Raw genomic sequence first — 91,882 nt, forward strand, 5'->3', positions numbered from 1 at the left:
ACCCAGCCCCACACCCCCCAGAAGGGCCGCCACCAGAATGATCAACCGGCTGAGCACACCCTTCAGGGAAACCAGGGACACCTGCAGATCACCCGTGCCGCCCACCACCACGGCCAGCAGGGCCAGCAGGGCAAAGATCTCTTCCCCGGTCAAGGTGGACAGGCCGTTGAGCTTGTGCACGGAGGGGAGGGCAATGAGAAAAACCACGGTCAGCAGGGCCGCAAAGAGGGCTTCAAAAAGGATGGCGATATACTGGTAGGTGGAAGGTTCACCAACGGCCGCCAGGCCGGTTTTCACCACCAGGGTCAGGGAAAAAACCAGGGCGGGCACCACCAGCCGCGGCCGTTTCAAAGAACCGGGCAGGGCCAGGGTACACAACCAGGTAAGGGCAACGGTGACCATGGCGCCCCCCAGGGACCAGCCCCGGACCACCGTGATCAGGCCGGCGCAGGCACCAACCACCGACGCCGGCTCCGCCCCCGGAAAGGTGCGGGCGGCCGCCGCCACAAAGGCGGCCGCCCCGGGAACCATTTCGCCCAGCAATAATGCCCGGCCCAGAAAAAAACCGGCCAGACACAGGAGAAAGGCCTGCCGGGTGAGGGCCAGTCCCGGAGGGGACCAGGGCCAACCCCGGCCTTTCTTTTTCTTCCGTTTTTTGCTGTCGCCTCCCCGTACTGTCCTTTGATAGGGATATACGTCAATTCTTTCAGATTTACCGGACACAACCGCCACCCCTTGTTTTTCCCTAAGGAACATTATAGTACAGGTGGCGGGCAATAAATGTCATTATTGGAAACTAGATACAATTTTTCTTTCGACAGATCGCGCCGCTTCCAGGGCCAGACCATACATAATGTCGGCCTCGCTAACCTGCAGGAAGGGAAGGCCCAGTTCCAGCAGCACCAAACGGGCAATGCGCACCCCGGCCGTTATAACGTCCGCCCGTTCGGGCTGCAGTCCGGGCAAACGCCGTCGTTCCTCCAGAGTGGTGTGGCGCAGGAGGGTCAGGATCTCTTCCACCCGTGGGGCAGTGAGGATATAACCGTGCACCCGGTGGGGATCGTATACCCTTAGCTTCTGGGCCATGGCCGCCATGGTGGTCACCGTACCACCCACTCCCACCAGCTTTTGCGGGTGGGCACGGGCCACTGCCAAAAGGACGGGCTCCAGCAGGCGGCTGATTTCCCCGTCGTCATGGCCGCCCTCGGTCATGCGCACCGCACCTGCCCGGACACTGCGGGCCGTGATGTTCCCGTCCCGGGACCAGATAAACTCCGTGCTGCCGCCGCCAATATCCATTACCACCATGTTCTGCAAGTCGTCGTCCAGTCCCTGCCGCACCCCCCGGTAGCTCAACCGGGCTTCCTCTTCACCGGAAAGGACACGGACAGCAAGACCCATTTCCCCGGCCCGCGCCAGGAACTCTTCCCGGTTGGCCGCGTCCCGCACGGCACTGGTGGCGGCGGCCAAAATCCCTTCCGTTTTGAATGAACGGATTTGTTTCAGGTAATCCTTCAACGTACGCAAAGTGCGGTCCATGGCCCGGGGCAAAAGACGACCGCCGCCGATGCCCTCCCCCAAACGGGTGGTCACCAGGCCGGTATGCAGCCTTTTCACCACCCGTTCCCCCTGGACTTCCGCCACCAGCAGGCGGGTGGAGTTGGTGCCGATATCAATTACCGCCACGCGCAAGGCAAAACCTCCCCCGACCAGTAAAAAGGCACCCCCCCCCACGGGAATGCCCTGACTGATCTTTTCAATTCACCATCTACACCAGCCGCCGGCCGGAGCCGCGGCCACCGCGCTTGGCATCCATATGCCGGCGCAGGGACTGCTGGCGCTCTTCACTTTCTTTTAAAAAGCGGCTCAGTTTTTCCTCGAAGGAGGATTCATTACGCTTTCGCCGGAACCCCTGGTCCTGGGACGGCCGGGCCTGCCTGATGGACAGACCAATTTTTCCCCTTTGATCCACCGAGATTACCTTTACCGTCACTTTTTCCTGCGGTTTTAGAAAATCATTGATGTCCCTGACATAAACCTCGGCAATTTCGGAAATGTGCACCAGACCGGTTTCACCACCGGGAAGCTGGACAAAGGCTCCGAAATTGGTAATGCCCGTAACAACGCCCTGTAAAACGCTTCCCACCTCTACCGGCATAACTTAAGGTTAATCCTCCCCCGATTGTATAAAACTTTGATTAATTATATGCAGAAAAACAAAAAGGTGTCAAGACACCTTTTGTTCTCACCCAGCCATCATTTTTTACTCATTTTTGCTTATATCATGGGTAGTTATTAATCCCCACAGACAGATAACCTGAACGAGAATGATTACCGCCGGGATAGCGGCTAGTGGTTATTTATCCCCAAACAGACAGATAACCCGACGCGGGACATGGTGAGTACCGGCACCCCGCTTTTTACTGCTGCGGCTTTACCGGCACCACCCGCGATTCTCCCGGCTTCACCAGGCCCAGCCGCTGCCGGGCCACCTGCTCGATATAGCTGTCCGATTGTACCTGCTTCAACTGATCCCGCAATTCCGTGTTCCGCTTCTGCAGTTCTCCCAGCTGAACCTGCAGCTGACCCAGGTCCCGCTGCATGGCCTCCAGACGATGGTACTGGGCCACAAAGGAAAGGGCCAGGTAAACAAACAGCAATACCACGACCAGGACCGGCAGGCGTTTCCGGTTGAAACGCAGGCGGCGGCGCGTCACGGCGGACCGGGATGGCAGCGGGTACACCCCGGCCTTTTGATGGGCGGAAGAGATCATTTGCTTCATCTACCCCCTCATCACCCGGCAATTGCCGGGTAATTATTCAATGACCCGGCCAGGGCAGCACATTGTCCACGCTCATTCCCCGGCTTCCCCTGGCTTCTCCGCTGACAGCACCCGTTTTTCTCCGTTATGGACGGCAACCTCAGTTCGCCGGGTACTGTTGTTTCCGGCGCTTCGTCCGGTACGCAGCGGCATATAAGATCTCCGTAGTATCATGGTATCAGCAGGTAACCCGGCATCAGAAGCACAGGTAATTTGGGGTGAGTGCCGGGCTGTACCTTGTATTAATTACCGGCTTCACAGCACATTTACGAAACGACGGAGCAGGGCGGTATTCCGGTGTGTGCCGGGCGGCACCTGACAGGTGGTGGCGGTTTTACGCAAAAGTTATTACTTTTCCTGCTCCTCCTCATCATCCGGACCGAAAAGGTTCAGGGCATCGCCGGGCAGGACAATGACCACCTGGTACCCCTTGTTCCGGGCGCGGTTGAACAGGGTGGCCACCGTACTGGCCGAAAGGCCCAGGCGACGGGCCACCCGCTCGTTGGAATAACCCATCTCCTTCAGCGCCACCACCTGGCGTTCCCGTAAGCTTAACTTTTCCACGCCGCGGATCTCTATCTGCATACCCCAGGCTCCCGGGAAAAAACTCGCCGGCCGTCAGCCGCCGGTAAGCTGGATGGTCGGAGTTCGCTGACGTGCACGCCGGCTTAAACCAGCTTTATCGCATTATAATAATTAGCGGTGGGACATATGTTTGCATGAGAAGCTCCCTGCATACAGCCACCGGACCGGCTGCTTATAAGAATTTCCGCGCCCCGCTCCCGGCCCTTATTCCCACCCTTATCCACAGGTTGTCCACACTTTGTGGACAATTTTATTACGCTATTTCTACATGCCCCCCTGCAATTCCTGCCTGAAAATAAAAAGCGGGGATTACTTTATTACAGGATTATGACGGGCAAAATTACTGCGGGCAAAAAAAAATACACCCGCATACGGCAGGTGATCAGTGAGCCGCTATGGAACCAGGGGGACGGTTCTTCCGGTCAACCTCCGCCCCATTTTCCCCCACAGCCCTGCAGAAAACCACGGCGCCGTCCGGGGCCCGGTTCCGGCACCTCCTCCACTTTACTTGATCGACACGGCGCAGATAAACCCGCCGTCGGAGCGGCCGGCATTGACGGCGGCGGCTTCCAGCTCCCGCGCCGCCTGCTCCTGCCGGTAGTCAAAGTCCGGCGGGGTGAACAGCACCGCACGGGCCCGCACCGAACGGCCCGGCATGGCGCAGCGCAACTCATCCAGAGTATACAGCCGGGCCCGGTTGAAAACGCTGCCGGGGTCCCGGCGGGCCTTTTCTGCGTAAAAGCGGCCCCAGCTGCTGTCCCTGCCAATCACCCCCACTACCAGCCTGCCGCACGGCTTCAGGACCCGGTAGACTTCCCGCAGGGCCGCGCCCGGGTCCGGCATAAATTCCAGGGCGGACACGGAAATAACGCCGTCGAAGCTGTTGTCCCGGAAGGGCAGTTGCCCGGCATCCCCCAGGACAAATTCCACCGGCAATCCCTCCACCTGTGCTCTGGCGGCCGCCTTCGCCAGCATTCCCGGTGAAATGTCGAGCCCCGTTACTTTCAGCCCCCGCCGGGCCAGCTCCAGGGAGTAGTTGCCCGTGCCGCAGCCTATGTCCAGCACGCTCATTCCGGGCCGCGGCTCCAGGTAGGCCAGTACGGCCTCCTTTTCCACCCGATCCACGAAACGACCGGCGGCAGTTTGGTACCACGCGTCGTAACTGTCGGACTTGTCGTCAAAAAGTTGTTTCATTGCATCATCACCAGTTTCATCTGCCATTGCCGGAATTGATGATGGCCCGGGCTTCTAAAGGTCTGGCCCCAGCAAATCTTTCACGGCCACCACCGCGTCGGGGAAGGCAGCGGGCGCCAGGCAGTCGCCGCGCCACAGTTGCCGCATCTCCGCATAACCCCCGCCCCCCGGGTTCCGATAAACCTCCACGCAACCTTTGGCCAGGTCCACCAGCCATACCTCCTCGATGCCTGTCCGGGCATAGAGCGGCACCTTAACCTCGCGGTCGTAGGAGGCGGAGCCCTCCACCACTTCCACCACCAGCAGCACATCCCGGGGTTCCGGGTGGGACGCAGCGTAAAAGTCGATGCGGGGTTTCAGGAGCGCCACGTCGGGCTGCGGTTCACTGTGCTTGCCCAACCGCACGGGGTTCTGGACCCGGACCTGTACCCGATCCCCCAGCGCGCGAAAAAATATCCGAACCAACCGGTCAACATACCCCGCGTGCCGGCTTCCTATGGGCGTCATCTCAACGATCTCCCCTTCTATAAGCTCTACCCGGTCGTTTTCCGAAAAAATGCCGGCCTCGCCCATGCGGTGGTAGTCCTCCACCGTAAAGCGGCGCCTCACCAGCGGTACGGACATAACGTGCCCCCCCTGCCTTGGTAATTTGCCCTCAGTATAACACCGGCCGGGGCGACGGTCAACCGCACCCCGGCCTTTTACAGGACTCCGTCAAAGTACAGGAAGAAACGAGCCTGCATGAATTCATCAATTGTTTTCGCTTTCACCGCCCTGCGGTGCAGCATTTTTAATGTATCAATGTGGCGGGCTTAGCGGTTAAAGAGGGGGACGAACTCCTGCTCGCAGTCCGGCCGGGCGGCAAGGCGACCATGATCCGCAAGCCCCGGAGTTTTGCGGTAGCCATGGCCGGCCTGTACGGCCATTTATGGAAGGGAATAGACTCGCTTATTTACCAGAAGACGGGCAAAACTGTTTCAAGTATAGGCTTCTCATTAGCCATCAAAGCTATGATAATATTTGTATCCAGTAACAATTTACCACTCATTTAGATCGACCTTTTCGCAATCAATTTCTATAACTCGCCGCATTATTTCTACATCACCAGGGGCAATAGCCCCGGCAAAACGCAGCAGCTTCTTACCCGGCACACCTTTCGGCCCGGATGCAGCCAGTTTTCGCACAAAATTCAATACACGGCGCTGATCCTCGTACGGCAAGCTACTAAGGTGCTTGATAACCTCGTCTTTTAATGATGGTTTCATCATTATCACTCCAGGCAAAACTGTTTCAAGTATATTATAGCAAAAGAGAACATGCATGTATATAACATGATGCAGAAGTTTCTACCATAATTAAAGACCCCCGCTGCCGTAGAGGCAACGGGGGTCTTCACTACTGTTTGCTTTTTACAGCCTGCCGGTGGTGGTCAGGAAGCGCTTGACCATGACCACCGCCCCGGCCCTGGTGACATTTGCTCCGGTGACGCACTGGTGGGCCGGGCGTCCGCCGACAATGCCTTCCCTGACGGCCACGGCCATGGACTGCACAAAAGAAAAACACCCGCCTCTACTCCGGCGGGGGTTTCCCGCGGTGGAACAGACTACGCCAGCGGGCGCGCAGGTTCCCGGAAAGGCGCCGTGCCGGTGGGCCGGCAATGCGCCTCCCCGCCCGGCCGATCCGGCGTCCGGCCAGGCCAAAGCCCCTTCCGGCCTGTACCACGGGCCAGGCTGTCACGAAAACAAGCACTTTAAAGGGGAAGGTGACCACCCGCCACAAAAGGGCCGCCCCGGCGGCCACCAGCCGGGCCAGGCGAGCAAGCAGGTAAATGCACCGGTAAATCAGCCGGCGGGCCGGGCCGCTGAACAGTGTGAGGTATATGGCCGCGCCCAGGGCCAGTCCCAGCAAAACATAAAAACGCACCTCGCCGTAATTGATGACCAGCAAAGCGGCAAAGGTGGCCACCAGCAGAAACACCCAGATAAGAAAATCCCCCAGATAGGTGCCCCACCGGCGGGGACGGACCATTTCCCGGAAGACCCGGTACAAATCATAGGCAAAACCGGACATTAAGCCAATGAGCAGGGTAAACAGGAAGGAATTCAACTGTTCCGCCAGGGTCACAGGAGCCACCCCCGGACCGTGAGTAATAATGTTCAGGTATGTTGCAGCGGGTTAATGGACCACTGCCCAAAAAACTATTCCCGCAAGGGACAGGTGCTTTACAGAACGGCACGTCTTAACCCAGCCCTTCCGACGAAGGAGCATGTCCCGCAAAATTCACATTAAGCACCGTCCCCGCTGTTCCCCGGACACGCCATTATAATAAGTTAATAAGTTAAGTGCCTGGCACCCATTATTTCAGTAACCTTTTCATCAGACCGGTCCCTTTGCCCCGCCCCCTGCCTTTGGCCTCGGTGAACCAGAAGCCGGTGAAACGGCCCTCGGCGCTCAGATTTCCCTTTTGCAGGTCCAGGTGGGTGATGTGCAGGCCCTCGCCCTTTAGCGTGAGAAAGCCCATGGCGGTGTCCAGGGTGATCTCCTTTTCGTCGAAGCTTTCCACCCGCCGCACCCCTTCCAGCACCAGGTGCTTGCGGTCAACCAGTTCCAGCTTTTGATTCGCTTCCACGGGTCCCACCCCCACGGACTTTTGCTCATTTTCATATCTATGCAAACCACCCTGCTTTATGCCCCTAAAATAAAGTAGCGTGCCCGGGACGTTACCATGATCAAGTTTTCGGCAGGTTAAGATAATATACAGGCGGCAGGTGCCGGTTTGTATGTTATGCCGGGGGGGCGGACCCCTTCCGCTTCTTTACCATAAACAAAAAAGGGCGGCTGCCGCCACCCTTTTACTGCCACAGCTTCCTTATTTCGATGTCCTTGAAGTAGAAGCGGACGATGTCCTCCGGAGAACGTCCCTGCTGGGCCAGCAATCTGGCTCCCCACTGGCACATGCCCACACCGTGTCCAAAGCCCTTTCCGGTGAGCACCAGGGAGTCACCCTGCACCGTGGCGCCGGTCAACAGCATGGAGCGCACCACGTCGCTGCCCAGAGCCAGGCGGAGGGCCGGACCGCCCACGGTCACCTTTCCGACCTGCAGTTCCTCGGCCCGGCCCGAGGGGCCGCGGCGCACAATCCGCACCGATGTCACTGGCCCCGGATCCTGTCCGGTGATCTTTTGCACTGCCGCCCGGACCTGATCCAGTGGGATGCGCTTCTCCCAGTGCCGGTTCTCCGGCGTGGTGATGGACAGGCAGTTGTCCCGTACGCCTGCCTTCACATAGGGCGTGGGGGTTTTGGTATAGGCCAGCCCCTCGGCCGCAGAGGCGGACACACCCCCGTCACAGGCATTGAACCAGGCCTTGATATAATCTCCCCCGTGCATGGCCACCTCACCCCGGGTGAGGTCCACCGCGCGGCGCACGTTATCATTAATGCGCGAAGGATTGTAGGCCTGAAACTCCTCCACACTGGTCGAAGCGTCGGTGCCGTGGAGCTGCTTTACCCGCCCGGCCTTTATATTCTCCATGGTAAAGGTGCGGGCTAAAATGGCCTGGGCTGCCAGGGCATTGACCGGCCAGGTGGGTTCCATTTCCGCCGCCACCACCCCGGCCACATATTCCTCCAGCTTGATATTCTTCTTCTCACCTGTTTCATTAATATACAGGCTGATGGTGGGTTCGCCGCCGGGAGCGGGGGGTGCCGGTTTTCTGGGGGCGGCCCTGATGCAGCCGGTGGCCATAAGACCGATTAAAGTAACCATGAGCACTGCCCGGATGAACGTTGTTTTCAATATTCTTCCCCCTTTTGTGGCCGCATGCCAAAAATTTGGGCACATACTGGCTGCCCCTTTTATTGTTGCCCGGTCGGGGGAAAATATGCCCGCGCTGGGCAGTGCCTGTCCATTCCTCCTCCGGTCTTTATTCCGTACGGCCGGCCGGGTACGGTTTTATGAAACAAATGGTTTTCCCGGCTCCGTGATAACCCCGGTGGCCTTTTTTTTCACCGCGTAATTTACGGCCTTCCTGCGGCCAAAGCGTTTTTTCGGACCAGGCGTCCTCACCTGCAGCGGCAATCACCCGGCCATCACCCGGAAAACCTCTTCCTGCCGGCCAGTTAACCGATCAAGGACCCCTCACCTCCGGCAGTCCCCCCGTTGGCTCCCCGCCGGTGGGCGCCCGGCTGAAACCACGGGTACCCAGGATCATCACCCCGCCGAACAGGGGCAGGTACTTTTGCAGCAGTCCCTTCAGGAAGGCCAGCACCCCGGGGGCACCGGCCACCAGATCGGTAAGCAGGTGGGCCCGGTTTTCCGCCAGCAGCCCCCCTACAAAAGCTACCCCCACGGCCAGAAAAACAGCCTTTTTCCCGGTTTTCCGGGTTCCAGCCATTGTGGTGGCACGCATATCCAACACCTCCTCTGGTGTTTGCTGTTAATATTACCATATTAAAGCACATACAGTCGAAGGCCATTTTCGCCCTTTAGAGACGATTACGCCAACATAACTCCTGTTACCTGTCTCGCTTACCCGTTTTTGCCACAGTTTTCCTGTATATGGAATATAAAAATCGAGGCTTATAGAAGCAGCCTCGATTAATATACCTCCGGTTCCCTGATTATTTTTTCTTCCACTATCCTGTACAGCCCCGCGGCCTGCCGGGCCGGCACATTTTCAGACACCGCCACTATTTCCACTTTCAGCCACCGGCCGCCCAGGTCGATGGTCACCATATCGCCTGGCTTTATGACTGTCCCGGCCCTGGCCACCCGCCCGTTCACCGTGACCTGACCCCGGTCACATGCTTCTTTGGCCAGGGTTCGCCGTTTGATCAGTCTGGAGACCTTTAAAAACTTGTCCAGGCGCATGTCCATTAAAAAAGCCTTTGACGGTGAGACAACTTATGGAGAAACGGCATCCCGCAGGGCCTTGCCGGCTTTGAAAACGGGTACCCGGGCAGCGGCAATGTCGATCTCTTCACCGGTTTGCGGGTTGCGTCCTTTGCGGGCGGCCCGCTCGCGGATTTCAAAGGTACCGAACCCCACCAGCTGGACCTTGTCCCCCCGGGACAGGGCTTCCTCAATGCTGGCCAGTACGGCGCTTACCGCCTTTTCCGCATCCTTTTTGGTCAAATCCGTTTTTTCAGCCACCTGTGCAATAAGCTCTGCTTTGTTCATAAATACCCCCCTCAGTAAATTTAGACATGGTCTGCCTTATAATTCGCTAAATCTCGCAGGTTTCCTCCCGCCAAGAAAATTATTCCTCCTTTTTTTCCTGACTTTCTGCCTTCTTGGCCTCCTCCCACCAGGCATCCAGTTGCTCCAGGGGGAAACCGGCCGGATCCCGGCCCCTTTCCTGCGCCCTTTTTTCTATGTAGGCAAACCGGCGCCGGAAGCGGTTGATGGTGTCCGTCAGGGCCACTTCCGCCTCCACCCCCGCCAGCCGGGCCAGATTGACTGTTGCAAAAAGCAGGTCCCCCACTTCCCTTTCCACGGCCTTCCGGGAACCGGTGGAGAGTGCCCGGCGCACCTCATCCAGTTCTTCCCCCACTTTCTCCAAAGCCCCCCGGTAATCGGGCCAGTCGAAGCCCACCTGCGCCACCCGGGACTGCACGGCGCCGGCACGCATCAGCGCCGGCAAATGCCCGGGGATTCCGTCCAGGATGGATCCGGCGGCCGGGTGCCCCTTTTCCCGGGCTTTAATCCTCTCCCAGTTGGCCACCACCTCACTGCTGTCCTTTACCCGCACATCACCAAAAACATGGGGGTGACGCCGGAGCATCTTTTCGGTGATTCCCTGAATAACGTCATTAATCGTAAAGCTGGCCTTTTCCCTGGCCAATTGGGCGTGAAAGACTATCTGTAACAATAAGTCTCCCAATTCTTCACATAATTTATACGCATCTTCCTGATCAATGGCTTCCAGCACTTCGTAGGTTTCTTCCAGCAGGTAGGGGCGCAGGCTGCGGTGGGTCTGTTCCCGGTCCCAGGGACAGCCTCCTTCCCCCCTTAAGGTGGCCAGAACCTCCACCAGCGCATCCAGGGGATAACTGCACCTGCCGGTTCTTCCGGGACAGGGGGGCAGGTAAAGGCTGGTCAGGTGGTCCACCCAATCCAGCCGGTCCAGCCCGTACAGGGGATGCTTTTCAATGCGCTCCTGTCCGGGAACACCGGCGGCCCGCACCACCATCACCGGGTGATCCTCCGGGTAAAATTGCATCAGAGAAAGTTTTACATCGGAAGCCACCAGGCGGCTGTATACCTGGCAAATTACATTGCCAACCGCCGGAACCGGTTCCTGTTCGGCCAGGCGCAGCCCGTCCACCATATACAGGCCCGCGGCAGGGTCCAACCCCAGGGCGGCACACAAAACATCCAGAAAGCTCATGGCCGGCAGGACCTGCACTTCCAGGCCCCGTTCGGGGGCCCGGGCCAGAACCAGGGCCACCGCTTCTTCGGCCACCAGGGGATGACCGGGCACGGCAAAAACCAGGGGCTCCTGCAAAGCGGCGTCCATAAGCGTAAGGGCCATACGCCGGTAGATCTCCTGAAAGTCCGGTCCCTCCTCATAGAAGTGGTCAAAGGATTCAAAGGTGATACCCCGTTCTTTCAGCCAGGGAACCACCGGGTGGCGGGCGGTGCGCAGGAAAAGGGGCCGGTCGCCCTGCAGCACTTCCCACACGTTCAGCGGTATATGTCCGGGGTGCCCCGGGCCGAGACCGGCTATGATTATATCGGCCTTCATGGTAAACCCGAGTCCATGGGGACAGCAGCAGATACCATCACGGCAGGGGTTGCGGCCCTCCCTTAAAGGGGGAATGGCGGCCCGCCACCCGCTGCCCGGGGATTCACGGACCGGTATCCGCCAACGGGTTTTTCACCTCCACTAATGTTTTCGACAGGACCATTCTTTTGTTAACTACCGGAAAAAGAATGGAACAAAAAAAGTGGCCGGCAGGCCACCTTTTTTACTGCTCCATTTGCTTGGCCAGGAAGCCGGCGGCCGTTTCGGCCAGCTTTAACTCCAGTTCGCCCATCTTGATGTCCGGCTCTTTCGAAGCCAGGATAACCGCTCCGATGGGATCACCCTCGGCAATAATGGGCGCGATCACCTCCGCTGAATACCGGCAGTCACCGTCATCGGCCGTCAAGCACTCCTTGCAGTAGGGATCCTCGCCGGGGTTGTTGATGATCACCGCCTTGCGCTCTTCCATTACTTTTTCCACGGCAGCGCCGATGGGTTTGTTCATGTACTCCTTCTTCGGCGCCCCGGCAACGGCAATAATGGTATCCCGGTCGGCGATGCAGGCGATGTGGCCCAGGGCTTCGTAGAGAGAATCGGCATATTCTTTGGCAAAATCACCCAACTCGCCAATGGGCGAGTATTTTTTAAGGATAACCTCACCTTCCCTGTCTACGAAGATTTCCAGAGGGTCACCTTCACGAATCCTGAGCGTTCTCCTGATTTCCTTGGGAATTACGACTCTTCCTAGATCATCGATGCGGCGAACAATACCCGTTGCTTTCATGGAACACCCTTCCCTCCTTATAACGCAAAATCTTCGCGAATTAACTTTCACTGATAGTATATAACAGCGGGAAGGGACTTATTCATTTTTTTCCAATCAAGAGTAAAAATTTTCACCTCACGGGGAAAAAACCGGGGAAAGGGTTTATTTTGTCGGTGTAACCAGCTTATTGTCTATTTTTGCCTGCTGGCGCAGGCCGTCCAGATATTCCTGCATCTTCTTCTGCTGTGCCTGTTCGGTCAGCTTGTTGATTATTTCCTTCTCCACCTGTTCAAAGGGCTGCACATTTTCCGGTATAATTTTCTCCAGCTTGATGATATGGTAACCGTAGGTGGTTTTCACCGGCTCGGGAGTTATTTCGCCCGGTTTTAAATTTTTTACCGCCTGTTCAAACTCCGGCACAACCTCACCCGGCGCAAAGGTAAACAGGCCGCCCTTATCTTTTGTGCCCGTATCTTTGGATTTTTCCCTGGCCAGGGCGGCAAAATCAGCTCCCTCTTTAAGCCGGTTCAAAATGGACAGGGCTTCGGCCTTGGCTTCCACCTGGGATTTCTGTACGTCTTCCCCCGGCGGCAGGGTAATTAAAATGTGCCGCACCTGCCACCTCACGGGCTCGGTATACTGGTCCTTATGCTGATCGTAATACTGCCGGGCCTGCTCCCCCGTGGCCGGTTTGACGCCAGCCAGCACTTTCTCCTGCAACGCCCTGATGGCCAGGTTTTTTTCCATCAGGTCGTTCAACCTGGGTTCCGACAGGCCGTTGGCCGCCAGAAACTGCTTGAACTTCCCTTCATCATCCAATCCATACTGGGAGCGCAGGGACTTGATCTCTTCCGCCACTTTCTGCGGGGTCGGCTTTAACCCCTGCCGGGCCGCTTCCTGCAGCAGCAGTTCCTGGTTAATCAAATCTTCCAGGGCCTGCTGCCTCAGCATACCCAGCATTTGTTCCCCCTCTTTGCTGCTGAAGTCAACCCCCCTTTGCTCCAGCATCTTTTTGGCCGCATCCACCTGTTCGTCCAGCTGGCCCCTGGTTATCTGGGTGCCGTTCACCGTGGCCACCACCGCCGGCCCGCAGCCGGCCAGCAGGGCCAGGACGGTCACCAGAACAACCACCAATACCGCTACCCGTTTCATTCTCCAATCTCCCCTTCGCACAACAATAACCACATTATATACCGGAAAAAGCGAAACATCAACCATTATCCCTGTGCCCGGGTGACCGCCTTTAATAAAAGATTAACACAATAATCAGGATCAGCGCCGCCAGGGAAAGGGCCAGGTAATCCTCCAGCCTTTCCGTGGCAAAGGGGGAAAGCATATGTGCTTCGTCCTTTTTGAAATCCGGATGCATCACTGCCAATCACCTGCCTCAAGGTTGTTCCGGCACAAACAACAGCACCACCAGGAGGGCCACCAGCGCCTTGACCAGGGCGGCCACACTGCCCACCAGCAACGGCCTGCCCCCGGCCCGGCGCAGCTCCGCCAGGGGTATCTGCATGCCCTGGCCGGCCAGGCCCAGGGCAAAGAACCAGTTATACAGGTCCCGGATGATGTTCAGTTCCCGGGAAGGCGGGGAGGTGGGACCCAAAAGGCCGAAGGAGGTGAGGAAGACCATGGCCAGAAATCCCAGCACAAATACGGGGAACTTGCTCCACAGGCCGGTATTGATATTCACCTCGTCATCCTCCGGCGGGGCGGAGCGGCTGGCATAAAAAGCCAGAAAAAGCACCACAAAGGGCAGGAAGATCACCCGGGTCAGGTTGTAGATCTCCCCCGTCTTCAGGCTTTCCGAAGCGCTGGCCGCCGTACCGGGGTCAAAGGTCAGGCAGACCGCCAGCACCTGCCCGGAATTCAGTATGCCCGTTCCCGCCCAGACACCGAACTGGTGGGGGCTCAAGCCCGCCGCCGTACCCACCACCGGGAACAGGAACAGGCTGACCACGCCAAAGGATAATATGGTGGCGATGGAATAAACCACATCGGTGTTCCTGGCCCGCACCGCCGGGGCGGCGGCCACAATGGCCGAGACGCCGCAGATGGCCGTTCCGGCCGCCAGGGTGGCCGCCCCGGGTATGTCCATACCCACCCTTCTGCCCAGCCACAGGGTAAAGGACAGCATCATGATGATAAACACCAGTATGAGCAACACGGCCGTCCCGCCCAGCCGGGCCAGGTCCATGACGCTGTACAGCGAGCCCAGGAGAATGACGCCCAGCTTGATGAACAGGCGGGACGTGGCCACCCCCGGCGCCGCCCAGCGGGGTATACCCAGTACATTGCCCACCAGCATCCCCAGAATTATGGAAATGAGGATATAGTTCAGATGCAGAATATCGATTAAAATCCGTTTGGTTGCAGCACCGGCGGCAAAATAGGCCTCCAGGCCGGGCCACCAGGAAAGGCCCAGATCCGCTCCCCCCCGGGCCAGCACGGCAATAACCAGCATAAGCAAAATGCCGGGGAGAGTTTTGGCGAAAAGGAGAATTTTGCCCAAGGTACCGGCCCTCCCGGATCTTTATGGCAGCGAACTTAAAATTCATTATTAATTTTAGCAAAAAGCCGGCATAAAAAAAAGCCCGGCCCCAACAACTTCCGGGCCGGATACCGGGTATATTCGACTTTGTCCGGCTGTACCGGTTCTTTAGTGAACCGGCTCCGGCCAACCGCTGTCCACCCATGTTCACGCCGGCCTTTTCGATGGCCGCTTCGGGTAATTATATGGCACCCTGCTGATGACAACACAAAAAAAATTACCCCATGGGACCATTACCCCATGGGGCGTAAATTTCCCTAAATATTGGCCCAGTAGTGACCAAAGACCAGCACCGAAAGAATGTACCCCAGGGGTACGTTTATGGCCACGCCGATGGCGAAGGCCAGCAAGGGCTTCCAGCCGAAGCTGGTCAACTCCCGGAACCGGGTGGTGAAGCCGATGGAGAGGAAGGTAAAAACAAAAGTCCAGGTGCGCAGGTTCTTGATCGGACCGATAACCGCCGGGGTGAGCACCTTATTAAATTCCGCCGCAGAAAACTGCAGGGAAACCAGGGTGATGATCACGGAAGCCAGGAAAAAGCCGATGACGAACTTGGGGAAGCGCCACCATATTTCCATGGCGTTGACCCTTTCCCGCCGGTCGGTGGAGTTGCCCCGCTCCCACATGGTGCAGGCAATGATGGCCATGATTAAAGACCAAAGGCCCACCCAGATATCCCGACCCACCACCTTCAAGAGGGTGAAAGAACGGATGGCCGCTTCGTCGCCAATGGCCGCGGCGGCGGCAAAGCCGGCCGCGTCGGCAAACTCGGAGGTGCCGATCCAGGCACCGGCCACACCGGCGGGCAGTCCGATGATCTTCGAGACTATGGGTAGAACAAAGATCATAACCAGTGCCCAGATGACCACCATGGAAATGGCAATGGAAACATGCTCTTTTTTGGCTTTTACCGCGCCGCCCAGGGCTATGCTGGCCGAAACGCCGCAGATGGAACCGCCGGCGGCCAGGGTGGCGCCAAAGGGTTTTTCCAGACCGAACAGGCGGGTGGCCGCCAGATAGATGGTCACAAAGGTGCAGACGGCGATGATGGTGGCCTGCAAAAAGGCGATGGGACCGGCCTGGATAATCAGGGTAAAGGGCAGGGTGGCCCCCAGAAGCACAATGCCGGTTTTAACATAATACTCGGTGCGGAAGACCGTATCCAGCCATTTGGGCAACCGGAAAAGGTTGCTGACCACCAGGCCTAGCAGAAGGGCCAGGAGAGGTGGTTCAAAACCCAGATTCGCGACCGTCTTCTGCGAACCAACAATGAGAATGAGCAGGGAAAGGACAAACAGGATGGTGAATCCCACAATAAATTCCCTGGCGTTAAAGCCCATAATATTGCTGCTAATGGTGAACAGTACCACAAAAAATAGATAAAGACCGGCATACCAGCCCCATTTGGCAGCCAGGTGTTTGGATACGGCGCTAAAATCCGTATAGGACGGCGGCACTACCGATAAGGATTTGATAAAGGAACTACCTCCGTAAAAGAACAGCAGGGCAAGGAGTACCATGCCCAGGCCCATCCAGATGGCCCAGTAGTCTTCCTTTTTCCATAATTCGGACCAGCCGTGCTGTTCCGCAGCCGGTTTGGGCAGCCCCCTATCCATTCCGGTAGTTTGTGCATGTCCGTTCATTTTCTTATTCCTCCCTTAAAAAATGGTCGATAGAACGGGCAAGTTAATAATTACACATGACCTTATGCACCAGTGTTCACAATCTCCTGTATCACTACCCCTTAACCTTCTCCTGTCCTGCACCCCCCGGTTATCATTTTGATTAGTTAGACTTATCTTAGGACACCCTTCCCGTTTAATCAACTATTCCAGAGCAGGATGGCACCAATGTTCACTTTGAAGAAATCTTTTCTTCATAAAAGTGAACTTTTTGGTTCAACATGAGGACACTTTAGTGTCCGGACAATCTAATTTCTGGGAATAGATCCGCTTTTGAAACGCAACCGGAAGATTCCCGCAGGATTTATTCCTGTCGTGACGAATTTTCTTATTGGGGAAAATTAAGACCGGTTTAAAATAAGGATCAAAATTACAACCATTGTCAAAAATCTTACCGGGCGGGCGAAATAATTGGCAGGTGAAAACAATGGTTAACAACCGGACCGGGCTGCGGTGGGTCGCCTGGTTCATCCTGGTGCTGCTGCCGGTGCTGGTCCTGTTATATACCGGTTCCAGCCTGCCCCGGCACTGGAACGGGTTGCAGCTGGAGTTCCAGCGGGAGATTAAATATGACGAAGTATCCTCAGACCTTTACAATCTGACCGGCAGTGTGCAGGAATACCTCTTTTACGGGGACCAGCAGGCGTTAAACGACTTCCGCCACTACAGCACGGAAACTTTAAAAAGGGAACTGGAGCTTTACAACCTGGTGGAACAATCCAGAAAGCAGGATGTGGCGGAGCTGATGGCCCTGACCAGGGCCTACAATTCCTTTGTGGACCGGGAAGTAATACCGGGCCGGGAAAGCAACCGGGAGCTTTTACTGTGGCAGCACCGGGACCTCCATCGCCAGCTGCTCTACCGGGCCGGCTCCCTGACCGAAAGGGGCGGGCAGGAGAATAAAGCCCTCCTGGAACGTAACGGAGACCTTTTCCATAAGGCCGGCCTCCTTATGGTCTTCCTCTCCCTCCTTTCCCTGGGAGCCCTGTCCTGGGCCGGCATCTGGATCTGGCCCCGGGCGGCCTGGTATTTCAACCTGCAGGAGCTGATCGGGGACTCGGAAGAAGCCGTTGTTTTCGTGGACCGGAGGGAAAGGGTGCGTTTTCTAAACCGGGCGGCGGAGGAACTCTTCCACCTGCCCCGGGAAACGGTGGCCGGGAAAAGCCTGCAGGACATCCTGACTGTCTACCCCCACTGTCAGGGTGTGGTACAACCCCTGTACCAGGCCCTGGTAAAGGGAGAAAAAACGGTGGATTGCCGGTTGAGCTACAACCGGCGGGGAAGCCAGGTGCTGCTTACGGTGAACTGCGCCCCGGCCTATTTTTTTCACTGGCTGTCCGGCGCCGTGCTCACCGCCCGCCGGCTTCCCGGCCCAAGGGACGGCGGCATTTTGCTGGAAACCATTGAAAGGGAAAGGAAGCACCTGTCCATTGAAATCCACGACTGGATCGGCCGTTACCTCTCCAGCATCATCCACGGCCTGGATTACGCCCTGCGGGTGAACGGGAAACAGCTGCCGGAAGAGTTGCAGAAAAACCTGTGCCTGCTGCGCACCCAGTGCCAGAATGCGGCCATTGATATGAGAAGCATCATGAACGACCTCCACCCCTACCTGATCGAAAAAGTGGGGCTGATCCCGGCCCTGGAATCCTACAGCGCCAATTTTGAACGCATCCACGGCCGGAAGGTGTATATTTTCTACCGCCGGCGCTCCCTGCCGCTGGACCGGGAAAAGGAACTGTTCATCTACCGCATTGTCCAGGAGGCGCTCACCAATGTGGCCAGGCATTCACCGGCCACGGAGGTGGACATCCACTTTCACGAAAGGGAAGATACCCTGCAAATAGAAATTATGGATAACGGGGGTATGCAGGAAAAGGCCCCCACCCCGGGCAAGGGCCTGTGGGGCATGAAGGAAAGGGCCCGCTTTATGGGCGGGGACCTGTTTTACGGTTTTATGGAAGGCGGATTTTGCGTCACCCTGACCGTGCCGCTGACAGGGAAGGGGGAAGGGCAATGAAGAAAATCGGCATCATGCTGGTGGAGGATCATAATGTATTCCGCGAAGGTTTGAAAAGGCTCTTCGATATGGAAGAAAACATGCAGGTGGTGGCCGAAGCCGACTCCTGCGCCGCAGCCAGGCAGCACATGAGCGATGAGGTGGATATTGTTCTGCTGGACATCGGCCTGCCCGACGGGGACGGCCTGGAACTGTGCCGGTGCCTGACCCAATCCCACCCCCGGGTGAAATTTGTGGCCCTGACCACCTATGATGACGTCACCTTTATCCGCAAGGCCATGGAACGGGGTGTACAGGGATTTGTACCCAAATACGCCTTCTTTGACGAAATCCGGTCGGCCATTCATATGGTGCACAAGGGCGGCACCTATATCTATCCCGGACTGCAGGCGGAACTGTTGTTAAAACCGCACAGCCCCATGCTCACGGACCAGGAAACCAGCATATTGCAGCTCATCGCCCGGGGTGAGGACCAGAAGGAAGTGGCCGCCCGGCTTTACATCAGCCTGTCCACCCTGCGGCGCCGCATCCGGGGCATCTGCACCAAACTGGGAGTGGGCACCCTGGAGGAGGCCCTGGCCGCCGCCGCCCGCCGGGGGCTGATCCGGTAAAGTGAGGATGGATGGTATGAAAAAATCCATCACGGCAAACAGCGCCTGGCTGATGTTCATTATGCTCTTTTTCCTGAGCATTATTACCATGCTTTTCATTGTGGAATTCCGTTTTTTAAAAGATATCATGAACGATTACGAGGAAACCATCCGCCAGGTGGCCGTAAATAAAACCGGTCTCTTTCTAAATGACCTGCAGGGGGTGGGTGAGGGGGCCGCCCGGAAACTGGCCGGCCGGTCCGACCGGGAGGCCGCCCTGCAAGAGCTGCCCCTTTATGATCACCGCATCACCGGTGCATACATCCTGGATGCCGCCGGCCGGGTGGCGGCCCGGACGGACACTCCCCCGGCCGATCTGCTGCAAAGGCTCCCTTCTCCCCGGGGGAGCCGGGTGCTGGGAGTACATGCCGCCAGTGACGGCCGGATGGTGGTTACCGTAATCGTCCCCCTGGGCGAGGAGTGGCTGGCCGTGGACTTCGGCCTGGCCGATTTTCAGCAGGAACTGGCCCAGGAGTTTCTGGGGGATACCTGCAAGGTGGCCGTTTTTGATCCCCGGAAAACGGCCGTTGTTTGGCCCTTCAACCGGGAATCCCTGGATTCTTTCAGCGGCCGGGAGGAAAGGTTTTTCAGCGGCGAAAGGCAGTATGATGTGAGCACCACGACGGTGGGCGATCCCCCCTGGCAGATCTATTTCTTCCTGCGGTCAAACAATTTCGATACCTACCGCATCATTACCATCATGCTGCTGCTTTTTGCCCTTTACTGCTGTCTTTATCAATTTCTGGTGGAACTGTGGGGAGTGAACAGTGCCCGAACCTATTTTGAAAATATTGATTTCACCATTTTCAATCACGTCCACGATGGAGTGATTATTTCCAATACTGCCGGGCGGATCATTTTTGCCAACCGGGCCGCCCACGATATATTTTCCGCCAGGGGGCCGCTGAAAGACGCCCGGTTGAAGGAAATCCTGGGGCACATCGGTGACGGTTTAAACCAGCTGAATCATTACGGCACCCTCACCTTGAAAACGGCCGACCGCCTGCTGCAGGCCGTTCACTCACCCATTGTGAAGAAGGGCAAAGTGCTGGGGGCGCTGACGGTCATCGGTACCGGCGGCAGGGAGGAAGAAACCGGCGGTCTGGTCCTGTCCCGGCTGATGGAGGCCCTGTCCCAGGGGGTGGTCTATGTGGACCGCAATCACCGGGTGGTGAACGCCAACCTGATGGCCCGCTGCTACCTGGGCAACCTGGAGCCGGGCATGAGCATGGACGCCGTGGACCCCGAGCTGGCCGGCTTCATTTACCGGAACATGGGCGCCCGGTCCGTCAAAAGGGTGCACCTGAACTCCCGCCACCTGGACGGGGAGGTGATTTTCATCTACGACCACGAGGGAGTCCATGCCGGAACACTGGTACTGCTGGATGCTCCGGGAATAAAAAAGGGGACGGCCCCCCTTTCGACGGGAGGTGAGGAGGATGGTCAACCATAAGGTTACGGTGTTTCTAAAGCTCCATGAGGGGGTTTCCCTGCCGGGGGCCGTCCGGGCGGAAGATGTGCGCCGGCTGGGTGATGTGCTAAAGGAACGGCATGAGCGGGTGGCGGCCATGATGGATCTTTTACAGGCCGAAGGCTTTTCCTGCCGGGCACACCGGCAGGCGGTGATTCTGGAAGGCAGCCGGCTGGAGGCCTACCAGGTGAAGGAACTGCTGCAGAAACACGGCTTCCAGCCGGATGAATATGAGATAAAGCTGGAATATACGCGGCAGTGGGGGATTATGTAGGTAGCAGCCGGATCAGGACGGCAGCGGCCAGTAGAAGCAGCAGCAACCCCCAGACGGCGTAATCCACGCCCTTTACCCGGGGCTCCCGCAGGTAGGTGCGTGGGCCGCAGCCGTAGCCCCTGGTTTCCATGGCCATGGCCAGGTGCTCGGCCCGGCGCAGGGACAGGAGCACCAGGGGTACGGCCACCGGGGCGTAGGCCTTGATTTTCTGCAGTGGATTCGAACCCTCCACCCGGTAGCCCCGGGCCTGCTGGGCTTCCCGCACCTGATGGGCCTCGGCGAAAAAGGTGGGCACGAAGCGGATGGCCGTCATGAGCATGAAGGCATAGTCATAGGGCACCCGCAGTTTCTCCACCAGAACCAGGATGATTTCCCGGGTTTCCGTGGTAGCCAGGAAGACCAGGAAGCTCAACACGATGACCACCATGCGCAGGCCCATGGCCACACCCAGGAGCAGCCCCCCGTCGGTTACCGGCCAGGCCGGGATCCAGGGCAGAAAATAAAAGAGCACCCGGCCCTCTCCCACGGCCAGGGCCTGGATGAGTAAGAGCACCAGGGCAAAAATGAACAACCCCCGGCAGGCCGGCCGGAGCACCCCCAGCACCCCGCCCGCCGCGGCAAAGACCAGCACCAGGCCCAGCAGGGCCAGCAGGTACGGCACCTGGCTGAAGAGCATGGCCAGGGCAAAAACAGTCAACGCCCAGAACATTTTGGTCAGGGGATGCAGCCGGTGTAAAAGGGAAGCACCGGGAACATAGTCAACCAAACCTGGCATAACCTCACCTCCAGTGGACGGTTCTCCTGGTTGATTTGGCTGACACGAAGAGCAGTTTGCGTTCGCCGAAGGGTCGGCTTTTTCCTGTTTTCAGCCGATTGAAAACACGAAGCCGAACATAAGGGAGCAGTCGGTCAGGGCAGAAAAAGGACTTTAGATTTAAGGCTCCCGGTTCACATGGAAGCCGCCCGTTTCTCCCGGGAGCCCCGCAGCTCCAGCAGGTGGCGGTAAAGCTCCTCCACTGTCAGCACGTCACCGGGTATGCCATATGCCTCCAGCGACTGAGCCAGGCGGGTGATCTGGGGCGGGCGTAAAAAGGTCTGCCCCAGCACATCCGGCTGGCTGAACACCTGCCGCACCGGCCCGTCCATAAGCACCCTGCCCCGGCAGAGCACCACCACCCGGCGGGCAAAGCGGGCTACCAGGGACATATCGTGGGTGATGAAAAGGATGGTGTGTCCCCGGCGGTTTAAATTATCCACCAGTTCCATAATCTCCATGGATTCCCGGTAATCCTGCCCGGTGGTGGGTTCATCCAGGATAATCACCGGCGGCTCCATGGCCAGCACCGAGGCCAGGGCCAGGCGCTGCCGCTGCCCCCGGCTTAAAGCAAAGGGATAGGCCCCGGCACATCCTTCCAGCCCCACCGCCGCCAGCGCCCGTTGCACCCGCCGGTCCACTTCCTCCCGGGAATATCCCATGTTTTGCACGCCAAAGGCCACTTCCCGGGCCACCGTATCGTGGAAAATCTGCCGGTCCGGATTTTGAAAAACATAGCCCACGGTGCGGGCCAGGGCGGCCACGGGCTCGCCGGCAGTATCCCGCCCGTCCACCAGCACCCGGCCCCTTTCCGGCTTCAGCAGGCCGTTGAAATGCCTGGCCAGGGTGGATTTGCCGGCCCCGTTCTGCCCGATCAGGGCCACTATTTCCCCGCGGTGAATTTCCAGGGATACATTTTGCAAAACCGGCTCCCCCGCCCGGTAACTGAAGCACAGGTTTTCCACCCGGAGCACCGGCTCCGGAGCCCGGTCATCTGTGCCGCCGGTAATTGTCCTGCGCTGCAACGTGCTCCGCCCCCCCGTCCATCAAACCCGGGTTACCCGGTCATTAACTTATTAACTTACCTGTATGAAAAGGGGACTGTCCCCTTTTTTGCAGCCATTTTTCCACCAGGGAGCGGCCATGGTCCACCGTCAGCGGCAGGTTTTCATCCCGGCCAATACCCAGCATCAGGGCCAGGCGGGCCACATCGGGCACCCGCACCCCCACCCGGTCCAGATCCGCCTGTTGCCTCATCACCGCCGCCGGAGACCCCTCCAGCACCGCCCGCCCGGCTTCCAGCACCAGCATACGGTCGGCAAAGGCCGCCAGATAGTCGGTCTTTTGCTCCATAATGATAATGGTCATCCCCATCTCCCGGTTTAAACGCCGCAGCACCTGAAAAATTTCCCTGGTACCCAGGGGATCCAGTTCCGATGTGGGCTCATCCAGCACCAGCACCCGGGGCAGGGGGGCCAGGGCGGCGGCAATGGCCAGACGCTGCTTTTCCCCGCCCGACAACCAGGCGGTGGGACGCTGACGGAAACCGGACAGGCCCACCAGTTCCAGGGCCGTCTGGATACGCTCCTCCATCTCCCGGGGCGAAAAACCCATATTTTCCAGCCCAAAGGCCACCTCCTGCTCCACATCCGCACAGATCACCTGGCTTTCCGCATCCTGAAACACGCTGCCCACGCTGCGGGCCAGGCGGGCGGGTGTACTCTCCCCTACCGGCTCCCCGAAAACCAGCACCCGGCCCTGCAGGCGCCCCCGGTAAAAATGCGGAATCAGGCCGTTTATGCAGCAGGCCAGGGTGGTCTTCCCCGCCCCGGTGGGACCGGTAATGCCGAAAAATTCCCCTTCATCCACCCGCAGGCTCAGACCGTTCAGTGCCGGGGTATCGCTGCCACCGTAGGTAAAATAAAGGTCCTTGATCTCCAGTACACCCACCCGGATTCACCTCATGCCCGCAGGAATTTGCGCACCGGGACGTAAAGAACCTGCACCAGCACCACATTGATCAGAGCCACGGGTATGACCACGGTCAGGAATGCCGCCTGCCAGGCCGCCACGGGCAGGTGCAGGGCATATTTGAAATTAAGGGTGATATAGGTCAAACCGCTGGCCAGGGTGCCCAGGCCGGCGGCCACACCGGGCTTGAAGGGATAGCGGCCCACGGCCAGCTCGGGAAGGTAGCGGACGATGAAGGCGCAGACCACGGCCCCTACGGGTTCGCTGATCAGGTTCAGGTAAGGAATGGGGGACTTGGAAAAGATCATGCACACGGCGCCGGCCACCAGGCCGATGCCCACGGCCCCGCCCGGACCCGGCCGTACCAGCATGATGGACAGGCAGTACATGGCAATGACGAAGTTGGGGGTTATGCCGGCCACCGGCGGGGTAAAGATACGCAACACGGCGCCAATGGCAAGCAATATGGCCACCACCGCCACCTGCTTGGTGCGGGCCATTCTGCCTTCCTGTAATGGTAAGATATGACTTTCAGGCATATGATGACCTCCTGTCTCAATCTTTTTTCGTTAATCATCTCAAAAGCGGCGTAATAAATAAGAAAACCGGGCTGAACCCGGTTCTATCCATGACAAATCCTCCGCTCGTCTGGACTCCGCAGGCTCAGCTCATTCTCAGCTCCCCTCATTATGTAATTGTCCTGCTCTTTCCACTGGCTCTTGCGGCATGAAACCCCGTGTGATTATATTAGCACACCGGGCAGGAAATGTCACCTGTTTTTTTCGCCGGGAACACCCCCGCCTCTAGCCTGCCCTGATGAGCTGCGGGGCCGGAACAGGCCGCAGGCCGGATTATCCGGGTGGCCGCCCTCCAGGGCGGCCTGCAGCCCATCCCGGCCGGCCATCTGCAATATTTCCAGGGCATGGATCATGGGCGGTACACGCCTTTCCAGTGTGCCGTAACGGGGAATGCCGGCCACGCAGCCGGAGCGGCTTTCCCACCGGCCCTGGATTTCCACGAAGAACCGGCAGTCCCGGCAGGTGTGTACGGCCTTTTCCCGCATTTCCGGGAGGATGATGCGGTGACCCTCCCACAGTTTGTTGTCTTTCACAGCTGCATCCCTCCCCGGAGAACAGTCGTTGCCGCCGGCCTGATCCACTTCCATTAACAACGGGGCAGTCATCCTGCCGCATACTATTTTCAGCCTTATGTAAGGACAATCCGGACGCGTCCTGCAACCGGCGCGCTTTATCCGGTGAAGAAATCCCTGCCAGTTATAAAGGCGAATTTTTCAAGTGGAACACACCGGCCCCGGTGAGGGAGATGGCACGAAAGATAGATCCCTCCCCATAGCGGCCGGTGATGGCGTCGCAGGCCTCCTCCGCCCGGCGCCGCTTTTCCCTTTCCCCGAACAGGGTCAGCTGTTCCGGCACCCCGGCCGCCAGGCCGGCCAGGGCCAGGCCCACCATGCGCACCGGCCAGGAGGGGGGCCAGTTCTCCTCCAGCAACTCCACCCCCGCCCGGTAGATATCCCCCGCCAGGGCCGTGGGCAGGGGCAGGGTTTTGCGGCGGGAAAGCCAGTGGAAATGGATATCTTTCAAAGAGAGGACCACCGTCCGGCCCGCATACCCCCCGGCCCGGGCCCGGCGGGCCACCCGGTCGGCCAGTTCCAGGAGCACCACGCGGATCTCCTCCCCCCGGTAGTCCCGGGGCAGGGTGATCTGCTGGCCGATGCTCTTCACCCGGTTCAGGCTGTCCGGGTCCACCGGGCTGTGGTCGATGCCCCGGGCGCAGAGCCAGAGTAAGAGCCCGTAGAAGCCGAATCTCTTTTGCAGTATCTCCACGGGAAAGCTGGCCAGGTCGCCGATGGTATGGATGTTCAGCTTTCTTAAGTGCTGCTGGTAGCGGGGACCCACGCCGAAAAGTTCCCGCACCGGCAGGGGCCACAGGCGCCGGGGCACATCCTCATGGGTGAGCACGGTGAGGCCGTCGGGCTTTTGCAGTCCGGCGGCCATCTTGGCCAGCAGCTTGTTGGGGCCGATACCCACGCTGCAGGTGACGCCCACCTCCCGGCGGATGCGTTCCTTCAGCCGGCGGGCGATGTCCACGGGAGGGCCGAAGAGTTTGACGGAACCTGTAACGTCCATAAAAGCCTCGTCAATGGAGAAGGGTTCCACCAGGGGGGTGAAGTCGCGCATGATGCGCAGGATGCGGCTGGAAAAATGCACGTAGAGGTGGTGCCGGGGCTGGATGTAAACCCCTTCCGGGCAGAGCACCCGGGCCTCCCCCACCGTCAGGCCCGTTTTCACCCCTTTGATCTTGGCCTCGTAGCTGGCGGCCAGGACCACCCCGTGCCGCCGGGAGGGGTCCCCGGCCACAATCACCGGTTTCCCCCGCAGGGCCGGGTCCAGCGCCTGGTGCACGCTGGCGAAAAAGGAATTCATGTCGGCTAAAAGTATGGACCGGGACATGGAAGACCCCCTGCCTGAAACATATGTTCCAGATATATTATATCGGGAACACCAGTTCGAGGCAAGGGGAATTCCAGGGGAAATTTAAACCCGGAAAAGAAAAAGTTGCCGGAACTGCCGGCAATTTATGGTATAATCAAGCCGGGAAATGTTGGGATACGGGTCTCACCGGCCAGGTAGAGGTTCCGAATTAAGGTGGGGCACCCCGATCCGTTTAATTCAGCATTACGGTTGCCAAGTTCAAGTACCCCGGTTCAGCCCGCCAGGGAGAGTTCCTGCAGGAGGGCGAAGGGATCCACCAGGTGCTTTTTCAGCCATTTCCGGGCGTCATCCAGCCCGAAGGCCAGGCCCATCAGCTCCGTGAAATAAAACACCGGGATATTTTCCGCCGCCGGGCGGCGCATCTCCAGGTTGTTCTGGCACAGGGGGCAGGCGGTGACCAGGGCATGGGCGCCGGCCTCCCGGGCTGCTGACAGCAGCCGGCCCACCAGCCGGCCCACCACGGACGGCCGGGTGAGGGAAAGCCCCGCCCCGCAGCAGGTGGTTTTATAACACCAGGAAACGGGTTCCGCCCCCAGGGCGGCAACCACTTCGTCCAGGGATTGGGGATCTTCGGCCCGGTCAAAGGGCCGCACCTCCGGCGGGCGCACCAGCAGGCAGCCGTAATAACAGGCCAGCTTCAGGCCGGTGAGGGGCCGCTGCACCCTGCCGGCTATTTCCTTCAGCCCCGCGTGCTCCCGTACCGCTTCCAGAAAAGAATAGACCTGAATGCCACCGGTGTAGGAAAACCCGGCCAGTTTCTCCGCCCGCGCCCTTTCGTCCGGTTCATGCCGCAGGCGGTAATCGGCCCGGGAAAGGCGGGTGTAGCAGGCTGCGCAGGGCACCAGCAGGTCCCGGCCCTGCTCCTGGGCCAGGGCGATATTGTGGGCGGCCAGCCCCAGGGCCAGGTCCCGGTTCACCGCATGGGCCGAAGAGGAACCGCAACAGGCCCAGCCCTTCAACTCAGCCAGTTCCATGCCCAGGGCCGCGGCTACCGCCCGGGCGGACAGGTCGTACTCCATCCCGGTGGCTTCCAGGGAGCAGCCGGGGTAATAACTGTATTGCATGGATCCCACTTCCTTCAAAAGTAAGTGTTCACTGAAACCGGTGGTTAATACAAAGGCACGGCGTTGTCCTTACCCGCCGGTCCGTTGGAAAATCTGCCGCACCGCCGGATCTTTTTTCAAACGGGGTAAGAGGGGCAGTTTACCCCGCCGGAACAGCCGCCAGCCCAGGTCCACATCGCTGAAAAGATTACCCGTTCTCAGCTTGAATTTCATCATGAGCATGGTTTCCTGCACCCGCCCGGTGGCCCGCACTTCCCCCAGAAAGAGGCGGTGAAACAGGGGGGCTGTTTCACCGGATGGGCTGATACCCCCGGCCACGGCCATTTCCCTTAAGACGTCCATAACCTCGGCCATACGGATACCATTGGGACAGCGCAGACCGCAGGTTTCGCAGGAAGTGCACAACCAGATGGTCCGGCTTTGCAATACCGCATCCCGGGCTCCATATTGAATTAAGCGCATTATTTGATTGGGTGTATAGTCGCCCTCCTGGGTGGGATAACATCCGGAGGCGCATTTCTGGCACTGGAAACATAGCTCCAGGGGCTGGCCGCTCAACCGGGCCACCTCTTCCGGGAAGCCCGGATCCAGGGCCGTTTCACCGGCCGGCAGGCGCAATACGGCGGTAGCCATAAAAACCACCTCGGGAATATTATTTAAGGGATTTCCTTACGAAGAACTAATGTGAAGAACATGCGGGAACAGCCCCGGCCGCCGGCCCTACCTGGGTTCCAGTTCCTGCTCCCGGTACGTGGTCAGGGGTGGCGGGTCAGCTGTACTGGCCCCGGGCTGGTAGTCAAAGATCCCCTGCAGCTTTTTGCCGATGGTGCGAAAAAGCAGGGTGAGGGGAATTCTGCTGGGACAACCGCTTTCACATTGCCCGCAGCCCACACAGCTGACCGCCATGTGATGCATGCGGGTCAGGTGGTAAAGCAATGTATCGGTGGGCAGTTCCAGCGCCCCCCGGGTTCCGGCCCAGCGCAGGAATTTTTCCGGTTCATGTTCAAAAAGGTTGCTGTCGAAAACGCATTCGCGGCAGACGCAGATGGGGCAAACCTCCCGGCAGTTGTGGCAGCGCAGGCAGGGTGCCAGTTCGTCCAGCAAGTGGTTGATATCCGATGCCCGGGCGGCAAAATCCCGGCAAAGCTGCTCCTCCAGTTCCTGCCGCTGTTGCTGGAGGGATTCCACCAGGGGCTGCCGGCCTGCCGGCGGTTCACCGGACAGCAAAACGCCGGCTTCCAGCAAAGGAGCCAGATCAACGGCCCCCTCCTCCCAGCCCACACCCACTTCCCGGGCCGCAGCAAACCCCAACCAGTGGAGGGCCAGGTGGGCGCCGGAGGGCACCGGGGTGCGGCAAATGGTACAGGCCGTCCGGACCGCGGTACCGTTCCACGCCCCATGGCCCGCCTCCGCCGCCCGGACCAGCCAGGCATCGGGATCCAAACCCTTTGCCGTCAGTTGATAATAATCCACCGGCTCAAAGGTACCCGCACAGTCCACCCCAATAATCAGAACCTTCTCCAGGGTAACCTGCTGCAGTTTGGCCATTTCCACCAGGGCACGGATTTCGCAGGGACGCAACACCGCCCCCACCCTTACCCCGGGATCCCGGGCGGTAAGCTGGCTGACCGCCCGGGCGGCGTTGATAAGGGCCACCGGGGCGAAGGGACTGGCCCCGGCCAATCCATCGGGGGAGACCACCAGGGCGGGCACCACCATACGCCTGGAACCCACTTCCCGGGGAACCACCAGAACATCCACCACCCGGTGTTCCAGGAGGGCCTGCAGGAAGCTGGCGGCGGCCTGCCGGGGTAAGCCGGAATCCACTTTAATAATCGCAGTTTGCATAGGACACCACCTTCAATTTACGCCACTGCCGGGGTGGCGATGGTCACGGGTTTTTTCCGGCAAAGAACCGTCCAGCACTCACTGAAAAGTCATACCCCAAAGAGCTCCGAGCTTTTTGTCATAACAGGCATGGAAGGGGCCTCATTGCCGGTGAGTGCCGGGCGGCGCTCCGCAATATGGTTTGCTATGGCAGTTAAATGTCCCACCGGCGGCGCAGGGGATTGGGACCCAGCTTTTTCAGTTCGGCAACCATCTCCTGAACGGTTTCGGCAAAGCGCTTACCTTCGGAAGCGCTGATGAAACGGAACCAGACCCGCTCTTCGCCGATACCGAACTGCTGCAGGATGGCCCTTAAGGCGGCAATGCGCCGCCGGGCCTTGTAATTGCCACTACCATAGTGGCAGTCCCCGGGGTGTCACCCGCCCACCAGCACACCGTCGACCCCGTCCATCAGGGGGCGCAGGATATACAGCGGGTCCACCGAACCGGTGCACATCACCCGTACCAGGCGGATGTTGGGCGGGTACTGGATGCGCGACGTGCCGGCCAGGTCGGCCCCGGCATAGGAACACCAGTTGCAGACCAGGCCCACGATTTTGGGCTCAAAGGAAGCCACCACTTTCAGCTCCTGTTCCGGCCGCTCCTCCGGCACCGGCTGGACCACGGGCCTCTGGTGAAGCATGACGCTCATGAGGAAGAACCCCCTTGAATAAACTTTTTTCCCATCTCTCTTTTTCCCGTTTAGTAAATGTTCAGTGACTTCGCCATTGTGCCGTGTTGTCCACGCTCACTCCAGTGCTCCGCAAGTCGTTTGCTTTGGACAATGCGGCACCATGCCGATGGTAGCGGTTTTACCGAACAATTACCCCGTTTATATACGCCCGGGCCATCCGCCCGGTGAAAGGCAGGAACATGGTGATTACTTTGGTTGGGGGAAGTGATTTATTTTCAATCCCACTTCCCACTTCCCACCTCTCAAACGGCCTCCAGCATGGCCAGGAGCTGCGCCTTTTCGTACCCCTTCTGCCGGGAGGCGCCGTTGGGACAGGCGGCCACACAGGCGCCGCAGCCCTGGCACAGGGCGGCGTTGACCTCCACCACCCGCCGCACCGGGTCCAGGCTCCGGGCCTGATAGTCGCACACCTTCAGGCACATGCCGCAACCTGCACATATTTCCTCATCCACCGTGGCCGTTTCCGCCACATTGGCCAGCCGGTCTCTGGCCAGCAGGGTCACCGCCCGCATGGCCGCCGCGTTGGCCTGGGTGATGCATTCCCCCAGCAGCCCCGGGGAGTGGGCCAGCCCGCACAGGTACATCCCTTCGGCGGCAAAGTCCACCGGCCGCAGTTTCATGTGCGCTTCCAGGAAGAAGCCGTCGCCGTTCAAGGGTACCTTGAACAGCTGGCTCAGCCGGGCGTTGTCTTCCCCCGGCACCACCCCGGTGCTCAATACCAGCAGGTCCGGTTCTATGGCCAGCTCCGCCCCCAGCACGGGATCGGCGACCCGCACCACCAGGCCGTCGCCAGCCGCCTCCACCACCGGTTTTTGTTCCACCCCGTACCGGATGAATATGATGCCCTTTTGCCGGGCCGCGGTGTAGTATTGCTCGTTCAACCCGTATACCCGGATGTCCCGGTACAGGATGAAGATCCGGACCCGGGGGTCCAGCTCCTTCAGCTTCAGCGCGTTCTTTATGGCCTGGCTGCAGCAGATGCGGCTGCAGTAGGGCCGCTGGTCCGTCCGGGAGCCCACGCACTGGATCATGACCACCGTGCCCAGGTCATTTGCTTCCCCCCGGTGCAGCCGTTCTTCCAGTTCCCGCTGGGTGACCACCGCCGGGTGTTTCCCGTACAGGTATTCTTCCGTGCGGGCTTCCCGGGCGCCGGTGGCGATCACCACCGCCCCGTGTTCTATGGCCATTTCCCCCGCCGGTGTTTTGATCCGGCTGTGGTAGTTCCCCGGGTAGCCCCCGGCTTCCACCACCGTGCTGCCGGTGTACACCCGGATCAGGGGGTGGCCGGTGACCTTTTCCGTTAATTCCCGCAAATACCGCTGCGGGTCGGATCCCCCCAGGGTGTAGTAAAGATGCCGGGCGTTGCCCCCCAGGGCTTCTTCCTTTTCCACCAGGTGGGTCCGGTAGCCCTGTTCGGCCAGGGAGAGGGCCGCCGTCAGACCAGCCACCCCGCCCCCCACCACCAGGGCGCTGCGGTTGATGCCGGTGTATGTCTGGCCGATGGGGGTGAGCAGGCGTACCCGGGCCACCGCCATGCGCACCAGGTCCTTCGCCTTGGCCGTGGCTGCCGCCGGCTGATCCCGGTGCACCCAGGAGGAGTGCTCCCGGATGTTTACGTGCTCGTACAGGTGGGGGTTCAGCCCCGCCTCCTTCAACACGCTCTGGAACAGGGGGGCGTGGGTGCGGGGGGTGCACGAGGCCACCACCACCCGGTTCAGGTTGCGGCTGGCGATAATCTTGCGGATCTTCTCCAGGCTGTCCTGGGCGCAGGCAAAGAGAAACTCCCCCGCATAGACCACCCCGGGCAGGGTCCGGGCGTACTCCACCACTTCCGGCACCCGCACCACACTGCCGATGTTGATACCGCAGTTGCAGACAAAGACTCCCACCCGGGGCGGCTCCCTGTGCACGTCCCTTTCCGGGGGATATTCCTTGACCCGGGTTTCGCTGTGCCGGGCGGCGCTCAGCAGGCGGGACACATAACCGGCCGCCGCACTGGCCGCGGTGACCGTCTCCGGTATGTCTCTGGGGCCGGCAAAGGTGCCGCTCGCATAAACCCCGGGCCGGGAGGTAACCACCGGGTTGAATTCCTCGTGCCGGCAGTAGCCGGATCCATCCAGCTCCACCCCCAGGACGCCGGCCAGCTCCCCGCTGCCCCGGGCCGGGCGCATACCCGCGGAGAGGACCACCAGGTCGAATTCCTCCTCCCGGAAGGCGCCGCCGCTATCCCGGTAGCGGAGCAGTAGATTGCGGCTGCCCGGCACTTCCTTGATTTCCGAAATCACACAGGGCACGTAGCGCACTCCGTACTCCTCCCGGGCCCGCCGGTAGTATTGCTCAAAACCCTTGCCGTAGGCACGCATATCCATGTAAAAAATGGCAGTTTCCAGTCCGGGGGAATGCTCCCTGGCCACCATGGCCTCCTTGGTGGCATACATGCAGCAAACCGCCGAACAGTAGTTGATGCCGGTGCGGGGCTCCCGGGAACCGACACACTGCAACCAGGCCACCCGCCGGGGCTCCCGGCCGTCGGAGGGGCGCACCAGGTGGCCTTCATAGGGACCCGAGGCGCTTAAAATACGCTCAAACTGCAGGCTGGTGACCACGTTGGGAAAACGGCCGTAACCCAGTTCCGGGCGGGAGACGGGATCAAACAGCTCAAACCCCGGGGAAAGGATCACCGCCCCCGCCCGGATTTGCCGCTCCTGGCCCTGCATCTCGTGATCGATGGCCTTGCGGGCGCATTTTTCCGCACAGGCGCCGCACCGCACGCAGGCCTGCGGATCAATAACGTAGGCATTGGGAAAGGCCTGGGCGTAGGGCTTGTAAATGACCTTGCGCGGGGCCAGGCCCTGGTTGAATTCCCCGGGCACCTCCCGGGGGCAGACCTGTTCACAGCGGCCACAGCTGACACAGCGGCTTTCATCCACATAGCGGGGGTGCCTGTAAAGGGATAAGGTGAAGTCGCCCGGCTCCCCGTCCAAACCGGTAACTTCGGTCAGGGTGAGCACTTCAATGTTGTGATGCCTCCCCAGGTCGGCCACCCGGGGGGACAAAATGCACATGGAACAGTCATTGGTGGGGAATGTTTTGTCCAGCATGGGCATGTGACCGGCAACGGCGGGACCCCGCTCCACCACATAGACCTTGAACCCGGCTTCGGCCAGGTCCAGGGCCGACTGCATGCCGCTGATACCGGAACCGATAACTACCACGGCACCCGAGGGCCGGCTGCTGGTTGACACAAAGGACCCCCCTTAGGTTTTAATGTTTTTTAATATAGCCCGGGCTAACACTACTACAGCGTTACTTCATCCCACATGTATTCCGGGGGCTCCAGGGACATCGGCCTCTAATGCACCGGCAGTGATAGGTGATGCCGGCGTGTTAATCCAATGTTACGCTGTAGTACTAATTTTCCCGTTTATATACGCCCGGGCCATCCGCCCGGTGAAAGGCAGGAACATGGTGATTACTTTGGTTGGGGGAAGTGATTTATTTTCAATCCCACTTCCCACTTCCCACTTCCCACCTCTCACCTCTCAAATAGCTTCCAGCATGGCCAGGAGTTGCGCCTTTTCGTACCCCTTCTGCCGGGAGGCGCCGTTGGGACAGGCGGCCACACAGGCGCCGCAGCCCTGGCACAGGGCGGCGTTGACCTCCACCACCCGCCGCACCGGGTCCAGGCTCCGGGCCTGATAGTCGCACACCTTCAGGCACATGCCGCAACCCACACAACGCCGGGGGTTGACCGTGGCCGTTTCCGCCACATTGGCCAGCCGGTCTCTGGCCAGCAGGGTCACCGCCCGCATGGCCGCCGCGTTGGCCTGGGTGATGCATTCCCCCAGCAGCCCCGGGGAGTGGGCCAGCCCGCACAGGTACATCCCTTCGGCGGCAAAGTCCACCGGCCGCAGTTTCATGTGCGCTTCCAGGAAGAAGCCGTCGCCGTTCAAGGGTACCTTGAACAGCTGGCTCAGCCGGGCGTTGTCTTCCCCCGGCACCACCCCGGTGCTCAATACCAGCAGGTCCGGTTCTATGGCCAGCTCCGCCCCCAGCACGGGATCGGCGACCCGCACCACCAGGCCGTCGCCAGCCGCCTCCACCACCGGTTTTTGTTCCACCCCGTACCGGATGAATATGATGCCCTTTTGCCGGGCCGCGGTGTAGTATTGCTCGTTCAACCCGTATACCCGGATGTCCCGGTACAGGATGAAGATCCGGACCCGGGGGTCCAGCTCCTTCAGCTTCAGCGCGTTCTTTATGGCCTGGCTGCAGCAGATGCGGCTGCAGTAGGGCCGCTGGTCCGTCCGGGAGCCCACGCACTGGATCATGACCACCGTGCCCAGGTCATTTGCTTCCCCCCGGTGCAGCCGTTCTTCCAGTTCCCGCTGGGTGACCACCGCCGGGTGTTTCCCGTACAGGTATTCTTCCGTGCGGGCTTCCCGGGCGCCGGTGGCGATCACCACCGCCCCGTGTTCTATGGCCATTTCCCCCGCCGGTGTTTTGATCCGGCTGTGGTAGTTCCCCGGGTAGCCCCCGGCTTCCACCACCGTGCTGCCGGTGTACACCCGGATCAGGGGGTGGCCGGTGACCTTTTCCGTTAATTCCCGCAAATACCGCTGCGGGTCGGATCCCCCCAGGGTGTAGTAAAGATGCCGGGCGTTGCCCCCCAGGGCTTCTTCCTTTTCCACCAGGTGGGTCCGGTAGCCCTGTTCGGCCAGGGAGAGGGCCGCCGTCAGACCAGCCACCCCGCCCCCCACCACCAGGGCGCTGCGGTTGATGCCGGTGTATGTCTGGCCGATGGGGGTGAGCAGGCGTACCCGGGCCACCGCCATGCGCACCAGGTCCTTCGCCTTGGCCGTGGCTGCCGCCGGCTGATCCCGGTGCACCCAGGAGGAGTGCTCCCGGATGTTTACGTGCTCGTACAGGTGGGGGTTCAGCCCCGCCTCCTTCAACACGCTCTGGAACAGGGGGGCGTGGGTGCGGGGGGTGCACGAGGCCACCACCACCCGGTTCAAACGGTGCTCGCCGATGCATTTTTTAATTTCTTCCACACTGTCCTGGGCGCAGGTGAAGAGGAACTCCCGGGCGTAGACCACCCCGGGCAGGGTCCGGGCGTACTCCACCACTTCCGGCACCCGCACCACACTGCCGATGTTGATACCGCAGTTGCAGACAAAGACCCCCACCCGGGGCGGCTCCCTGTGCACGTCCCTTTCCGGGGGATATTCCTTGACCCGGGTTTCGCTGTGCCGGGCGGCGCTCAGCAGGCGGGATACATAACCGGCCGCCGCGCTGGCCGCGGTGACCGTCTCCGGTATGTCTCTGGGGCCGGCAAAAATGCCGCTCGCATAGACCCCCGGCACCGGAGTCACTCCGGGGGTGAACTCGTCGCAGCGGCAAAAGCCCGTTTCATCCATGGCGACTCCGGCGGCGGCAGCCACCTCCCCGGCCTGCTCCCCGGCCTTAAAGCCCACTGAGAGCACCACCAGGTCAAATTCCTCCTCCTGCACCCGCCCGTCGGGGAGGGCGTAACGGATGCGCAGGTTCCCGTCCTCCCCCCCGTTCACCTCATAAATGCGGCTGCGCACAAAGCGCACGCCCTGCTCCCGTGCCCGGCGGTAGTAGCGCTCAAAGTCCTTGCCGTAGGTGCGCATATCCATGAAAAAGATGGTGGCCTGCAGGGGATGGTGGCTGTGCTCCATGGCAATGACCGCTTCTTTGATGGCGTACATGCAGCAAACCGACGAGCAGTAGTCGTGGCCGATGCGCACATTGCGGGAGCCCACGCACTGTATCCAGGCGATGCGGCGGGGCTCCTTCCCGTCGGAAGGCCGCACCAGGTGGCCCTGGTAGGGTCCGGAGGCGCTTAAAATGCGCTCGAACTGGATGCCGGTGATTACGTTGGCATACCGGCCGTAACCGTAGTAAGGCAGCTGCGACGGGTCGAAGGTTTCCGCGCCGGGGCTTAAAATCACCGCCCCCACATCCAGAGCCAGCTCCTCATCCCGCATTTCGTGATCTATGGCTCCGGCCAGGCACACCTTCACGCATTCCCGGCATTCCGAACATACGGCACAGTTCAGGCAGCGTTCCGCCTCCGCCCGGGCCTCTTCCGGAATAAAGGTCCTCGCCTCTTCCACAAACCCCTTCACCCGCTCTGCGGGCTCCAGGTGGGCCACGGGCAGGGGTTTGCCTGGCGGGATATCCCCGGCCGCCTGGCGCATGGGGGCGATCTCTTCCGCGGGCACCCTGAACCGCCGGCCTTCCCGCAGGTCCTGCCCGGTCAGATAACGGTGGATGGATTCAGCCGCGACTTTACCGGCGGCAATGGCGTCAATCACCGTTTTGGGTCCGGTGACACAGTCACCTCCGGCAAAGACGCCCGGGACGGGGGTGGCCAGGGTTTCCGGGTCGGCGGTCAACGTCCGGCCGGCAGGCAGCCGGCCGTTCAAACCGGACAGGTCGGGCTGCTGCCCCGTGGCCAGGATGACCGTATCCACGTCCAGCAGGAATTCGCTGCCCGCCACCGGCACCGGGCGCGGGCGGCCGCCCTCCGCCGCCTCTTCCAACCGGTTCCGCACGCACTCCACCCGCGCCACCCGGCCCTCCCGGCCGATGAACCGGATGGGGCTGGTGAGCATCATGAACCGGACGCCTTCCTCCCGGGCCGCCTGCCTTTCCTCCGGCAGGGCGGTGATTTCCCCTTCGGAACGGCGGTACAATATGTAAACTTCCTCCGCCCCCAGGCGCACGGCCGTACGGGCGCAGTCCATGGCCGTGTTGCCCCCGCCGATGACGGCCACCCGCCGACCCACGGCCACCGGTTCGCCCAGGGCCACCCGGCGCAGGAAGGACACGCCCTGTTCCACCCCGGCCAGGTCTTCCCCCGGCAGGCCGGGGGAATTGCCCTTATGTGCCCCCAGAGCCACAAAGATGGCCTGATAGTTCTCCTGCAGGCCTTCCAGGGTGATCTCCCGGCCCAGGCGGGTGTTAAACCGAAATTCCACCCCCAGGCGGGCCAGCAGGTCCACCTCCAGGTCCACCCACTTTTTGGGCAGGCGGTACTCGGGGATACCCACCCGCATCATGCCCCCGGCCGCGGGCAGCGCCTCAAAGACGGTGACCCGGTAGCCCCTTAATACCAGCTGGTAGGCGGCGGACAGGCCGGCCGGTCCGGCGCCCACCACGGCCACCTTTTCCCGGCGGGGCTCCCCCACCTCCGGCAGGGGCAGGGAGTCCAGGTCCCGGTAGGCCTCTTCGGCGGCAAAGCGCTTCAGCGCCCGGATGTTCACCGCCCCGTCCACGGCGGCCCGGTGGCAGGCGGACTGGCAGGGGTGGGTGCAGATGCGGCCGCAAATGGCCGGAAAGGGATTATCCCGGTAGATGGTCTGCCAGGCTTCCACATGCCTGCCGCTTTTGATCAGCTGCACGTAACCCTGCACGTTTACGCCGGCCGGGCAGGCCGCCCGGCAGGGGGAGACACCCCGTTTGTCAATGGCATAGGCTCCCGGGGTGGCCTGGGGAAAGAGCTTGTAAACGGCCTTTCGCTTGCCCAGACCGGCATCGAATTCATTGTCCACTTCCACCGGGCAGACCCGGGCGCATTCGCCGCATCCGGTGCATTTATTTAAATCCACATAGCGGGCTTTTTGCTTCAAAAAGGCACGAAAATTGCCTGGCTGACCTTTAAGGGCGGTCAAACGGGTGCTGGTGAGGATTTCAATATTTAAGTGCCTGCCCGTATCCACCAGTTTGGGGGAAACGATGCACATGGCGCAGTCGTTGGTGGGAAAGGTTTTGTCCAGCCGGACCATGGTACCCCCGATGGCCGGCTTTTCTTCCACCAGGTAAACCTTGAAGCCGCCTTCGGCCAGGTCCAGGGCCGCTTGCATGCCGCTGATCCCGGCGCCCACAACCATCACCGCACCCCTGGGCCGGCTTTCCGATTCCATTGTGAAACTCCCCCTTTGGATGGCGTCGCCCGCAGGGTAAAGCCGACGACCCGCCCCGGCGACCGGCGGTGAAACCGGAGCGCAAAATTGGGGCGGCGGAATTCAGGCCTTACCCCCACTTTAAAGTGGAGGCGAATTTCTATGATAAGATATTCTAATAACTTCAAGAATTATTTATGATAGTTACGCCAGTACTATTGTTAGTTACATGTTATCAAAAAGACAGGGGTTTTTCAACTATTATTGAAAAAAATTCTGCCGCTACTAAATGTCACAAACACTTTTTAGAAATTCGAACATTCGTCGGAAATCTAAAAAAATAAAAAGACCGGCCTTTTAACCGGTCCGGAGAATAAATGAAGAAGAATACCAGCCGCGCTTACAAATGTAGCCTGTCCCCTTTTTTTACCGCACCAGGGCGTTGGCCAGCAGCTCGCTGACGCCGGCATAACGCATGGGCAGCTTGTGGTACTTGATGATCTCCCGGAACTGGGCCTTGCAGTTGGAACAGGCACAGGCCACGATTTTCGCCCCGGTGGCTTCCAGCTGCCGTGCCTTCAGCTTCCCGTAGGTCTCCATGCGGAACTCCAGGAAGCCGCCCTTTTCCATGATGGCAAAGCCGCTGCCGCCGCCGCAGCACAGGTTCATCTCCCGGTTGGGGCTCATCTCGCGAAAGTCCGTGCAGCAGGCCTTTAATATGCGGCGGGGCTCTTCATACATGCCCCCCAGCCGGCCGTACTTGCAGGAATCGTGGAAGGTCACCGGCTCCGTATTTTTCTGCGGGTCCACCTTGATGCGCCCCTCCCGGAGCCATTCATCCTCCAGTTCCAGGATGCTCTTCACCTCAAAGGGCCGCTCCGCGGGGGGAATAAACCGCAGGATTAAATACTTCAGCGCCTCAAATGCATGTCCGCACTCACCGATCACCAGGGTTTTGATGCCCATTTTCCTGGCTGTTTCCACCTGGGCCCTGATCACCCGGGCAAACTCGGCATCGCTGTAGAACACACCGTAATTGACGGCATCGTTAATCCCCGTATCCGGCGAGTTGAGCGTCCAGTTCACCCCGGCCGCCGTCAGCACCTCGGCCACACCCATGACCGTTTCCACAAAGGCCAGGTAATCGCCGGCATTGTTCATGAGCAGGTATTCCGCACCTTCTTTGTCCACCGGTATGGTCACCCGGTAGCCCCTGCTTTCTTCGATTTCATCCTCCAGAAATTCAATCATATCTTTAAAGGCCGGGGTGGACATACCGGTGGCGTTGCCCACCCGTACCTGCAGCCGGGTGCCGCGCTCCTTCAATTCATCGGGGGCGATATCACAGGCATCCAGGATTTTCCTGGCCTCCCGCACAATCACCCCGTTGTCCACAGCCACCGGGCAGACGTAGGAACAGCGCCGGCAGATGGTGCACCGGTAGATGTTTTCGGCCAGGGCGTTCAGCTTTTCTTCGGTCAGATCCTCCGCCCCCACCAGGGAGGGGAAAAGCCTTCCCGGCAGGGTAAAGTAACGCTTGTAAACCTTGCGCAGCATATCGGTGCGGAAAACGGGGTGATAGATCTCCCGGCGCCCGCTGGCCTGGTAAACCGGGCACACACCGGCACAGGTGCCGCATTTCATACAGGTGTCCAGGGAAAGGATGTAGGGCAGCCAGAAAGTCCAGTTTTCCTTTTGCTGGAGCGACTTCCGCATGGCCTGCAGGAATTTTTCCACCCGGGGCTCACCCGGCTTTAACGCTTCATCCGAAAGGACACGGTAGTCATCAAAAACTTTTTGCGCTGCTACGGCACACATCAGTGAAGCTCACCCCATTTAATCTTGTGATAAGTAAAGAACTTGGCCGCAAAGTGGGCCATGCGGGTAAAGGGCACGTAAATCAGGAATAACTCAAGCAAAAACAGCGGTATGAGGTAATCGGCCGCAAAGGATAACTCGGGCCTAAAGGTCGGCAAACTCAGGAAATAATACCTGACCCGGAAGTCCGCCAAAAAACCGCTAAATAAACTGTTGAAAGCCAGCAGGAAGATAAAAAGCAGGTTGAGATATTCAACCGGGGCCGATATTTTGCGTACTCCTGCGTCCAAAAGACGCAGTAAAAACAGCGAGAAGGAACCGGCAAGGACCAAAACTCCCCCGGTCATACCCACGTAAGGGGCAAACGAAAAGCCCAAAAGTAAAACAACCAGCCAACTAACAACAAAATAAAAACCCCAGTGCATCATAAGCGAAGGCAGCCAAAATTTACGGTTAAAAAGATAGAGACTGCGCAGGGTAAAAACTTCGGTAAACATTTCCTTTAACTGCTCCGGCACGGTATGAGGGTAAGGAAACAGCTCCCAGTGCAGGTGCATGGGGGCTTTAAACCAGTAGACTATTTTATACCCCAAACCCAAAACAAAGAAAGCAACAGCGACGTAGGGCATAACCCCGCCAATCAGATAATGCCCGAAATCCATAATTAACCTCCTCGGATACGAAAATAGAATTAGCGCACATAATCTTTTAAGCACTGCTTATGGTCTGAATATTCTGCCCCAGAGCCTGCAAGCCACCTGCCTTTGACCGGTTTGTTGTTTTAAGTACAAGTAAATTCTATCTATAATATTTCCTTATCTCTTCAAAAATTGTTTTACATATTTTCGCTGTAACTTATAGAACAATGTCATTATAGCAAAGGGTTGCATGATATGCAACACATTTTAGCATATAATTTGCGTTACTTCTCAATTATGAACTTTATTCAATAAACTTAAAAGAAACAATCGAACCAGCACTTACCTTGTTTTTAGACATTATTTCACCAAAACATGGAGTAAAAGCAAGACCTCAAGTACAAACCCTCCCCGGAGGGAGGGTTTGTGTAATTAAAAACAGGACTTTAAACGGCGTGGGCATGGGAAAAAGCAGCGTGAGAACCAGCTGACAACCGCAATCCCAGGCCGGCCCGGCGCTCATTGATGGCTTCCAGGAGCTTTTCAGCCGCGGATTCGGGGTCCGGCTCCAAAATGAAGTAACCGCCGGTCAGCTCCTTAGTCCCTTCTGTAAGAATACGCTGGGCCAGGGGACCCCCCGCCACCGGGAGCAGCACACCCACGTGGGTGGGCAACCCCAGGGCCACGGCCCAGGCGCCTATGGAAACGGCCTTTTCGTGCATTGCCTCAGCGGCCGAGGCCACCACGGGAAGCCTGTATTTAAATAAACATGTCATTGGTAAATGTCACAAACACCTTTTAAAAATTTAGAACATTGGTCGGTAACCTAAAAATAAAAAGGCCGGCCTTTCGACCGGTCCGGAAAATAAAAAAGCGGTATCCGTTACCCGGTCATACCGCCTTCCGTTTCCATCTTTACCCGGATACGGGGCTTCAGAAAACAGCACTCCTTCCCTGAGCCGCCCGGCACTCACTGGCGTATGAGATCTTCGTAGCACTATGCCATCAAGCATGAAACCACATATCATAAGCAGAGTAATTTCGGGCTGGTGCCGGGCGAAGGACCGGGGCTTTCAACAGTTCCCGTCCCTGCAATCCCCTGGCGTCATAGTACCAGGCCGGAATGATCCCCTTTCCCCTCTCCGATCCCGCCGGCCCCGATCGAGCAGCGGACAGAACCATCATACCATGCCGGGGTTCACCGGGCAGACGGGAGAGGGCGGCGTTCAACACCACCCGGTTTTCCCCGTCCGCCTCTTCAGCCGGCAGGGCCTGAAAACCCATTCGCCGGCCCAGTTTGCCCGCAATGGGTCCGGTCAAATCCCTGCCCCAATCCGCAACGATTACCGACAGATCCAGCGGCGGCACCCGGGCCAGGCAACCGGCCGCCAGCCGGCGCAGAAAACCCTCCGCCGCCCCGTCCTGGTTGCCCAGCAGCACCACCAGTTTACCCCGGGGCTGTCCTGCGGTGTTCCGGTGGAGACCGACCAGGGAAAAAACCCGTACCAGCATTATGGACAGCCAGACCGCAAAAAGCGCCAGCAGGAACGGCACTAACATTCTTTTCACCCCCATCCTCTTTTTTTCACCATATGCATGGCCGGCGAAAGGGGTGAAAGGGAAGGGCCGGCCGCCTGGAAACCACCGGCCAACCATTATCCGGTAGGGGAGCGTACCGACACGTAAAAATGCGGGTGGGCAGTTCCCCGCCCCGGTCAATACCGGGAAAGAAAAAGGCCCCGGGCCAGTCCGGAGCTTTATGGCATAAAAACCAATTTTACTGAAGACACCACGGGGAAATCCCTTTTCACCCACCGGGCCATTTTTACAGTCTGCCGGGACACCCCCTTTAGGGCAGGAAATGTCAACTGAACCGTCTCTTGACATATCCTTGTGTCAGAGAACCGTCCCCTGACACACGCTGTCATGACACACCGTGACACACTTGTGTCAGAGAACCGTCCCCTGACACACGGCGCCGGCATCCCTGGCCAGGGCTTCGGCCTTGTCGGTGCGTTCCCAGGGCAGGTCGATGTCGGTGCGGCCGAAGTGCCCGTAAACAGCCACCCGGCGGTAGATGGGCCGGCGCAGGTTCAGGGTTTTGATAATGCCCGCCGGCCGCAAATCGAAGTGGCGGCGTATCAGTTGAACCAGCAGATCCTCCCCCACCTTCCCGGTGCCAAAGGTGTCCACCATGATGGATACCGGCCGGGCCACACCGATGGCATAGGCCACCTGCACTTCACACTTGTCCGCCAGCCCCGCCGCTACGATGTTCTTGGCCACGTAACGGGCGGCGTAACTGGCCGAACGGTCCACCTTGGTGGGATCCTTACCCGAAAAGCAGCCCCCACCGTGACGGGCCATCCCGCCGTATGTATCCACAATGATTTTCCGCCCGGTGAGCCCCGTGTCCCCCTGGGGGCCGCCGATCACAAAACGGCCGGTGGGGTTGATGAAGTAACGGGTGGTGGGACTCAGCAACTCCGGCGGAACCACCGGACGAACCACCCTCTCGATTACATCTTCCCGGATCTGATCCAGTTCCACCCTGGGGTGGTGCTGGGTGGAAATGACCAGCGTATCCAGGCGCAGCGGCCGGTCGTCTTCGTATTCCACCGTCACCTGCACTTTGCCGTCCGGGCGCAGGTAGGGGATCTCCCGGGTCTTGCGCACAGTGGCCAACCGGCGGGCCAGCTTGTGGGCCAGGGAAATGGGCAGGGGCATCAGTTCCTTCGTTTCATTGGTGGCATAGCCGAACATCATTCCCTGGTCGCCGGCGCCGATGGCTTCTATTTCCGAGTCCGTCATTTCCCCGGTACGGGCTTCCAGCGCTCTGTCCACCCCCATGGCAATGTCGGGGGACTGTTCATCAATGGAGGTTATCACCGAGCAGGTGTCGCAGTCAAAGCCGTACTTGGCCCTGGTGTAGCCGATCTCCCGCACCGTCTCCCGGGCCACCCGGGGGATATCCACATAGCACCTGGTGGTGATTTCCCCGGCCACCAGAATAAGGCCCGTGGTCACCAGGGTTTCGCAGGCCACCCGGGCCAGGGGGTCCTGGGCGATTATTTCATCTAAAATGGCATCGGAGATCTGGTCGGCCACCTTATCCGGGTGGCCCTCGGTTACAGATTCTGATGTAAACAGGCGTCTGGCCATGGTTACCGCCTCCTCATGGGTAAAACTGCCACGAATATTCTAGCAAATGCACCGGGTGGTGTCAAATTAAATCGAGATGAAGCGGCAGTTTTTCACGTACCGGCCGGAACTACTCCTTACCCGGGCAGGATATTACAAAAATAGACATAATTTTTCCATTTTCTGGCCTTGACGGTGACCCGCCCAGGGGGGTATAATGATACCCACAGGGGGAACACACGTTCGGTACCGAAGAAGAAAACCCCGGAAAGGAGGCGAATTCACCCATGCCTGTAAACAAGGTTCCCACCGGCACCGTCCTGCGCCTGGTGCTGCAGACCGGGGTGGACGCAAGTGGCAATCCGGTCTACCGCAACAAGAACCTGAACAACGTGCGGCCCGACGCTTTGGACCAGGATCTCTTTGATGTGGCCCAGGCCCTGGCCGGCCTGCAGGAGTATACCCTGAACAGCGTCAACCGCATCGACAACGCCCGGCTGGTCCAGGCATAGCCTCTTATAAGAGGCGGCCTGCCGCCGGCCCCGGCGGGCTGCCTGCACCCCATTGACCTCCAGGGACAAGGAGCAATGCACCGCCCGCCGGCAAAGGCGCCGCTGCCCCCGCCCACCCGGCGGAGAAAGGGACAGCATTAAAGTAAAGCTGTGACAAAAACGGCAACACCCCGTGTATCCCGGCAGGAACAGACCAATTCAAATTGTTCGGCCGGCCATAAAAAACGGGAACGGTCCGGATATGCGGCTATCAGCCGGCCGGCACGAAAGGAGGTGTATAAAGTATGCCCGTGACCACCACCCAGACCCTGCGCATGGTCTTTCGCAATGAAAACGGGTCCAACTTTTCCATCAGCCTGGACAATCCCAAAAACGACCTCACTGCGGCTCAAATCGAGGCCGTCATGGACCTGATCATCAGCAAAAACGTCTTCCTCACCAACGGAGGCGCCCTGGTCTCCAAGCAGGACGTACAGATCGTGGACCGGACCACCAACGACCTGTACGACCCGGCTTAAGACCCTCCCCGTCAAATCCCCAGCCCTTCGGCCCCCGGCCGCCAGGCCGGGGCCGAAGGGGCGGCCGCAGGGGGTGGATTGCGTCATTTTTTCGCGACCCCGGGTACCGGCGCAACACAATTCACAGGCACACCCTGCCGCCCCACCCCGCGTAACCGGTAGTCCCAGCCAATCACTCCAGCTTCTTCCCGCCTCAAAGGTCATTCTACTACCCGGCATTACCGCACCCATAGCCGGCTGCACCGGGATTAAAAATGGCATTTGACAAGCTTTCACTGAAACCGGTGCTTATTACAAAGGTGCAACGTTATCCTTAAGCGATAAGATACTGCCAATCGCTGGAGCGAGGGAAATATCAGTGCCTGCACCGGTTCAGCTACAGAACTGCCCGGAAAGCGCCCCGGGAACACTTATCCGCCGTAAAGGATGAAAACTTCATTTCCAGGAGGTGTTGTTTGAGGAAAGCATCCTTAAATAACGACGGAAAACAAACAGTACGGCATTGCCTACGTTTCCAGGAGGTGTTGCTCATGGAAAGCATCCTGCAGGCCATAGGCAACCTGGGCTTCCCCATCGCCGTTTCCGTCTATTTGCTGGTACGCATCGAGGCCAAACTGGAAAACCTGGCCGCCAGCATCGCCGGCCTGGCCCAGGCGGTGAACGGTCTGCGCAAATAAAAGGCAAAGTTAATACAGAAAAGACCGGACGGTGAAGACACCCCGGTCCTTTATTTTTGACTTAACCGGTGGAACCCATTTTGGCCATCCTCATTTCCTGAATGGCCACTTCATGGGCCAGTAATCTTTCATCCTGTCTGGCTAATCTTAAAAGAATATAATCCATTCTTCCTTCCAGGGCTGCCAGCTTCAACCGGTGTTCTTCCTGACCCCGGCGCAGTTCTTCCACGCTCCGGCGCAGCTCATCCTGGCCCTGACGCAGCTCATCCTGGCCCTGACGCAGCTCATCCTGGCCCCGGCGTAGCTCATCCTGACCCCGGCACAAATCTTCCACACCCCGGCGCAGTTCTTCCACCGCCGCATTGGTATTCCCAACAATATGAATCAACTGGGCAACCATATCGTAAACCTGGGTTAATTTGTTTTCGGACATGCCAAACCCTCCTTTACAGCCCCGGCACCTCCCGCACCGGAGAGGGCCAGGCTCACGTTTTCCAATGTCCCCCTCCTTTACAGCCCCAGCATTTCCCGCATGGCCTGCTGCAGGCGGTGCAGTTCCTCTTCGCTGTTGGCCTCCACGTAGATGCGGAACAGTGGTTCGGTGCCGGAAGCCCGTACCAGGACCCAGGAGCCGTTCTCCAGCACCAGTTTAATTCCGTCCACGGCAATGCGCCGCTCCACCTGCAAGCCGCCCAGTACGGGAGGATTCAGTTCTTTCAGCAGTCCCAGCACCCGCTCCTTGCCGGTCGCCGACGTGTGCATGTCCAGCCGCTCGCTGTACAGGCGACCGAAACGGGACCAGATATCTTCCAGGAGGTCCCCCAGGCCCTTGCCGTGCACGGCCACCATTTCCGCCGCCAGCAGGCCGGCCAGAATGCCGTCCTTTTCCGGGATGTGCCCCCGCACGGACAGGCCGCCGCTTTCCTCCCCCCCCAGCAGGCAGTTCTTTTCCAGCATATGCTGGCCGATATATTTAAAGCCCACCGGCATCTCGTAAACTTCCTGCTCAAAGGCCCGGGCCAGGCGGTCCAGCAGGTGGGTGGTGGCCACGGTGCGGGCCACGGGACCCCGCTGCTCCCGGGCGGTGAGCAGGTGGTAATAAAGCAACGGCAGGAACTGGTTGGGCGGAATGTAGCTACCGTCCCGGTCGATGATGCCAAAACGGTCCGCGTCCCCGTCCAGGGCCAGCCCCAGATGGGCCTGTCTCTCCAGCACCAGGGAACGCAGTTCCCCCAGGGACTTGCCCGTGGGCTCGGGCAGGCCGCCGCCAAAGAGGGGATCCCGCCGGTTGTGGATCACTTCCACCCGTACTCCATGTGCGCCCAGCAAGTCTTCCAGATAACCGATGCCCGCCCCGTACATGGGGTCCACCATCACTTTCAACCCGGCCCGGCCGATGGCCCCCAGATCCACCAGGGTCTGGACATGGTTAAAGTAAGCCGGCCGGGGATCGATTATTTCCCGCCGGGCCACGGGTGTCCTTTCCCCGGGGGCGGGGCCGGCGGTCCATTCTCCCGCCGGCCACTCCACCGCCTCTTCCCTGGCAAAATCACCCCATGAGATGGCGCCCCCCTCCCCGGCGGTCTTTTCCGCTTCCTGCAGCCGGCGGATATTTTCTTCGATCTCCCGGGTGATATGGGGCAGGGCCGGCCCGGCATATTCGGGAATGAACTTGAAACCGTTGTATTCCGGCGGGTTGTGGCTGGCCGTAAGCATGACCGCCCCTCCGGCCCGGTGTTCTTTGATGGCGAAGGCCGTAACTGGAGTGGGGGTGGCCCGGGCGGTGAGATATACGGGAATACCCCGGGCAGTGAACACACCGGCCACGTTTTCAGCCAGCTGATCCGAAAGGAAACGGTTATCATAACCCACCACCACACCCCGCTCCGCCAGGCCGTGGGTACGGATGTAATCGGCCACGGCCCGGGCCACCAGGGCCACGTTATCAAAGGTAAAATCCCGGGCCAGAATGCCCCGCCAGCCGTCGGTACCAAAGGAAATTCCGGTTGTCAAAACAAGGTTTCCTCCCTTCGGTTCGGATGGAAAACGGCAGGCCGGTATGGCCCCGCCGTATGCGTGGTGCCGGCGGAAACGGGGAAAGCGCGGACTAATGCGGATTACCATACGCCGCCCGGCCGTCCGTAACGGCCGCCTCCCGTGTCCCCGGCCCCAACCGCACCTCTTGATGGTAATTCTATTCCTGCCACGAAATTCCTGCCCGCATAAGCAATATTTTCCTCCACCTGCCGTGAGCTTAGCCTCCTTAAATACGACCCACCGGCCTGACCGGCAACTACAAATCCGTCACCGGCCCCGGTGCCGGCTATAAGGCTTTCACCTTCCACCGGGAACTGTGCCTGTCACTGGGGCATTTTCCCCGGCAGCTTATCGGTCATATCGGTCATGTGCTCCATGGTATCGTGTTTTCGATCCACGTAAAGGTTGCCATCGGAGTCCAGACTGGCGTAAATCACATCCTTAACCGACTTGATGCCCTGCTTTTCCAGCTCCCGGTAGAGCCAGTCCTCGGTCAGGTTGTTTTGCTTGAGATTTTGCTGGATCACCACCCCATCCACAATCAATTCCGAGGGTATACCCTGATATCCGGTGGATATCTGCATGTCCGCGGGGGTCAGGGGCTGCTTGTGACTTTTCAACAGAACGCTCAACTCTCCATTGGGCTCGGCCACGGCAAATTCCACGTCGGCAATGTTGAACACATTTTTCTCCCGCAGCTGCATTATCAGGTTATCCACGTTGTATATCAACTTCTTCATATTATCTTCCAGAATCTTCCCGTTATGGATTACCACCGTTGGTTCGCCCTCGATTAATTTACGCAAGGGACGGTATTTTAGGGATGCATATTCCGAAACTATTGTCAAAAGGCCGAAGAGCAGCAGGCCAAAAGCGTAGTACCAGCCGCTTTCCTTTATATCCGTAACCATGGCCGCCGCAATGGAACCGAGCACAATGGCATTGACAAAATCGCTGACCGTAAGCTGACCCACCTGGCTTTTGCCCACCAGCCGGGTAATCACCATTACCCCCACAAAGGCGCCCACACCGCGGATGAGGATTTCCAGATATGAATTCATATATTCCCTTCCTCCCATACAACCGCCCTTTTTCCCCGGGCACGGCAAAAATCAAAAAATGGTCGTGCCACATACAAACCTTAGTTTACCGGGAGCCGGTGTATTTATACACCGGCAGGTGAGTTAATGTACCCGGTGCGTTGACTTATTTCTCCGGATATTTTGGGAATAATGGTATATGGGAGGGATTCAACGGTGAGTAAAAAAACAAAAACACTGCTCAAGCAATTGGCAAAACGACAGCAAATGTTTGAAGATTACCTGAGGCAACTTAAAGAAAGCCGGGAGGAGAAAAAAACGCCCACCCGGAAGCAGGTAACGGTAACAGTCCGGTAAAACCGTTACCACCGGCTATTCTGTCAAAAAGGTGCGGGCACGGCCCGGCACTCGCTGGAATACTACTATAACTCCCGCTGTTTCAGACTTTAATTGATACCACCGGTTTACGAAGACTTGACGTGCCAGTGGAGTGCCGGGTCAAAAGCACGGCTGCGGGTAGCTGCCCCGGGGTAAGCCGGCGACCGGCCGCCAAATTATTAAAGGTTTTTAGCCAGTTCTTTAAGATAAGCGGCAAACTGGGCCGTCAGGTCCGGCCTGTCCAGGGCAAATTCCACCATGGCCTTCAAATAGCCCAGCTTATCACCTACGTCGTAACGCTGCCCTTTAAACACCAGTCCGTACATGGGCTGCTCCCGGCAGAGCACTTTCAGGGCATCGGTAAGCTGAATCTCACCGCCGGCTCCCGGAGGCGTTTCGGCCAGGATGTCAAAAATGCGGGGGTGAATGATATAACGGCCCATGATGGCCAGACGGGAAGGGGCTTCTTCCGGGGAGGGCTTTTCCACCAGATCCCGCACCCGGTAAACACCATCCCTGACGGGTTCGGCATCCAGAATGCCGTATTTACTGACATCCTCCGGGGGCACCTCCTGTACCGCCAGAATGGTGCCCGGCATCTCGTCGTACAGGTCCAGCAGCTGTTTCAAACAGGGGGTTTTGCTGCGCACTATATCGTCACCCAGGAGCACGGCAAAGGGCTCCTCACCGATAAATTTACGGGCGCAGTACACGGCATGGCCCAGGCCCCGGGGCTCCTTCTGCCGCACATAATATATATCCACCAGTTCGCTTATATACTGCACCACCTCCAGAAGATCCAGCTTGCCCTTGTTGCGCAGCTGCTCTTCCAGGCTGGGCGACTTGTCAAAATGGTCCTCAATGGCCCTCTTGTGGCGGCCGGTGATGATCAGGATATCCTCCACACCGGAGTATACGGCTTCCTCAATAATGTACTGGATGGTTGGTTTGTCCACGATGGGCAACATTTCCTTTGGTTGCGCCTTGGTGGCCGGTAAAAAACGCACCCCCAACCCGGCCGCCGGAATGATGGCCTTGCGAATATGCAAAAAGCAACACCCCCGTTAATGTAAAATAAGCGGTCCAGTTGCTGGAAAGGACCGCTGCCATAACCTTTACTACAACGAGGTTTGTGAACTCAATTCACGATAAGTAATACCCCCGGTGGCTGAAAACCCATACCCCGGAGAACCCGCCCCGGCGCGGTTAAAATTTACCCGAAACATGCCGGCCCTTGGGAGAAGTTTTTCCCACCACCCCTCCCAGGATGCCCACCCGGTTGGCGGCCGTTATGATGATCACGGCCAGCACCACCAGCAGGGCCATGGCCTGGTCCGTGGCCACCAGGTTGAGGATCACGGCACTGGCCCCCAGCAGGGCGCTTATGGCATAGATTACCAGCACCGCCTGCCGGTGGGACAGCCCGATGGCCAGCAACTGGTGGTGCAGATGTTCTTTGTCCGGCTGAAAGATGGACCGGTGTTTGTGGTAGCGACGCAACACGGCAAAGGTGGTATCCAGAAGGGGTATGCCCAGAATGACCATGGGCACCACCACAGACACGGCAGTGACACTCTTGGTCAGCCCCATAACGGCCATGGCCGCCAGGGTATAACCCAGCAGCATGGAACCCGAGTCCCCCAGGAATATCCTGGCGGGGTGAAAATTATACCGCAGGAAACCCAGCAAAGCGCCGGTCAGGATCAGAGCCAGCCAAATCACTTCCTGCTGCCCGGCGGCACCAAAAACATGCCACTGGGTCCAGCCCACCACCGCCATGGTCAGGGCCGCAATACAGGAAACCCCTCCGGCCAGCCCATCCAACCCGTCAATCAAATTAACGGCGTTGGTTACGGCCACCACCCAGAATACGGTAATCACCATGCCCAGATCGCCCAGGTACAGGATCTGACCGCTGACGGGGTTGGTAATGAAAAACACCTGTATTCCGAAAGGCAGTAAAATAAGCGCCGCGGTAATTTGCCCGCCCAACTTCACCCGGGGGGAAAGCCCCCGGATATCATCCAACGCTCCCACCAGGGTGATCAGCGTCATCCCCAAAAGCAAACCGTAAACTGCACGGCCCGGCTGCATGGTGGCCAGAACGGCAACCATAAACCCCAGGTAAACCGCCAGCCCCCCCAGACGGGGCATCAATTCATGATGCACTTTCCGGGCGTTGGGCCGGTCCACCGCCCCCCAACGGAAGGCCTGCCGTCTGACCCACGGGGTCACCACCAGGGTAACGGCCCCGGCCAGCAACAGACCTGCTATGCCAAACAGCAAGTACAATCCCTCCGCTCAACTGCATTCTGGATGTACGCACCGGACCGACCGTGCGGCCGGTGAGCGTCATCCGAGCCCACAGTACCAGGAGTATTGTACCATTTTGAACTTTTTTACTACAAATACTGTCAGAGGACGCCGGAGGGCAAAAAACAATGTATGGGGCCAAATGGACAAGCTGAGCCGGTAAATCGGTTAATTGAGACAAAATTTACATATCAACCAGCCGTTCCCCCGGCTGAAACCCACCCCGGTCAAGACATCGGCTATTCCAGGTGAACTGCCCGGCCGGTTTCGCCGGGGGCATTTTAACCGCCCCGGTCCGGCTGCTCCACGGCAAACAGCAATTCCGCCTCCGCGGCCAGCTGGTCCCCCACCAGGGCCCGCCCCGCCGCCCTGCCCACGGGCCCGCGCATTTTTACAATCTCCACTTCCAGGCGCAGTTGATCCCCGGGCACCACCTGCCGGCGGAAACGGGCCTTTTCAATGCCGGCAAACAGGGCCAGCCGCCCGGCAAACTCCGGCATTTTCAACAGGGCCACCGCCCCCACCTGGGCCATGGCCTCGATGATGAGCACGCCGGGCATCACCGGGCGGCCGGGAAAATGCCCCTGGAAAAAGGGTTCATTTATGGTCACATTTTTAATGCCCACCGCCCGCTTACCCTCTTCCACTTCCAGGATCCTGTCCACCAGCAGGAAGGGATGGCGGTGGGGTAGAATACTTTGTACGGATTGAATGTCCAGCATATTGCTTTTGACCGGCGGCAGCCGGTTTGACGCTCCTTTCCCGTGGATCTTCAGCAAAAGGTCCCACAGGTACATTATACCACACGGGCAATTTCCTGGCTAATTTTTTCCCGGGGGTTTTGCCAAATGAATGAGCAAAAAGGATACGACAACCGGAGGGCGGTCCAAAGCCGGACCGGCCGGGGCCGCTTATTCCCCTTCCGGCCCGCGGCGCTGCTCCTGGCCCTTCTTTTACCGGCCATCCTGGCCGCCGCCTGCACCGCCGATGCCGCCAAATACGATATCGTCATTTACGGCGGCAGCTTCGCCGGCTGTGCCGCCGCCCGCACCGCCGCCCAGGCCGCCCCGGACAAATCCATCCTGCTGGTGGTGCCGGACCCGGTGCCGGCCCTGGGCGGCACCGGCACCATCGGCGGTCAGAACTTTTTCGACATCCGCCTCTGGCATAATCAACTGGTGACCGGCGGTTCCTTTGCCCGCTGGTACAGTCAAACCGGCCAGTTCTACAATACGGCGGCCATGGCGGAACTGCTGCGGGAGGATCTGGCCGGTCACGCTAATATCTCTATTCTCTGGTCGCACGATATAGAAGCGGTAGATACTGCCAGCCACCCCCGGCGCATTATTTCTTTGAAGCTGCGGACGGTTGTACGGCGCGGGGACGGATTCACCCGCTGGGGCGTACGTACGCGCCGGGTGTGGGGACGGGTATTTATTGACGCCTCCGACGACGGCCGCCTGGTCCGCCTGGCCGGCCTGACCACCACCGCCGGGCGCCATGATTGGCCGGTGGTCCACCTGGACAGCACGGAACAGGACCGGTGGGGGGCGCTGACAGGCCGCCGGGAACTGGCCCGGCAGCAAGCGGCCACCCTGATGTTCAAGGTCAAAGGGGTGGCGGTACCTTCCCTGGCAGCGGGCCGGACGGTCCGGATGGGGGACCTGATCTTTACCCGCAGCCCATCGGGCACCATGGGTATGGCCGGGGGCAACCGGACCTTCCGGGAAAACCCGGTGGTCAGGGCCTTCAACCATCACTACGGACCCCTGGGCTTTGCCTTAAAGCCCTTTAACGCCGCCCAGGACGGCCCGGGCAGCGACCAGTGGTGGGTGAATACACTGCTCATATTCAACGTGGACGGCAGGGCCAACCTGCGGGACCGGGGAACCGGACGTTATCCGGCCGTGCGGCCGGACTACATGGATGTGGATACGGCCCGTCTGAAAGCCATAGAGATGCTGAAGGAACCCGCCTTCCTGGAGGCCCTGCGCCAGTTTTCCGCCGTGGACCCCCATACGGGACGGCGGTACGGCTTCCAGAGGGCGGAACTGGTAGCGGACAACCGGGGAAATCCGGTGGTGGGGGACATTCTCTACCTCAGGGAAACGGTACACCTGCCCCTGGAGGAACGCAGGGCGGGACATGATTCGGAAGATACGAACTATGCCCTGACGGCGGCGGCCTGCCAGGGGGCGGGGGGCACCAACAGGACTGCCGGAAAGCAACGGAAAGGGCGTGACGGAAAGGGCGGCGTTAATGAAGATACTCCCGAAGCGCCGCCAAAGGGCACAATCCTGAAAAGCACAAAGGCAAATAGCGGAGTTTCCGGCGGGAGAACCGCCCCGGTGGCCGCCCGGACCGGTCCGGACCGGGTTGAGGCAAACCCGGGCCCTAAACATTATCAGGAGGAAACGGCCGCGACCAACACGCGGACCCCGGGAAAGGAACAGGCCGCCAGCTGGGAAGATCTTTTCAAAGGAACGGAGGAAGGGAAAAACAGGCCCACCGGAGCCGATGAAGCCAATTACCCCGACCGTATCGGCCTGGGTTATTATACCATGGACATCAACGCTTACAGCTACGCCGACATGCAGTCCGGCACAAACCCCGTCTGGCCGGTGACGGGCATCTTGCGCCCCGACTGGCAGTCCCGGGGCGGCAACCCGGTGAACCCGGTTTACCTGCCCTACCGTATGCTGGTCACACCCCGGGCGGAAAACCTGCTGGTGCCGGGCTATGCCACGGGGGCTTGTTCCCTGGCCTGGGCGGAAATACGGGTGATCCCCAACCTGTGCGTGCTGGGGGACGCGGCCGGGGCGGCGGCGGCCCGGGCGGTACTTTTCGGTGAAATGCCGGCACGCTTCGGCCCGGAACAGATCAGGTGGGTGCAGGAAACCCTGCGCCGGGCGGGGGCACGGCTGGAGAAGTGAGGAACTCTTCCAGATAAATATAGGGCACTGCCAGATTCTTTTTCGCACATTCCCGATCATTCCCAATTAAGGCACAATCCGTAGTCGCTGCCGTCGCCACCAAAATAGCATCGGGCACCTTCAAATTGGTAGCAGCACGCACCTCCGCAGCTCGCACGGCGATATCCCGGGTTAGATCAATTACCTCCAGGTTTGGGAAATAATTTATAAAAAGCATTATTTTCTCAACCAGTTCTTCATTACCGGCTCGCAACGGTTTTACCAGCAATTCCGTGACTGAGATAACGGACAGGTAAGCCCGGATCTTTCCGGCCTCCACCATTTGAAACAGCTCCCCGGCCCCCTGCCCGAAAACGGGATTGTTTTCCAAAAAATATATGGCTATATTGGTATCAATCAATACCCTTTGATGTTTTTTAACCGTGGCCAAAAACTCCGTTATTCCCATGAATCCCGTTCCTTTCGCACGTACCGGTCAATTTCCTCCATCGTACGTCCGTAAATCCCCCCGGCGCTACCCGAAAGGTACCGACTAAAGGATCCGGGCATCCGGGTTAAAATCAGTCTGTCGTCTTTAATCTCCAAGAGTAAACGGTCCCCCTCTTTGAGATTTAGCTTCCGGCAAATTCCGGCCGGAAGGGTAACCTGCCGCTTGCTGGACAACTTTACAACGGCCATTTTAACTTTACTCCCCTTTTCTTTTCTTACTACTAATATAGAATACTTTACATTTAAAATCAACGTCACCTTTGGACAGTTTTCCTTGATGGGAACTTTTTCTTTCATGGAAACGTCTAAAAATAAGGGTGGGGCTTTCGCACCCAAAACCATGAAAGGGAAAGGAGATTTTTGATGTTTAAGCGCAAGTGTCTGGTTTACGTCCTGCTGGCCCTGTTCCTGCTGGCCCTGCCGGCGGCGGCCGGGGCGGCGGGAGACGACCCGGTGGTAAGAAGCCGGTCCACGGAGATAATCGGTGAGGGAGCGGCCCTGACCACCTATATTTTACATAACCGGGACGGCCAGATAAAAGCCTATGTCCTGAAACTGGACCTGACCAACCCCTACCTGGAATTAAAGACCCTGGTGGGCGCTGCGGGGACCCTGGAGAACAGGGCACCCCTTACCCGGATGGTGGAGGGGCAGAAAAATGCCGTGGCGGCCGTTAACGCCGGCTTTTTTGTCATGGCCAACGGCAAGCCCGTGGGGACCATCATCCGGGACGGGGAGCTGGTATCCAGCCCGAACATGCGCGGGGACATGCCCGTCTTCGCCCTGGATGAAAACCGCCGCCCGCTGCTGGATTTCTTCCAGTTTTCCGGTGAAGTGAAAACGGCCGGCGGCAAGAGCTACCCCCTTTTCGGCGTGAATAAGCCCGCCTACAACCTGACCGACGGCAGCCTTTCCGACAGCGACCACCTGACCCTGTACAACCGCCTCTGGGGCACCAAAACCCGGGGCGGCGACCCCGACCACCCGGAGGCCATGGTGGCCCGGGTGGAAAACGGCATCGTCCGGGAAGTGCTGCCGGCTAAAGATGCCGCCTTCGACATTCCGGCCAACGGTTACGTCCTCTGGGGAGCCGGCGCGGCGGCCGCCTTCATCCGGGATAACCTTACCCCCGGAACGCCGGTAACCGTATCTTATAAAACCACACCCGACTATCAAAAAATAAAAGTGGCTGCGGGCAGCAACAGTTTTCTGGTGCAGCGGGGACAGGTGGCCCCCTTCCAGGAGGAACTGCGGGGTAAAACGGCCCGCACCGCCGTGGGTTATGCCGACGGGGGCAAAACCCTCTATTTCGTGGTGGTGGAAAAAAGCCCGGAAAGCGCCGGCATGGAGCAGAGAGATCTGGCCCGTTTCCTGGTGACCCTGGGCCTGACCGAAGCCCTGAACCTGGACGGCGGCGGTTCCACCACCCTGGTGGCCCGCCACCTGGGGGACGGCAGCCCCACCCTGATCAACCGGCCCAAGGAAGGGCAGGAACGCCTTATTCCCGATGCCATCGGCATTTACAACAACGCCCCCCCGGGCGCACCGGCCGGTCTGATCATCTCCGGACCGGATACGGTGGTGGCCGGCACCTACGCCGAATACTCCGTGCAGGGCTACGATTCCCACTACCATCCCTGGCAGCCGGAAAATATTCAATGGGATTTACCAGCAGGAACAAAGCTAATCGAGGAGAATATATATAATGGCGTTTACAGGGGCACTTTTTCCTTTACCGGCGCAGCACCGGCGGCAGCTACCCTGACGGCCCAAGCCGGCGGTGTGCGCGGCGCCAAAAACTTGCGGGTAATCCGGGCCGGCGATCTCCGCGCCCTGCAGGTAACCCCGGCCAGGATCAGTGCCCGCAGAGGCGAGAGCATCCCCCTGACTTTCCAGGTAATTACCGCAGAAGGGCAGGTTATACCCATCCCTGCGCAGTTCGTCTCCTGCCAGACCACCACCGGGACGGTGAAGGAGGGGACCTTCCTGGCCGGTCAGGAACGGGGCAGGGGTATAATTACCGCGGCATTCGACGGTTTAACGGCGGAAGTACCCGTGCAGGTGGAGTGCCTTTTTACCGACAGCAGCGGCAGCTGGGCCTTTGAACAGATTGAAGACCTGGGAGCCCGGGGAATTTTAAAGGGTTTTGCCGATGGCACCTTCCGGCCGAACCAGCCGGTGACCCGGGCGGAAATGACCGCCCTGCTGGCCCGTGTACTCAACTGGCCGCCGGCGACCGGGGAAGTGCGTTTTAAGGATACTCTGCCCGCCTGGGCAAAGGGCGTAATTGCAGCCGGGGTGGCGCAGAATATGGTCAAGGGTTACCCCGACGGCACCTTCAGGGCGGATAACCGGATCACCAGAGCGGAACTGTGCGCTCTCCTGGACCGGGCGTTAAAGCCCGCCCCGGCGGCGCAGCAGTTGCCATTCCGGGACGCTTCCGCCATCCCCTCCTGGGCCAGGGACTCCGTTGCCCGGGTAGTGGCCGGCGGCCTGATGGGGGGCTACGAGGACAATACCCTGCGGCCCGGATGGCCCGTTACCCGGGCGGAAATGGCGGCCATAATCTGGCGTCACTTAAAGGGCAAAGCTGAATAAAGATAAAAAGTATAAAAGGTGGCCTTTCCTGGATGGCGCAACCAACCACAATATTGCTGGCCCTGATGAAACTGGACATAGGCGGCGCGGAGACCCATGCCGTGGTGCTGTGCCGTCATTTAACGGAAATGGGTTACAGGGTGATCATGGCTTCCTACGGCGGCTGTTTTGTGGAAGAAATAGCCCGGTACGGCGTAAAGCACTACCGGGTTCCTTTGCATTTGCCCCGGATCTCCTACATCTGGCAATCCATGCGGGAGATGCGCCGGATCGTGGCGGAGGAAGGGGTGGATTTGATCCACGCCCATGCCCGCATCCCGGCCTTTGTGGCCGCCTTCATGGGCCGGCCGCCCCATGTGCGCTTCATCACCACCGCCCATTTCAACTTTGACTACCGCTACGGCTTAAAATACCTTTCCCAATGGGGGGAAAGGACCATTGCCGTCAGCGAAGATATCAAAGAACACCTGGTCCGGCATTTCGGGGTGCCGGCGGAACAAATCGTGGTCATACCCAACGGCATCGACACCGAGGCCTTCAGCCCCGCCATTGCCGGGGAGCACCCCCCGGGCCGGGGCCGGCCGGCCATTGTCCTGGTCAGCCGCCTGGACGGGGAGCTGGCCACGGTGGCGCAGAATTTGATTGCCGCCTGCGCCGTGGTTTATGAACAGGCCCCGGGTATGCGCGTATCCATCGTGGGCGACGGCAACCGGCGGGCCGAAGTGGCAAAAAGCGCCGCCGAGCTCAATGCCCGGGCGGGCCGGGAAGTGGTGCGCCTGCTGGGCGCCTGCACCCAGGTGAATAAAATCCTGGTGCAAAACGACCTGGTGGTGGGCGTGAGCCGGGTGGCCCTGGAGGCCATGGCCTGCGCCAGGCCGGTCCTGCTGGCCGGCCCCCAGGGTTTCGGGGGGCTTTTGGATGCCGGCGACCTGCCGTCCTTCCAGAAGGACAATTTCACCGCCCGCTCCAGAGACGAGCAGTCCACGGTGGACAACCTGGCCAATGCCCTGCGGGAATTCCTGCGGCGACCCCCGGACTGGCGGGCCGAAACCGGGCGGATTTTCCGGGAATTTGTCATCCAGGAATACAGCGGCCGGAAAATGGCCCGGGACGTGGCCCGGGTATATGAGGAAGTTCTTTCAACACCGTAGCCGGCCCGTTTCCGGGCAGGTTCGGAGTGAATAAAAGGGTACCAAATTATATTAAAGAAAAGGATGGATCATATGAAATTTATTGATGAAAAAGGCAGGTTCTTCGGCGTCCTGAATATCATTGATTTACTTATTATTTTGCTGGTACTGGGAGCTATTGCCGGTATTTTTGCCAAGACATCAGTGTTAAAACGCATAAACCGGAACTTTACCGAGGTTCCTGCCCGTATGCAGTTGATAGTTGAAAATGTACGTCAAACTACCGCCGATGCGGTGAAGCCCGGTGATATAATCAAAGAAGTGCGCTCGGGCGAGCAGCTCGGCGTGGTAAAAGAGGTAAAAGTGGAGGACTATAAGGAAAAGGCTGCAGATTCCCAGGGGAACTGGCATATGTCCCCCGTCCCGGACAAAAAAACCATTTTCATTACCCTGGAGGGAAATTTAAAGTCATATAACAATGAATTTCGCGCCGGGCAGACCGATATTAAAATCGGCTCCAAAGTCAATGTAAAAAGCAACATGTATACTTTCGAAGGTTATATTTTAAAAATAGAAACGATTAAGCAAGGAAATGGGAAATGATGAACACCATCTCGGCAATCAACCATCACTTGAACAGGTTTACCGCAGGCTCAAAGATAATATCCTGCATTAAAGAAAGTTTGCTTTACCGAATCACCGCAAACAGGGCGGAAATTTTTGCCCTCGGGTTGATTACTTTACTGGTCCCTTTTATACCGGTTTCCCTCTCCGCCCTCCTTATCGCCGCCACTGTTTTATTGTTTTCAGCCAGGGGGCGTTTCCGGGGCGTGCCGGGCCTGCCCCTGTTCAAGCAGTCGGCGGTTTTCTGGCTGCTTTTAGTTTTTCTCAGCATATTTTCCGTTGTCCCCCGCCAGAGCCTGGCGGTGTCCTTGCTTTACGGCCTTTTTATCCTTTTTTACCTGATGTGTCTTATTGAACTGCAGGATGAAAGGAAAATCCATTTCCTGGTTTTAACCTTTCTGGCCTCCGCCACCCTGGAAGCTTTATACGGCCTGTACCAGCATTTTATTTCCCGGCCGCCGGTTGATCCCGGCTGGATTGATGCCAAATCCTTCCCGGAAATAACGGTGCGGGTCATGGGCACCCTGGACAATCCCAATATCCTGGCCCATTACCTGGTGCCGGCCATTATCCTGGGTCTGGGCCTGCTGATGCAGCGGCAGAAAATATCCCTGCGCCTGATCCTGGGCGTTCAATCCGCCCTTCTGGCCCTCTGCCTGCTTTTTACCTGGTCCCGGGGCGGCTGGCTGGCATTCCTGACGGCCCTGCTGGTATTCTGCCTTTTTTACGACCGCCGGATCCTGCTCCTGGGCGCCCTGCTGCTGGGCATACTTTTCTGGTACCAGCCCGATCTGATCCTCAGCCGGCTGACCAGTGCCACCAACCTGCAGGATACCTCGGCCAATTATCGTTTTATGGTATGGAAGGCCGCCCTGGCCATGTTCCGCGACTTCTGGTTCAGCGGGGTGGGACCGGGCACCGCCGCCTTCAGCAAACTATACAGCCAGTTTTACGGTATCAGCGGCTTTTACGCCTACCATGCCCATAGTTTTTACCTGGAAATGCTGGTGGAGATCGGCCTGTTCGGGGTGGCCGTTTTTGCCTGGCTGATGTTCAGTTTCTTCGGTTTCAGCCTGAGAAACGCTTTTAAAATGCCGGCGGGCATGCCCAGGACAGTAGCCCTGGCTGCCCTGGCCGGTATGGCCGGCTACCTGGTACACGGCCTGACGGAGAACTCCTGGTACAACTTCAAGCTGGTCTTTCTTTTCTGGTTTCTGATGGCCCTGGCCGTATCAGCCGCGCGGGTGGGAAAAACCGGTGGTGAAAACAGAAAACCATTTCCCGGTAACCCCGGGAGGCATGATTTGCAGTCACCGGGGCCTGCCGCCAGACCCTTGAGCGTATTGCACATCATCAGCGACGCCAATATTGGCGGTGCCGGACGGCACCTGCTCACTTTTTTAGATTATTTCGACCGCTCTTTGTTAAACGTACGGGTGCTCTGCCCGGCCGGCTCCCTGCTGGCCCCTATGGTTAGAGCCAGGGGGGTGGAGGTCATGGAATTGCCCCAGATGCCCCCCGATGAATCCTTTCCACTGCGGGGCCTGTACCCACAGGTCAAAGAGATGGTACGGATCATTAAAAAATACAACATCCAGGTGGTGCATACCCACGCCAGCTTTGCCGGCCGTCTGGCGGCAAAGCTGGCCGGCGTGCAGTTGATTGTTTATACCAAGCACCGCATCGATCCCCTTGCACCGGCGCGGGGGTGGAAATCCCGGCTGCTGAATATGGTCAACCACCTGACCTGTCACCGGGTGATTGCGGTAAGCCGGGCGGCCAGGGATAATCTAATCCAGCAGGGCGTTGCCCCGGAAAAGATTGTGGTTATTTACAACGGCATCGACATAAGGGGTTTCCGCCGGCGGGCGCAAAACCGGCCCGGTCCCGGGAAAACCGGGAAAGGAGAAGGATGGCCGGTGCTTCCGGACACGGGGAAAGGGGGGGAACCGGCGGGCCGGTCGTCGTCCGCCGCTCCCTTTACGGCCGGGGTGATCGCCCGCCTGGAACCGGAAAAGGGACACCGTTATTTCCTGGAGGCCGCCAGGATCATCCTTGAGCATGGTAAAAATGTCCGGTTTTTTATTGTGGGCACAGGTTCTCAGGAAAAGGCATTAAAAGAATACGCACAGGAACTGGGAATTGCCGGGGAAGTGGTTTTCACCGGGCTGCGGGAGGACATCCCGGAAATAATTGGCGGCCTGGACGTGGTGGTTCTGCCTTCCTTAACCGAATCCCTCCCCCTGTCCCTGGTGGAGGGCATGGGCCTGGGTAAACCCTGTGTGGCCAGCAATGTGGGCGGTGTGCCGGAAATTATCCAGGACGGCCACAACGGCCTGCTGGTGGCGCCGGGGGATGCCCGGGGGCTGGCGGAGATGATCCTCTTTCTTCTGGAAAACCCGGCGCGCGCCCGGGAACTGGGTGAAAACGCCGCCCGCACGGTGGAGGAAAAGTTCGACGCCCGGGTGATGGCGGAGAAGATCACCAATCTCTATTTCGAATACACCGCATCTCATTGATCCCGCCTTCGCAGGAAATCCGCCTACCGGGTCCGTCCTGCTAAACTATATGACTCTTGATTAGAAACTGCCGGGGATGGGCAGTTCTTTTTGGTTTTGACAATATTCCTGGAAGAATGTTATGATAAGGTAAGATCAGTAAGAAGGTTAGGAGGTTTGCAGCAGCTACCAACAGGCCGACAAATATTGATAAAACATAACAAAGCAGTTGCAATATACTATGGAACTCTTAACCACCATCAGCAAAGCGGCAAAAAATCAGGCAGGGGTTTCGGGAAGTGATTGCGGGAGTGTTGCAGGATGACGAAGCCGAAAATAAAGAAAACGGTTAACCCGGAAGACGGCCTGAAATACACCGTCTGTGGCAAGTTTTTCCCGGAAGTCTACCCTGACATTCGCTCCCAGAAGTGGGGCCGGGGCGACGAAGACCCCCTGACCACCGAGATGCGCCTTTTTTGCGCCTGTACCCGATGGACATTCAACCGGATATTGGAAGGCCGTTTCCGTAATGAACTCAAAAAAGAAGGCCAGAAGTTATTTGGCATAAACTCCCGTTTTTGTGACGATGCCATATTAAAGGCAAAGGCCGTTATTGAATCGCAAGGAGCGAAAGCCTGGTCATGGGGAGGCCGGGTTCACAAAAACCAACAATTGTTAGGTATTGTGAGCTTTTTTTGAACCAGGCATAAAACATGGCTATCACGGTCGTTTCCACCAGAGGACAGGTTGTGATACCTGTGGAGATAAGAAAGAAACTAAATATAAAAGAGGGGGATGTTCTATCTGTCCATATTGATGAGGGTGGCCGTATTGTTCTAAAAAGCCAGCGGAAAAAACAGGTCAAAAAGGGGATAGTGGAAAAAACGGCCGGTCTGCTGTCGGACATGGAGATGAGCGGAATGGAGTATGTTGAGAGCATACGACGTAATCAATCCATATCAAACATAAAACAGCGGGCGGGCCGTTAACAAGTGCTATTTCTAAACTCCTCCAGCACATCCAGGGCCAGGACGGCGGAGCGGTGGGCCAGTTTCTGTAAAGGCTTTATTTTTTCTCCCAGTTCCTTTTTAAAACCCTCCGGGTCCTTTAAAATTTCCTCCACAGCCCCGTCCAGCTTCCCAAAATCCAGATCCCCCACCCGGGCCGCCGGCCGCAGGCCCAGCTGCTGTAAAAAGCGGTCGATTTTAGGGTCGTAGGAGATGCCCACCAGGGGCACATTTAAAATGGCCGCCAGGATCAGGGCGTGCAGGCGCATACCGATGAGCAGATCCAGGCACCGGATGACGCTGATCATTTCCTCTACGGTGAAATCCCTTTCCAGCACGGGAGCCGGCTTTTCCATCCGGGCGGCAATATCCCGGCCCACGGCCACATCGGCGGGGTAATGAAAAGGCAGGAAGACCACCTGCCACCCCTGCCGGACAAGCCCGTCCGCCACCCGGGCCACGGCCCGCTTTTTCCGGTCGGTGAAGCCCGGCCAGTTACGTACCGATATGCCGGCTATCTGAGAGGTGGGATGCGGGAGGTGGGAAGTGGGAAACAATTGACCTGTTCCGGTCACGGAACGGGAAGCATCTTTGGCGCAGGAGTACCGGTTGTTCCGGATCTCCGGGGCATGGTCGGCTTCCGGGCCCTCAACGGCGCCGGCGGCAAAAGTTCCCGGGCACCCCTCACCGTTGCGGCCGCCTGTGCTTATCCCAAACTGGCGCAAAATCTCCGCTCCCCTGCCCCCGTCGATTTTTTCACCACATAACCCCAGGGCGGCGTCCACGGTCACATGCACCGGCGGCCCGTTCACCCCCATGCGGGCCAGGTCCCGGGCCGATTGTTCGTCCCGCACAATAATCAGCCTGGCCCGGTTGGCCACCCGGCGCACCAGGAACCGGCCCAGGACGGTGCGCACCGGCCCGATGCCCTGGGCGTAAAAAACCACCGGCTTTTTCAGCTGCACGGCCAGCCACATCACACCCAGGTAATACAAAAGGCTCTTGATCCCCGTCACATCCTGCAAAAGGCTGCCGCCCCCGCTGATCAGCAGGTCGGCCTCCCGCAAAACCCGGTAGATCTCTTTTATGTGCCAGCGGTTGACCGCCTCCACACCATAAAGCCGCCTGGTCTGGCCGGAGTCGTTGGACAGCACAACCACCTGCAGGGTGCCGTCCCGGCGCCCTGTCCGCCTTTGTGCCCACTGGCTTTTAAAGGCCTCCAGCATGGCCAGCAATACCGCTTCATCGCCCAGGTTGCGAAAACCGTAATAACCGGAGACAACCACCCGGGGCGGCCTGTTTGTATCCAGCCCTTTATCCTTCATTTTCCGCCTTCCCTACTGCCGAAAGGATTTTTCGCCCACTGAAAACACATAAGCGCCAGACCGGAATAAGGAGCAGCCCGGTCAAAATACCCAGCCAGAGCCCGTGGAATACGCGCAGGACGGAAACGGCCAGAGGGGTGTGTATATGCATGAAAGTGTTGATCACCGATATCTGCCCGATGGCCCCCAGTAACAAAAGGGGTAAAAAGCGGTTGTCCCTGTATCCGTAATAAAATAACAGCAACAGCAGCGGGTGGCCGATGAGGAACTCCTTGGTCCGCGGCCGCACATACAAAAGATGGTTGAGCAGGGATCGGAACTTTAGTTCCAGCCCGGACGGGGGGATTATTTCCTGCGTGCCCGTGCGCATCAGGAAAATGATCAGCACCACCAGCAGGAAGACGGCCGCCAGCACCCATTTCAACAGCAACGGCCTGTCCAGCAGCCGGGCGGCACGCTCCCAGAGATGCCCTTTGGATTCCCCGGCCAATCCCCTGCCCGTGAAAATAACGGCCAGGAACAACAGGGGCAGCACATAGGCCATTTTCACACCGGTAAAGTAGCGCAATTTGAGCATGTAGCCGCTGTCCGCCAGCAGGCCCACCATCAATAACGCACCCGGCAGAGTAAGCAGGGTGGTGCGGATCAGCAAAAAAACGCTCCTCCCGCCTGTTGTTCCTCCGGGTTTTACGCTGCCCTGGATGGACAGAACGGGGAAAATGACGGCCGCCGCCAGGGCCATTAAATTACGGGCCATCTGAGGCGCCACGGCCAGCAGCCCGGCCCAGGCCAGCAGGGAAAACAAACCAACCAGGGGGTTAAACCGCCTTACACCCAGTTGCAGGAGAAGCAAAAGACCGCCGGCAATCACCCCCAAACCCACCAAAAACAGGAGCCACCGGGGCTGCACCAGCAGGGGGAGGGGCTGGGCCGGCCCCGGGGTGAGCCCTTTTTCCGCCAGTGCCTGAGTCAGGTCGCCCACGTACCGCAAATTCAGTGTCAGGCAGTCCTGGGTCCCCGGCTCCACCACCGGGTACACCAGCAAAAGGCGCACATTGCGCTCGGCAGCCGCCAGCTCCAGGCGCGAGATCAGAGAGTCAACGGAATATATTTTTAAATCCGCCGGGTCCGCCTGGTGCATGCGCAGCACCCGGTCACCCATCAGGTCCGCCAGGCCGGTCAGGCCCCTTTGGGGCTGAAATTCGATCTGGATAACCGGTACACCCAGACCGGCCATGTTCTTCTGCAAATCGGGCAACCGGTCGGGATAACCGGGCAGCGTGTCACCGTAAAAGGCCACGGCCGCCAAATGGGGGATCTGCCGCAGCGGTTTAAACACCCCTTCCAGGCCCCGGGCGGTTACCCCCGGCCAGGCGCGCACCTGGACGATAGCCCTTAGACCGGCCTGCCGGCTCAAATCCAGGGCATCCGGCGGAAAGCCCAGACCCAGACCGGCCAGGGTATCCCGGGAAGCCGGGGTGGCCACCACCAGAAGACCGGCTCCTCCGGCAGGCTCGTCCCCCGCCGGCGGCCCACCGGCCCGGCCCCGCGCCGCCGGCCGGTCCTCTTCCACGAAGCCTCCCGGCGCCAGGGCATACACCCGGGCAGTTATTCCTTTCCCCTCCAGCTGTTCCGCCAGCTGTAAGGCGACGGCCCTTTTCGCGGTAACAAAACAGGTATCTTCCGGATTTATTTTTCCCTGCCCGGAGAAATTACTCGTACCGGCACCGGACCGGTACAATAAGTACAGATCCCGTCCGGTGAGCACGGTAAGGGCGCCGCTTTTTTGCCATTCATCCAGCGTGGCTTCGGTATAAAAAACGGATGTCAAACCCTGGGCCCGGAAGAGATTCATCACTTCTAAAGTGTCCCGGCCGGAAAGCCCGGCCAGACGCTGGATCTGCTCAAAGGGCATGGCCAGCTCCACCCGGCGGTTGCCGGTTTCCCCATGATACCGCCCGGCGGCGGCGTAAGCGGCCGCCCCGGCAGCCACCGCCAGCAGCAATATGAGCAACGCCTGATACCAGCGACTGTTCGACAATGAACTCACCTTCGGCAGGAGTCTTCGGTGATGATCTTACCCCTTGTTGTCCCCTGTTTCTCCAGGGGGAACGGGAATAATTTCTACCGGCGGGTTGTTGCCGCCGCCCTGATCCAGACGGCCGTCCCGGGCGGAAGAACCGGTGTTTTTGTCCCCTTCTTTACCGCCGCCGGCAGAACCGGCACCCGTCCCGCCACTGGCAGACGGCAACCCGTCCCGCCCGGAGGTACTGCCGGCGGGGGAATCGCCGCTCCGGCCGTCCACCGGTTTATCCTTACCCGGCCCGCCCGGCCCTTTTCCACCCTGTCCGGGTGAAACTGCGGGCGGCTGTTTATTGTTGTCCGGCAGGCCGGAATCGTCCGGTTTCTGCGCTTTGTCGCCGCCGGCCGCCTCTTGAGAGGCGTTCTGATTGTTAATTACCACGGAGCCCAGGATCGTGTCGGTCACCTGCCCCTCATTAAAGAAGGCGCGGGCCACCTGGCGGGCCTGGTATGGCTCCACCGACCAGTAGCTTATACCGTTCAAATCCAGAAAACGCCCGGGCAGGGTCTGGGTGATCACCTGGGCCTGCTCAAAATAACGGGCGGCCTGGGCCATGGCCAGCATCTGCCTGGGGCCCAGGTTGGTCTCCAGGCTGTTGTTTATTTCCGGAACCAGCCGGGGTATCTTTAAAAGGGTGGACGGCCGCATCACTTCCGCCGCCAGAGCCTTTAAAAATTTCAGCTGTCTTTCCGTGCGGCCGATGTCACCCAGGGCGTCGCTGCGAAAACGGACATACTGCAAAGCCTTATCTCCATCCAGACGCTGTTCCCCTTTGCGCAGGTTGATACTGTACTGGCGGTACTCGGGGTCGTAATGGATCATGTCTTTCTCCACATCAATGGTGACGCCCCCCAGCACATCCACAATCTTTTTAAAACCCTCCCAGCGGGCCAGGGCATAATACTGCACGGGCATACCAATGAGGCTGGAAACCGTTTCCGCGGTCAGCGCCGGCCCGCCGTAAACGGCGGCTGCATTGATTTTGTCCGTGCCGTGGCCGGGGATATACACCCGGGTGTCCCGGGGGATGGACAGCAGGGAAATGCGCTTTTTGTCCCCATCCACGTTGGCCACAATAATGGTGTCGGTACGCCCCACCTTTTCCCCGGGCCGGGCATCGGTACCCAGGAGCAGTACGGTAAAGGAGCCCGGGGACTGGCCGGCTTCCACCGCATTGCCGGGGCCGGCCGGCAGGCCGGCCGGCCATAAACCCAGGTAGCCGGCCAGCAACAAACCTCCCCCGCCCAGACACAACAGCGCCAGCACCAGGAGCAGCGCTCCCGGCCTGCGCCTTCGTCTCCGCCTGATCATTTTTTGCACCCCACTTCGGTGTCCCGGCATTCACCGTCATCATATAGATGCGGTGCATTACGGCGCCCGGAATGCACGCAGTGCCGGTGGATGCCGGACCTTCCTCCTTCACCCATATACTTCTATCTTTGAAATACGTACCGGTCTGTGTATTTATATCCTACAGGGCCGGGCACGGGAGGACGGCCGCTTCCCCTCAAAGCCGCCGCTGCTTATGGACCCCCTTCGCCCGGTGGAATTTGAAGCCTTTCCTTTACTGCCCGCCCGGCTTAGCCCCGGTACATGACAATCACATCGGTGCGGGCCTGAAAGCCCCGTCCGTCGGCCCGGGGAACCAGGTACAGGTGGTTGGGAGCCACCGCCCGGCCGGCGGTCAGATTTGTGCCGGCAGTCAAATCCGGTATGCCGCTGCCGGTGGGATCCACCGCTACGGCCGTACCCGTGCGCAGGATGAATTCCGTCCCGGCACCACCGGTAAAGGTCTGCCCCGCCGGCACGGTTTTCACCTGCCACTGCAAATTACCGCCCCCGGGCTGGCTGCCCGGAGCCTGTTGTATGTATTTGGCCACATATTCCTCCACAAAGCTCCTGGTCACCACGGGATCGGCGTCGCTGCCCGGCTCGCCGCCGGCCGCCCCGGCCAGGCGGGTATACCCCCCGGCAGCCAGAAACCCCACCAGCAGCAGGAAAGCTGCCAGGGCAGACCACTTTCTCATCACGGATCACCTCAAAGGAATATTTGAAATGTTCACTGGCCCCGCTATGGTTACGTGAATAATGCCATTAACCGGCTTTTCAACCCCGGGAGCCGGTTCAAGGAAAACCCACCGGAAACCCGCGCAAAGGGCAAACACCCGGGTATTATATTATCCTTCGACAAAAGACCGTTTCCTTCCTGCCCGTGGAAATTATTTCGTGATCATCCTCCACGGCGGCGAAAGGTTTTCAGCGTCTACCGCACCGGCCGGAACGGGCTTTCCGCCAGGCCAGCCAGGCAAAACGGGGCAGCACCAGCATACGCTTGAAGCGGCGGGGTTCCCTGATCAGCCGGCCCAGCCATTCCAGGTGCATCCGCCGCATCCACGCCGGCGCGCGGGCGACTTTACCGGCAATCACGTCAAAGCTGCCGCCCACCCCCATGGCCGCGGACACCCCCAGGGCCTGCTTGTACCGGGCGATGAACTGCTCCTGCTTCGGCGCCCCCAGGCCCACAAAGAGCAGGTGGGGCCGGGCGGTCCGGATCATCTCCACCACCTCCGGCTCCCCCGCCGGCGGGAAATAGCCGTGCATGGTGCCGGCCACCAGCAGTCCCGGGTGTTTTTCCTGCAGGCGCCGGGCCGCTTCCTCCGCCACCCCCGGCGAGGCCCCCAGCAAAAAGACGCGCCAGCCCTCCGCGGCCGCCCGGGCCACCAGGGCCAGCATCAAATCGATGCCGGTGACCCGTTCGGGCAGCGGGGTGCCGGCCACCTTGGCCGCCCAGACCACGCCCACCCCGTCGGCGGTAACCAGGTCGGCCCCATTGATCAGGGACAGCAGCGCCGGTTCCCGCTGGGCGCGGTAGAGGATCTCCGGGTTTAAAGTGACCACCTGGTGGGGGATGCCGCTCTGCACAAACCCGGCTATGCGCTCCACCGCCCCGGCCAGGTCCACAACGTCCACCCGGGCACCCAAAAGGTTGATCTGCATGGATAAAAACCCCTTCTATATCATAAATAGACGTTTTTCAACTACATTTTGTTCCCGGGAATGGATTTGCATCCTTCCCCCGGAAACAAAAACAGGCCCGGCCGGACAAAGAAGCCCGCCGAACCGCCGGAGTGGTGTACCTGCTGGCACAATATGGGAAAGTGAGTCAGTTGCCGATCCGCTACTTATTAACGGCTGCCAACCAGCACTCCAATTTCCAGGATTTCGAGACCGCCCACGTATGAAAAATGACGCTGGTTGGTGGTCAAAACCGGCGCCTTTGCCTCAAGGGCTGTGGCCGCAATAACAATATCCGCCATTTCAATGGTCAAACCTTTTTCACGCAGGGATTGGGCCAAATGGCCGGCTCTTTCCGCCAATTCCTTGTTCAGGGGAATCACCATCGTTCCCTCAAAAAACCGCCTGGTTTTTTCTTCTTCCCTCTTTTTGGTGCCCTGCCAGATTTCAACCAGGGTAACTGCGGAAACGGCCAGTCTTCCCCGTGTCTCGTTCAATTCCAGCAACAATTCCTCCACACCGGGATATTTGCGCAAATGCAAAATCACCGCGCTGGTATCCAGCACACAGCCTATAGATTCGGGCGCCGCCATGCAGACCTGACCTCACGAACGTATTTTTCCACATCGTCAAGGGTTTGCAGATCGGGGTGGTTTTCATCGGTCCACGCACCGGCGCTTTCCTTGATGGCACGCCTGCCCATCTCCCGGGAAACATATTCATACATGCCGGCCGCTATAAATGCACTGATATTTGTAGTAAGTCCTTTCATTTGTTCCACCAGCTCTTTTGGCAGGGTCACCGACAACTTTACTGTTTTCATTTTCACCACCCCCACTGTAATATACTACAATCCAATCCTACCGTCAAGCAACCCGTCCGGTGGACCTACCGGATGTGAATTCTTACCACCGCGTTGGTACCCACTTCTATGTACTTCTGCGGGTACTGGTCAAAGAGGATTTTCACCGGCACCCGCTGGACCACCTTGGTAAAGTTGCCTGAAGTGTTGCTGGTGGGCAGCAGGGAAAAGGTGGAGAGGGAAGCGCGGCCTATGCGCTCCACCCGCCCGGTGAATTTACTCCCCGGCAGGGCGTCCAGGGTGATGTCCACCGGCTGCCCCGGCCGTACCCTGGTCAGTTTGGTCTCTTCAATATTGGCGGTGATATAGAGTTTGGACGGGTCCACCACCATCACCACCGGTTGCCCCGGGGCGGCCACCTCCCCCACATGGGCCACTTTTTTCACCACCAGGCCGCTGATGGGCGAGTAGATTACCGCCAGGTTCGGGTTCGCCCCCGGGGACAGGGTGGTATCGTCCAGACGGGCAATCTTATCCCCCGTGCGGACGGTTTGCCCCTCTTCCACGGCAATCTCCAGGATCTTGCCGGACACCTGGGGACTGACCTGGTAGATATCTCCATCGATGCGGGCATCCTCGGTAACCACGTAATTCCGGTTCATATACCAGTAATAATAAGTAATGGTGCCGATGGCCGCCAGCATGAGCACGGCCACAACAAGGATCAACTTTTTGTTCTTCATCCGCTCTCCTCCTCCTCAGTTCCCGGCCACCTGCTGTTCCGTCCCGACCGGCAACCTTCCCCGCCGCCTTCCGGACCGGCGGGCGGACCAGCGGTCTTTCCAGTCGTCCAGGATGGTATAAATGACGGGCACCAGCACCAGGGTGATCAGGGTGGAGAAGGCCAGCCCGCCGGCCACCACCGTGGCCATGGGCGCCTGCCCCTCGGACCCTTCACCCAGGGCCAGGGCCATGGGCAGCATGGCCAGGATGGCCGTCAGGGCCGTCATCAGTATGGGCCGCAGGCGGGTGGGACCGGCCTTTAAAATGGCCGCCCGGCGCTCCAGGCCCCGCCGGCGCAGGATGTTCACATAATCCACAAAGACGATGGCGTTTTTCACCACTATGCCCACCAGCATGATCACCCCGATGAAGGCGGGCACGGAAAAGGCCCGGCCGGTGATCAACAGGCTGAAGCTCACGCCCACCATGGTCACGGGCACGGAAAACATGATGATGAAGGGATACAGGGCCGACTCAAACTGGGCCACCATCACCAGGTAGACCAGCACCACCGCCAGCACCAGGGCCAGGCCCAGGTCGCCGAAGGTTTCGGCCATCTGTTTCTGCTCCCCGCCGTACTCCACCGTATACCCGGGGGGCAGGGACAGGCCGGCTATTTTGGCCCGGATATCCTTCATCACGCTGCCCAGGTCCCGCCCGGCCAGCTGGGCGGAAACGGTCACATACCGGGTCTGATCCTCCCGGCTGATGGTGTGGGGGCCCCTGGTTTCCTTTATCTCCGCCACCTGGCTTAAAGGCACCCGTGTCCCGGCGGGCGAAAGAATGGTCAGATTGGCCAGCTCGGACAGGCGGGAAACTTCCCCGCTGGCCACCTGCACCCGGATGTCCACCTCTTCTCCGCCGGTGCGATACTGGGTGGCTACGGTGCCGTCAATGGCCGTGCGCACGGTGGAAGCCACCTCGGCGGGAGACAAACCGTAGTTTGCCGCCCGGTCCCGGTGCACCAGTACCTGCACCTCGGGACGCCCCTCCTGCAGGCTGCTGTTCACCTCCCGGGTGCCCGGCACCTGGCGCACCAGGCCGGCCACCTGATCGCCCAGCCGGGTGAGGGTGTCCATATCGTCCCCCCGCACCTGGATCTGCACCGGTGCACCGGTGTTCATGCCGCCCCCGGCCGCTTCCTGGGCGGATACCTTAATTTTCGCCCCGGGAATATCCTTCAGCTTCTGCCGCAAATCCTCGGCCACCTGTTCGGCGGTGACCGCACGCATTTTTTTATCCACCAGGTCCAGGGTGATCTGGGCCACGTCGGTATTGCTTTCCCCCCACATACCCTGGGTGCCGGTGAAACCCACCCCGGTGAAAATACTCTCCACATAAGGTGCCCGGACCATCTCTTCAATACGGGTGGCCACCCGGTTGGTTTCCGCCAGGGAGGTGCCCCGGGGCATTTCCAGGGTGATATTCACCTGACCCTGGTCCATCTGGGGCATGAACTCAAAGCCCACCAGGGGAAAGGCGGCCACGCTGAGGACAAACAGAACCGTCACAATAATGAGCACCCACCGCCGGTGGCCCAGGGCCCACTCCAGCAGGCGCCGGTAGGCATCGTTCAATGCCTCGAACCAGCGCTCCGATACCCGGTAGAGCCGCCGCCAGAACTGCCGGCGGCCGGCTGAGCCACCGGAGGGGGTTCCCCCCGCCACAGGTGCCGGGGGGCTGCCCGTCCCTTCTTCCGTCGCCGGAGCTTCAACGCCGCCCGCCGTCCCCGCCGGAATCCCGGCACCTCCCGCCGGAGGCCCGGCCGTCTCCTCCTCCAGGTACAGCCAGCGGCTGGCCATAAGGGGCGTCACGGTCAGGGAAACCAGCAGGGAAGTAAAAATGGCAAAGGAGACGGTCAGGGCCAGGGGGGTGAAGAGCTGGGCCGCCAGGCCCTTCACAAAGATCACCGGCAGGAAAACGGCCATGGTGGTCAGGGTGGAGGCGATGACCGCCCCGCCCACTTCGTCGGTGGCCGTGCGGGCGGCCTCCACCAGGCCGTAGCCCTGCTGCCGGTGACGGTAAATATTCTCCAGCACCACTATGGCGTCGTCCACAATCAACCCGACCCCCAGGGCCAGGCCGCCCATGGTGATCAGGTTCAGGGTCATGTTGTTGAAGTAAATGAGCACAAAGGTGCCGATAATGGAAACGGGGATGGCCGTGGAAATGATCAGGGTGCTGCGCAGGTTGCGCAAGAACAGCCACATCACCAGCATGGCCAGGAAACCGCCCACCAGGATTTCCCGCACCACGTGGCCGATGCTGCGCTCTATGTATTCCGACTGGTCCAGCACCGTTTGAAAATGTATCCCGGGCAGTTCCCGTTTTAAATCCTCCAGGGCCTTTTTCACTTCCCCGGCCACCTGGACGGTATTGGCCCCGCTCTGCTTCTGGATAAAAAGGGTCAGGGCCGGCCGCCCGTCCACCCGGCTATACTGGGTCACCTTTTTCTGCCCGTCCTCCACCCGGGCTATATCCCCCAGGTGCACCGGGCTGCCTCCCGGCACACCCACCACCACCTGGCGTATCTGGTCCAGATCTTTAAACTCACCGGTCACCCGCACCAGCAGGTCCTTACGGCCTTCCAGCACGGTGCCGCCGGAAACATTCATGTTTTCCGCCTGCAGGGCCTGGGTGACGCCGTTCAGGGTCAGGCCGAAACCGGCCAGCCGCACCGGGTCCACCAGCACGTGAATCTCCCGCTGGTACCCCCCGGCCGACCAGACACTGGCCACACCCGTAACCCGTTCCAGGCGGGGTTGAATAATATCATCGGCCAGTTGTTTCAACTGCCGGGGATCCTCGGCGGAAAGGGCCAGCTGCATGATGGGCATCATATTGGGGTCCATTTTAAAGGTCATGGGCGCCTTCGACCCCGCGGGCAGGTACTGGCGGATAATGTCAATCTTTTCCCGGACCTGCAGGGCGGCATAGTTCATATCCGTGCCCCACTTGAACTGGATAATCACCGTGGATGTACCCATGCTGCTGGTGGACTGCAGGGTATCCAGGTTGTTCACCGTGGCCAGCACCGACTCCAGGGGTTTGGTCACCTGCTGTTCCACTTCCTCCGGCCCCGCCCCGGGGTACTCGGTAACCACCGCCGCCACGGGCAGGTTCATTTCCGGCCACAGGTCAATGGCCAGGCGGCTTAAGGACACGCCGCCCAGGATCAGCAGTACGGTCACCAGCACGGCCACCAGCATGGGACGCCGAATGGATATATCGGTAATTTTCATTCAATAACCTCCTGCGCAGGCTCCGATAATTAAAACGGGATAAAAATGTGCCCACCCATGGCCGTGGAGCCGGTCCCCGTCAGTTCTTCACCGTCACCGGCGCGCCCTCCTGCAGGCTCTCCTGGCCGGCGGTGACCACCTCTTCCCCTTCCGACAGGCCGGAGGTCACGACCATATTTTTACCGTCGGATTCGCCCACCTGAATCTCGCGGCGGCTTACCCGGCCGTCCTGCACCACCCAGACGAAATTCTTCTCCCCCTCCTTAACCACTGCTTCCCGGGGCACCAGAAGCTCCTTTTGATTGGCAGCGGGCAGCTGCACCTCGGCAAACATACCCGGTTTTAAAATGTTTTTGGGGTTGGCGATTTCCACTTTTATGGGAAAGGCCTTGGTGGTCGGATCGGCTGCCGGGGAGATGCTGGTAATCACCCCTTCGAAAGGTTGTTCCGAAACGGCGCTGACCTTCACCTGTACTTTCTGCCCCTGTTTCAACTGGTTGATTACACCTTCGCCGACCATAGCCTTTACTTCCACCCGGTCCAGATTGACCAGGGTGACAACAGGCGTAGTGGCCGCCATTTCTCCGGGGTTCACATTGCGGGCGGTGACCACCCCGGTGAAGGGGGCCCGGATAAAGCTATCCTCGTAGGCCTGCCGGGCCAGGGCCAGCTGCGCCCGGGCGGCGTCCAAACCGGCCTGGGCCTGCTGTACACCGGCCTGGGCCACCTGAATACCAGCCTGGTCCACCTGCAATTTAGAGGCAGCCTGATTTACACTATCTTTTGCGTTTTTATAATCCAGTTCGTACCTTTCAAAATCAGCTTGTGACATGGCTCCCGCCGCCAGCAACTGCTGGCCGCGCCGGTAATTGGCCTCGGCCACCTCAAACCTGGCTTGAGCACTGGCCAAACTTGATTGATCGGCTTGAATGACTTCCTGCGCCTGGGTCACTTTAGCCTGTGCCTGGGCCAGGGCCGCCTCCGCCTGGGCCACCCCCGCTTCCGCCTGAGTCACCCGGTCGGCCAGGTCTTTATTCTCCAGGGTCACCAGCACCTGCCCGGCGCTCACCCGGCTGCCCACGTCCACGTGCACCCGGGCCACCTTGCCGGCCACTTTTGGCACCACATTGGCCGAACTCTCGGCCTCCAGCTTGCCGCTGACCAGCGTGCCGTTTTCCAGAAGGCCCGTGGCGGCCTTTGCCGTGCTCACCGTCACCGGGCCGGCCTCAGCCTGCTGCACCGGCTGTTTTTTCCCGCAGCCGGCCGCCACCACCACAACTGCCAGTAAAACCGCCAGGAGTATCAGTTTTCCCTTTCCGAACATCCGCACTCTCCCCCAAAACATATTAAAATTACCCCCCCCTGCATTTAACCGGAAAACTTTTTGTGCTCCCACATCCTCCCCGGACCGGTAATTGTCGCCGCAAATGGTCCCCCGGGCTAAAAGTTTATGCCAGAAGGAAGGGACTGTTAACGAAATAGTCGCATCTATACGGACACCCCTGGAGTTAACCCGCATCTGCGGATTTTCCCCCCGCATCCCTGTTGTCAACGGCCCCTTCCACCATTTCTTTTGTCCTTTTTTTGCCCAGCAGCAAAGACAGGGGTATGGCCACGGCCACCATGGCAGCACTGACCACAAAGGTATCGGCAATGGCGCTGGCCATGGCCTGCCGCTGGGCGGCCATGCCGAGCACCGCCAGGGCGGCGTCCCCGGGCAGGGCCAGGGCTTGTTTTAATTGGCCGATGGCAGCGAATGCCACCGGCGAAGACCAGCTCAAGCTTTCCCTCAACCACTCGAAATGGTATACCTGGCGACTGGTCATGACGTAAGTGAGAAAGGCGATGCCGAAGGAGGCCGAAACCTGGCGCACCAGATTGTTAAATGCGGACGCCCTTCCGGAAAGCCTGGCCGGGACGGCCTCCATGCCCGCGGTACCTATGGGCATCATGGCCAGCCCCATGCCGCAGGAACGGTACACCAGCATCATTTGCAGCCAGTGCGTCGATGTGTTCAGATTGATTTTATTAAACTCCCAGGTCGTGAGAGCCACTACCGAGAGACCAACCAGGGCCAGCGGCCGCGCCCCCATCCGGTCGTAGAGCCGGCCGCTGATGGGCATCAGCAGGCCGCTGGCCAGGGCTGAAGGCATAATGAGCAAACCGGTCTGCATGGGGGTCAAGCCCAGCAGCACCTGGGTAAAAATGGGAACCAGGAAGAGGCCGCCGAAAAGGCCGATGGTTACCACGGCGGTAATCAGCAGGCTGACGGCAAAAACCGGGTTGCCCAGGAGGCGGATGTCCAGCATGGGTTCTTCCGTACCCAATTCCCAGAGCACGAAGATGAGCAGGAAGAAGAAGGCCGCCACCACCAGGGTGACTATGTACTGGGAAGTCCATCCCTTATCCTGCCCTTCGCTTAATGCCAGAAGAATGGCAAAACAGCCGGCAGAGGAAAACAGGCACCCCGGCAGATCAAATCTGGACTTAAGCAAAGGGGTTTCCCCCAAAAAGACGGCGGCCAGAAACATGCCCAGCAGCCCGACCGGCAGGTTGACCAAAAAAATCATGTGCCAGGACAGGTTATCCACCAGGTAGCCGCCCAGGGTGGGCCCGATGGTGGGGGCCATCATGGCCGAAATGCCCCAGATGCCCATGGCCATGCCCATCATGCCCCGGGGCACAATTTTAAAGAGCATACCCATGCTTAAGGGCACAAGCATCCCACCACCCACGGCCTGGCAAACCCGGGCCGCCACCAGGGTTTTATCGCTCCAGGCCAGGGCGCAGAAAAGGGAGCCCATGGTAAACAGTCCCAGGCAGACCACATACATCCGCCTGTAGCCCAGGACGTCCCCCAGGTAACCGCTGACCGGAATGACCACCCCGGAAGCCAGCAGGTAGGCGGTCAAAACCCATTGAATCCGGTCGGTGCCCACACCGAACACCGCCATCAGTTTGGGCACGGCCACGTTAACGATACTGCCGTCCAGGATGGCCATAAAAGGGCCGATGACCAGGATGAACAATTCCCGCCAGGGAAAGGCCGTTTTCACCTTTCTCACCTTCCGTCAACCGGGACGGTTATTCCGGCAGATCATGCATGGGGCACAGGCAGCGGGCGGCGACCCCGCCCCCTTCCCGGTTTAACACCGCCAGGAGCTTTTCGTAAATCCGCACCAGTTGCTCCACATCCTCCTCCGGCAGGCGGCTCAGGTATTTTTCCAGCACCCGGCGCCGGGCAGCCAGGCAGGACCGCACCACTTCCTCCCCGGCAGGTGTCACCTCCAGCCAGACCACCCGCCTGTCCTCTTCATCCCGGCGACGTTCCACGAATCCGGCCCGGTGCAGCCGGTCCACCAGGGCGGTGATGGCGCTTAAAGATACCCCCATTTCCTCGGCCACCTCGGATACAGTCATCCGCCCCCGCCGCAAAATACGTTTCAGCATAAAAAACTGGCTGCCGGTGATACCCTGCACCAGCTGGTGATCCAGTTCGGCATGCAGCCGGCGGCTCAGATGCTGGAACACCTCTTCCAACCTGTCGATGCAGGCCGCCAGCCGGTCGTTGCGCACCCCCATCACCCTTTCCATTGCATACAATTAACGGCACAAAAGGTTTACTATGTTAAGTATATGCTCACGGGAGGTGGTTGTCAATAAAAAGGTTGCCGCCGGACGGCTATACTGATCCTGAGCCTAGCGGCGGGTATAGCGTATGGGGGTGCCTGCATTGCCTGGTTGCGCTTCACAGGGAAGCACCAAGGAAAAAGCGCCGGCTCGTCTTCCGAAAAGACTTTACCGACACCGTAATCACTTTATCCGGCGATGACTTATCCATTGCCATCCTTTCCAGGGCTTTTGCAACTCCTTGCCTTCAATAAACACGCCTCATGAGTTGCCGTTTTCTCCTGAAATTGCCAGAGTTTCTTTTTGCAGATAATATTTTTTCGTTATTAAAACCGACAGGGGGAACAGGATGGCGGCTATGGCCGCCAAAACAACCAGATCGGGCAGGATGACCGGGAAACCCACTTCCATCAGGAAGATTTTACGCACGTTATCACAAAAATAGGTAAGGGGCAGCAGACGGGCAATAAACAGGGCCACAGGCGGCATAGCCGACAACGGCCAGGTGTAGCCGGAAAAAAGGAAAGAGGGTACGGCTACCAACATGGCGATTTGAGTGGCCTCAAGTTCACTTTTACAGATGACAGAAAGGAAAATCCCCAGGCTTAATATGCAGGCCAGAAAGAATGCAAGCAATAAGAGCAGGTAGAGATAATGACCCCGAAAGGGTATCTGAAAAATCCAATAAGCCACCAGGAACATGAGGTTCAAGGTGACGAAGTTTATGACGTAATATGGAGCGATCTTGCCGGCAACTACAGCCAGGGCGCTGTTACAGGCAACCTGTAATTCTGTCAGGGTGCCATTTTCTTTCTCCCGGGCCATAGCCACAGCCATATAGAGAAGAGCGACCTGCTGGCTGATAGTGGCAATTAAGCCCAGGAGAAGGAAATTGGTATAGTTAAAGGTAGGGTTGTACCATACCCGCAGGCGGAGGCTTATGGGCTGGACGAATTTTATGGCCGCCCGGGCGGGCAGGCCGCTACCTTCGAGCTTGCGCATGATGGTGCCCGCCGTCAGGGTCTGGATTATCTCATTGGCCGCGTTGGTGACGGCGTTGCTGATAATCATATTGCTCCCATTGACTACCACCATAACTTCACTTGATTGCCCCCGCTTGATTTTTGTACTAAAGTCGCCGGGGATCACAACGGCGGCCATGATCTGACCCCTTTCCATAGCCGCCTCCATTGCTTTCTGGCTATCCAGTGACAGGACATAGTCAAAACGGTCAGAATCGCTAAAGGCGTTGATTACGGAACGGCTTAAAGCGCTGTCCTCCAGATCCAGAACCCCCAGGGGGATATGGTTAACGACATGTCTGCTGTAAAGGGTGCCAAAGAGAGACAGATAAAGGAAAGGGATGCCTATCAGAATGGCCAGCAGGCGATGGTTACCAAATATATAGCGCCATTCCCTTTTCCAAACAAAGGAAAACTGTGTTAACATCAGGCCTGCCCCCCACCTTGCTGAAAATTAACTGTTACCGTCATGCCGGCTTTCAATTCAGGGTTATCCAGCCTTATCTTGACGTTGTAAGTTATAAGGTCTTTGTCACCCCGGTCGTTGGTGGCTCTCCGGGTAGCAAAGTCCGGTTTCTGGCGGATGGCTTCTATCCGGCCATTAAAGGTTTTCCCCGGGAAACCGGCACTGGTCATCGTGACTTCCTGTCCTTCCTTTAATTGTCCAACAATAGTTTCCTTGACCTTGACGTTAACCCAGTTTTTTTCGGGTTGTTGGATGGTGAAGATGGGCATACCCGGGGTTACCATTTCGCCTGTATTTACATTTTTGGCGACAATAATGCCATCACAGGGAGCTTTGACGGTGGCCTCATCCAGATTGGCCTGGGCTTCGGCCAGGGTGGCCTGGGCGCGTTTGAGATCGGCCGCGGCCATCTGAACCGAATTATTAGCCAGTAGATCCTGAATCTTGCTTGCTTCGGCCTTGGCCAAAGCGGCCCGGGCCTGTTGGACAGCGGCAGCAGCGGTACGGATATCTTCCGCCTGGGTACCTTCTTCCAGGAGGCTGACTGCTTCCTGGGCGTAACGCATCTCCTGCTGGGCGGCATCATATTTAGCTTTTACTTCATCGAGAGTCTGCTGGGGAATTACGCCGGATGCATATAATTCTTTGGTACGCTGGTAGGTCTTTTCGGCGACATCCAGGGCAGCCTGGGCTTCCTTGAGTTTAGCCCGCGCTTGTTCTACCTGTTGCGCCCGGGGACCATTGAGTGCCTTGTCATATTGGGCTCTGGCCTGTTCTAAAGCCGCTGCGGCCATCTGGACATCCGCCTCGCTGACCTTTTCCTGAAGGGTGAGGGAGTTTTTGGCCTTTTCATACTGGGCCCGGGCCAAATCGAGGGCGGCCTGGGCCTGGTCACGTTTATCCTTGATCTCCCTGGCGTCAATGTAAGCCAGCACCTGACCGGCTTTGACCTTATCGCCTTCGTTGACCGCAATTGACTCGATGCGGCCGGGGATCTTAATACTGACATCCACTTCCTGGGCCTCTACTGTACCGTCAATGATTAAGTCTTGCTTGTTCGTGTCTTTGCCTGCGCAGCCGCCGGCCAGGACGAGGCCGGTAAGAATGATCGCCGTGAGTTTGAGGAACCTCTTCCGCACGTTTCTCTCCCCTTCTTTCTCTTCATGGCCTGGTAATATAGTTCAAGACAAGATCCCGGATGTGTTTCAGGCGTTTTTCCAGCACATCCGGTTGGACAGGGTCTATATCCCAAAGAGTGGAAAGAATATCTTTATTGATGAAATAATAAGAACAGAGGGCGTTAATGCTGGTAAGCAACTGGCGCAGGTCCAGATCCGGTCGAAAGACGCCCTGGCTCATACCCTGCTCGAGAATAGCTTTCAGGCGTTCCAGCCCTTCCTCCCAGATGGCCGGTAGCACCTTGCGGGCGTGGACGCCTCCCTGGAGGGCTTCCCAGGTCATTAGCCTGGCAAAGTGAGGGTTTTGGGCCAGGAAGTAGAAATAGTTACCGATGGCCGTAGCCACCTGCTCCTTTAAATTACCGGTTCCATTAAATGGCCTGCTGCTGATAGCCAGCACTTTTTCAAAATTGGCCCGCAATACGGCAATATACAGTTCCTCCTTACTTTGAAAGTAGTGGTAGAGCATGCGCTTGTTGATGTTAGCCTGGTTGGCGATTTCATCGACCCGGGCGCCGTCGATACCCCGGGCGGCAAAAACTTCTTCGGCAGCGGACAGGATACGCTCTTTGCTGTTTTCAGCAGATCTCTCCACATGCATTCCCTTCTCTCTTTATAAAAGTAACTATCCAGTTAGTTACTTTAGGCAAATTTTTTCACTTTGTCAAAAGCCAATAATGGCAGTATATACCTGAGATCGGGTAATATGGAGCGAAGGTTATACAGGTCAGTTATCAGGCATAAAAAAACACCGGAAATCTAATACGTTCCGGCCGGCCGTATCGCACCCTTACCAGCATCCTTTTTCAAACCAATGCTACATAAATCATTTCGCGGGTTAAGCGATGATGCGCAACCTCGTATTAGATCCATTAAGTTTCACCGGCTCGACCCGGTGGGTGAAAAGACCCCTTCCCTCTTTTGGGAAGGGGTCTTTAAATCAAGATGTAGCTACATGCTCGGGGCACAGAAACCCAAAGTTGCAGGGTCTCCAGCGTCGCCCTATGAACCGCCACCGGAGGCGGCAGAACCGGCCTGGCCGCCGGAACTGCTGCTCCGGCTCCCACCGGCTGAAACGGCAGACGCTGCGTAGGCCCAGGGTTTTTCGAAGGCCATCTTAAGCACTTCATGCTGGCAGGTAGCATCAAGCAGGGCCTTCTGCGCCCCGGCCAGGGCTGCTTCGGCAGCCACCACTTCCGTGCGGGTGGCCATGCCCAGGTCATACTTCAGCCTGATCACCCGCAGGTTTTCCTGCGCCACTTTCACCTGCTGCTCCAGCCCTGCATACTGATCCTCCAGCTGGCGAATGCTGTAGTAGATGGTTCGCACCAGCTGGCGCATCTTTTCATCGGCGCTGGCGGCGGAAACCTCCGCCTTGTTTACGTCTATTTCTTTGGCTTTGTACGGGTCGGGATTTGTCGGGTCGTTAAAAACATAAAGATCCAGATTAAGTTTGGCCAGATCGATTTGCTTTTTGGCCAGCCACAGGGTGGGGCTTTCCTCCACTGCACGTTCCACTTCGTAGTCCAGGTCGTCAATCTTAAGGGGCGTAAAAACAGGCTTATCCACCAGCACCGGGCGGTCCTCCGGCCACAGGCCCACCAGCTGATTGAATTGTTGATAGGCGTCCTCCAGGGCCTTTTTGGCCGCCTCCAGACTGGCCTTCGCCCCTTCCAGGGAAGCGTCGCCCTTTAAAAAGTCACTTTTGGAAATGGTGCCTGCCCTTAACCCCGCATAGGCCGCCCGGTGCTGCCATTCGGCGGCCTTTAAGGCCAGCTCGGCGGACCGCACCCCTTCCTGAGCCTGCAGAATCCGGTCATAGGCCTGGTAGACGGACATGACCACCGAATCCTTTTCTGCGTTGTATGACTTCTTTGACATCTGCCAGGCCAGGTCCGCCTGCACCAGGCCGGTGAAGGCCCTGGCGGCCTGGGCGGCACCTTCGCCGGAAATGGGGCCGGCCGGCGTCCACTTTACCTTGTCCGATGCATTATCCCGCACTTCTTCGGAACGCTCAATGTCATACTCCGCCGTTTTTAGCGCCTTGCTGTTGGCCAGGGCCTTATCCACGGCCTGCTGCAGGGTCATCTCGGGCATGGCCGGCTCCTTAGCCCAGGCCACGGAAGGCGCCAGCAGGCCGACCGCCAGAATCATCACTGTGATCAATCGCCTCAAGAGCATACCCCCTTAACGATTTGTTAACAATTGTTAAGGTACTTAACTATACACTATGGAAAGTATACCCTTACCACCCGGCACAAGTCAATAGGCCTTTGTCCCCGAATCCAGCCACCAATAGAAAAAGGAAGGACCGGCTTTCCCGCGCGGGGAAACCGGCCCTTTTTAATACCAGATGATTACAGGGTCATGGTCACGGATTGGGTGGCTTCGTCCCAGATCGCTTTGACGTCCAGAGCCTTACCGAGCCAGCTGACAGGCAGCATGGTGCGGCCGTCTTGGATCTCAGCAGGAACATCCATGGCAATGCCGACTCCGTTAATCAGCATGATATTGCTGCCGATGGTGAGCTGCACAACCTTGTCGCCCTTGATGAGGGTGACCTTGCCGTCGGCGTACAGGATGTTCTCAGGAGTCACACCCACGGCCTGGGCGGCGTAGCGCACGGGAACGAAGGTCCGGCCATCCTTGATATACGGAGCCGCATCCATGGTCTGCTCAACGCCGTTAACGGTGTACTTGGTGTCGCTGATCTTGAAGACCACGGTAGCCTTCTGCTCGCCGGGGGCGGGGGTGACGCAGTTTGCTACTATTGCCTTGGCCACATCTTTATGACCGGGGAAGAAGGTGTCAGTTAAGCTGGTGTTTGATACTGTTGTACCACTAAGCCCTAAAGTTTGGTTAACGGCAGTGCCCCGGACTTTAATTGCGAGCGGGCCTTCCGGAACTGTCCGGTCGACTGTCAGCTTGATTCCGCTGATTTTAATGGTGCTCGGTTTGGTGCTGGCGCTCTTGACGGGGATGTATAACAACCCCTCGTTATTGCTGGTTGTATCGGTACTTACTGCACTCGTGTCGAGCTGCAAATCGCCTTCGATTACCTCAACTTTGGGCACATTGGAGAAGGTGACACCAGACGGAGCCTTCAGTTCAAGCCGGGCACGGACGTTTGTCGTTGTCCCGGTCAACGCGCCATTGGAGTTAGCCGAACTGTAAGTAATGTTGGCTTTGATGGCTTCTTTTGCCACTTCAGTAATGGTGATATCGCCCACTTCCTGTCCCGGTAGACCGATCTTGACTTCAGGCGCTGAGGCAGCAGTAAGATTCACAGGTGCTTCCACCTTGGCCAGCAGCAGGCTGGTTCCCGTTACAGCGCTGCCGGCAACATCCACTTTCAGATCTCCGGTGAAATCAGGAGCAGTGGATACGTAGAAATCTTTAAATACAATCTTGGCGCCGTTTTTCTGACCGGAAGAAGTTCCACTCACAGTTGCTTTCAAGGTCCTGCCGTCAGACCCGATATACGACCAGCTCAAGGAAATGCTACCTTCGTCCTTGGTCAGGTCGGTATCCTTGGTGGGCAAGTTACCGGCCCAGCGCACGTTCTCAGGCAGGGTTAGGGTAATGGTGCGACCTGTTACCAAGCTGCCGGGTGCGCTTTCCTCGATGACCAGTTTGGTATCCAGGCGCTCTTCCGTGGTGCCAGACTTGATTGTGCTTACATTTTCCGTCGAAACATTGACGCCGAAGTCACCGTACTTAGCCACAAGGAGCGAACCAGTAGAAACGGAGGTGCCACCCCCACCGGAGACGCTGACTTCTACATCGCCGTACCGGGCGACAGTTTCATCAGGATCGATGTGAGCCTTAATCTTGACATAGGCACCGGTTGTGCCGTTGGATGCACCAGTTACGTTAATTTTCAGATCCCGGCCGTCGTTGCCGCTGGGATCAAAACCACCAATTGTTACATTGCCAGAGTAAGTATTGACGAGATTCGGACTTGACCACCGGAAACCAGGTGGCAGGGTCAGCTTAAGGCTGTCAGTTGCCACCTTAAGGGCGCCAGGAGCACTTTCCTTAATGTTAATGTACACATCGCCGCCGCCAGAAGTGATGGTATTCACTTCATCAACTGTCAGAGAGACGCTGCCTCCGCCAATTCTAGCAATGGTTATTTTGCCGCTGCTAAACGGAGAGTCGCTGGGCGCATAGGCCTCTAAATTTACATCCCCGGACACGCCACCAGGCACAACGAGTCTGCTGAAGTTGAGGATAATACGACCATCATTACCCACACCGGTAACGTGGGTAACATTCACGTAAATTTCATCCCCAGCAGTGTTGGTCGTAACAGCAACATCACTAGGCGCCAATGCGTTGGGAGAGGAACCAATAGTAGGGGGCACTGTCGCGGTGACGGACGCCGACCAGCCAGTCGGTGTCTTTGGCAAGAACAGGTAGACATAGCCGGGTACGGTTAAGCTTTTTAAGTCAATGGTCAGGGTCGGAAGACCGCTTGTGTAGGTTTGCCCCGCCTGGAGGCTGGGGATATTGCTCACGATATAGTCGCTTGCCGCCGCCGCCGGACCCACCATGGGCACCAGCAGGGTAGCCAGCAGGGCCAGGGTGGCCAGGATGGCGATCAGTTTCCTGGATTTCCGCATCCAGTTTTAACCTCCTTTAAAGGGTTTTTGTCGATTTGCTTATAACGTCTTACCTGGCAAGGGCTTTTCCTGCCGCCCATCCCCCCTTTGCCGTTTTTCCCGTCTCCTGGTTCGTCCGGGCTGCGTTGCGTGCTGCCAATTTGTACCTCCGGGTGCCAGCGGCACCCTTCTTAACCAGCCAGTCACCGAGAAAGTAACATTCTACATTGCCCGCCAGAATTCCTCCTGGATTGGACGGGCTTTCCTCGGTTACCTGGTTAGTTAGACAACGGGAAGGGGCAAAAAGTTCCCTGGTGGAGAAAAAATTTTTTCCGGCGGGTTTTGCCCGGCGATCTTTTTTTAAGGTACCGGGGCTGGAAGCACCGCCGCGCTTCAACGAGGGCTGAGCGGTCGACTACCAGCGCAGTATTTACGACGCTGCTTACCTGGCCCTGGCCGCATCCAGAAACGTAAAGCTGGTCACGGGCGACCGCCGCCTGTTCAACGCAGCCGGTGGGCATCTTCCCTGGATCGTCTGGATTGAAGAATGGCAAAGGGAAGGTTAAACCATCCCGGATGAAGGTAAAAAAATAAGTCCTTCCGCCACCGGGCCAATAGTTCTCAACAGGGTAAAACACCAAGGATTTTACGCAGGTACCCTTTACAGGTATTCCTCCAACTCGGAAAGTATGTTGATTTCAAAGATTTTGTCCAGGATCATGCCCAGGGTAATATTGACAATTAGCTGATGTTGTGTAATAATGAATGTGTAATTTTAGGGAGGCGTGGTATTAATGCGCCGGATGCAGGTAGTGGTTGAAGAATGGCAATACGAGTTTCTTCGAAAGATGGCGGAAAGCCAGGGGAAATCGATTTCTGCCGTTTTGCGCCAGATAATCGCCGGGCGGATGGACCAAGATTTTGGGCAGGTGAAGGACCCACTTCTGGAAGCGGCCGGAATTGCCCAACCTCCGCCGGGGAACGATTTTTCCAGCGAAACCATTGACCGCCGCCTATATAAAGTGTGAGAGCAATGCGGCAGATTTTCGTGGACACCAGTTTCTGGTATGCGCATGCTTTTGCCGGCGATCCCCACCATAAAGAAGCAGTTGCTTTTCTTAGCCGTGTTCCTGCCCCGCTAATAACAACCAATTTTATTTTCGATGAGCTGGTAACTATTCTGCGATATGATTTCGGACACCGGGTGGCTGTGGAATACGGAAAACGACTGAAAGAAAGCAAAATCTGCACGCTGGTACGCCTGCTGCCCACAGATGAAGAACATGCATGGGAGCTTTTCTGTAAATATAGCGACCAGAATTTTAGCTTTACTGATTGCACCAGCTTTGCTTTTATGCAGCGCCTGGAAATCAAAGAAGCCGCTGCTTTTGACGTTCATTTTGAAACTGCCGGTTTTGTTCGCCTGCCACCGGTGTCTTTAAAGAAAAAGTAGGTGACCTACAGTGATGCCGCCCAGATCAGCCGCCCGAAGAACTGAACCACTGAACTGGCCGGTGAGCTGGCTCCTTTTTTGAGCTTCCGCCACCGTTTTCGCAACCGATACGGTTTTGATCTGGAGTGGTGGGTAAAACACCACGGATTTTACGCAGGTACCCTTTACATGTATTCCTCCAACCGGAAAGGCTGTCGATTTCAAAGATTTTGTCCAGGATCATGCCCAGGGCATATTCATCCAGGGTCTTTATTTTTTCTATATACGGAGCGACGGCAGACTGTTCCAGATCGAGCATGTTTTCCGCCTCCCGGAAAATCATTTCGATGAATTGCTCTTCAAACAGCAGCCCGGCGAATATTTCCGCCCGCAGCAGGGCTTTTTGCTTCTCTTCAAAACTCAAGAGAGTCCGGGTTATTTCTTCATTTTACCAGATAGTGGTCCGGGATGCAATTAATATAGAAACCGTCGGGGGTTGCATTGCTCTGACAGGAACCTTTTAGTCTATGGGCGACCCGTCGGGTGCCCGGAACAAAAAACAGGGAGAGGGCTGCTGATTTGCCTTGACAGTAACCCTTCTTTGTCTTACGCTGAGGTAAGAAGGAGGGTTATCATGTATATTACCAACCTGTCAACCAAAGGTCAAATTGTCATTCCAAAGCAAATTAGAGAAGCCCTTGGAGTGAAATCGGGAACCAGCTTTAAAGTGGAATTAAAGGGTGGGCGGATAATTCTAGAACCGGTAAAAAAATGCGTGGCGGATGAGTTCTACGGTAAGTTCAAGGATGTTGATCTGCTGGGTGAATTGTCCAAAGAACACCGTAATGAGAAGGAAAAGGGTGTCCGCCATGAGCGATAAGCCTTTGACGACCGGAATCACCCTTGATTCCTGGGCGGTCCTGGCCTGGTTACAGGGAGAACCGGCCGGCATACTGGTAAGGGATTTGCTCAACTGGCGCTCCGGAAAACCGCCCGCAGCCGGCCGGACAACCCCTTTACTCCAGCAATTCACCGGGCCGCCGGATATTTTTATGAACATCATCAACCTTGGCGAGGTTTTCTATATACTGGGACGAAAAAAAGGCGTGAATACGGCCACACAAACAATAAACCGGATCAGGCAGTCCATAGAGATTGTTCCTGCTACAAACGAACTGGTGCTGAAAGCTGCCTCAATCAAAATGAGACATGCCGTCACTTATGCCGACGCCTTTGCCCTCGCCACCGCAAAGGAGAAAAAATCCCTGTTAATGACCGGGGATCCCGAAATCAAGGAAACCGGGGAGGCGGAAATATTCTGGATCGGCCCCCCGTAAACCGGCCTGAGATGAAATGCGGGCCGGGCATTTAAAAAGGCGGGAGCAGCGCACAAAGGAACTGGCTCAAAGAAAAGAGTTGGCCCTGGCCGCCGCCAAACGGGCCGCTGGTGTAGTCCGCCGGCATCATTGCTGCCGGGTGTGGCTTTTCGGTTCCCTGGCCGGGGGAGGCCGGTTTGACGAGCATTCGGACATCGACCTGGCTGTGGAGGGCCTGCCCCGGGATGTGGATTTCTGGCGGCTCTACGCCGATGTGCTGGCGGCGGCGGAACCAGTTTTTGCTCTTATTGATTCCTCTCTGGAAAATATTATAATGCCATGGTAAGGATGTCTTACCAAGTAAGGAGATCCGGCATGGACGATCAATTTGACGTAATCAGGATAACTTCAAAGGGACAAATGACCTTACCGGTACGGGCGAGAAAAGGGTTGAACATCAAGGAAGGCGATCACCTGGCCGTTTATATACATGGTGAAGAGATTATCCTGCGGAAGTTTTCTCCATTCAGGCAAGCATCTCCTCAAGACGCGATTTTCCATTTGATTGGAAAAGGCCATGGTCCCGCTGATCTGTCTGAAAAACATGACTATTACCTGACACAGGCTAAGGAAGAGAGTACAAAGCAATGAACGTGCTGGTGGATTCCAGCGCAGTGCTGGCCCTGCTCAATGGCCGGAATCAATGGCATCACGCCGCCGTGGCCGTCCTGGAACATCTTGTATCGGGAAAGGTCTGCTTCCTGATGACCAACTTCTTGATTGCAGAAACCCATACCCTTTTATTGTCACGTATGGGACGGGATATAGCCAGGGAATGGCTCCTTAATTACGACTGGAATATTATACACATTACCCGGGAAGATGAGGCCCTGGCCGGAGAAATAATAGGTAAATACCGGGACAAGGATTTTTCTTTCATAGATGCTACCGGTTTTATCATTATGCAAAAATATAATCTCAGGCCGGCATTTACATTTGATTGGCATTTTAAGCAATTTGGCTTTGAGACTGCAGGCATATAGGAATGCCACTGGTCCCGCCTGCGGTCAGGCAGGATCTGGAACTGGTCAGGGAGATCGTTGAGCAGTACAGGCCGGCTCCGGTGGAGCTGGCTTCCACATGAAGTGGGTAACTCCGCAGGCTGTGGAAATGGTTTCAGTGCTGCAGGCCACCCCATCCCGGGCGGCCCTTTTTACTGCACCGGCTGCGGCGCGCGGGGTTTTACCGGCGGAATCCCCGCGCACCTTTATAGTATGTGGATCCTTTACCTGGTCACTTTAAAATGTTATAGTATTGTTGCAACCTGAATACATGAGGTGACCATAATGCATGTGCAAAACATGAACATTGTCGAAGCCAAAAAAAATTTCACCAAACTGGTTGCCGGAGTGTTACGGGAGAACAGGGGATTTGTGATCACAAAAAGGGGCAGGCCGGCAGCCCTGCTTTTACCCTATCGCTATTACGAAGGGATTCAACGCTTCAGTGCGTCGCAAAAAATCCTTGCCGTCCGGCAACATTTTGCCGGAGGAACTACCGCTGAGGAAGCTTACCGGCGCTCCAGGGAGGAACTGGAAAACGGTGCGAGAAATAGTAATTGACGCCAGCGTAGCGGTAAAGTGGTACCTGACTGCAGAAGAAGGCGAAAAACAGGCACTGGCCATTTTAGATGAATATGTGATGGGAAGGTTATCCATTATCGCTCCTTCCCTTCTTTATTACGAAGTTGCCAATGCCCTGCTGGTGGCCTCCCGGCGCGAAAGGATTTCAGAGGAGACGTACCGCCAAGCTGTAGGTTCTTTGTTTGAACTGGCCATAACCATCCAGCCCCTCGAACAATACTGGGAGCTGGCCTCGAAGATGGCGGTGGACTACCAGCGCAGTATTTACGACGCCGCTTACCTGGCCCTGGCCGCATCCAGAAACGTAAAGCTGGTCACGGGTGACCGCCGCCTGTTCAACGCAGCCGGCGCGCATCTTCCCTGGATCGTCTGGATTGAAGAATGGCAAAGGGAAGGTTAAGCCATCCCGGATGAACGGTACGACTGGAATATTATTCATATTGCCCGGGAAGACGCAGGTACCCTTTACAGATATTCCTCCAGTTCGGAAAGGCTGTTGATTTCAAAGATGTTGTCCAGAATCATGCCCAGGGCATATTCATCCAGGGTCTTTATTTTTTCTGCATACGGAGCGGGAAGTTTTTTGAACTTCCGGTAGAGAAGTCTTAAAACATTCTCCCTGAGCGTTTCCCGCCTCCCTTTTTCCATACCTTTTTCCATACCTTTTTCCATACCTTTTTCCATACCTTTTTCTATGCCCTTTTCTATGCCCTTTTCGATGCCCTTTTCGATGCCCTTTTCGATGCCCTTTTCCATGCCTTTTTCCAGGCCTTTGTTAAAAATCCTGCGGTAACCGGCAGACTGTTCCAGATCGAGCATGTTTTCCACCTCCCGGAAAATCATTTCGATGACCTGCTCTTCATACAGCAGCCCGGCGAATATTTCCGCCCGCAGCAGGGCTTTTTGCTTCTCTTCAAAACTTACGGGTGTCCGGGCTATTTCTTCTGCGCATTCTTTTAAAAAGCTTTCCCCTTTTTGCTTCCTTTTCTCCCTGTCGGTTAAGGGCAGCAGAGCATATAAAGTATAGTTGCCGGTTTTTTTAATCTCTTCAGCCGTGATGCCGCCCAGGTCCACCGTCCGGAAACGGTAATCCAGGTAATTCTGAGCGTTAAAGTGAAAGGTTAATCCGTCCGCCATGTTCATTTCCCGGTCCCCGAAGTAAATGAGGATCTGGTATACCGGCAGGTTGTATTTTTGCTTTAAATCGGTGGCGTAACGGAGCATGCGATAGGGAATGTCGTTATCGTTGGTACTTTGAAATTCCATGTGCACTGCGGCGGGTCCCTTTTCTGTCCGGCATTCCAGGATCAGATCGCTTCTCTTTTTCTCCACCAGGGGAAATTCGATGTTCAATTGCCGGATTACCTGCGTCTTTATCTGGCCGAAAAAGCGGATCAAGTCCTCTTCGCTGTCTGCAAAGAGTTCCTTCATCGTTGTGTCATATTTATCCTTTGGCATGTCGCCGGTCATCTATATCACCATCTTCATTTTACCAGGTAGTGGTCCGGGATGCAATTAAAATAGATACCGCCGGAGGTTGCATTGCTCTGACAGAAACCTTATTTTGTCTATGGGCAAAATGACCGGGGATCCCGAAATCAAGGATACCGGGGAGGCGGAAATATTCTGGATCGGTCCCCCGTAAACCGGCCCGATGGGAAATCCCGGTACTGATACCGGATCCCGGCCCGGAGCGATCAGTGATATAATATTGTTCAAGAGGTGATTATTGGTGACTGCCGAATTTCTTGTACTGGAATCCCGCATCCGCCTGGAGTTACAGCAACTGGAACGGCTGAGCGAGGAACTGCAAAAGACGTTAAAGCCCTATAAAAACAGGCCGGTAAAAAACACCATCATCCTGCGCGCCCTCGGTTCTATTCTGCACGATTTTTATTCCGGTTGCGAAAAGATTTTTTTGCATATCGCCAAGGAAATAGACAGGACCGCTCCCAAAAGTGAAAGCTGGCACAGGCTGCTGCTGGAGCAAATGACCCTGCCTTTAAAGGGGATTCGCCCCCCGGTAATAACCAGCGAACTGGCCGGTGAGCTGGCTCCTTTTTTGAGCTTCCGCCACCGTTTTCGCCACCGTTACGGTTTTGATCTGGAGTGGGAGCGCATGGAATCCCTGGTTAAAGCCATGCCGGGTACGGTGGAACATTTTCAGCGGACAATCAATTCCTTTTTGGATATGCTAGCGGAGGCGGATGACAGGGAGCAAAACGGTGGTGATCCCCATGGCCTACAGTGAGCAGGATCTGGCTGAAATGCGGGCCGGGCTTTTAAAAAGGCGGGAGCAGCGTAAAAAGGAGCTGGCTCAAAGAAAAGAGTTGGCCCTGGCCGCCGCCAAACGGGCCGCCGGTGTAGTCCGCCGGTATGGCGGCTGCCAGGTGTGGCTTTTTGGTTCCCTGGCCGGGGGCGGCCGGTTTGACGAACATTCGGACATCGACCTGGCTGTGGCGGGCCTGCCCCGGGAGGTGGATTTCTGGCGGCTCTATGCCGATGTACTGGCGGCGGCGGAACCATTTTCCGTGGACCTGGTGTTTATGGAAGCGGCCGGGCCGGAACTGAGGGAAAACATCCGCCGGCATGGCGTGGAAATTTAGCCGCCCGGCTGCCTTTTCGATGATGCCAGCGCGCTGATCGATCATTTATCCACGTGCTCAAAGGCAACACATCCTTTCAAGGAGGGGGCTTCCGTCAAATTAAAGCTGCCCGCATCTGTTATAATTTGTTATAATTTAATCTTATCATAAAGAGAACGCATGCAATAACCACCGGAACACATCAAAAAGAAATTTTGGGGGGCGGAGAAAACCTTATTAAGCCTTCTTTCGGAAACAGGTTCTTGCAGGGGATATATGGCAAATACATCGAGTCCCATAAAAACCTCCACCATCAGGCCAATATTCTCAACTGGTAAAACACCACGGATTTTACGCAGGTAACCTTTACAGATATTCCTCCAGCTCGGAAAGGCTGTTGATTTCAAAGATGTTGTCCAGAATCATGCCCAGGGCGTATTCATCCAGTGTCTTTATTTTTTCGACATACGGAGCGGGGAGTTTTTTGAACTTCCGGTAGAGAAGCTTTAAAACATTCTCCCTGAGCGTTTCCCGCCTCCCTTTTTCCATACCTTTTTCTATACCTTTTTCCATACCTTTTTCTATACCTTTTTCCATACCTTTTTCTATGCCCTTTTCCAGGCCTTTGTTAAAAATCCTGCGGTAACCGGCAGACTGTTCCAGATCGAGCATATTTTCCACCTCCCGGAAAATCATTTCGATGACCTGCTCTTCATACAGCAGCCCGGCGAATATTTCCGCCCGCAGCAGGGCTTTTTGCTTCTCT

Annotated in this window: 91 protein-coding genes and 1 pseudogene; 26 read left to right on the top strand and 66 right to left on the bottom strand. The window is 58.1% G+C overall.

Annotated features, from left to right (window positions below; all coding sequences use genetic code 11):
- From GFC01_RS04265 to GFC01_RS04360, 21 genes and pseudogenes are all read right to left on the bottom strand, one after another.
- Positions 1-723 (bottom strand): annotated as a pseudogene (locus tag GFC01_RS04265) (stage II sporulation protein E); the annotation flags it as partial.
- A 63-nt stretch (positions 724-786) separates the two neighbouring features.
- A complete protein-coding gene (locus GFC01_RS04270) occupies positions 787-1,686 on the bottom strand; it encodes a Ppx/GppA phosphatase family protein (RefSeq protein ID WP_341473753.1) in 900 nt (299 codons plus the stop codon).
- Positions 1,687-1,768: 82 nt separating this feature from the next.
- A complete protein-coding gene (locus GFC01_RS04275; RefSeq protein ID WP_152945407.1) occupies positions 1,769-2,158 on the bottom strand; it encodes a S1 RNA-binding domain-containing protein in 390 nt (129 codons plus the stop codon).
- A 262-nt stretch (positions 2,159-2,420) separates the two neighbouring features.
- Positions 2,421-2,783, bottom strand: coding sequence for an FtsB family cell division protein (locus GFC01_RS04280; RefSeq protein WP_243137231.1), 363 nt, complete (start codon positions 2,781-2,783; stop codon positions 2,421-2,423).
- Between the two features lie 387 nt (positions 2,784-3,170).
- Complete coding sequence (locus GFC01_RS04285) at positions 3,171-3,407, bottom strand: sigma factor-like helix-turn-helix DNA-binding protein (protein ID WP_152945408.1); 237 nt, start codon at positions 3,405-3,407, stop codon at positions 3,171-3,173.
- Between the two features lie 504 nt (positions 3,408-3,911).
- Positions 3,912-4,601, bottom strand: a complete 690-nt coding sequence (locus tag GFC01_RS04290; protein WP_152945409.1) for a class I SAM-dependent methyltransferase — start codon at positions 4,599-4,601, stop codon at positions 3,912-3,914.
- Between the two features lie 54 nt (positions 4,602-4,655).
- A complete protein-coding gene (locus GFC01_RS04295) occupies positions 4,656-5,225 on the bottom strand; it encodes a Uma2 family endonuclease (protein ID WP_152945410.1) in 570 nt (189 codons plus the stop codon).
- Between the two features lie 413 nt (positions 5,226-5,638).
- Positions 5,639-5,866 (bottom strand): hypothetical protein, encoded by a 228-nt coding sequence (locus GFC01_RS04300; RefSeq protein WP_152945411.1) that lies wholly within the window; start codon positions 5,864-5,866, stop codon positions 5,639-5,641.
- Between the two features lie 144 nt (positions 5,867-6,010).
- Positions 6,011-6,151 (bottom strand): hypothetical protein, encoded by a 141-nt coding sequence (locus GFC01_RS04305; protein ID WP_152945412.1) that lies wholly within the window; start codon positions 6,149-6,151, stop codon positions 6,011-6,013.
- 19 nt (positions 6,152-6,170) lie between these two features.
- Positions 6,171-6,725, bottom strand: coding sequence for a spore cortex biosynthesis protein YabQ (gene yabQ, locus GFC01_RS04310; protein WP_194174813.1), 555 nt, complete (start codon positions 6,723-6,725; stop codon positions 6,171-6,173).
- A 232-nt stretch (positions 6,726-6,957) separates the two neighbouring features.
- Positions 6,958-7,230: a sporulation protein YabP gene (gene yabP, locus GFC01_RS04315; RefSeq protein ID WP_341473748.1), complete on the bottom strand. Its 273-nt coding sequence runs from the start codon at positions 7,228-7,230 to the stop codon at positions 6,958-6,960.
- Positions 7,231-7,453: 223 nt separating this feature from the next.
- A complete protein-coding gene (locus GFC01_RS04320) occupies positions 7,454-8,398 on the bottom strand; it encodes a SpoIID/LytB domain-containing protein (RefSeq protein WP_152945414.1) in 945 nt (314 codons plus the stop codon).
- 331 nt (positions 8,399-8,729) lie between these two features.
- Positions 8,730-9,011: a hypothetical protein gene (locus GFC01_RS04325; protein WP_152945415.1), complete on the bottom strand. Its 282-nt coding sequence runs from the start codon at positions 9,009-9,011 to the stop codon at positions 8,730-8,732.
- A gap of 188 nt (positions 9,012-9,199) precedes the next feature.
- A complete protein-coding gene (locus tag GFC01_RS04330; protein ID WP_152945481.1) occupies positions 9,200-9,472 on the bottom strand; it encodes an RNA-binding S4 domain-containing protein in 273 nt (90 codons plus the stop codon).
- Positions 9,473-9,505: 33 nt separating this feature from the next.
- A complete protein-coding gene (locus GFC01_RS04335) occupies positions 9,506-9,781 on the bottom strand; it encodes an HU family DNA-binding protein (protein WP_152945416.1) in 276 nt (91 codons plus the stop codon).
- Between the two features lie 79 nt (positions 9,782-9,860).
- Positions 9,861-11,348, bottom strand: coding sequence for a bifunctional methyltransferase/pyrophosphohydrolase YabN (gene yabN, locus GFC01_RS04340; protein WP_152945417.1), 1,488 nt, complete (start codon positions 11,346-11,348; stop codon positions 9,861-9,863).
- A 223-nt stretch (positions 11,349-11,571) separates the two neighbouring features.
- A complete protein-coding gene (gene spoVT / locus GFC01_RS04345) occupies positions 11,572-12,132 on the bottom strand; it encodes a stage V sporulation protein T (RefSeq protein ID WP_152945418.1) in 561 nt (186 codons plus the stop codon).
- Between the two features lie 144 nt (positions 12,133-12,276).
- Positions 12,277-13,266, bottom strand: a complete 990-nt coding sequence (locus tag GFC01_RS04350; RefSeq protein WP_194174814.1) for a peptidylprolyl isomerase — start codon at positions 13,264-13,266, stop codon at positions 12,277-12,279.
- A 91-nt stretch (positions 13,267-13,357) separates the two neighbouring features.
- Positions 13,358-13,486, bottom strand: coding sequence for a hypothetical protein (locus tag GFC01_RS19690; protein WP_279233428.1), 129 nt, complete (start codon positions 13,484-13,486; stop codon positions 13,358-13,360).
- 15 nt (positions 13,487-13,501) lie between these two features.
- A complete protein-coding gene (locus tag GFC01_RS04355; protein WP_152945482.1) occupies positions 13,502-14,578 on the bottom strand; it encodes a YeiH family protein in 1,077 nt (358 codons plus the stop codon).
- A gap of 344 nt (positions 14,579-14,922) precedes the next feature.
- Positions 14,923-16,308, bottom strand: coding sequence for a YeiH family protein (locus GFC01_RS04360; protein WP_152945420.1), 1,386 nt, complete (start codon positions 16,306-16,308; stop codon positions 14,923-14,925).
- 466 nt (positions 16,309-16,774) lie between these two features.
- Between GFC01_RS04360 and GFC01_RS04365 the strand changes: the two genes are divergently transcribed.
- From GFC01_RS04365 to GFC01_RS04380, 4 genes are read left to right on the top strand one after another with little or no spacing between them, the layout of a single operon-like run.
- Positions 16,775-18,367: a sensor histidine kinase gene (locus tag GFC01_RS04365; RefSeq protein ID WP_152945421.1), complete on the top strand. Its 1,593-nt coding sequence runs from the start codon at positions 16,775-16,777 to the stop codon at positions 18,365-18,367.
- Positions 18,364-18,978, top strand: coding sequence for a response regulator transcription factor (locus GFC01_RS04370; protein ID WP_152945422.1), 615 nt, complete (start codon positions 18,364-18,366; stop codon positions 18,976-18,978). Before GFC01_RS04365 ends, GFC01_RS04370 begins: the two co-directional genes overlap by 4 nt.
- A 16-nt stretch (positions 18,979-18,994) precedes the next feature.
- Positions 18,995-20,470 carry a PAS domain-containing protein gene (locus tag GFC01_RS04375; protein ID WP_194174815.1) on the top strand — a complete coding sequence of 492 codons (1,476 nt, stop codon included), beginning with the start codon at positions 18,995-18,997 and terminating at the stop codon, positions 20,468-20,470.
- Positions 20,457-20,762 (top strand): hypothetical protein, encoded by a 306-nt coding sequence (locus tag GFC01_RS04380; protein WP_152945424.1) that lies wholly within the window; start codon positions 20,457-20,459, stop codon positions 20,760-20,762. The genes GFC01_RS04375 and GFC01_RS04380 overlap by 14 nt, the downstream gene beginning before the upstream one ends.
- Here GFC01_RS04380 and GFC01_RS04385 read toward each other — a convergent pair.
- The 17 genes from GFC01_RS04385 to metK form a co-directional block, all read right to left on the bottom strand.
- Positions 20,755-21,537, bottom strand: coding sequence for an energy-coupling factor transporter transmembrane component T family protein (locus tag GFC01_RS04385; RefSeq protein ID WP_152945425.1), 783 nt, complete (start codon positions 21,535-21,537; stop codon positions 20,755-20,757). The genes GFC01_RS04380 and GFC01_RS04385 overlap by 8 nt on opposite strands.
- A 173-nt stretch (positions 21,538-21,710) precedes the next feature.
- Entirely contained in the window at positions 21,711-22,601 is an 891-nt protein-coding gene (locus tag GFC01_RS04390; protein WP_152945426.1) for an energy-coupling factor ABC transporter ATP-binding protein, read from the bottom strand.
- A 43-nt stretch (positions 22,602-22,644) separates the two neighbouring features.
- On the bottom strand, positions 22,645-23,526 hold the full coding sequence (locus GFC01_RS04395) for an energy-coupling factor ABC transporter ATP-binding protein (RefSeq protein WP_341473749.1): 882 nt from the start codon (positions 23,524-23,526) through the stop codon (positions 22,645-22,647).
- Positions 23,527-23,537: 11 nt separating this feature from the next.
- Positions 23,538-24,086 carry a tryptophan transporter gene (locus GFC01_RS04400; RefSeq protein WP_152945427.1) on the bottom strand — a complete coding sequence of 183 codons (549 nt, stop codon included), beginning with the start codon at positions 24,084-24,086 and terminating at the stop codon, positions 23,538-23,540.
- Between the two features lie 230 nt (positions 24,087-24,316).
- The gene (locus tag GFC01_RS04405; protein ID WP_243137248.1) at positions 24,317-24,712 is read right to left on the bottom strand and encodes a hypothetical protein; all 396 of its coding nucleotides are present in this window, start codon (positions 24,710-24,712) and stop codon (positions 24,317-24,319) included.
- A gap of 109 nt (positions 24,713-24,821) precedes the next feature.
- A complete protein-coding gene (gene dinB / locus GFC01_RS04410; protein WP_152945428.1) occupies positions 24,822-26,018 on the bottom strand; it encodes a DNA polymerase IV in 1,197 nt (398 codons plus the stop codon).
- Positions 26,019-26,272: 254 nt separating this feature from the next.
- Positions 26,273-27,124, bottom strand: coding sequence for a CoB--CoM heterodisulfide reductase iron-sulfur subunit B family protein (locus GFC01_RS04415; RefSeq protein ID WP_152945429.1), 852 nt, complete (start codon positions 27,122-27,124; stop codon positions 26,273-26,275).
- A gap of 69 nt (positions 27,125-27,193) precedes the next feature.
- The gene (locus tag GFC01_RS04420) at positions 27,194-27,757 is read right to left on the bottom strand and encodes a 4Fe-4S dicluster domain-containing protein (RefSeq protein ID WP_152945430.1); all 564 of its coding nucleotides are present in this window, start codon (positions 27,755-27,757) and stop codon (positions 27,194-27,196) included.
- A gap of 87 nt (positions 27,758-27,844) precedes the next feature.
- Positions 27,845-28,972, bottom strand: coding sequence for a Coenzyme F420 hydrogenase/dehydrogenase, beta subunit C-terminal domain (locus GFC01_RS04425; RefSeq protein WP_152945431.1), 1,128 nt, complete (start codon positions 28,970-28,972; stop codon positions 27,845-27,847).
- A gap of 193 nt (positions 28,973-29,165) precedes the next feature.
- On the bottom strand, positions 29,166-29,663 hold the full coding sequence (locus GFC01_RS04430) for a hydrogenase iron-sulfur subunit (RefSeq protein ID WP_243137234.1): 498 nt from the start codon (positions 29,661-29,663) through the stop codon (positions 29,166-29,168).
- Positions 29,664-29,947: 284 nt separating this feature from the next.
- On the bottom strand, positions 29,948-32,950 hold the full coding sequence (locus GFC01_RS04435; protein WP_341473750.1) for an FAD-dependent oxidoreductase: 3,003 nt from the start codon (positions 32,948-32,950) through the stop codon (positions 29,948-29,950).
- Between the two features lie 297 nt (positions 32,951-33,247).
- Entirely contained in the window at positions 33,248-37,660 is a 4,413-nt protein-coding gene (locus GFC01_RS04440; RefSeq protein WP_152945432.1) for an NAD(P)-binding protein, read from the bottom strand.
- A gap of 405 nt (positions 37,661-38,065) precedes the next feature.
- On the bottom strand, positions 38,066-39,457 hold the full coding sequence (locus GFC01_RS04445; RefSeq protein ID WP_152945433.1) for a (Fe-S)-binding protein: 1,392 nt from the start codon (positions 39,455-39,457) through the stop codon (positions 38,066-38,068).
- On the bottom strand, positions 39,457-40,119 hold the full coding sequence (locus GFC01_RS04450) for a nitrate reductase (protein WP_152945487.1): 663 nt from the start codon (positions 40,117-40,119) through the stop codon (positions 39,457-39,459). Before GFC01_RS04450 ends, GFC01_RS04445 begins: the two co-directional genes overlap by 1 nt.
- 422 nt (positions 40,120-40,541) lie before the next feature.
- Positions 40,542-40,871, bottom strand: coding sequence for a hypothetical protein (locus GFC01_RS04455; RefSeq protein ID WP_152945434.1), 330 nt, complete (start codon positions 40,869-40,871; stop codon positions 40,542-40,544).
- 229 nt (positions 40,872-41,100) lie between these two features.
- Positions 41,101-41,655: a hypothetical protein gene (locus tag GFC01_RS04460; protein WP_152945435.1), complete on the bottom strand. Its 555-nt coding sequence runs from the start codon at positions 41,653-41,655 to the stop codon at positions 41,101-41,103.
- Positions 41,656-42,045: 390 nt separating this feature from the next.
- Positions 42,046-43,257, bottom strand: coding sequence for a methionine adenosyltransferase (gene metK / locus GFC01_RS04465; protein ID WP_152945436.1), 1,212 nt, complete (start codon positions 43,255-43,257; stop codon positions 42,046-42,048).
- Positions 43,258-43,523: 266 nt separating this feature from the next.
- On the opposite strand from metK, the gene GFC01_RS04470 reads away from it, so the two are divergent.
- The 3 genes from GFC01_RS04470 (at position 43,524) to GFC01_RS04480 (ending at position 44,943) form a co-directional block, all read left to right on the top strand.
- Positions 43,524-43,748, top strand: coding sequence for a DUF1659 domain-containing protein (locus GFC01_RS04470; RefSeq protein WP_152945437.1), 225 nt, complete (start codon positions 43,524-43,526; stop codon positions 43,746-43,748).
- A gap of 284 nt (positions 43,749-44,032) precedes the next feature.
- On the top strand, positions 44,033-44,266 hold the full coding sequence (locus GFC01_RS04475; protein ID WP_152945438.1) for a DUF2922 domain-containing protein: 234 nt from the start codon (positions 44,033-44,035) through the stop codon (positions 44,264-44,266).
- A gap of 530 nt (positions 44,267-44,796) precedes the next feature.
- Positions 44,797-44,943, top strand: a complete 147-nt coding sequence (locus tag GFC01_RS04480; RefSeq protein WP_152945439.1) for a YvrJ family protein — start codon at positions 44,797-44,799, stop codon at positions 44,941-44,943.
- A gap of 61 nt (positions 44,944-45,004) precedes the next feature.
- Here GFC01_RS04480 and GFC01_RS04485 read toward each other — a convergent pair whose 3' ends face one another.
- The 3 genes from GFC01_RS04485 to GFC01_RS04495 all read right to left on the bottom strand — a co-directional run bounded on the left by GFC01_RS04485 (position 45,005) and on the right by GFC01_RS04495 (position 48,041).
- Complete coding sequence (locus GFC01_RS04485) at positions 45,005-45,376, bottom strand: hypothetical protein (RefSeq protein WP_152945440.1); 372 nt, start codon at positions 45,374-45,376, stop codon at positions 45,005-45,007.
- A 77-nt stretch (positions 45,377-45,453) separates the two neighbouring features.
- On the bottom strand, positions 45,454-46,956 hold the full coding sequence (locus GFC01_RS04490; protein ID WP_152945441.1) for a phosphoglucomutase/phosphomannomutase family protein: 1,503 nt from the start codon (positions 46,954-46,956) through the stop codon (positions 45,454-45,456).
- 347 nt (positions 46,957-47,303) lie between these two features.
- Entirely contained in the window at positions 47,304-48,041 is a 738-nt protein-coding gene (locus tag GFC01_RS04495) for a YetF domain-containing protein (protein WP_152945442.1), read from the bottom strand.
- A 195-nt stretch (positions 48,042-48,236) separates the two neighbouring features.
- Between GFC01_RS04495 and GFC01_RS04500 the strand changes: the two genes are divergently transcribed.
- Positions 48,237-48,377, top strand: coding sequence for a hypothetical protein (locus tag GFC01_RS04500; protein ID WP_152945443.1), 141 nt, complete (start codon positions 48,237-48,239; stop codon positions 48,375-48,377).
- A 200-nt stretch (positions 48,378-48,577) separates the two neighbouring features.
- Here the strand turns inward: GFC01_RS04500 and galU are convergent, their stop codons facing one another.
- The 3 genes from galU to fabZ form a co-directional block, all read right to left on the bottom strand.
- A complete protein-coding gene (galU, locus tag GFC01_RS04505) occupies positions 48,578-49,447 on the bottom strand; it encodes a UTP--glucose-1-phosphate uridylyltransferase GalU (protein ID WP_152945444.1) in 870 nt (289 codons plus the stop codon).
- 157 nt (positions 49,448-49,604) lie between these two features.
- A complete protein-coding gene (locus tag GFC01_RS04510) occupies positions 49,605-50,684 on the bottom strand; it encodes a glycosyltransferase family 4 protein (RefSeq protein WP_152945445.1) in 1,080 nt (359 codons plus the stop codon).
- Positions 50,685-50,992: 308 nt separating this feature from the next.
- Positions 50,993-51,433, bottom strand: coding sequence for a 3-hydroxyacyl-ACP dehydratase FabZ (fabZ, locus tag GFC01_RS04515; protein WP_152945488.1), 441 nt, complete (start codon positions 51,431-51,433; stop codon positions 50,993-50,995).
- Positions 51,434-51,559: 126 nt separating this feature from the next.
- Between fabZ and GFC01_RS04520 the strand changes: the two genes are divergently transcribed.
- Positions 51,560-53,644, top strand: coding sequence for an FAD-dependent oxidoreductase (locus GFC01_RS04520; protein ID WP_243137236.1), 2,085 nt, complete (start codon positions 51,560-51,562; stop codon positions 53,642-53,644).
- Here GFC01_RS04520 and GFC01_RS04530 read toward each other — a convergent pair.
- Together GFC01_RS04530 and GFC01_RS18725 are read right to left on the bottom strand one after the other, a co-directional pair.
- Entirely contained in the window at positions 53,592-54,074 is a 483-nt protein-coding gene (locus GFC01_RS04530; RefSeq protein WP_194174816.1) for a type II toxin-antitoxin system VapC family toxin, read from the bottom strand. The two genes, GFC01_RS04520 and GFC01_RS04530, sit on opposite strands and share 53 nt — an antisense overlap.
- Before the next feature lie 8 nt (positions 54,075-54,082).
- A complete protein-coding gene (locus GFC01_RS18725; RefSeq protein WP_194174817.1) occupies positions 54,083-54,322 on the bottom strand; it encodes an AbrB/MazE/SpoVT family DNA-binding domain-containing protein in 240 nt (79 codons plus the stop codon).
- Positions 54,323-54,496: 174 nt separating this feature from the next.
- Here GFC01_RS18725 and GFC01_RS04540 point away from each other — a divergent pair, with 174 nt between their 5' ends.
- The 6 genes from GFC01_RS04540 to GFC01_RS04565 all read left to right on the top strand — a co-directional run bounded on the left by GFC01_RS04540 (position 54,497) and on the right by GFC01_RS04565 (position 61,972).
- Positions 54,497-56,731 (top strand): S-layer homology domain-containing protein, encoded by a 2,235-nt coding sequence (locus GFC01_RS04540; protein ID WP_152945448.1) that lies wholly within the window; start codon positions 54,497-54,499, stop codon positions 56,729-56,731.
- A gap of 32 nt (positions 56,732-56,763) precedes the next feature.
- Positions 56,764-57,882, top strand: coding sequence for a glycosyltransferase (locus tag GFC01_RS04545; RefSeq protein ID WP_152945449.1), 1,119 nt, complete (start codon positions 56,764-56,766; stop codon positions 57,880-57,882).
- A 72-nt stretch (positions 57,883-57,954) separates the two neighbouring features.
- Positions 57,955-58,464, top strand: coding sequence for a DUF4330 domain-containing protein (locus GFC01_RS04550; RefSeq protein ID WP_194174818.1), 510 nt, complete (start codon positions 57,955-57,957; stop codon positions 58,462-58,464).
- Positions 58,461-61,004 (top strand): glycosyltransferase, encoded by a 2,544-nt coding sequence (locus GFC01_RS04555; RefSeq protein ID WP_152945451.1) that lies wholly within the window; start codon positions 58,461-58,463, stop codon positions 61,002-61,004. Before GFC01_RS04550 ends, GFC01_RS04555 begins: the two co-directional genes overlap by 4 nt.
- Positions 61,005-61,304: 300 nt before the next feature.
- Positions 61,305-61,682: a hypothetical protein gene (locus GFC01_RS04560; RefSeq protein ID WP_243137238.1), complete on the top strand. Its 378-nt coding sequence runs from the start codon at positions 61,305-61,307 to the stop codon at positions 61,680-61,682.
- Between the two features lie 14 nt (positions 61,683-61,696).
- A complete protein-coding gene (locus GFC01_RS04565) occupies positions 61,697-61,972 on the top strand; it encodes an AbrB/MazE/SpoVT family DNA-binding domain-containing protein (RefSeq protein ID WP_152945452.1) in 276 nt (91 codons plus the stop codon).
- Here the strand turns inward: GFC01_RS04565 and GFC01_RS04570 are convergent.
- The 17 genes from GFC01_RS04570 to GFC01_RS04650 form a co-directional block, all read right to left on the bottom strand.
- On the bottom strand, positions 61,969-63,315 hold the full coding sequence (locus GFC01_RS04570; protein WP_243137240.1) for a polysaccharide pyruvyl transferase family protein: 1,347 nt from the start codon (positions 63,313-63,315) through the stop codon (positions 61,969-61,971). The genes GFC01_RS04565 and GFC01_RS04570 overlap by 4 nt on opposite strands.
- Positions 63,305-65,356, bottom strand: coding sequence for a DUF5693 family protein (locus GFC01_RS04575; RefSeq protein WP_152945453.1), 2,052 nt, complete (start codon positions 65,354-65,356; stop codon positions 63,305-63,307). Before GFC01_RS04575 ends, GFC01_RS04570 begins: the two co-directional genes overlap by 11 nt.
- Positions 65,357-65,392: 36 nt before the next feature.
- Positions 65,393-66,709: an LCP family protein gene (locus GFC01_RS04580; RefSeq protein WP_194174819.1), complete on the bottom strand. Its 1,317-nt coding sequence runs from the start codon at positions 66,707-66,709 to the stop codon at positions 65,393-65,395.
- Positions 66,710-66,978: 269 nt separating this feature from the next.
- Complete coding sequence (locus GFC01_RS04585; protein ID WP_152945455.1) at positions 66,979-67,425, bottom strand: hypothetical protein; 447 nt, start codon at positions 67,423-67,425, stop codon at positions 66,979-66,981.
- Positions 67,426-67,654: 229 nt separating this feature from the next.
- The gene (locus GFC01_RS04590; protein WP_152945456.1) at positions 67,655-68,395 is read right to left on the bottom strand and encodes a WecB/TagA/CpsF family glycosyltransferase; all 741 of its coding nucleotides are present in this window, start codon (positions 68,393-68,395) and stop codon (positions 67,655-67,657) included.
- Positions 68,396-68,583: 188 nt separating this feature from the next.
- Positions 68,584-69,006, bottom strand: a complete 423-nt coding sequence (locus tag GFC01_RS04595; protein ID WP_152945457.1) for a PIN domain-containing protein — start codon at positions 69,004-69,006, stop codon at positions 68,584-68,586.
- On the bottom strand, positions 68,985-69,236 hold the full coding sequence (locus tag GFC01_RS04600) for a type II toxin-antitoxin system CcdA family antitoxin (protein WP_152945458.1): 252 nt from the start codon (positions 69,234-69,236) through the stop codon (positions 68,985-68,987). Before GFC01_RS04600 ends, GFC01_RS04595 begins: the two co-directional genes overlap by 22 nt.
- 65 nt (positions 69,237-69,301) lie before the next feature.
- Positions 69,302-69,958, bottom strand: coding sequence for an HlyD family secretion protein (locus GFC01_RS04605; protein WP_152945459.1), 657 nt, complete (start codon positions 69,956-69,958; stop codon positions 69,302-69,304).
- A 15-nt stretch (positions 69,959-69,973) separates the two neighbouring features.
- Entirely contained in the window at positions 69,974-73,240 is a 3,267-nt protein-coding gene (locus GFC01_RS04610) for an efflux RND transporter permease subunit (protein WP_152945460.1), read from the bottom strand.
- 79 nt (positions 73,241-73,319) lie between these two features.
- Complete coding sequence (locus GFC01_RS04615) at positions 73,320-74,564, bottom strand: efflux RND transporter periplasmic adaptor subunit (RefSeq protein WP_152945461.1); 1,245 nt, start codon at positions 74,562-74,564, stop codon at positions 73,320-73,322.
- Between the two features lie 184 nt (positions 74,565-74,748).
- Positions 74,749-76,296 (bottom strand): DHA2 family efflux MFS transporter permease subunit, encoded by a 1,548-nt coding sequence (locus tag GFC01_RS04620; protein WP_341473751.1) that lies wholly within the window; start codon positions 76,294-76,296, stop codon positions 74,749-74,751.
- 28 nt (positions 76,297-76,324) lie between these two features.
- A complete protein-coding gene (locus GFC01_RS04625) occupies positions 76,325-76,816 on the bottom strand; it encodes a MarR family winged helix-turn-helix transcriptional regulator (RefSeq protein WP_341473752.1) in 492 nt (163 codons plus the stop codon).
- 315 nt (positions 76,817-77,131) lie between these two features.
- Positions 77,132-78,319, bottom strand: a complete 1,188-nt coding sequence (locus GFC01_RS04630; RefSeq protein ID WP_152945462.1) for an ABC transporter permease — start codon at positions 78,317-78,319, stop codon at positions 77,132-77,134.
- Positions 78,319-79,497 carry an HlyD family secretion protein gene (locus tag GFC01_RS04635; protein WP_152945463.1) on the bottom strand — a complete coding sequence of 393 codons (1,179 nt, stop codon included), beginning with the start codon at positions 79,495-79,497 and terminating at the stop codon, positions 78,319-78,321. Before GFC01_RS04635 ends, GFC01_RS04630 begins: the two co-directional genes overlap by 1 nt.
- Before the next feature lie 22 nt (positions 79,498-79,519).
- Positions 79,520-80,131 carry a TetR family transcriptional regulator gene (locus GFC01_RS04640; protein WP_207707577.1) on the bottom strand — a complete coding sequence of 204 codons (612 nt, stop codon included), beginning with the start codon at positions 80,129-80,131 and terminating at the stop codon, positions 79,520-79,522.
- 407 nt (positions 80,132-80,538) lie between these two features.
- Entirely contained in the window at positions 80,539-81,711 is a 1,173-nt protein-coding gene (locus tag GFC01_RS04645; RefSeq protein ID WP_152945465.1) for a TolC family protein, read from the bottom strand.
- A gap of 182 nt (positions 81,712-81,893) precedes the next feature.
- On the bottom strand, positions 81,894-84,161 hold the full coding sequence (locus GFC01_RS04650) for a stalk domain-containing protein (RefSeq protein ID WP_152945466.1): 2,268 nt from the start codon (positions 84,159-84,161) through the stop codon (positions 81,894-81,896).
- Positions 84,162-84,934: 773 nt separating this feature from the next.
- Here GFC01_RS04650 and GFC01_RS04655 point away from each other — a divergent pair.
- Positions 84,935-85,168 carry a hypothetical protein gene (locus GFC01_RS04655; protein WP_152945467.1) on the top strand — a complete coding sequence of 78 codons (234 nt, stop codon included), beginning with the start codon at positions 84,935-84,937 and terminating at the stop codon, positions 85,166-85,168.
- Between the two features lie 5 nt (positions 85,169-85,173).
- Positions 85,174-85,593 carry a type II toxin-antitoxin system VapC family toxin gene (locus GFC01_RS04660; protein ID WP_152945468.1) on the top strand — a complete coding sequence of 140 codons (420 nt, stop codon included), beginning with the start codon at positions 85,174-85,176 and terminating at the stop codon, positions 85,591-85,593.
- A gap of 25 nt (positions 85,594-85,618) precedes the next feature.
- Here the strand turns inward: GFC01_RS04660 and GFC01_RS18730 are convergent, their stop codons facing one another.
- Positions 85,619-85,891, bottom strand: coding sequence for a hypothetical protein (locus tag GFC01_RS18730; protein ID WP_194174820.1), 273 nt, complete (start codon positions 85,889-85,891; stop codon positions 85,619-85,621).
- Between the two features lie 315 nt (positions 85,892-86,206).
- Between GFC01_RS18730 and GFC01_RS04670 the strand changes: the two genes are divergently transcribed.
- From GFC01_RS04670 to GFC01_RS04700, 7 genes are all read left to right on the top strand, one after another.
- Positions 86,207-86,452, top strand: a complete 246-nt coding sequence (locus GFC01_RS04670) for an AbrB/MazE/SpoVT family DNA-binding domain-containing protein (RefSeq protein ID WP_152945469.1) — start codon at positions 86,207-86,209, stop codon at positions 86,450-86,452.
- Positions 86,442-86,909: a type II toxin-antitoxin system VapC family toxin gene (locus tag GFC01_RS04675; RefSeq protein ID WP_194174821.1), complete on the top strand. Its 468-nt coding sequence runs from the start codon at positions 86,442-86,444 to the stop codon at positions 86,907-86,909. The genes GFC01_RS04670 and GFC01_RS04675 overlap by 11 nt, the downstream gene beginning before the upstream one ends.
- Positions 86,910-86,925: 16 nt before the next feature.
- The gene (locus GFC01_RS04680) at positions 86,926-87,234 is read left to right on the top strand and encodes a nucleotidyltransferase family protein (protein ID WP_152945471.1); all 309 of its coding nucleotides are present in this window, start codon (positions 86,926-86,928) and stop codon (positions 87,232-87,234) included.
- A gap of 29 nt (positions 87,235-87,263) precedes the next feature.
- On the top strand, positions 87,264-87,539 hold the full coding sequence (locus tag GFC01_RS04685; RefSeq protein WP_194174822.1) for an AbrB/MazE/SpoVT family DNA-binding domain-containing protein: 276 nt from the start codon (positions 87,264-87,266) through the stop codon (positions 87,537-87,539).
- Positions 87,536-87,931, top strand: a complete 396-nt coding sequence (locus GFC01_RS04690) for a type II toxin-antitoxin system VapC family toxin (protein WP_152945473.1) — start codon at positions 87,536-87,538, stop codon at positions 87,929-87,931. The genes GFC01_RS04685 and GFC01_RS04690 overlap by 4 nt, the downstream gene beginning before the upstream one ends.
- 303 nt (positions 87,932-88,234) lie before the next feature.
- The gene (locus tag GFC01_RS04695; RefSeq protein WP_152945474.1) at positions 88,235-88,510 is read left to right on the top strand and encodes a type II toxin-antitoxin system Phd/YefM family antitoxin; all 276 of its coding nucleotides are present in this window, start codon (positions 88,235-88,237) and stop codon (positions 88,508-88,510) included.
- The gene (locus GFC01_RS04700) at positions 88,491-88,931 is read left to right on the top strand and encodes a PIN domain-containing protein (protein WP_194174823.1); all 441 of its coding nucleotides are present in this window, start codon (positions 88,491-88,493) and stop codon (positions 88,929-88,931) included. Before GFC01_RS04695 ends, GFC01_RS04700 begins: the two co-directional genes overlap by 20 nt.
- A 65-nt stretch (positions 88,932-88,996) precedes the next feature.
- Here the strand turns inward: GFC01_RS04700 and GFC01_RS04705 are convergent, their stop codons facing one another.
- Entirely contained in the window at positions 88,997-90,001 is a 1,005-nt protein-coding gene (locus GFC01_RS04705; RefSeq protein WP_152945476.1) for a DUF4351 domain-containing protein, read from the bottom strand.
- 262 nt (positions 90,002-90,263) lie between these two features.
- Here GFC01_RS04705 and GFC01_RS04710 point away from each other — a divergent pair, with 262 nt between their 5' ends.
- Entirely contained in the window at positions 90,264-90,782 is a 519-nt protein-coding gene (locus tag GFC01_RS04710) for a ribonuclease toxin HepT-like protein (RefSeq protein WP_152945477.1), read from the top strand.
- Positions 90,769-91,137 (top strand): nucleotidyltransferase family protein, encoded by a 369-nt coding sequence (locus GFC01_RS04715; protein WP_207707578.1) that lies wholly within the window; start codon positions 90,769-90,771, stop codon positions 91,135-91,137. The genes GFC01_RS04710 and GFC01_RS04715 overlap by 14 nt, the downstream gene beginning before the upstream one ends.
- Positions 91,138-91,482: 345 nt before the next feature.
- On the opposite strand, the gene GFC01_RS19270 is transcribed toward GFC01_RS04715, so the two are convergent.
- On the bottom strand, positions 91,483-91,882 hold a 400-nt coding region (locus tag GFC01_RS19270), incomplete at its 5' end, for a DUF4351 domain-containing protein (RefSeq protein ID WP_152945478.1).

Source organism: Desulfofundulus thermobenzoicus (genome assembly GCF_009428905.1).
Classification (GTDB): Bacteria; Bacillota; Desulfotomaculia; order Desulfotomaculales; family Desulfovirgulaceae; genus Desulfofundulus_A; species Desulfofundulus_A thermobenzoicus.

What these genes read in the sequence shown, in the direction of transcription:
- GFC01_RS04450 (WP_152945487.1), bottom strand. Translation starts at nt 40,119, where the DNA reads ATGGATTTCGGGCATTATCTGATTGGCGGGGTTATGCCCTACGTCGCT.
- GFC01_RS04300 (WP_152945411.1), bottom strand. Translation starts at nt 5,866, where the DNA reads ATGAAACCATCATTAAAAGACGAGGTTATCAAGCACCTTAGTAGCTTG.
- GFC01_RS04705 (WP_152945476.1), bottom strand. Translation starts at nt 90,001, where the DNA reads ATGACCGGCGACATGCCAAAGGATAAATATGACACAACGATGAAGGAA.
- fabZ (WP_152945488.1), bottom strand. Translation starts at nt 51,433, where the DNA reads ATGCTGGACATTCAATCCGTACAAAGTATTCTACCCCACCGCCATCCC.
- GFC01_RS18730 (WP_194174820.1), bottom strand. Translation starts at nt 85,891, where the DNA reads ATGCTCGATCTGGAACAGTCTGCCGTCGCTCCGTATATAGAAAAAATA.
- GFC01_RS04330 (WP_152945481.1), bottom strand. Translation starts at nt 9,472, where the DNA reads ATGCGCCTGGACAAGTTTTTAAAGGTCTCCAGACTGATCAAACGGCGA.
- GFC01_RS04420 (WP_152945430.1), bottom strand. Translation starts at nt 27,757, where the DNA reads ATGGCTACCGCCGTATTGCGCCTGCCGGCCGGTGAAACGGCCCTGGAT.
- GFC01_RS04480 (WP_152945439.1), top strand. Translation starts at nt 44,797, where the DNA reads ATGGAAAGCATCCTGCAGGCCATAGGCAACCTGGGCTTCCCCATCGCC.
- GFC01_RS04440 (WP_152945432.1), bottom strand. Translation starts at nt 37,660, where the DNA reads ATGGAATCGGAAAGCCGGCCCAGGGGTGCGGTGATGGTTGTGGGCGCC.
- GFC01_RS04485 (WP_152945440.1), bottom strand. Translation starts at nt 45,376, where the DNA reads ATGTCCGAAAACAAATTAACCCAGGTTTACGATATGGTTGCCCAGTTG.
- GFC01_RS04470 (WP_152945437.1), top strand. Translation starts at nt 43,524, where the DNA reads ATGCCTGTAAACAAGGTTCCCACCGGCACCGTCCTGCGCCTGGTGCTG.
- GFC01_RS04370 (WP_152945422.1), top strand. Translation starts at nt 18,364, where the DNA reads ATGAAGAAAATCGGCATCATGCTGGTGGAGGATCATAATGTATTCCGC.
- GFC01_RS04675 (WP_194174821.1), top strand. Translation starts at nt 86,442, where the DNA reads ATGAGCGATAAGCCTTTGACGACCGGAATCACCCTTGATTCCTGGGCG.
- GFC01_RS04460 (WP_152945435.1), bottom strand. Translation starts at nt 41,655, where the DNA reads ATGTTAGTGCCGTTCCTGCTGGCGCTTTTTGCGGTCTGGCTGTCCATA.
- GFC01_RS04445 (WP_152945433.1), bottom strand. Translation starts at nt 39,457, where the DNA reads ATGTGTGCCGTAGCAGCGCAAAAAGTTTTTGATGACTACCGTGTCCTT.
- GFC01_RS04425 (WP_152945431.1), bottom strand. Translation starts at nt 28,972, where the DNA reads ATGCAAACTGCGATTATTAAAGTGGATTCCGGCTTACCCCGGCAGGCC.
- GFC01_RS04660 (WP_152945468.1), top strand. Translation starts at nt 85,174, where the DNA reads ATGCGGCAGATTTTCGTGGACACCAGTTTCTGGTATGCGCATGCTTTT.
- GFC01_RS04380 (WP_152945424.1), top strand. Translation starts at nt 20,457, where the DNA reads ATGGTCAACCATAAGGTTACGGTGTTTCTAAAGCTCCATGAGGGGGTT.
- GFC01_RS04495 (WP_152945442.1), bottom strand. Translation starts at nt 48,041, where the DNA reads ATGAATTCATATCTGGAAATCCTCATCCGCGGTGTGGGCGCCTTTGTG.
- GFC01_RS18725 (WP_194174817.1), bottom strand. Translation starts at nt 54,322, where the DNA reads ATGGCCGTTGTAAAGTTGTCCAGCAAGCGGCAGGTTACCCTTCCGGCC.
- GFC01_RS04400 (WP_152945427.1), bottom strand. Translation starts at nt 24,086, where the DNA reads ATGCCTGAAAGTCATATCTTACCATTACAGGAAGGCAGAATGGCCCGC.
- GFC01_RS04405 (WP_243137248.1), bottom strand. Translation starts at nt 24,712, where the DNA reads ATGGAAGTGGATCAGGCCGGCGGCAACGACTGTTCTCCGGGGAGGGAT.
- GFC01_RS04415 (WP_152945429.1), bottom strand. Translation starts at nt 27,124, where the DNA reads ATGCAATACAGTTATTACCCCGGCTGCTCCCTGGAAGCCACCGGGATG.
- GFC01_RS04350 (WP_194174814.1), bottom strand. Translation starts at nt 13,266, where the DNA reads ATGAAACGGGTAGCGGTATTGGTGGTTGTTCTGGTGACCGTCCTGGCC.
- GFC01_RS04690 (WP_152945473.1), top strand. Translation starts at nt 87,536, where the DNA reads ATGAACGTGCTGGTGGATTCCAGCGCAGTGCTGGCCCTGCTCAATGGC.
- metK (WP_152945436.1), bottom strand. Translation starts at nt 43,257, where the DNA reads ATGGCCAGACGCCTGTTTACATCAGAATCTGTAACCGAGGGCCACCCG.
- GFC01_RS04695 (WP_152945474.1), top strand. Translation starts at nt 88,235, where the DNA reads ATGCATGTGCAAAACATGAACATTGTCGAAGCCAAAAAAAATTTCACC.
- GFC01_RS04365 (WP_152945421.1), top strand. Translation starts at nt 16,775, where the DNA reads ATGGTTAACAACCGGACCGGGCTGCGGTGGGTCGCCTGGTTCATCCTG.
- GFC01_RS04560 (WP_243137238.1), top strand. Translation starts at nt 61,305, where the DNA reads ATGACGAAGCCGAAAATAAAGAAAACGGTTAACCCGGAAGACGGCCTG.
- GFC01_RS04475 (WP_152945438.1), top strand. Translation starts at nt 44,033, where the DNA reads ATGCCCGTGACCACCACCCAGACCCTGCGCATGGTCTTTCGCAATGAA.
- GFC01_RS04295 (WP_152945410.1), bottom strand. Translation starts at nt 5,225, where the DNA reads ATGTCCGTACCGCTGGTGAGGCGCCGCTTTACGGTGGAGGACTACCAC.
- GFC01_RS04355 (WP_152945482.1), bottom strand. Translation starts at nt 14,578, where the DNA reads ATGCTGGTTATTGCCGTGCTGGCCCGGGGGGGAGCGGATCTGGGCCTT.
- spoVT (WP_152945418.1), bottom strand. Translation starts at nt 12,132, where the DNA reads ATGAAAGCAACGGGTATTGTTCGCCGCATCGATGATCTAGGAAGAGTC.
- GFC01_RS04545 (WP_152945449.1), top strand. Translation starts at nt 56,764, where the DNA reads ATGGCGCAACCAACCACAATATTGCTGGCCCTGATGAAACTGGACATA.
- GFC01_RS04715 (WP_207707578.1), top strand. Translation starts at nt 90,769, where the DNA reads ATGGCCTACAGTGAGCAGGATCTGGCTGAAATGCGGGCCGGGCTTTTA.
- GFC01_RS04275 (WP_152945407.1), bottom strand. Translation starts at nt 2,158, where the DNA reads ATGCCGGTAGAGGTGGGAAGCGTTTTACAGGGCGTTGTTACGGGCATT.
- GFC01_RS04280 (WP_243137231.1), bottom strand. Translation starts at nt 2,783, where the DNA reads ATGAAGCAAATGATCTCTTCCGCCCATCAAAAGGCCGGGGTGTACCCG.
- GFC01_RS04375 (WP_194174815.1), top strand. Translation starts at nt 18,995, where the DNA reads ATGAAAAAATCCATCACGGCAAACAGCGCCTGGCTGATGTTCATTATG.
- GFC01_RS04630 (WP_152945462.1), bottom strand. Translation starts at nt 78,319, where the DNA reads ATGTTAACACAGTTTTCCTTTGTTTGGAAAAGGGAATGGCGCTATATA.
- GFC01_RS04655 (WP_152945467.1), top strand. Translation starts at nt 84,935, where the DNA reads ATGCGCCGGATGCAGGTAGTGGTTGAAGAATGGCAATACGAGTTTCTT.
- GFC01_RS04540 (WP_152945448.1), top strand. Translation starts at nt 54,497, where the DNA reads ATGTTTAAGCGCAAGTGTCTGGTTTACGTCCTGCTGGCCCTGTTCCTG.
- GFC01_RS04290 (WP_152945409.1), bottom strand. Translation starts at nt 4,601, where the DNA reads ATGAAACAACTTTTTGACGACAAGTCCGACAGTTACGACGCGTGGTAC.
- GFC01_RS04685 (WP_194174822.1), top strand. Translation starts at nt 87,264, where the DNA reads ATGGACGATCAATTTGACGTAATCAGGATAACTTCAAAGGGACAAATG.
- GFC01_RS04285 (WP_152945408.1), bottom strand. Translation starts at nt 3,407, where the DNA reads ATGCAGATAGAGATCCGCGGCGTGGAAAAGTTAAGCTTACGGGAACGC.
- GFC01_RS04615 (WP_152945461.1), bottom strand. Translation starts at nt 74,564, where the DNA reads ATGTTCGGAAAGGGAAAACTGATACTCCTGGCGGTTTTACTGGCAGTT.
- GFC01_RS04520 (WP_243137236.1), top strand. Translation starts at nt 51,560, where the DNA reads ATGAATGAGCAAAAAGGATACGACAACCGGAGGGCGGTCCAAAGCCGG.
- GFC01_RS04550 (WP_194174818.1), top strand. Translation starts at nt 57,955, where the DNA reads ATGAAATTTATTGATGAAAAAGGCAGGTTCTTCGGCGTCCTGAATATC.
- GFC01_RS04590 (WP_152945456.1), bottom strand. Translation starts at nt 68,395, where the DNA reads ATGCAGATCAACCTTTTGGGTGCCCGGGTGGACGTTGTGGACCTGGCC.
- GFC01_RS04570 (WP_243137240.1), bottom strand. Translation starts at nt 63,315, where the DNA reads ATGAAGGATAAAGGGCTGGATACAAACAGGCCGCCCCGGGTGGTTGTC.
- GFC01_RS04335 (WP_152945416.1), bottom strand. Translation starts at nt 9,781, where the DNA reads ATGAACAAAGCAGAGCTTATTGCACAGGTGGCTGAAAAAACGGATTTG.
- dinB (WP_152945428.1), bottom strand. Translation starts at nt 26,018, where the DNA reads ATGTCCCGGTCCATACTTTTAGCCGACATGAATTCCTTTTTCGCCAGC.
- GFC01_RS04600 (WP_152945458.1), bottom strand. Translation starts at nt 69,236, where the DNA reads ATGAAAACAGTAAAGTTGTCGGTGACCCTGCCAAAAGAGCTGGTGGAA.
- GFC01_RS04360 (WP_152945420.1), bottom strand. Translation starts at nt 16,308, where the DNA reads ATGAACGGACATGCACAAACTACCGGAATGGATAGGGGGCTGCCCAAA.
- GFC01_RS04680 (WP_152945471.1), top strand. Translation starts at nt 86,926, where the DNA reads ATGCGGGCCGGGCATTTAAAAAGGCGGGAGCAGCGCACAAAGGAACTG.
- GFC01_RS04605 (WP_152945459.1), bottom strand. Translation starts at nt 69,958, where the DNA reads ATGAAGAACAAAAAGTTGATCCTTGTTGTGGCCGTGCTCATGCTGGCG.
- GFC01_RS04555 (WP_152945451.1), top strand. Translation starts at nt 58,461, where the DNA reads ATGATGAACACCATCTCGGCAATCAACCATCACTTGAACAGGTTTACC.
- GFC01_RS04580 (WP_194174819.1), bottom strand. Translation starts at nt 66,709, where the DNA reads ATGATCAGGCGGAGACGAAGGCGCAGGCCGGGAGCGCTGCTCCTGGTG.
- GFC01_RS04565 (WP_152945452.1), top strand. Translation starts at nt 61,697, where the DNA reads ATGGCTATCACGGTCGTTTCCACCAGAGGACAGGTTGTGATACCTGTG.
- GFC01_RS04610 (WP_152945460.1), bottom strand. Translation starts at nt 73,240, where the DNA reads ATGAAAATTACCGATATATCCATTCGGCGTCCCATGCTGGTGGCCGTG.
- GFC01_RS04385 (WP_152945425.1), bottom strand. Translation starts at nt 21,537, where the DNA reads ATGCCAGGTTTGGTTGACTATGTTCCCGGTGCTTCCCTTTTACACCGG.
- GFC01_RS04325 (WP_152945415.1), bottom strand. Translation starts at nt 9,011, where the DNA reads ATGCGTGCCACCACAATGGCTGGAACCCGGAAAACCGGGAAAAAGGCT.
- GFC01_RS04650 (WP_152945466.1), bottom strand. Translation starts at nt 84,161, where the DNA reads ATGCGGAAATCCAGGAAACTGATCGCCATCCTGGCCACCCTGGCCCTG.
- GFC01_RS04585 (WP_152945455.1), bottom strand. Translation starts at nt 67,425, where the DNA reads ATGAGAAAGTGGTCTGCCCTGGCAGCTTTCCTGCTGCTGGTGGGGTTT.
- GFC01_RS04595 (WP_152945457.1), bottom strand. Translation starts at nt 69,006, where the DNA reads ATGGCGGCGCCCGAATCTATAGGCTGTGTGCTGGATACCAGCGCGGTG.
- GFC01_RS04455 (WP_152945434.1), bottom strand. Translation starts at nt 40,871, where the DNA reads ATGACATGTTTATTTAAATACAGGCTTCCCGTGGTGGCCTCGGCCGCT.
- GFC01_RS04670 (WP_152945469.1), top strand. Translation starts at nt 86,207, where the DNA reads ATGTATATTACCAACCTGTCAACCAAAGGTCAAATTGTCATTCCAAAG.
- yabN (WP_152945417.1), bottom strand. Translation starts at nt 11,348, where the DNA reads ATGAAGGCCGATATAATCATAGCCGGTCTCGGCCCGGGGCACCCCGGA.